At 60.5% G+C, this 109,680-nt stretch carries 116 protein-coding genes and 1 tRNA gene (1 of these 117 only partly in view); 59 read left to right on the top strand and 58 right to left on the bottom strand.

Annotated elements, in window-relative coordinates; translation table 11 throughout:
- Window positions 1-799: the 5' portion of a polysaccharide deacetylase family protein gene (locus E8M77_RS19565; protein WP_137132307.1), read on the bottom strand. It extends 257 nt beyond the left edge of the window; 799 of the gene's 1,056 nt are visible here — the first part of the coding sequence; its start codon is at window positions 797-799; its stop codon lies off the left edge, out of view.
- A gap of 150 nt (window positions 800-949) precedes the next feature.
- Between E8M77_RS19565 and E8M77_RS19560 the strand changes: the two genes are divergently transcribed.
- On the top strand, window positions 950-1,282 hold the full coding sequence (locus E8M77_RS19560; protein ID WP_137132306.1) for a MazG nucleotide pyrophosphohydrolase domain-containing protein: 333 nt from the start codon (window positions 950-952) through the stop codon (window positions 1,280-1,282).
- On the opposite strand, the gene E8M77_RS19555 is transcribed toward E8M77_RS19560, so the two are convergent.
- The 5 genes from E8M77_RS19555 to E8M77_RS19535 form a co-directional block, all read right to left on the bottom strand.
- Window positions 1,269-1,673, bottom strand: a complete 405-nt coding sequence (locus E8M77_RS19555) for a type II toxin-antitoxin system VapC family toxin (protein ID WP_137132305.1) — start codon at window positions 1,671-1,673, stop codon at window positions 1,269-1,271. The genes E8M77_RS19560 and E8M77_RS19555 overlap by 14 nt on opposite strands.
- Window positions 1,674-1,922: an AbrB/MazE/SpoVT family DNA-binding domain-containing protein gene (locus E8M77_RS19550; RefSeq protein WP_137132304.1), complete on the bottom strand. Its 249-nt coding sequence runs from the start codon at window positions 1,920-1,922 to the stop codon at window positions 1,674-1,676.
- A 71-nt stretch (window positions 1,923-1,993) separates the two neighbouring features.
- Window positions 1,994-2,416, bottom strand: coding sequence for a VOC family protein (locus E8M77_RS19545; RefSeq protein ID WP_137132303.1), 423 nt, complete (start codon window positions 2,414-2,416; stop codon window positions 1,994-1,996).
- Window positions 2,417-2,702: 286 nt separating this feature from the next.
- Entirely contained in the window at window positions 2,703-4,118 is a 1,416-nt protein-coding gene (tldD, locus tag E8M77_RS19540; protein WP_137132302.1) for a metalloprotease TldD, read from the bottom strand.
- Between the two features lie 275 nt (window positions 4,119-4,393).
- Complete coding sequence (locus tag E8M77_RS19535; protein WP_137132301.1) at window positions 4,394-4,978, bottom strand: invasion associated locus B family protein; 585 nt, start codon at window positions 4,976-4,978, stop codon at window positions 4,394-4,396.
- 298 nt (window positions 4,979-5,276) lie between these two features.
- On the opposite strand from E8M77_RS19535, the gene coxB reads away from it, so the two are divergent.
- The 12 genes from coxB (at window position 5,277) to E8M77_RS19475 (ending at window position 14,074) form a co-directional block, all read left to right on the top strand.
- Entirely contained in the window at window positions 5,277-6,155 is an 879-nt protein-coding gene (coxB, locus tag E8M77_RS19530; RefSeq protein ID WP_137132300.1) for a cytochrome c oxidase subunit II, read from the top strand.
- Between the two features lie 15 nt (window positions 6,156-6,170).
- Window positions 6,171-7,865, top strand: a complete 1,695-nt coding sequence (ctaD, locus tag E8M77_RS19525) for a cytochrome c oxidase subunit I (protein WP_137132299.1) — start codon at window positions 6,171-6,173, stop codon at window positions 7,863-7,865.
- Between the two features lie 68 nt (window positions 7,866-7,933).
- Window positions 7,934-8,890: a heme o synthase gene (locus E8M77_RS19520; RefSeq protein ID WP_137132298.1), complete on the top strand. Its 957-nt coding sequence runs from the start codon at window positions 7,934-7,936 to the stop codon at window positions 8,888-8,890.
- The gene (locus tag E8M77_RS19515) at window positions 8,887-9,024 is read left to right on the top strand and encodes a hypothetical protein (protein WP_170975936.1); all 138 of its coding nucleotides are present in this window, start codon (window positions 8,887-8,889) and stop codon (window positions 9,022-9,024) included. The genes E8M77_RS19520 and E8M77_RS19515 overlap by 4 nt, the downstream gene beginning before the upstream one ends.
- A 34-nt stretch (window positions 9,025-9,058) precedes the next feature.
- Entirely contained in the window at window positions 9,059-9,661 is a 603-nt protein-coding gene (locus E8M77_RS19510) for a cytochrome c oxidase assembly protein (protein ID WP_170975952.1), read from the top strand.
- Between the two features lie 61 nt (window positions 9,662-9,722).
- A complete protein-coding gene (locus E8M77_RS19505) occupies window positions 9,723-10,598 on the top strand; it encodes a cytochrome c oxidase subunit 3 (protein WP_137132296.1) in 876 nt (291 codons plus the stop codon).
- Between the two features lie 78 nt (window positions 10,599-10,676).
- Window positions 10,677-11,060 (top strand): DUF983 domain-containing protein, encoded by a 384-nt coding sequence (locus E8M77_RS19500; RefSeq protein WP_137132295.1) that lies wholly within the window; start codon window positions 10,677-10,679, stop codon window positions 11,058-11,060.
- A 13-nt stretch (window positions 11,061-11,073) separates the two neighbouring features.
- Window positions 11,074-11,796: an SURF1 family protein gene (locus E8M77_RS19495; protein ID WP_246659346.1), complete on the top strand. Its 723-nt coding sequence runs from the start codon at window positions 11,074-11,076 to the stop codon at window positions 11,794-11,796.
- 78 nt (window positions 11,797-11,874) lie between these two features.
- Window positions 11,875-12,240, top strand: coding sequence for a DUF1304 domain-containing protein (locus tag E8M77_RS19490; protein WP_137132293.1), 366 nt, complete (start codon window positions 11,875-11,877; stop codon window positions 12,238-12,240).
- A 5-nt stretch (window positions 12,241-12,245) separates the two neighbouring features.
- A complete protein-coding gene (gene ispH, locus E8M77_RS19485; RefSeq protein WP_137132292.1) occupies window positions 12,246-13,250 on the top strand; it encodes a 4-hydroxy-3-methylbut-2-enyl diphosphate reductase in 1,005 nt (334 codons plus the stop codon).
- A gap of 231 nt (window positions 13,251-13,481) precedes the next feature.
- A complete protein-coding gene (locus E8M77_RS19480; RefSeq protein WP_137132291.1) occupies window positions 13,482-13,670 on the top strand; it encodes a type II toxin-antitoxin system HicA family toxin in 189 nt (62 codons plus the stop codon).
- A gap of 5 nt (window positions 13,671-13,675) precedes the next feature.
- Window positions 13,676-14,074: a type II toxin-antitoxin system HicB family antitoxin gene (locus E8M77_RS19475; protein WP_137132290.1), complete on the top strand. Its 399-nt coding sequence runs from the start codon at window positions 13,676-13,678 to the stop codon at window positions 14,072-14,074.
- A gap of 20 nt (window positions 14,075-14,094) precedes the next feature.
- Here E8M77_RS19475 and E8M77_RS19470 read toward each other — a convergent pair whose 3' ends face one another.
- The gene (locus tag E8M77_RS19470) at window positions 14,095-14,637 is read right to left on the bottom strand and encodes a GNAT family N-acetyltransferase (protein WP_137132289.1); all 543 of its coding nucleotides are present in this window, start codon (window positions 14,635-14,637) and stop codon (window positions 14,095-14,097) included.
- Window positions 14,637-14,945, bottom strand: a complete 309-nt coding sequence (locus tag E8M77_RS19465) for a DUF1778 domain-containing protein (protein ID WP_137132288.1) — start codon at window positions 14,943-14,945, stop codon at window positions 14,637-14,639. The genes E8M77_RS19470 and E8M77_RS19465 overlap by 1 nt, the downstream gene beginning before the upstream one ends.
- 186 nt (window positions 14,946-15,131) lie before the next feature.
- On the opposite strand from E8M77_RS19465, the gene E8M77_RS19460 reads away from it, so the two are divergent.
- From E8M77_RS19460 to E8M77_RS19450, 3 genes are all read left to right on the top strand, one after another.
- Entirely contained in the window at window positions 15,132-16,103 is a 972-nt protein-coding gene (locus tag E8M77_RS19460) for a homoserine kinase (RefSeq protein WP_137132287.1), read from the top strand.
- Window positions 16,100-16,540: a ribonuclease HI gene (gene rnhA / locus E8M77_RS19455; protein ID WP_137132286.1), complete on the top strand. Its 441-nt coding sequence runs from the start codon at window positions 16,100-16,102 to the stop codon at window positions 16,538-16,540. The genes E8M77_RS19460 and rnhA overlap by 4 nt, the downstream gene beginning before the upstream one ends.
- A gap of 68 nt (window positions 16,541-16,608) precedes the next feature.
- On the top strand, window positions 16,609-16,917 hold the full coding sequence (locus E8M77_RS19450; RefSeq protein ID WP_137132285.1) for a Dabb family protein: 309 nt from the start codon (window positions 16,609-16,611) through the stop codon (window positions 16,915-16,917).
- A gap of 39 nt (window positions 16,918-16,956) precedes the next feature.
- On the opposite strand, the gene E8M77_RS19445 is transcribed toward E8M77_RS19450, so the two are convergent.
- The 10 genes from E8M77_RS19445 to E8M77_RS19395 form a co-directional block, all read right to left on the bottom strand.
- Window positions 16,957-18,186, bottom strand: a complete 1,230-nt coding sequence (locus tag E8M77_RS19445; protein ID WP_137132284.1) for a hypothetical protein — start codon at window positions 18,184-18,186, stop codon at window positions 16,957-16,959.
- A gap of 351 nt (window positions 18,187-18,537) precedes the next feature.
- Window positions 18,538-19,152, bottom strand: a complete 615-nt coding sequence (locus E8M77_RS19440; protein WP_137132283.1) for a LysE family translocator — start codon at window positions 19,150-19,152, stop codon at window positions 18,538-18,540.
- Window positions 19,153-19,486: 334 nt separating this feature from the next.
- The gene (locus tag E8M77_RS19435; RefSeq protein WP_137132282.1) at window positions 19,487-20,347 is read right to left on the bottom strand and encodes a transglutaminase-like domain-containing protein; all 861 of its coding nucleotides are present in this window, start codon (window positions 20,345-20,347) and stop codon (window positions 19,487-19,489) included.
- 355 nt (window positions 20,348-20,702) lie between these two features.
- Window positions 20,703-21,602 carry a metal ABC transporter substrate-binding protein gene (locus E8M77_RS19425; RefSeq protein WP_137132281.1) on the bottom strand — a complete coding sequence of 300 codons (900 nt, stop codon included), beginning with the start codon at window positions 21,600-21,602 and terminating at the stop codon, window positions 20,703-20,705.
- 17 nt (window positions 21,603-21,619) lie between these two features.
- Complete coding sequence (locus E8M77_RS19420) at window positions 21,620-22,492, bottom strand: metal ABC transporter permease (RefSeq protein ID WP_137132280.1); 873 nt, start codon at window positions 22,490-22,492, stop codon at window positions 21,620-21,622.
- Window positions 22,489-23,241, bottom strand: a complete 753-nt coding sequence (locus tag E8M77_RS19415; protein ID WP_137132279.1) for an ABC transporter ATP-binding protein — start codon at window positions 23,239-23,241, stop codon at window positions 22,489-22,491. Before E8M77_RS19415 ends, E8M77_RS19420 begins: the two co-directional genes overlap by 4 nt.
- Window positions 23,242-23,520: 279 nt before the next feature.
- On the bottom strand, window positions 23,521-24,153 hold the full coding sequence (locus tag E8M77_RS19410) for a LysE family translocator (protein ID WP_137132278.1): 633 nt from the start codon (window positions 24,151-24,153) through the stop codon (window positions 23,521-23,523).
- A gap of 155 nt (window positions 24,154-24,308) precedes the next feature.
- Window positions 24,309-24,587, bottom strand: coding sequence for an XRE family transcriptional regulator (locus E8M77_RS19405; protein WP_137132277.1), 279 nt, complete (start codon window positions 24,585-24,587; stop codon window positions 24,309-24,311).
- 113 nt (window positions 24,588-24,700) lie between these two features.
- Window positions 24,701-25,186, bottom strand: coding sequence for a peroxiredoxin (locus tag E8M77_RS19400; RefSeq protein ID WP_137132276.1), 486 nt, complete (start codon window positions 25,184-25,186; stop codon window positions 24,701-24,703).
- A 62-nt stretch (window positions 25,187-25,248) separates the two neighbouring features.
- Window positions 25,249-26,091 (bottom strand): protein-disulfide reductase DsbD domain-containing protein, encoded by an 843-nt coding sequence (locus E8M77_RS19395; protein WP_137132275.1) that lies wholly within the window; start codon window positions 26,089-26,091, stop codon window positions 25,249-25,251.
- 164 nt (window positions 26,092-26,255) lie between these two features.
- On the opposite strand from E8M77_RS19395, the gene E8M77_RS19390 reads away from it, so the two are divergent.
- From E8M77_RS19390 to E8M77_RS19380, 3 genes are all read left to right on the top strand, one after another.
- Window positions 26,256-26,861 carry a YqgE/AlgH family protein gene (locus E8M77_RS19390; protein WP_137132274.1) on the top strand — a complete coding sequence of 202 codons (606 nt, stop codon included), beginning with the start codon at window positions 26,256-26,258 and terminating at the stop codon, window positions 26,859-26,861.
- A 110-nt stretch (window positions 26,862-26,971) separates the two neighbouring features.
- Window positions 26,972-27,163: a CsbD family protein gene (locus E8M77_RS19385; RefSeq protein ID WP_137132273.1), complete on the top strand. Its 192-nt coding sequence runs from the start codon at window positions 26,972-26,974 to the stop codon at window positions 27,161-27,163.
- A 110-nt stretch (window positions 27,164-27,273) separates the two neighbouring features.
- A complete protein-coding gene (locus E8M77_RS19380) occupies window positions 27,274-28,335 on the top strand; it encodes a putative zinc-binding metallopeptidase (protein ID WP_137132272.1) in 1,062 nt (353 codons plus the stop codon).
- 227 nt (window positions 28,336-28,562) lie between these two features.
- Here E8M77_RS19380 and E8M77_RS19375 read toward each other — a convergent pair whose 3' ends face one another.
- From E8M77_RS19375 to thrC, 4 genes are read right to left on the bottom strand one after another with little or no spacing between them, the layout of a single operon-like run.
- Window positions 28,563-31,466 carry an EAL domain-containing protein gene (locus E8M77_RS19375; RefSeq protein ID WP_137132271.1) on the bottom strand — a complete coding sequence of 968 codons (2,904 nt, stop codon included), beginning with the start codon at window positions 31,464-31,466 and terminating at the stop codon, window positions 28,563-28,565.
- Window positions 31,463-32,077 (bottom strand): GNAT family protein, encoded by a 615-nt coding sequence (locus E8M77_RS19370; RefSeq protein WP_137132270.1) that lies wholly within the window; start codon window positions 32,075-32,077, stop codon window positions 31,463-31,465. The genes E8M77_RS19375 and E8M77_RS19370 overlap by 4 nt, the downstream gene beginning before the upstream one ends.
- Before the next feature lie 60 nt (window positions 32,078-32,137).
- Window positions 32,138-33,436 (bottom strand): pitrilysin family protein, encoded by a 1,299-nt coding sequence (locus tag E8M77_RS19365; protein ID WP_137132574.1) that lies wholly within the window; start codon window positions 33,434-33,436, stop codon window positions 32,138-32,140.
- Between the two features lie 25 nt (window positions 33,437-33,461).
- Window positions 33,462-34,859 (bottom strand): threonine synthase, encoded by a 1,398-nt coding sequence (gene thrC / locus E8M77_RS19360; RefSeq protein ID WP_137132269.1) that lies wholly within the window; start codon window positions 34,857-34,859, stop codon window positions 33,462-33,464.
- Window positions 34,860-35,140: 281 nt separating this feature from the next.
- Here thrC and E8M77_RS19355 point away from each other — a divergent pair, with 281 nt between their 5' ends.
- Window positions 35,141-35,713: a PilZ domain-containing protein gene (locus tag E8M77_RS19355; RefSeq protein WP_137132268.1), complete on the top strand. Its 573-nt coding sequence runs from the start codon at window positions 35,141-35,143 to the stop codon at window positions 35,711-35,713.
- A 46-nt stretch (window positions 35,714-35,759) separates the two neighbouring features.
- On the opposite strand, the gene E8M77_RS19350 is transcribed toward E8M77_RS19355, so the two are convergent.
- Both E8M77_RS19350 and E8M77_RS19345 read right to left on the bottom strand, forming a co-directional pair.
- On the bottom strand, window positions 35,760-36,449 hold the full coding sequence (locus E8M77_RS19350; RefSeq protein WP_137132267.1) for an HAD family phosphatase: 690 nt from the start codon (window positions 36,447-36,449) through the stop codon (window positions 35,760-35,762).
- 308 nt (window positions 36,450-36,757) lie between these two features.
- Entirely contained in the window at window positions 36,758-37,399 is a 642-nt protein-coding gene (locus tag E8M77_RS19345; protein WP_348639911.1) for a TetR/AcrR family transcriptional regulator, read from the bottom strand.
- 66 nt (window positions 37,400-37,465) lie between these two features.
- Between E8M77_RS19345 and E8M77_RS19340 the strand changes: the two genes are divergently transcribed.
- Window positions 37,466-38,026 (top strand): DinB family protein, encoded by a 561-nt coding sequence (locus E8M77_RS19340; protein ID WP_137132266.1) that lies wholly within the window; start codon window positions 37,466-37,468, stop codon window positions 38,024-38,026.
- Here E8M77_RS19340 and E8M77_RS19335 read toward each other — a convergent pair.
- Window positions 37,977-38,657: a winged helix-turn-helix domain-containing protein gene (locus E8M77_RS19335; RefSeq protein ID WP_137132265.1), complete on the bottom strand. Its 681-nt coding sequence runs from the start codon at window positions 38,655-38,657 to the stop codon at window positions 37,977-37,979. The genes E8M77_RS19340 and E8M77_RS19335 overlap by 50 nt on opposite strands.
- 72 nt (window positions 38,658-38,729) lie before the next feature.
- Between E8M77_RS19335 and E8M77_RS19330 the strand changes: the two genes are divergently transcribed.
- Window positions 38,730-39,053, top strand: a complete 324-nt coding sequence (locus E8M77_RS19330; RefSeq protein ID WP_137132264.1) for an antibiotic biosynthesis monooxygenase — start codon at window positions 38,730-38,732, stop codon at window positions 39,051-39,053.
- A gap of 16 nt (window positions 39,054-39,069) precedes the next feature.
- Here E8M77_RS19330 and E8M77_RS19325 read toward each other — a convergent pair whose 3' ends face one another.
- Window positions 39,070-39,375 (bottom strand): HepT-like ribonuclease domain-containing protein, encoded by a 306-nt coding sequence (locus E8M77_RS19325; protein ID WP_246659329.1) that lies wholly within the window; start codon window positions 39,373-39,375, stop codon window positions 39,070-39,072.
- Between the two features lie 32 nt (window positions 39,376-39,407).
- Complete coding sequence (locus tag E8M77_RS19320; RefSeq protein WP_137132262.1) at window positions 39,408-39,704, bottom strand: nucleotidyltransferase domain-containing protein; 297 nt, start codon at window positions 39,702-39,704, stop codon at window positions 39,408-39,410.
- A 145-nt stretch (window positions 39,705-39,849) separates the two neighbouring features.
- Here E8M77_RS19320 and E8M77_RS19315 point away from each other — a divergent pair, with 145 nt between their 5' ends.
- Entirely contained in the window at window positions 39,850-40,980 is a 1,131-nt protein-coding gene (locus E8M77_RS19315; protein ID WP_137132261.1) for a site-specific DNA-methyltransferase, read from the top strand.
- Between the two features lie 850 nt (window positions 40,981-41,830).
- On the opposite strand, the gene E8M77_RS19310 is transcribed toward E8M77_RS19315, so the two are convergent.
- From E8M77_RS19310 to mutY, 3 genes are read right to left on the bottom strand one after another with little or no spacing between them, the layout of a single operon-like run.
- On the bottom strand, window positions 41,831-42,157 hold the full coding sequence (locus E8M77_RS19310; RefSeq protein ID WP_137132260.1) for an antibiotic biosynthesis monooxygenase: 327 nt from the start codon (window positions 42,155-42,157) through the stop codon (window positions 41,831-41,833).
- Window positions 42,158-42,171: 14 nt separating this feature from the next.
- Window positions 42,172-42,786 carry an HAD family phosphatase gene (locus E8M77_RS19305; protein WP_137132259.1) on the bottom strand — a complete coding sequence of 205 codons (615 nt, stop codon included), beginning with the start codon at window positions 42,784-42,786 and terminating at the stop codon, window positions 42,172-42,174.
- A gap of 32 nt (window positions 42,787-42,818) precedes the next feature.
- On the bottom strand, window positions 42,819-43,892 hold the full coding sequence (gene mutY / locus E8M77_RS19300; RefSeq protein ID WP_137132258.1) for an A/G-specific adenine glycosylase: 1,074 nt from the start codon (window positions 43,890-43,892) through the stop codon (window positions 42,819-42,821).
- Between the two features lie 116 nt (window positions 43,893-44,008).
- Here mutY and E8M77_RS19295 point away from each other — a divergent pair, with 116 nt between their 5' ends.
- The 4 genes from E8M77_RS19295 (at window position 44,009) to E8M77_RS19280 (ending at window position 49,665) form a co-directional block, all read left to right on the top strand.
- Window positions 44,009-44,518 carry a DUF721 domain-containing protein gene (locus tag E8M77_RS19295; protein WP_281408206.1) on the top strand — a complete coding sequence of 170 codons (510 nt, stop codon included), beginning with the start codon at window positions 44,009-44,011 and terminating at the stop codon, window positions 44,516-44,518.
- Window positions 44,519-44,679: 161 nt separating this feature from the next.
- Window positions 44,680-45,384, top strand: a complete 705-nt coding sequence (locus tag E8M77_RS19290; protein ID WP_137132256.1) for a DsbA family protein — start codon at window positions 44,680-44,682, stop codon at window positions 45,382-45,384.
- 360 nt (window positions 45,385-45,744) lie between these two features.
- On the top strand, window positions 45,745-49,206 hold the full coding sequence (locus tag E8M77_RS19285; protein ID WP_137132255.1) for a chromosome segregation SMC family protein: 3,462 nt from the start codon (window positions 45,745-45,747) through the stop codon (window positions 49,204-49,206).
- A gap of 27 nt (window positions 49,207-49,233) precedes the next feature.
- Window positions 49,234-49,665: an Ivy family c-type lysozyme inhibitor gene (locus E8M77_RS19280; protein ID WP_137132254.1), complete on the top strand. Its 432-nt coding sequence runs from the start codon at window positions 49,234-49,236 to the stop codon at window positions 49,663-49,665.
- A gap of 363 nt (window positions 49,666-50,028) precedes the next feature.
- On the opposite strand, the gene E8M77_RS19275 is transcribed toward E8M77_RS19280, so the two are convergent.
- A complete protein-coding gene (locus E8M77_RS19275; protein WP_137132253.1) occupies window positions 50,029-51,027 on the bottom strand; it encodes a VOC family protein in 999 nt (332 codons plus the stop codon).
- Window positions 51,028-51,239: 212 nt separating this feature from the next.
- On the opposite strand from E8M77_RS19275, the gene ppdK reads away from it, so the two are divergent.
- A complete protein-coding gene (gene ppdK, locus E8M77_RS19270) occupies window positions 51,240-53,915 on the top strand; it encodes a pyruvate, phosphate dikinase (protein ID WP_137132252.1) in 2,676 nt (891 codons plus the stop codon).
- A 177-nt stretch (window positions 53,916-54,092) separates the two neighbouring features.
- The gene (locus E8M77_RS19265; RefSeq protein ID WP_137132251.1) at window positions 54,093-54,320 is read left to right on the top strand and encodes a BrnA antitoxin family protein; all 228 of its coding nucleotides are present in this window, start codon (window positions 54,093-54,095) and stop codon (window positions 54,318-54,320) included.
- Between the two features lie 16 nt (window positions 54,321-54,336).
- Here E8M77_RS19265 and E8M77_RS19260 read toward each other — a convergent pair whose 3' ends face one another.
- Entirely contained in the window at window positions 54,337-55,422 is a 1,086-nt protein-coding gene (locus E8M77_RS19260) for a glycosyltransferase family 4 protein (protein WP_170975939.1), read from the bottom strand.
- 220 nt (window positions 55,423-55,642) lie between these two features.
- On the opposite strand from E8M77_RS19260, the gene E8M77_RS19255 reads away from it, so the two are divergent.
- Window positions 55,643-56,581: a DUF1499 domain-containing protein gene (locus E8M77_RS19255; RefSeq protein WP_137132249.1), complete on the top strand. Its 939-nt coding sequence runs from the start codon at window positions 55,643-55,645 to the stop codon at window positions 56,579-56,581.
- A 6-nt stretch (window positions 56,582-56,587) separates the two neighbouring features.
- Here E8M77_RS19255 and E8M77_RS19250 read toward each other — a convergent pair whose 3' ends face one another.
- Both E8M77_RS19250 and E8M77_RS19245 read right to left on the bottom strand, forming a co-directional pair.
- On the bottom strand, window positions 56,588-57,499 hold the full coding sequence (locus E8M77_RS19250; protein ID WP_137132248.1) for an MBL fold metallo-hydrolase: 912 nt from the start codon (window positions 57,497-57,499) through the stop codon (window positions 56,588-56,590).
- 20 nt (window positions 57,500-57,519) lie between these two features.
- Window positions 57,520-57,816 carry a cupin domain-containing protein gene (locus E8M77_RS19245; protein WP_137132247.1) on the bottom strand — a complete coding sequence of 99 codons (297 nt, stop codon included), beginning with the start codon at window positions 57,814-57,816 and terminating at the stop codon, window positions 57,520-57,522.
- 171 nt (window positions 57,817-57,987) lie between these two features.
- On the opposite strand from E8M77_RS19245, the gene E8M77_RS19240 reads away from it, so the two are divergent.
- The 9 genes from E8M77_RS19240 to E8M77_RS19200 all read left to right on the top strand — a co-directional run bounded on the left by E8M77_RS19240 (window position 57,988) and on the right by E8M77_RS19200 (window position 66,369).
- Window positions 57,988-58,062, top strand: a tRNA-Gln gene (locus E8M77_RS19240).
- 541 nt (window positions 58,063-58,603) lie between these two features.
- Window positions 58,604-59,863 (top strand): ABC transporter substrate-binding protein, encoded by a 1,260-nt coding sequence (locus tag E8M77_RS19235; protein WP_137132246.1) that lies wholly within the window; start codon window positions 58,604-58,606, stop codon window positions 59,861-59,863.
- 56 nt (window positions 59,864-59,919) lie between these two features.
- A complete protein-coding gene (locus E8M77_RS19230) occupies window positions 59,920-60,789 on the top strand; it encodes a sugar ABC transporter permease (RefSeq protein ID WP_137132245.1) in 870 nt (289 codons plus the stop codon).
- Window positions 60,779-61,588 (top strand): carbohydrate ABC transporter permease, encoded by an 810-nt coding sequence (locus tag E8M77_RS19225; RefSeq protein WP_137132244.1) that lies wholly within the window; start codon window positions 60,779-60,781, stop codon window positions 61,586-61,588. Before E8M77_RS19230 ends, E8M77_RS19225 begins: the two co-directional genes overlap by 11 nt.
- Window positions 61,589-61,623: 35 nt before the next feature.
- Window positions 61,624-62,376: a glycerophosphodiester phosphodiesterase family protein gene (locus E8M77_RS19220; RefSeq protein ID WP_137132243.1), complete on the top strand. Its 753-nt coding sequence runs from the start codon at window positions 61,624-61,626 to the stop codon at window positions 62,374-62,376.
- The gene (locus E8M77_RS19215) at window positions 62,373-63,434 is read left to right on the top strand and encodes an ABC transporter ATP-binding protein (RefSeq protein WP_137132242.1); all 1,062 of its coding nucleotides are present in this window, start codon (window positions 62,373-62,375) and stop codon (window positions 63,432-63,434) included. The genes E8M77_RS19220 and E8M77_RS19215 overlap by 4 nt, the downstream gene beginning before the upstream one ends.
- Window positions 63,434-64,315 carry a MurR/RpiR family transcriptional regulator gene (locus E8M77_RS19210; protein WP_137132241.1) on the top strand — a complete coding sequence of 294 codons (882 nt, stop codon included), beginning with the start codon at window positions 63,434-63,436 and terminating at the stop codon, window positions 64,313-64,315. The genes E8M77_RS19215 and E8M77_RS19210 overlap by 1 nt, the downstream gene beginning before the upstream one ends.
- 192 nt (window positions 64,316-64,507) lie before the next feature.
- The gene (locus E8M77_RS19205) at window positions 64,508-64,747 is read left to right on the top strand and encodes a hypothetical protein (RefSeq protein WP_137132240.1); all 240 of its coding nucleotides are present in this window, start codon (window positions 64,508-64,510) and stop codon (window positions 64,745-64,747) included.
- Window positions 64,748-64,806: 59 nt separating this feature from the next.
- Entirely contained in the window at window positions 64,807-66,369 is a 1,563-nt protein-coding gene (locus E8M77_RS19200) for a carboxylesterase family protein (protein WP_137132239.1), read from the top strand.
- A 215-nt stretch (window positions 66,370-66,584) separates the two neighbouring features.
- Here E8M77_RS19200 and E8M77_RS19195 read toward each other — a convergent pair whose 3' ends face one another.
- A complete protein-coding gene (locus tag E8M77_RS19195) occupies window positions 66,585-66,941 on the bottom strand; it encodes a hypothetical protein (protein ID WP_137132238.1) in 357 nt (118 codons plus the stop codon).
- A 607-nt stretch (window positions 66,942-67,548) separates the two neighbouring features.
- On the opposite strand from E8M77_RS19195, the gene E8M77_RS19190 reads away from it, so the two are divergent.
- Window positions 67,549-68,574: a LacI family DNA-binding transcriptional regulator gene (locus E8M77_RS19190; RefSeq protein WP_246659328.1), complete on the top strand. Its 1,026-nt coding sequence runs from the start codon at window positions 67,549-67,551 to the stop codon at window positions 68,572-68,574.
- A 95-nt stretch (window positions 68,575-68,669) separates the two neighbouring features.
- Here the strand turns inward: E8M77_RS19190 and cysN are convergent, their stop codons facing one another.
- The 3 genes from cysN to E8M77_RS19175 form a co-directional block, all read right to left on the bottom strand.
- Entirely contained in the window at window positions 68,670-70,145 is a 1,476-nt protein-coding gene (gene cysN / locus E8M77_RS19185; protein ID WP_137132236.1) for a sulfate adenylyltransferase subunit CysN, read from the bottom strand.
- The gene (gene cysD, locus E8M77_RS19180) at window positions 70,145-71,101 is read right to left on the bottom strand and encodes a sulfate adenylyltransferase subunit CysD (protein WP_137132235.1); all 957 of its coding nucleotides are present in this window, start codon (window positions 71,099-71,101) and stop codon (window positions 70,145-70,147) included. The genes cysN and cysD overlap by 1 nt, the downstream gene beginning before the upstream one ends.
- Window positions 71,102-71,287: 186 nt before the next feature.
- Complete coding sequence (locus E8M77_RS19175) at window positions 71,288-72,031, bottom strand: phosphoadenylyl-sulfate reductase (protein ID WP_137132234.1); 744 nt, start codon at window positions 72,029-72,031, stop codon at window positions 71,288-71,290.
- A 383-nt stretch (window positions 72,032-72,414) separates the two neighbouring features.
- Here E8M77_RS19175 and E8M77_RS19170 point away from each other — a divergent pair, with 383 nt between their 5' ends.
- Entirely contained in the window at window positions 72,415-73,728 is a 1,314-nt protein-coding gene (locus E8M77_RS19170; RefSeq protein WP_246659327.1) for a phosphatidylglycerol lysyltransferase domain-containing protein, read from the top strand.
- A gap of 6 nt (window positions 73,729-73,734) precedes the next feature.
- Here the strand turns inward: E8M77_RS19170 and E8M77_RS19165 are convergent, their stop codons facing one another.
- The 9 genes from E8M77_RS19165 to betA all read right to left on the bottom strand — a co-directional run bounded on the left by E8M77_RS19165 (window position 73,735) and on the right by betA (window position 82,596).
- Window positions 73,735-73,944 carry a hypothetical protein gene (locus E8M77_RS19165; protein WP_137132233.1) on the bottom strand — a complete coding sequence of 70 codons (210 nt, stop codon included), beginning with the start codon at window positions 73,942-73,944 and terminating at the stop codon, window positions 73,735-73,737.
- Between the two features lie 92 nt (window positions 73,945-74,036).
- Window positions 74,037-74,318, bottom strand: a complete 282-nt coding sequence (locus E8M77_RS19160; protein WP_137132232.1) for a hypothetical protein — start codon at window positions 74,316-74,318, stop codon at window positions 74,037-74,039.
- A 45-nt stretch (window positions 74,319-74,363) separates the two neighbouring features.
- Window positions 74,364-76,280, bottom strand: coding sequence for a PatA/PatG family cyanobactin maturation protease (locus tag E8M77_RS19155; RefSeq protein WP_170975938.1), 1,917 nt, complete (start codon window positions 76,278-76,280; stop codon window positions 74,364-74,366).
- A gap of 282 nt (window positions 76,281-76,562) precedes the next feature.
- Window positions 76,563-77,876 carry a TRAP transporter large permease gene (locus E8M77_RS19150; RefSeq protein WP_137132230.1) on the bottom strand — a complete coding sequence of 438 codons (1,314 nt, stop codon included), beginning with the start codon at window positions 77,874-77,876 and terminating at the stop codon, window positions 76,563-76,565.
- Window positions 77,876-78,415: a TRAP transporter small permease gene (locus E8M77_RS19145; RefSeq protein WP_137132229.1), complete on the bottom strand. Its 540-nt coding sequence runs from the start codon at window positions 78,413-78,415 to the stop codon at window positions 77,876-77,878. The genes E8M77_RS19150 and E8M77_RS19145 overlap by 1 nt, the downstream gene beginning before the upstream one ends.
- A gap of 77 nt (window positions 78,416-78,492) precedes the next feature.
- A complete protein-coding gene (locus E8M77_RS19140; protein ID WP_137132228.1) occupies window positions 78,493-79,527 on the bottom strand; it encodes a TRAP transporter substrate-binding protein in 1,035 nt (344 codons plus the stop codon).
- 280 nt (window positions 79,528-79,807) lie between these two features.
- Window positions 79,808-80,386, bottom strand: a complete 579-nt coding sequence (locus E8M77_RS19135) for a PIN domain-containing protein (RefSeq protein WP_137132227.1) — start codon at window positions 80,384-80,386, stop codon at window positions 79,808-79,810.
- Window positions 80,383-80,838 carry a helix-turn-helix domain-containing protein gene (locus E8M77_RS19130; protein WP_137132226.1) on the bottom strand — a complete coding sequence of 152 codons (456 nt, stop codon included), beginning with the start codon at window positions 80,836-80,838 and terminating at the stop codon, window positions 80,383-80,385. Before E8M77_RS19130 ends, E8M77_RS19135 begins: the two co-directional genes overlap by 4 nt.
- Before the next feature lie 105 nt (window positions 80,839-80,943).
- Complete coding sequence (gene betA / locus E8M77_RS19125) at window positions 80,944-82,596, bottom strand: choline dehydrogenase (protein WP_137132225.1); 1,653 nt, start codon at window positions 82,594-82,596, stop codon at window positions 80,944-80,946.
- A 130-nt stretch (window positions 82,597-82,726) separates the two neighbouring features.
- Between betA and E8M77_RS19120 the strand changes: the two genes are divergently transcribed.
- Both E8M77_RS19120 and E8M77_RS19115 read left to right on the top strand, forming a co-directional pair.
- Window positions 82,727-82,894, top strand: a complete 168-nt coding sequence (locus E8M77_RS19120; protein ID WP_246659326.1) for a hypothetical protein — start codon at window positions 82,727-82,729, stop codon at window positions 82,892-82,894.
- Window positions 82,895-82,897: 3 nt separating this feature from the next.
- Window positions 82,898-83,248 (top strand): helix-turn-helix transcriptional regulator, encoded by a 351-nt coding sequence (locus E8M77_RS19115; RefSeq protein WP_137132223.1) that lies wholly within the window; start codon window positions 82,898-82,900, stop codon window positions 83,246-83,248.
- A 287-nt stretch (window positions 83,249-83,535) separates the two neighbouring features.
- Here the strand turns inward: E8M77_RS19115 and betB are convergent, their stop codons facing one another.
- Window positions 83,536-84,999, bottom strand: coding sequence for a betaine-aldehyde dehydrogenase (betB, locus tag E8M77_RS19105; RefSeq protein WP_137132222.1), 1,464 nt, complete (start codon window positions 84,997-84,999; stop codon window positions 83,536-83,538).
- A gap of 112 nt (window positions 85,000-85,111) precedes the next feature.
- Window positions 85,112-85,747, bottom strand: a complete 636-nt coding sequence (gene betI / locus E8M77_RS19100) for a transcriptional regulator BetI (RefSeq protein WP_137132221.1) — start codon at window positions 85,745-85,747, stop codon at window positions 85,112-85,114.
- 280 nt (window positions 85,748-86,027) lie between these two features.
- On the opposite strand from betI, the gene E8M77_RS19095 reads away from it, so the two are divergent.
- From E8M77_RS19095 to E8M77_RS19085, 3 genes are all read left to right on the top strand, one after another.
- On the top strand, window positions 86,028-87,833 hold the full coding sequence (locus tag E8M77_RS19095; protein WP_137132220.1) for a GGDEF domain-containing protein: 1,806 nt from the start codon (window positions 86,028-86,030) through the stop codon (window positions 87,831-87,833).
- Between the two features lie 79 nt (window positions 87,834-87,912).
- Window positions 87,913-88,914 (top strand): NAD(P)H-quinone oxidoreductase, encoded by a 1,002-nt coding sequence (locus E8M77_RS19090; protein WP_137132219.1) that lies wholly within the window; start codon window positions 87,913-87,915, stop codon window positions 88,912-88,914.
- 43 nt (window positions 88,915-88,957) lie between these two features.
- On the top strand, window positions 88,958-89,239 hold the full coding sequence (locus tag E8M77_RS19085; protein WP_137132218.1) for an XRE family transcriptional regulator: 282 nt from the start codon (window positions 88,958-88,960) through the stop codon (window positions 89,237-89,239).
- 356 nt (window positions 89,240-89,595) lie between these two features.
- Here the strand turns inward: E8M77_RS19085 and E8M77_RS24090 are convergent, their stop codons facing one another.
- Window positions 89,596-89,865: a ribbon-helix-helix protein, CopG family gene (locus tag E8M77_RS24090; RefSeq protein ID WP_205910503.1), complete on the bottom strand. Its 270-nt coding sequence runs from the start codon at window positions 89,863-89,865 to the stop codon at window positions 89,596-89,598.
- Window positions 89,866-90,305: 440 nt separating this feature from the next.
- Window positions 90,306-91,043 carry a DUF3750 domain-containing protein gene (locus E8M77_RS19070; protein ID WP_137132215.1) on the bottom strand — a complete coding sequence of 246 codons (738 nt, stop codon included), beginning with the start codon at window positions 91,041-91,043 and terminating at the stop codon, window positions 90,306-90,308.
- 92 nt (window positions 91,044-91,135) lie between these two features.
- Between E8M77_RS19070 and E8M77_RS19065 the strand changes: the two genes are divergently transcribed.
- Entirely contained in the window at window positions 91,136-92,143 is a 1,008-nt protein-coding gene (locus E8M77_RS19065; protein ID WP_137132214.1) for an asparaginase, read from the top strand.
- 235 nt (window positions 92,144-92,378) lie between these two features.
- Here the strand turns inward: E8M77_RS19065 and E8M77_RS19055 are convergent, their stop codons facing one another.
- Window positions 92,379-92,738: a hypothetical protein gene (locus tag E8M77_RS19055; RefSeq protein ID WP_246659344.1), complete on the bottom strand. Its 360-nt coding sequence runs from the start codon at window positions 92,736-92,738 to the stop codon at window positions 92,379-92,381.
- A 213-nt stretch (window positions 92,739-92,951) separates the two neighbouring features.
- On the opposite strand from E8M77_RS19055, the gene E8M77_RS19050 reads away from it, so the two are divergent.
- Window positions 92,952-93,572, top strand: a complete 621-nt coding sequence (locus E8M77_RS19050) for a glutathione S-transferase family protein (RefSeq protein ID WP_137132213.1) — start codon at window positions 92,952-92,954, stop codon at window positions 93,570-93,572.
- Between the two features lie 9 nt (window positions 93,573-93,581).
- Here the strand turns inward: E8M77_RS19050 and E8M77_RS19045 are convergent, their stop codons facing one another.
- Entirely contained in the window at window positions 93,582-93,794 is a 213-nt protein-coding gene (locus tag E8M77_RS19045) for a hypothetical protein (RefSeq protein WP_137132212.1), read from the bottom strand.
- A 101-nt stretch (window positions 93,795-93,895) separates the two neighbouring features.
- Between E8M77_RS19045 and E8M77_RS19040 the strand changes: the two genes are divergently transcribed.
- On the top strand, window positions 93,896-94,819 hold the full coding sequence (locus E8M77_RS19040) for a LysR substrate-binding domain-containing protein (protein WP_137132211.1): 924 nt from the start codon (window positions 93,896-93,898) through the stop codon (window positions 94,817-94,819).
- Window positions 94,820-94,986: 167 nt separating this feature from the next.
- Entirely contained in the window at window positions 94,987-95,607 is a 621-nt protein-coding gene (locus E8M77_RS19035; RefSeq protein ID WP_137132210.1) for a DUF2087 domain-containing protein, read from the top strand.
- Between the two features lie 36 nt (window positions 95,608-95,643).
- Here E8M77_RS19035 and E8M77_RS19030 read toward each other — a convergent pair whose 3' ends face one another.
- From E8M77_RS19030 to E8M77_RS19015, 4 genes are all read right to left on the bottom strand, one after another.
- Window positions 95,644-96,003: a type II toxin-antitoxin system PemK/MazF family toxin gene (locus E8M77_RS19030; protein WP_137132209.1), complete on the bottom strand. Its 360-nt coding sequence runs from the start codon at window positions 96,001-96,003 to the stop codon at window positions 95,644-95,646.
- A complete protein-coding gene (locus E8M77_RS19025) occupies window positions 96,003-96,266 on the bottom strand; it encodes a PbsX family transcriptional regulator (RefSeq protein WP_137132208.1) in 264 nt (87 codons plus the stop codon). Before E8M77_RS19025 ends, E8M77_RS19030 begins: the two co-directional genes overlap by 1 nt.
- Before the next feature lie 80 nt (window positions 96,267-96,346).
- A complete protein-coding gene (locus tag E8M77_RS19020; RefSeq protein WP_137132207.1) occupies window positions 96,347-97,012 on the bottom strand; it encodes a glutathione S-transferase family protein in 666 nt (221 codons plus the stop codon).
- A 135-nt stretch (window positions 97,013-97,147) separates the two neighbouring features.
- Window positions 97,148-98,530 carry a TIGR03808 family TAT-translocated repetitive protein gene (locus E8M77_RS19015; protein ID WP_137132206.1) on the bottom strand — a complete coding sequence of 461 codons (1,383 nt, stop codon included), beginning with the start codon at window positions 98,528-98,530 and terminating at the stop codon, window positions 97,148-97,150.
- A 253-nt stretch (window positions 98,531-98,783) separates the two neighbouring features.
- Between E8M77_RS19015 and E8M77_RS19010 the strand changes: the two genes are divergently transcribed.
- Window positions 98,784-100,304, top strand: a complete 1,521-nt coding sequence (locus tag E8M77_RS19010; protein ID WP_170975937.1) for a diguanylate cyclase — start codon at window positions 98,784-98,786, stop codon at window positions 100,302-100,304.
- A gap of 25 nt (window positions 100,305-100,329) precedes the next feature.
- Here E8M77_RS19010 and E8M77_RS19005 read toward each other — a convergent pair whose 3' ends face one another.
- On the bottom strand, window positions 100,330-100,863 hold the full coding sequence (locus tag E8M77_RS19005) for a MarR family transcriptional regulator (protein WP_137132570.1): 534 nt from the start codon (window positions 100,861-100,863) through the stop codon (window positions 100,330-100,332).
- Between the two features lie 122 nt (window positions 100,864-100,985).
- Between E8M77_RS19005 and E8M77_RS19000 the strand changes: the two genes are divergently transcribed.
- The 8 genes from E8M77_RS19000 to E8M77_RS18965 all read left to right on the top strand — a co-directional run bounded on the left by E8M77_RS19000 (window position 100,986) and on the right by E8M77_RS18965 (window position 109,504).
- Entirely contained in the window at window positions 100,986-102,509 is a 1,524-nt protein-coding gene (locus E8M77_RS19000; protein WP_137132204.1) for an MDR family MFS transporter, read from the top strand.
- Window positions 102,510-102,622: 113 nt separating this feature from the next.
- Window positions 102,623-102,955 carry a type II toxin-antitoxin system PrlF family antitoxin gene (locus E8M77_RS18995; RefSeq protein WP_137132203.1) on the top strand — a complete coding sequence of 111 codons (333 nt, stop codon included), beginning with the start codon at window positions 102,623-102,625 and terminating at the stop codon, window positions 102,953-102,955.
- A 3-nt stretch (window positions 102,956-102,958) separates the two neighbouring features.
- A complete protein-coding gene (locus E8M77_RS18990; protein ID WP_137132202.1) occupies window positions 102,959-103,480 on the top strand; it encodes a type II toxin-antitoxin system YhaV family toxin in 522 nt (173 codons plus the stop codon).
- 63 nt (window positions 103,481-103,543) lie between these two features.
- Window positions 103,544-104,554 carry a ligase-associated DNA damage response exonuclease gene (locus tag E8M77_RS18985; protein WP_137132201.1) on the top strand — a complete coding sequence of 337 codons (1,011 nt, stop codon included), beginning with the start codon at window positions 103,544-103,546 and terminating at the stop codon, window positions 104,552-104,554.
- A 262-nt stretch (window positions 104,555-104,816) separates the two neighbouring features.
- On the top strand, window positions 104,817-106,457 hold the full coding sequence (locus tag E8M77_RS18980; RefSeq protein ID WP_137132200.1) for a cisplatin damage response ATP-dependent DNA ligase: 1,641 nt from the start codon (window positions 104,817-104,819) through the stop codon (window positions 106,455-106,457).
- 298 nt (window positions 106,458-106,755) lie between these two features.
- Complete coding sequence (locus E8M77_RS18975) at window positions 106,756-107,682, top strand: alpha/beta fold hydrolase (RefSeq protein WP_137132199.1); 927 nt, start codon at window positions 106,756-106,758, stop codon at window positions 107,680-107,682.
- Between the two features lie 135 nt (window positions 107,683-107,817).
- Window positions 107,818-108,588 (top strand): L,D-transpeptidase, encoded by a 771-nt coding sequence (locus E8M77_RS18970; RefSeq protein WP_246659343.1) that lies wholly within the window; start codon window positions 107,818-107,820, stop codon window positions 108,586-108,588.
- A gap of 184 nt (window positions 108,589-108,772) precedes the next feature.
- Window positions 108,773-109,504 carry a L,D-transpeptidase gene (locus tag E8M77_RS18965; RefSeq protein WP_137132197.1) on the top strand — a complete coding sequence of 244 codons (732 nt, stop codon included), beginning with the start codon at window positions 108,773-108,775 and terminating at the stop codon, window positions 109,502-109,504.
- Window positions 109,505-109,680: the final 176 nt, after the last annotated feature.

Here is a 109,680-nt window from a genome sequence, read left to right as displayed (position 1 = left end):
CCAGCCATTCGGTGGAGCTGACCATTTCGCGGCGCGCAACCTCTTCCGTCAACCGGCCAAGCGCGCGGTGGCTGGGCGTATGGGCGCCCAGAGAGATCAGCGGATGCGTGGAGATCCGGGCAAGCTCTGCGCTGTCCATGGTCAACGCCGAGGTGATGGCCATGGCGTCGATACCGTGGCCTGACGCCAGCGCATCGATGGATGCGACGGCGCAGGTCTCATCGCCCGCCTGCACGAACATCGAAAACCGGTCAAAGGCATCGAGCTTGCGCTTGGGGCAGGCCACCGATACCTGTTCTTCGCCCGCACCGAAATCAAAACGCAGGCTATCGACCCGCGACAGAAGCAGCGCTACCGTTTCCCACCAGAGCGTGGCGCGGCGCTCGGCAAAGCCCTCGCTGACGAAGATGGTGCAGGGAACGCCATGGCGCTCGAAGACCGGCAGGGCAAAATCGACATTGTTGCGATAGCCATCATCGAGTGTGAAGCAGGCAAAGGGGCGGGCGGTGTTCATCGCAAGCCGGGCCGGCAGCGCATCAAGGGGGATGAAATCATAGCCATCGGCGGCAAGTTGCAAGATGGCCTGATCGAGGAATTCGGGCGTTATTTCCAGATGCGCATTGGGGGCTATGGGGGAAATCTGCTGCGGGCGCACATGATGCAGCGTAAAGATCGCGCCACGACCGCGTGCCTGCCGCATCAGGCCGATGCGGGCAAGCAGATGGGCCGTTTCCAGGCCGCTGGCAATCAGTCCGCGTCTGACGGCGCGTCGCCATAGGGCATCGAGAGTAACGCTCATGCGCAAAACAATCCGCTTTCCAAACGGGATGAAACTCACGCTAGCGTGAAGACCGTTAAGTCTTGCTAAAGCTGTAATGAGAATTCCGCAGCAATACTGGACAGAACTGTCGAATCAGACTGAGATGCACAGGAACAAAGGAAGAACTTTATGGTGTTGCAACTCATGCAGGATTTCGAAACGGCCTCCCGCCGCTATGTCGATCACCACGGTGTCACGCGCGATCCGGATTGGTATGTGCTGAAGCTGCATGAGGAGGTGGGCGAGTTGACGCAGGCCTGGAACCGGGTTCGCGGCCGGGCATTGGCGAAAGGCCGCAGCGAAGAGGAAATGCGACGCGATCTTTGCGACGAAGCAGCCGATGTTCTGGGTCATATCCTGCTGTTTGCCCATGCCAATGGCCTGGATATCGAGGCAGCGATTGCGCGCAAATGGCGGTTCGAGCCGAGCAGGAAGAACGTCTTGGCAATCAAGGACAACTGATGAGTTTGGCCGCCTGACCCTGAGCCATCAGCAGTTCGACGGCTTTTCTGTCGAAAGAGACGAAGGTTTCGCCGCCCAGCCATTGACCTTCATAGGCGATCACGCCGTCAGCGAAGTCACCGCCGGCTTGCAGAACGGCCAGTCCGGCCTCGACGGCGGGTCGGTTCATTGCAACGTTTCCGGCAGCCAGCAGGTCCTGAAGCGTCTGGGCGACTTCGTCCTTGGACAGTTTCGCGCCACGGCGCAAAATCCACACCAGTTCGCAAAGACAAGGCAGCGAAATCGCAATCAGTGAAGCTTCCTTCAGAAGCTTGGCGGCGGTTGCACCCTGTTCCGGGTGATCTTGCAGGACCGCCCGCGCGAGAATATTCGTGTCGACGGATATTTTCACTCAGCCGCCCGCCCATCCGGATGCGGCGATCTCGTTCATCTCTTCGATCGTGAGCGGCGTCTTCTGCTTGCCCGCATGCCGACCGATGAAACTGTCAATACTGCCGGCGGGCCGGGCAGCTTTCACCCGAAGCTCGCCATCCGGCATCTTGTCGAACTCGACACGCTCACCGGGTTTGATGCCGAGATGCTGCAGCAATTCCCGCTTCAGCGTAACCTGCCCTTTCATCGTGACGGTGAGTGATGTCATCGCGAAATCTCCTTGTCCGAAAAGTAATGGAAATTTCCATGAGCGCAAGCGTTACGCTTTCAATTTAAGTCTTACCGGCTGCGCGTGCCGAGATCTTCAAACAGCCGCAGCAGATAGCCATCCGGATCGGCAACCATGAACTGGCGATTGCCGACTTCGTGGTCGTCGCGCCGGTACCATTTTTCCTCAAGTGGCAGATAGAGCGGGATTTTTGTCGTCTCAAGGCGGGTCAGAATAGCTGACACATCCGGCACGCGGATCTGCAGGTTGAGGCCCCGCCCGAATGGGTTTTCCAGGGGCGCATTCTTGATGTCAAAGGTGCGCCCGGTGCCGATCTGGTCGATCATCAATTGCGCGGCCCCAAGCGTTAAATAGCTGAAGCCGTCTTCCGGTCGCTCATAGAGAACCTCAAAGCCAATGAGATCGCGATAAAAGGCGCGGCTGACCTGCCAGTCTGTCACTGCCAGTTCGGGCACGAGCGCATTTTCAGCCATAGCTTAGAGCGTGTTTCGACCTGATTGAATCGTTCTGCGGCAAGGAATTTTTTGTGAGGATCAAGGCCGTCGTCGAAGGCCATACCCGCGGTGTACGGTCGAGACGAAGGCCGCCGATCATCGCGAAAATTCATGCCGCCCGCAGGGTTGGCCGAAACCGGCGCTCTCCATCGTCGAAGGGCTTACCATGTATGCTATGGCTACACCGAGCGCCCTTCTCCTTGGATAGCATCCGGTTTGGGCCAACAGAACTGATCCAATCAGGTCGAAACACGCTCTTAACGCCTTAAGTCCGGGTGCCGCCTACCGTCACCTGGTCCATGCGCAGATGTGGCTGGCCGACGCCGACCGGCACCCACTGGCCAGCTTTGCCGCAATTGCCGATGCCCGTATCGAGCTTTGAATCATTGCCGACCATCGAGACGCGCTTCATCGCATCCGGGCCGTTGCCGATCAGCATGGCGCCCTTGATCGGCGCACCGATCTTGCCATTCTCGATCATGTAAGCTTCCGTGCAGCCGAAGACGAATTTGCCGGATGTGATATCCACCTGGCCGCCGCCGAAGGAGACGGCATAGATGCCCTTTTTCACCGAAGCGATGATTTCTTCCGGCGTTTGGGTCCCGGAAAGCATGTAGGTATTGGTCATGCGCGGCATGGGTTGATGAGCATAGCCCTGGCGGCGGCCATTGCCGGTCGCCTTCATGCCCATCAGCCGGGCGTTCTGGCGGTCCTGCATATAGCCGACCAGTTTGCCGTTCTCGATCAGCACGTTATAGGCCGATGGCGTGCCCTCGTCATCGACAGTGATCGAGCCGCGGCGATTGTCGATCGTGCCATCATCGACCACGGTGACGCCCGGTGCCGCCACCATTTCGCCCAGGAGGCCGGCAAAGGCGGATGTCTTCTTGCGGTTGAAATCGCCTTCCAGCCCGTGGCCTACAGCTTCGTGCAGCATAACGCCCGGCCAGCCATTGCCCAGTACCACATCCATGGTGCCGGCCGGCGCCTCGATGGCTTCCAGATTGACGAAAGCCTGGCGCAGCGCTTCATCGGCGCCCGCCTGCCAATTGTCCGCTCGGATGAAATCGCCAAAGCCAATGCGCCCGCCGGTGCCGAAAGAGCCGCTCTCCTGGCGGTCGCCCTCGCCAACGATTACGGACACATTGAGCCGCGTCATCGGACGCACATCCTGCACCCGGTGGCCATCGGCGCGCAGGATATCGACCACCTGCCAGCTGGCGGCAATGGAGGCGGTTACCTGGCGCACTTGCGGGTCTTTGGCGCGAAGATAGGCGTCGATTTCAGTCAGAAGTGCCACTTTTTCTTCAAAGCTCGGCGTACCGATCGGGTTTTCATCGCCATAGAGCTTTTTATTGGTGCGCTGCGGGGCGCTGGCATAGGTGCCAGAATAGCCGCGCGTCACGGCGGTGACGGCGTCAGCAGCGCGAGACAGCGCCGAGGCTGAAAGCTCGCCGGAATGGGCGTAACCGACGGCTTCGCCGGCAACGGCACGCAGGCCAAAGCCCTGGTCGGTGTTGAAGGAACCGCCCTTCAGGCGGCCATTGTCGAAGGTCAGCGATTCCGCCTGGGCATGTTCGAGAAAAAGCTCGCCATCATCTGCGCCGTTGAGCGCCTTGGCCAGAATGTCGCGCAGACGCGTCTCGTCGCAATCGAACAGGTTGGTCAGGTCGGTGTTCATGGTTCCAAGCTCCGCTTGCGACACGTGTTTCGTTCGGCTGGAAATCGCCCCTCACCCTAACCCTCTCCCCGCAGGCGGGGAGAGGGAACGGCAATCCCTCGTTCGCTTGCACTTGGCAAAGGTCGGGCCTCATGTGCCTTCTCCCCGCTTGCGGGGAGAAGGCGCCGGCAGGCGGATGAGGGGCAAAGACGCAGATCCAGGCCGAATTGTTCTGTCACCCGATGTAGGTCCGCGCCGGCAGCGAAGCAAGCCCGCAGGCGGCGCGGACTGGCGGATCAGGGAAGCGCGTCGTAGCCGGAGGCAAAGCCGGTGAGTTCGATCGGAATGCCGACGCGGTCCTGATCGCTGGATTCGCGCAAAGCAAAGACGGCGCTCTTTCCAGCCCGAAGGATCTTCATCAGCTCCTCGTCGATTTCCACCTCGACATAGCAGCCCTCGGAGAAACAGCGGGTGAAATAGGCGCGGCCGATATTATTGCCATCGACGAACAGGTCCATGCCATCCTTCAACAGCACGCCGAGCGGCGCCAGAATGCGCAGGATACGCGCCTTGCGATCCGTGGTTTTCAAGACGACGACGGACAGGCCGACTTCCGGCCGGTCATCGGCAATCACATTCTGCATCAGCGCGCATTGCTCGACGGAAGCGCCGGCGGGCTTGTCGCAAAGGATCGACCACGGACCATGGTTGCCGCGCACCGTTCCCGGCTGCTGGGGCGAGCCCGGCTGCGGTGCGGCCTGTGGCGGGCGCGCCTGCGGCTGTGCAGCCGGCGGTGCCGTCTGGGCCAGTGCCACGCCGGAAAGAATGGCGCCCGGCAGCAGTGCGGCCAGAACGGCGGCGCACAGAGTGGGGAAACGCATGAATACCTCTGTCTTTCGAATCAGTCCGGCTATTCTTGTCGCCGGGGAGCACGAATGAAAAGCCCTTGTGCTCTTTTCAGCCGAGTACGGCAAAAATGCGGAGGGCTGCTACCTATCAATTTTGTAGGGATTTGCGGCCAGAATTGACGTCGCGCAAAAATGCCGCACGAACAGGCGGCATGGAACACCCCGCCGGATATTGCGAGGATCGGCAAACTGTGATTGAACCAATGGTCTATAGATTGGGAATTTGCGTTGCGATCTGATCCAGATCAAACGCTTGGGGAGAGAAATCGTGATGAACAGAGCCTATGCAGCCTTGGCTGCGATGATCTGTCTGCTCTTCGCCTCTGGGGCAGGGGCGGATCAACCGGTGGCATGGCAGATCGACCTGCAGCAGCCGGTAACGTCGATCATGCATGAAATCAAGTGGTTCAACCATTACACACTCTGGTTCATCGTTCCCATCACGCTGTTCGTGCTGGCGCTTCTGATCCTGGTTGTGGTGAAGTTCCGCGCCAGCGCCAATCCGGTGCCGTCGCGCACAAGCCATAACACGACGATCGAGATCGTCTGGACCGTGGGGCCGGTCCTGATCCTTCTCTTCCTGGCTATCCCATCCTTCAACCTTTTGAACAAGCAGCTGACCATGCCGGAAAACCCGGACGTGACGGTCAAGGCGACCGCCACGCAGTGGCAGTGGAATTATGAATATGAAGGCGGCGCAACGCCGGTCGCCTTCGACAGCTACATGCTGAAGGAAGAAGACCGCGCCGCTGCCGGCAAGGTGGACAAGGCTGTCTATCCGCGCCTCCTGGCCGTGGACAATGAGCTTGTCCTGCCCGTCAACAAGACGGTGCGCATGCTGGTCACCGCTGCACCCACCGATGTGATCCACGCCTTTGCCATGCCAGCCTTCGGTGTGAAGATCGATGCCGTACCGGGCCGCCTCAACGAGACCTGGTTCCGCGCCGAGAAGGAAGGCCTCTATTACGGCCAGTGCTCGGAACTCTGCGGCAAGGACCACGCCTATATGCCGATTGCGATCCGCGTCGTGACGCAGGAACGTTATGATGCCTGGATGGCTGCGGCCGCCAGCGACCTGCCGGGCGCCTATAAAGTGCTGTCCGCATCCGTCTCTGCGCCGGCGCCTGCCGTCGACGTGGCATCGAAGTAAGGGGGAGCAAAGACAATGGCTGGACATTCCACACATGACGGTCATCACGCCCGTGTCGCCGAAGAGGCGCATGGCCATGATGAACATCACGATCACAAACTGAGCTTCTTCGATCGCTGGTTCAAATCGACCAACCATAAGGATATCGGCACGCTCTATCTGATCTTCGCGATCATTGCGGGTCTGCTGGGCGGGCTTTTGTCGGTTTTCATGCGCATGGAACTGCAGGAGCCGGGCATCCAGATCTTCCATGGTTTGGCCTCGATGGTTTATGGTTTCGAGGGTGATGCAGCCATCGATGGCGGCAAGCACATGTATAATGTGTTCACCACCGCGCATGCGCTGATCATGATCTTCTTCATGGTCATGCCGGCCATGATCGGCGGCTTTGCCAACTGGATGATCCCGATCATGATCGGTGCGCCGGATATGGCCTTCCCGCGTCTCAACAACATTTCCTTCTGGCTCATCGTTCCGGCCTTCCTGCTGCTGATGCTTTCCATGTTCGTGGAAGGCCCGGCGGGTGCCTATGGCGTGGGCGGCGGCTGGACCATGTATCCGCCGCTTGCCACATCCGGCCATCCGGGGCCGGCGGTCGATCTTGCCATCTTCGCGCTGCATATTGCCGGTGCGTCCTCGATCCTTGGCGCGATCAACTTCATCACCACCATTCTCAACATGCGCGCTCCGGGCATGACGCTGCACAAGATGCCGCTGTTTGCCTGGGCTGTGCTGGTCACTGCCTTCCTTCTGCTGCTGTCGCTTCCGGTTCTGGCCGGCGGCATCACCATGCTGCTGACGGACCGCAATTTCGGTACGACCTTCTTTGCGCCGGAAGGCGGCGGTGATCCGATCCTCTACCAGCATCTGTTCTGGTTCTTCGGTCACCCGGAAGTCTATATCCTCATCCTGCCCGGCTTCGGCATCATCAGCCACATCATCTCGACCTTCTCCAAGAAGCCGGTCTTCGGCTATCTCGGAATGGCCTATGCCATGGTCGCCATCGGCGCTGTCGGCTTCATCGTCTGGGCGCATCACATGTACACGGTCGGCCTGTCGCTCGATGCGCAGCGCTATTTCGTGTTCGCCACCATGGTCATCGCGGTGCCGACAGGCGTGAAGATCTTCTCCTGGATTGCCACGATGTGGGGCGGCTCGCTGTCATTCCGCACGCCGATGATCTGGGCGATCGGCTTCATCTTCCTGTTCACCGTCGGTGGCGTCACGGGCGTCCAGCTGGCCAATGCCGGTCTCGACCGCTCGCTGCATGACACCTATTACGTGGTGGCCCATTTCCACTACGTGTTGTCGCTCGGCGCCGTGTTTGCCATCTTCGCCGCCTGGTACTACTGGTTCCCGAAGATGAGCGGCTACATGTATTCGGAAGCCATCGGCAACCTGCATTTCTGGGTCATGTTTGTCGGCGTGAACCTCGTATTCTTCCCGCAGCATTTCCTCGGCCTTGCCGGCATGCCGCGCCGCTATATCGATTATCCGGATGCCTTTGCCGGCTGGAACTATGTCTCCTCCATCGGCTCCTACATCTCCTTCGTTGGCGCGCTGATCTTCCTCTACGGCGTCTGGGAAGCCTTCGCCAAGAAGCGCGTCGCGGGCGATAATCCCTGGGGTGAAGGTGCAACCACGCTGGAATGGCAGCTGTCTTCGCCGCCGCCCTTCCACCAGTGGGAACAGCTGCCGCGCATCAAGTAAGACATGCGAACCTTCGGCGGCGCGCCGCTCACCGCGCGCCGCCAACTCTTTGAAAACAGGACTGACGCATGACCGCCATCGACAATCACGCCATGCTGGGAGCAGACGAGCACATTCGTCCGTCGGAAGCCAATGCGCGCGATTTCTTCGAGCTTCTGAAGCCGCGGGTCATGTCGCTCGTCGTCTTCACCGCCTTTGCCGGCCTGCTTCTGGCGCCGGGCACGATCAATCCGGTGCTGGGCTTCATCGCCATCCTGTGCGTGGCCGTCGGCGCCGGTGCATCCGGCGCGCTCAACATGTGGTATGATGCCGATATCGATGCGGTGATGACGCGCACGGCGCGCCGCCCGATTCCGTCCGGCCGAATCCAGCCGAATGAGGCGCTCGCCTTCGGGCTGACACTCTCCACCTTCTCGGTCGCCATTCTCGGGCTTGCCATCAACTGGTTTGCCGCCGGGCTTCTGGCCTTCACGATCTTCTTTTATGCCGTCGTCTACACGATGTGGCTGAAGCGCTCGACGCCGCAGAACATCGTCATCGGTGGTGCGTCGGGCGCTTTCCCGCCCATGATCGGCTGGGCTTGCGTGACCGGCGGCGTGTCGCTCGATAGCGTCATCCTGTTCCTCATCATCTTTCTCTGGACGCCGGCGCATTTCTGGGCGCTCGCTCTGTTCAAGATGCGCGATTATGGCTCCGTCGGCATTCCGATGATGCCGAATGTCGCCGGCGAACGATCCACCAAGCACCAGATCGTCGCCTATGCGGTGGCAACCGCCGTCGTGGGCGTTGCGCCAACCATGACCGGCCTGGTCGGCTGGGCCTATGGTATCTTTGCCGCGCTTCTTGGTGCCATCTTTGTTCTCTGTTCCATCTCCGTCTGGCGTATGGCGGATGGTGACGAAAAGATGGTGCCCGCCAAGCGCATGTTTGCCTATTCGGTTTTCTATCTGTTTGCGATCTTTTCAGGCCTGATTGCCAGCCATTATGGCGCAGTCTTTTCAGCCTTTGCCGGAGCCCTGTCATGATCGAGACCGTCAAGCTCAACGAGGCGCAGAAGAAATCCCGGCGCGGGCGCAATATCGCGCTTGGCCTGGTGCTCGCAGCACTGGTTATCCTGTTTTACGTGGTGACGATGATCAAGCTTGGCGGCATGGCCTGACGGCCAATAAGGGGGAGGGGAGAGGCAGATGAGTGTGAACGACAGCGGTATGACGCCCCGGAAGGTGAATAACGGCACCATTCTGGTCTCCTGTCTCGTCTTCGTCGGCGCCATGCTGGGGGCCGCCTATGCCTCAGTGCCCCTTTACCGCCTGTTCTGCCAGGTCACCGGCTATAACGGCACCACGCAGCGCGTCGAACAATATTCGGAAACGGTGCTCAACCAGACAATGCGCGTAACCTTCGACGCCAATACGTCGAACGGGCTGAACTGGGCGTTCAAACCGGTTGACCGCTCGGTGGAGCCGAAGATCGGCGAGACGGTGCAGATCAATTATACGGCGACGAACCGCTCACCTGTTGCCACCACCGGTACCGCCGTCTTCAATGTCACGCCGATGGAAGCTGGGGCCTATTTCAACAAGGTGCAGTGTTTCTGCTTCACCGAAACGACGCTTCAGCCGGGGGAAACCCTGGAAATGCCGGTGGTGTTCTTCGTGGATCCGGAGATCGTCAAGGCGGAAGAAACACGCAATATCAAGACCATCACGCTGTCCTATACATTCTATCCCAGCCAGGGGGCAAAGCCGGTCGCCGGCTTGCAGGATAAAATTGAAGACAGCGCGAAAAAGTTGTGAGAGAGGGCTTTCCCGCTTGTCGGGCGGGGGGGCTTGAGGAGAAACTTCGGGGACTGATCAGATGGCCGATGCGCACCAAAAGAACCACGACTACCATATCATAGACCCGAGCATCTGGCCCTTCCTGGCCTCTGTCGGCGCCTTTGTCGTCACCTTCGGTGGCGTTGGCTATATGCGCTATATCCATGGCGCCGAGTTTAAGATGTTCGGCCTCAACTGGGCCAATCCCTGGCTGTTCTTCATCGGACTGGCCATCATCATCTATACCATGGTCGGCTGGTGGGCCGATACGATCAAGGAAGGCCGCGAAGGCCATCATACGCCGGTCGTATCGCTGCATCTGCGCTATGGCATGATCATGTTCATCGCCTCTGAAGTGATGTTCTTCGTGGCCTGGTTCTGGGCGTTTTTCGATGCCAGCCTCTATCCCCATGAGGCGATCCAGGCGAGCCGTGTGACCGCGACCGGTGGCCAGTGGCCGCCCAAGGGCATCGAAGTGCTCGATCCCTGGCACCTGCCGCTCTACAACACGATCATCCTGCTTCTGTCGGGCACCTGTGTCACCTGGGCGCATCATGCGCTGCTGCACAATGATCGCAAGGGCGTTATCAACGGTCTGGCGCTCACCGTGGCGCTTGGCCTGTTCTTCTCCTTCGTGCAGGTTTACGAATACGCCCATGCTCCTTTTGACTTCAAGGGCTCGATCTATGGCGCGACCTTCTTCATCTCCACGGGTTTCCATGGTTTCCACGTCTTTGTCGGCACCATCTTCCTGCTCGTCTGCCTGATCCGCGCGATGAATGGCGGCTTCACCTCCACCAAGCATTTCGGTTTCGAGGCCGCCGCCTGGTACTGGCATTTCGTCGATGTGGTCTGGCTGTTCCTGTTTTTCGCCATCTATGTCTGGGGCGGCTGGGGTGCGCCGCTGGCGCATTGAGAAAAGCGCCGTGCAACATTTAGGGGAAGGGGCGGCACGTGCCGCCCTTTTTCATTCTAGTCACTGAAAGGCCAGGCCATGAGCCAGAACCAGTCGCAATTTCCCCCGCAGGATGCCATTCGCACCGGCCTTGCAGGCCATTGTCCGCGCTGCGGCGAGGGGCCTTTGTTCGGCGGTCTGCTGACGGTGAAGCCCTCCTGTTCGGCCTGCGGGCTGGATTATGGCTTTGCCGATTCAGGCGATGGACCGGCCGTCTTCGTCATGCTGCTCGTTGGTTTCCTGGTGCTCGGCTTTGCGCTCTGGTTCGAGTTCACCTTTCATCCATCGATCTGGCTGCATCTGGTCATCACGGCGCCGCTTTCCGTTGCGGCCTGCCTGTTGACCCTGCGCCTGTTGAAGGGCGTGCTGATTGCCCTGCAATACAAGCATAATGCCAGCGAAGGGCAGATCAACCGTGAGTGAGACCGCAGCCCGCATGAGCCTCATCAAACGCATCGCAACCGGCATTGTCTTGCTCCTGGCGCTGGCGATCCTGTTTTCGCTCGGCACCTGGCAGGTCAAGCGGTTGCACTGGAAGGAAGGCCTTTTGGCGCAGATCGAGGCGCGCCGCAGCGCCGAACCGGTGGATCTTTCCGTGATCGAGCAAGCGCAGAAAACTGGTAAAGACCAGGAATATGCGCGGGTGCGCGTCACCGGCAGTTTCGATCATGCCCATGAACGGCATTTCTTCGCCACCCATCAGGGCGCCAGCGGCTTTTACATCTATACGCCCATGATGCTGGCGGCCGATGGCCGCGTGCTTTTCGTCAATCGCGGCTTCGTGCCCTATGAGATGAAACAGCAGCAGACGCGGCCGGCAGGCCAGGTGACGGGTGATGTCACGATCACCGGCTATCTGCGCAATCGGCTGGCGGAAAAACCCTCTTCGCTGGTGCCGGACAATGATCTGGCCAAAAACATCTTCTACTGGAAGGACTGGAGCGCCATGGTCGAGACGGTTGGGCTTGATGCGTCAAGCGTTCTGCCCTTCTTTGTCGATGCCGATGACCGCGTGAAAAACCCCGGCGGTTTTCCATTGGGCGGCGTCACGCAATTCGACCTTCCCAACAACCACCTGCAATATGCGCTCACCTGGTATGGTCTGGCCGCCGCGCTCGTGGCCGTTTCCGGCATTATGCTGTTTCGGCGCAAACCTTGATTTCAAACGGCGTTGCTGCGGGGGCGGGGCGTCGGGCTTCAGGTGAGAACACGCTCTAAAAGAGGGGGGGAATTTCGAATGTCGATCCTGTCCAATCTGCTTGTCGCACTGGTGGCCATCGAACACATCTATATCCTTGTGCTGGAAATGTTTCTCTGGACGAAGCCCCAGGGGCGCAAAGCCTTCGGCCTTTCGCCGGAGCGCGCCGAAGCAACAAAAGTGATGGCTGCGAACCAGGGGCTCTACAACGGCTTTCTCGCCGCGGGTCTCATCTGGGCGCTGGTCCATCCCGATCCAGCCTTTAGCCATCAGCTTAAACTGTTTTTTATTGGCTGCGTCGTGCTGGCTGGCCTATATGGGGGTGCAACGGCCTCGCGGAAGATTTTCGTCATTCAGGCGCTTCCCGCGGCCCTTGCCCTGATTGCCGTCCTCATCGCAGGCTGAACCGAATGAATATGCATGTGAACCGACCGCCGCTGACGATCCGCCTCTGTGGCCCGCGCGGTTTTTGCGCTGGCGTCGATCGGGCGATCCAGATCGTCGTGCTGGCGCTGAAGGCCTATGGCGCGCCGGTCTATGTGCGCCATGAGATCGTCCACAATCGCTATGTCGTGGAGGGATTGGAGGCCAAGGGCGCGATCTTCGTTGAGGAATTGAACGAGATCCCGGAAGAGCATCGTGCCCAGCCGGTGGTGTTTTCCGCCCATGGCGTGCCGAAATCCGTGCCGGAGGATGCCCAGAGCCGCAACCTTTTCTATCTGGATGCCACGTGCCCGCTGGTCTCCAAGGTGCATAAGCAGGCCATGCGCCACCAGCGGCTTGGCCGCCATGTCATCCTCATCGGCCATGCCGGGCACCCGGAGGTGATCGGCACGATGGGTCAATTGCCCGAAGGCACGGTGTCGCTGATCGATACGATTGCCGATGCCGAAAGCTACCAGCCGCTCGATCCGGATAATCTCGGCTATGTGACGCAGACGACGCTGTCGGTGGACGATACCGCCGGCGTTATTGCCAAGTTGCAGGAACGCTTTCCGAACCTGACGGCACCATCGGCCGACAGCATCTGTTATGCCACGACCAACCGCCAGGAAGCCGTCAAGCAGGCTGCCCCCGGCTGCGACCTGTTCATCGTTGTCGGTGCGCCGAATTCCTCCAATTCCAAGCGCCTGGTGGAAGTTGCGCTGCGCGCCGGCGCCACGCGCTCGCTTCTCGTACAGCGGGCTGCCGAAATCGATTGGGCGGAGATTGGCGAGATCGGCACGCTCGGCATTTCGGCAGGCGCCTCTGCGCCGGAAGTCATCGTCGATGAAATCATCGAGGCCTTTCGCGAACGCTTCGATGCCAAGGTGGAACTGGCCATCACGGCGGAGGAAAACGAGCATTTCCTCGTCAACCGTGAGCTTCGCGATGTGGAACTCACCCGCGAGGACATGGCCTGGGTGAATGGGTGAGCGGCGACGGCGCCAGCCGGCAAAAGGTGCCAGTGGCACGTTTTGAGCCGCGAACGCCCTGAGCTTCAAGCGAAGGGCCGGGGGTGGAACCCAGCGCGACGGCGCCAGCCGGCAAAAGGTGCCAGTGGCACGTTTTGAGCCGCGAACGCCCAGAGCCCAAAGCGAAGGGCCGAGGGTGGAACCCAGCGAGACGCCTTGAATTATACACGCAAGATGTGTATAATTTCCCAGATGAGAAGTTCGGATATCATCGCGGCCCTGAAAGCAGATGGTTGGTACGAGGTATCCACCAAAGGCAGCCATGTGCAATTCAAGCATGATGTAAAGTCAGGACGCGTCGCCGTGCCTCATCCCAAACGGGATATCGCCATCGGAACTTTGAAGAGCATTGAAAAGCAGGCCGGCCTGAAACTGAGGTGATCCGCATGCGCAACTATATCGGTCTCATTCACAAGGATCCGGACAGCGATTACGGCGTGTCCTTTCCTGATTTTCCTGGCGTCATTACCGCTGGAACAGATCTGGATGATGCAAGACGCATGGCGCAGGAGGCGCTTGAGTTTCATGTCGAGGGCATGATCGAGGATGGCGAGGCCATTCCGGAACCCTCGTCGCTGGAGGCGGTCATGGCGGATCCTGACAACCGCGATGGTGTTGCGGTACTGATTGCGCTGAAGACCACGGCCAGGAAGGCGGTCCGGCTGAATATCACGCTGCCGGAAGATGTGCTGATGGCCATCGATGCCTATGCCGAGGCGCATGGGCTGACGCGTTCCGGCTTTTTGGCGCAGGCCGCGCGGCGGCAGATGGTGGGCTCGGCATAAGAACAGAGATTAAATCTCCATCAGCTGACCATCTTCCTCACCGTTGCCACGGGCAGGAACATCCGCATCGGTTTTGATGGCAGCGGCTGAAATCCATAGCCGGTATAGAGTTCGGCGCGTTTTGCGGTGCGCTGCGCGTCGCCGCAATCGAGTACGTCCAGGATGATCACTGACAGGCCGATCTGATCGGCAGCGCTGGCAATTCGCAGCAGGCAATCGATGAGCAGATGGCCGCCAATGGCCTGGCCTGCATACCGTTTGTCGCGACCGATCATCGAAATATAGGCCGCCGGAATATAGCCATGCCCTGGTCGCCGCCGCGCATAGGCCGGTGGCAGACCGTCGCAGCGCATGGCATGGGCATTGATGGCGTAAAAACCCATGATGCTGCGCCCGTCCTGCGTCATCACGAAGACGCGCAGATTGTCGGCTTCAGCCAGTTTGTTGGCCGTCTTGCGCAGGAAATTATCGACCTGCTCCACGCCGCATGAAAAGCCGGCGCGGTCATGGCGTGCCGGGTCGAGAGGCTCGATCAGATAGGGTTGCGCCTCGCGATGCGCCATCAGCGCGACAGTGTGGTCTTGCGATAGTGCTCGAGTGCTTGCGTCAATTGCGCCGTCGGCTGTGGCGGATTGTCGAGCGCCTGGAAAAATTCTGCATGGTCCACCGGTTGCAGCATGGTCTGTTCGTGCGCGGCAATGGTTTCCAGTGCCGATCGATAGGCGGCATTGATGGTGAAGGCGGAATCATCCACACCGCTCAGCGCTGCGGCGCGCTGTATGGCCTGCTTGATGCGCTTCTTGGTGCGAAAATTCATCCGCGCCTCATTCGGCTCGTCAATTTCGCCGGCCAGATTGTCGAAAGACAGCATGTTCGTTTCCACCTTTGTCTATGCGCATAATGTACGCCTTTCAGCTGTACATTACAACGATGGCGCCACCGCCACCCCGCGCAAATCCTGTGCCCTTGGCGCCCAAGGGGCTAGCCATGCCGGCGCCTGCCGCTGTATGCCTGTCCCTAACCGAGATTGCAGACGCACCCCGCAGGAACCAGAGATTTGGCCGTTTACACCGATATCGCCGAGAGCGACCTGAAGACTTTCCTGGCGCATTATGCAGTCGGTGATCTCACCTCCTATCGCGGCATTGCCGAGGGCGTGGAAAATTCCAATTTCCTTTTGCACACGACGAAGGAGCCGCTGATTCTGACGCTCTATGAGAAGCGCGTCGATGCCGGCGATCTGCCGTTCTTCCTCGGCCTGATGCAGCATCTGGCTGAGAAGGGCCTGTCCTGCCCGCTGCCTTTGCCGCGAAAGGATGGCGCGCTGACTGGGCAATTGTCCGGCCGGCCGGCAGCGCTCATCTCCTTTCTCGAAGGTGTCTGGCTGCGCAAGCCCGATGCCTCCCATTGCGGTCAGGTGGGCAAGGCACTGGCTGAAATGCATCTTGCAGCCGGTGATTTTTCCATCCGCCGGCCCAATGCTTTGTCTCTCGATGGCTGGGTGGAGCTTTGGCAGAAGGCGGCACCCCGCGCCGATGAAGTGCTGGAAGGGTTGGCAGCTGAAATCGGCGATGAGCTGGATTATCTCTCCGGCCATTGGCCGAAGGACCTGCCGTCCGGCGTCATCCATGCCGATCTGTTTCAGGACAATGTTTTTTTCCTCGACGGCCAGCTGTCGGGCATCATCGATTTCTATTTCGCCTGCAATGATCTTCTCGCCTATGACGTGGCGATCTGCCTGAATGCCTGGTGTTTCGAGGCCGATGGCGCCTTCAATTTCGCCAAGGGCGCGGCCATGCTTGCCGGCTATCAATCGGTGCGGCCATTATCGGCAGAAGAGATTGCAAGCCTGCCCATTCTGGCGCGCGGCTCGGCGCTGCGCTTCTTCCTCACCCGCCTTTATGACTGGCTGACGACGCCTGCCGGCGCGCTGGTGGTGAAAAAGGATCCGCTGGAATATCTGAAAAAACTGCGCTTCCACCGGGCCATCATCTCGCCCACCGAATACGGGCTGGAGATTGCGCCATGAAACAGGTGGAAATTTACACGGACGGCGCCTGTTCCGGCAATCCGGGCCCGGGCGGCTGGGGCGCCATCCTGCGCTATGGCGAGACGCAGAAGGAGCTTTACGGCGGCGAGGCCGATACGACCAACAATCGCATGGAACTGCTGGCGGCGATTTCGGCGCTGAATGCGCTGAAAAGTGCCTGCGAGGTGGATCTGCACACCGACAGCAAATATGTGATGGACGGCATATCCAAGTGGATTTTCGGCTGGAAGAAGAACGGCTGGAAAACCGCCGACAAGAAGCCGGTGAAGAATGGCGAACTCTGGCAGCAGCTGGATCTCGCCAACCAGCGCCACAAGGTAAAATGGCACTGGGTCAAGGGCCATGCCGGCCACCCGGAAAACGAGCGCGCTGATGAACTGGCGCGGCTTGGCATGGCGCCGTTCAAAACCCGCTGAGGGATGAGGCGCTGACTGAAAAAATGACCGTCAACCGATCCGGTTTGCGGCAGCGAGGGAGGAAAACCATGATCCTGCACTGCGTATTCCTGCGGCTGAAGGCGTCATTGCCACCTGCCGAGAAACAGTCGATCTTTGCGGCAATTGCGGCGCTGAAAACCGTCATACCCGGCATTGCCGGCATTTCCTTTGGCCCCAATGTCTCGCGCGAAGGTCTGAGCGGCGGTTTTCAGGATGGTTTCGTGGTCACCTTCGAGACCGCTGATGCCCGCGACGCCTATCTCTCGCATCCCGACCATATGGCGGTTGGCGACCGCATCGTCGCCGCCTGCGATGGCGGGCTCGCCGGACTGCTGGTATTTGACATGGACGTGTGAGGGGGAGGGAGGCGCAGTGGTCGGTTGGGGGACCCACTGCTATGGCTCTACGCCTTCTGCCATCATGGCTTCAGCCGCAATCCAGCGCACTATCGGCACGACGCTTTGCAGCGAGTTGGACGCTGCGGAATACGGCTCAAACGAAGCAGTCAATTGGCCACGCCTACTTTTCTTGGAATGCACCACTGCACAGCGGATATCGTAAAGCCACCGTGAAACTTCCGCGCATGTGTCAGTTCCGAGTATAAGGCCCCTAATCGGTACTCCGGATGAAGTCATTAAATCCCTACTGACTATCGATAGATCCTCGCTGGTGCTCTTCAAAATGAGTGTCTGAATATTCTGCTCTGTAAAAAGATGCTTAATCAGTGCTGCGAGTTGCACTTTTTCGATGTCACGGCCGAGGTTGGTCTGAGCGGGAATCTCCCCAAGAAAATACTCAAGAACATTGTAGAACCCTATGAACGCCTTCATCGGATTGATCTCTTTGAGGCCGGAGAAGTAGTGTGAGAGTAGAACAGGATTATAGCGATTTATGGCCTGCACGTGCTCAACAGACAGGTCCGTTTCCGTCCACTCGGTGTCTGACGGCCTAAGCGGCAGGACAGTCGTTTCCGGTCCAACAGCTCGAATTGATATATCCTCAAGTGACATTGCTTGATTGAAGTCCAATAGACCGTCGCCTGATTTGAGAACGCGCATACGTCCAATATATCCGCTGCGATAAGGCGTCGGACTGATAGCCGTGGAGATCTTGCTTTCAAGGGTTGCTGCGAGCGTCTTTACGTATGCCTGTAGGCAGTCTGCAGCGCAATTTCGCCCTATGTCCCAGCTCGACAGGTTAACGTCTACAAAACCGTCAGCAGCTAACACATACGCCACATCTGGATCGTTGTATACATCCAGCACCAACGATCGCGTGTGCCGATTATCGACATTGACGTAAAAATCGTCCGGGTCATTGCTCCAGAATCTGAACCTATCTAACTTGGCACAGATTTTTTGCTCGTCGTGAATTCTGCTAAGCTCGAATAGATAGTTGTCTACAAGATAATCTATATCAGCTTCTGAAATCTCGTCAGTCTCGTGCTCAAAACGAATTTTGGCGACAAGCTCAAGGTCGTCGATGTAGTAGAACGCTTGGGCTGTGAGGACAGGTTCGCTAGTTACTGCGGGGTGTAATAGCATGTCATGGGAAAGGCCGGTGAATCTTACAATTTTCCTGAAGTTATTGCCGCCGCTAAGATGCAGAATGACGGTCGTTGCCATAGTAAAGCTCTAGTTATTTTCAATTTCGAGATTCTATAGTAAAAATTTCTCGCGCGCCACTGCGATTTAAAGTAGCAGATTTACTGTGATTGGTCGCATTGGCTGCAGTCATGCTGCTTCATGTCGCTTTCTGGAAGACGTGAGGCTCAAGTCAATGACCATCATGGGCTCAAAGCCCCTCATCCGGCTGCGTCCTGCGGACCCTTCTCCCTGCTTGGCGGGGCGAAGGGATATGCCGCACTGGTTCTACCTTTTCGAGATGTCATCTGCCTCGTTCCCTCACCCCGCTCTTGACGGGGTGAGGGGCTTAACCTGCCATATCGTTCTGCGCCGCTGCTTTATTCACGATCATCAATTTCGTGTCGCGATAGCGGCTGCGGCCCCGCCCAGAGCGACGGCTCCAATCCGGTTCGCAATCCGTATGGCGCGAGGGGTTCGCAATAGAAGCCGCGCTTTGTGCGCGAGGAAGGTCCAGGTCAAATCAATTGCGGCAAGCGTCACCAACGTGGTGGCTGCGAGGATTGCCCATTCCTGAAGTCCCGTAGCAGAAAGATCGATCAAGGACGGCAGAAGGGCAATGTAGAACACCATAATCTTCGGATTGCCCAAGGTGAGCGCCATGCCTGCGCCGAACATGGACAAGGGCGAGGCACGCCGAGGAAGATCGTCAGCACTTTCGCCCACTGGCTTGTGCCACATCTTGAACGCCAACCAGCAGAGATACGCGACGCCCAGCCACTTCAAGACGTGAAAACCGAACTGGAATGTCTGAGCCAACGCTGTGAGGCCAGCCATTGCCATAGTAAGCCAAATTACCTCGCCGATCCACATAGCGGCGACGAAGGGGATGACGTCTCGCCAACCATTGGTGATCACACGCGATACAAGTGCGGCTATACTCGGGCCGGGCGTGCCCGCGTTTAGAAGCAGGGCGCCTGCAAAGATAGCGACAGACAACAGTTCCATGGGTGACCTCGGATAGAGCGGCTTTTAAAGACCTTAGCCGATCATTATTCGTTATTCCATCTGGTCACAAATTCCCTGTTCCGCAACGTTTTTTCCCGAGTCTGGCGATATTGCAGACCAAGCAATCTTGCGGCAGCGGCCATGCCATTCCGATGGCGCGAGACCGCCGATGGGAAGCCGTCGCTGCCTGCGATGGCGGGCTCGCTGCGCTTCTGGTGTTTGACATGGACGTGTGAGGGTGGCCTCAGAAACGTCGCAAAACTCAGCCGCGAAACCTGAAATTTCGCAGCTGAGTTTCCTTGGTTGTTCAGTGCGTTTGGTTTTGTTGCGCAGGTTAGAAATCACTCAACATGACGGCGACAGCCTCGCCTTGCGGGAAGCTGACAATCCGATTTGGTAAAGGCCAGTCCGCTAAAGCGTCCGGTTCACCGTCCCCGTTAAGATTGGCGTTCTTGAGCCGTGAAGCGAGTTGGTCGAGCATTGTCCACGCCTGCTGAGACCACTCGGTTGAAACGCGGGAAAGGTGTTCTGATAGACCCCAATAATCCCAGGGTTTCAGTTCCAGCCGGCGCAGGGCGGCGATTTCGCGAAACAGGCTCCCCGCGGCGAACCACTCCCCAGCAAGATCTAGGCTCGACACGCCAAACTGCGCGGCGATCTCCGGCTTGTCCTTGATCCAGAACCATGCCTCGCTTGCGGTTAGGAACCGCTCCGGCGGCACGTCCAAGCTATCGAATGACACTCCGTCGATAGCCGTAAACTCTACATCGAGCCGGTTCCAGCGCATTCCGTCATGCCATTCACACAGCCAATGATCTTCCCAATGGCCAGGCACCAAATAATCTGCAAACCCGACCCGGAGGCGAGCCGGGATGCCGCGCTCACGAAATCCACTCACCGCTAGTAGAGCGAAATCCCGGCATACGCCGCCGATTTTAAACTGTGTAGAACAGCCTTCAAACAAATCGCGTTTTGCGGCCACAGACAGAATCTCTGCCACCGAACGAAGCTCCAGATCTGCGGCCTGTTCAGGTTTGAAGCCTCGCTCTTGGGATTCAAGCCCGCGAGGATGCTGCATGAATGAGCCAATCCACCGGGCAATTGATTTTGGCTCGATGCCAGCGCGCATCAATGTTTCGCGATACGGCCCAGGTTCTGAGTAGGTGCTGTGGGAAGCATAAAAGGATTTGCGCATTGCCGTCTCTTTCCAATGGAGATTGAGACATGACAAGGAGGGCAAATTTTCAAAATTTGTCAATTGGGCGCTTTGTGGCGATAGCAATGTCTCGCCGAGCCGCTGGTGTTTGACACGGACGTATGAGGCTTTGCCTCGGCTGCACCCCCCTCTGCCCTGCCGGGCATCTCCCCCTCAAGGGGGGAGATCTCCGTGTCGCCGACGCTTGCAACGTTTTTGTAAGCTCTCGGTATATATATCGTGTTCTTTAAGTCGGGGCCGTCCCCCTTGCCGATCTCCCCCCTTGAGGGGGAGATGCCCGGCAGGGCAGAGGGGGATAACTCCCGCTCTGCCGCCGGTATTCGCTCCAATAAACTCAGCTGCCCTTCAGCATGGCAGCAGAGAGCTGGTCCACGTTAAACCGGAACATCTTCTCATAGGTGGCTGCCGGGCCGGATGGCTTGGAGAGCGCTTCAACATAAAGCTCGCCGCCCGGCTGGGCGCCGGTGGCTTTCGCCACCTGCTTCACAAGGCGGGGATCGTTGGAGTTTTCAAAGAAGTAGGTCTTCACCCGTTCGGCCTTGATCTGGTCGATCAGCTTGGCCACATCCGCGGCGGAAGCTTCGCTTTCGGTGGAGACACCGAGCGGCGAGAGGAAGGTCACCTTGTATTCGCGGCCGAAATAGCCAAAGGCATCATGGCTGGTCAGCACCTTGCGGCGATCCTCGGGGATCTTTTCCAACTTTTCGCGCGCATAGGCATCCATGGCGTCGAGTTTTTTCGTGTAGGCCTCGGCATTCGCCTTGAAGGTGGCAGCGTCTGCCGGATCGGCAGCCGACAGCGCCTTTTCGATATTGGCGACCCAGAACTTCACATTCACCGGGCTGTTCCACACATGCGGATCGGTCACAGTCTTGCCGTCCTCATCCATGGTGCGGGTCTTCACACCTTCCGAGACGGTGACAGGCTTGGACTTGGTGCCGGAGGCCGAGATCAGCCGGTCGAGCCAGCCTTCCAGACCCTCGCCCGAAACGAAGACCACATCGGCGGCCTTCAGGGCCTTGGCATCCTTCGGCGAGGGTTCAAATTCATGGGGGTCGCCGTCGGGGCCAACGAGGCTCGTCACCTTCACCTTGTCGCCGCCCACCTGGTGGACGACATCGGCGAGCACGGTGAACGAGGCAACGGCCTTCAGCTCAGCCGCCGAAACGGGGGCGGAAAAGGCCATCAGCGCCGGAATGGCAGCGGCGGCGAGAAGCGTTTTTCTAAACAACATGGGCAAGCTCCTTGAGGTCAACCCTTGAGATGCGGGCGGGGGAAATAGCGCCGGGCAAGGCCGGAGGGCGCGATGAAGATCGAAGCGCCATAAATGATCGCCGCCACCATGATGATGGTCGGACCGGAGGCGATTTCGAGATGATAGGAGGCAATCAGGCCGAGATAGCCGGAGATGAAGGCGGTCAGTGCGGCAATCGCCAGCATGCGCGGCAGGTTGCGCGACCAGAGCTGGGCAATGGCCGCCGGCAGCATCATCAGCCCGACGGCCATCAGCGTGCCGAGCGCCTGGAAGCTTGCCACGAGATTGAGCACCACCAGCGCCAGAAAGGCGATGTGATAGAGCGGTCCGCGCCCGCCAACGGCGCGCAGGAAACCGGGATCGAAACATTCTGCCACCAATGGCCGGTAGATCAGCGCCAACACCAGAAGCGTGACAGAGGTGATGGCGCCGATCAGCACCAGCGCTTGCGTATCAATGGCAAGGATGGTGCCAAACAGCACATGCAAGAGGTCGATATTGGAGCCGCGCAGCGAGACGATCAGCACGCCAAGCGCCAGAGACGCCAGATAGAAGCTGGCAAAGCTTGCATCTTCCGACAGAACCGTGGCGCGGCTGACAGCGCCGGACAAAAGCGCAACCGATAGACCGGCCACCAGCCCGCCAATGCCCATGGCCGTCAGCGACAGCGAACCGGCAACCAGATAGCCGATGGCAGCACCCGGCAGTACGGCATGGCTCAGCGCATCGCCCATCAGGCTCATGCGCCGCATCATCAGGAACACGCCCATCGGCCCGGATCCGAGTGCAAGGCAGAGGCACGCCACAAGCGCCCGGCGCATGAAGCCGTAATCCACCATGGGTGCCAGGAAAATCTCATAGGCGCTCATGCGGCCGTCTCGCGTTGCGGCGCGCAGATCTCTGCCGTCTCGTCGAAACGCTCGGCCATGGCGCGGGCGCGGGCCAGATTGTCCGGCGTCATCACATCCTTGGTTGTGCCCCAGCCGATCAGCTCGCGGGCAATCAGCAGCGTCTCTGGAAAATGCGTGCGCACCTGGTCAAAATCGTGAAGTACCGCCACCACCGTGCGGCCTTCGCCATGCCAGTTGCTGACAAGCCCCAAGAGGTCGCGCGTCGTGCGCGCATCGATGGCGGTAAACGGCTCGTCGAGCAGGATCAGCCGCGCATCCTGCAATAAAAGCCGTGCAAACAGCACGCGCTGGAACTGGCCGGCCGATAGAGAGCCGATGGCGCGCTTGTCAAAACCCTCAAGGCCCACCGCATGCAAGGCGCCTTGCGCCTTTGCCAGGGCGGCCCGGCTGACGCGGCCAAAGGCGCCGCTTTGATGCCAGTCACCCAGAAGCACCGTATCCAGCACATTGATGGGAAAGCGCCGGTTGATCTCGGCGGCCTGCGGCAGATAGCCGATTTCGGCGCGCTTCAACCCGTGTTCGATACGGCCTTCGGCAGGTGCAAGCTCGCCGATAATGGCTTTCAGAAGCGTCGATTTGCCAGCCCCGTTCGGCCCGGCAATCGCCGTCAGGCTGCCGTGCTTCAGCGTGCCGGAGACATGATGCACCGCCGGATGCCGGTCGTAGGCAATGGTGAGGTTGGAAAGCGTCAGCGCGGCCTCACTCATGGCAGGCTGACCGCCCAGGAAATGGCAAGCCACAACCCGGCAATGACCACAAGGGCTGCCGCCATGCGCGAAAGCGCTGCATGCTGCATCAGGCTGATGGGGGAGGGCTTACGCATGACTGGCCTTGGAACCGTTATTGTATAAGCGTTATGTTATAACAAATGCGGCGGGATCAAGGCAAGCAGGAAGACACGATCAAGACGTAAGAACCACTGTGGTTCCAAGTGGTGAGGCGGTGGGGCAGGGGCGCTCCTGAAAGCCCCTGCCGGTTTCAAGCCATCATGGACGCGCGCTGAAGGCCAGGCGGCACGCAAGACCCGTGAAGACGGTTGCGAGAAGATACTGGGGAAGCTTGGGAAACCGCCGCATGGTCGAAAGCTTTTCCCGCAGATGTCCTCCCAGAATGGTCACTGTGCCATTCACAAGGAGGCCGACTGCGTTGAGGATTGTCGCCAGCAGAACCATTTGCAGCAGCATCGAACCCCCCGATGGGGTCACGAATTGCGGAAAGAGCGCCAGCACAAACAGCGCCATCTTCGGATTGAGAAGATTGGTGGCAAGACCTTCGGTGAATATGCGCCTTCTTGAGAGAGGCTTGATCGTGGAGGATGGAGCAAAAGCCGTGCCGTCCGAGCGCAGGGTCTTGTAGGCAAGATAGATCAGATAGAGACATCCTGCCCAGCGGATGACGTCATAGGCGACGGGCACCGCCAGAAAAAGCTGCGACAGGCCAAGCCCCGCAGCCATGGCGTGGCAGTATGTTCCGGCAGCAATGCCCAGATAGGTCAGAAATCCGGCAGAGCGCCCCTGGCTCACGCTCCGCGACGCGATGAGCAACATGTCCGGGCCCGGCGTGGCAGTCAGCACCAGTGCGGCAGCGGCAAAAATCATCAATGTGGAAAAGTCCGGCATAATCGTTTCCTTTTGGAATGGAGCCGGAATTCCCGTTTATCACCGCACCTTCCAATAGCAACTGTTTTGCTGCAACCCTTCCGAAAATTCTCGCTCCGTCGCGATTGATGCCTGTGGCCAGTTGGGTGCCGGAGAGTTGGCGGCAGCTCTCCAGATTACGCCACGTCTTTCACCCGGATTTCAACAGTGAGATGCGCGGCGGCGGCGATGTTGACGAGCGCATCGAGAGAGAATTTGGCAAGCTTGCCGCGCAACAGATCATTGGTGCGGGGGCGTGTCAGGCCGAGCCGTTTTGCAGCCTCCTCCTGGGGAATGTCCCAGGCCAGAACCGCCTTGCGGATTTCATACAGCATCGCGGAACGCGCTTTGAGGTTGGCAGCTTCCTGCTGCGTATCTGCGAGTGCATCCCAGACGTTTGCGTCGATGACCTTCATGTCCGTACTGTATCAGTTTCGATACACACTGACCAGACAGCAGTATCCCCCATCCGCAAACGAAAAAAGCGGCCCTTGCGGACCGCTTTTCAAAGTCATCGCCGAGAAAGCTTTCAGAGCTGTTCCAGCATGGCGGCGGCACCGGAAACGGTGGCCTGGCCGGGATTTTCTTCCAGGTTGAAGGAGGTCACCACGCCATCTTCCACCAGCATGGAATAGCGCTTGGAGCGCACGCCAAGGCCTGCGGCTGCCAGATCGATGTCGAGACCGATCGACTTGGTGAAACCCGCATCCCAATCCGACAGGAAGTGGATCTTGCCCATGCCGCCGCTCTTTTCTGCCCAGGCGCCCATTACGAACCAGTCGTTGACGGCAACCACGGCGATCTCGTCGACGCCGTGCTCCAGAAGCGCATCGCGGTTTTCCAGATAGCCGGGCAGGTGGTTCAGTGTGCAGGTGGGGGTAAAGGCGCCAGGCACGGCAAACAGAACCACTTTCTTGCCCTTGAACAGGCTCTCGGTCGTCACTTCGACAGGGCCGTCAGCGGTCTTTTCCTTGAAGGTTGCAGCAGGCAGGGTGTCACCGACGGAAATCGTCATGCTCGTCTCCTCGAACGGGGGAAATGGATCGTTGAAAGTTCGCGGCCGACTATAGCTTCGGTTCAATCGAAGGCAAGCGAGGTTTCCATGGCGCGGTTGCCGGCAATCACCAGAATACCCCAGCGCTTGCCCTTCGGCTCATAGGCTTTGGGAAGCCTGCCCACGGGCATGTCCACCCGGTAGAGGCCTTGCGTGGTCTGCGGGTTCTTCTGGTCAAACAGAACATGGCCATTGGGGCCGGCGACGAAGATCTGCGGTGTATCTGCGCCATCTGGCAGGCGAAGACCAAGGCTCAAACTCTCGTGCCCTCCGGTCAGCGCATAATGGGTCACGGCAAAATCGGCGGATGGCTTTTCCGGCAGCGACTGGCGGGCTTTGTCCAGAATGAGGTTTTCTTCCAAGGGCAGGCCCTTGGCCTGTCCCAGATCCAGCTTGAACTCCGCCTGGAAGGGAATGCAGACATTGCGGCAGAGCCCGACAAACACATTGGCATTCAGCGTCAGCGGCTTTTGCAGGTCATCGATCTTCAACGTGAAGGGCAGGGTCACGGCATGGTCATAGCCCAGATCCCGTACACCCTCATTGTTGAATTGCCGGGGAACCGGAAATTCAATCGTCTCGAGCGTGATGCCCTCGCCGGGCGATAGCGAGATCTGCGGCGGTATGCCGGCCTGGCCCGGCTCCTTCCAATAGGTGATCCAGCCGCTTTCCGGCTCGATCTGCAGGGCACCGCGCACCGTGCCATCCGGCTCCGGCGCAAGTGCAATGATTCGCATCTTGCCACCCTGGTTTGTTGCCCAGGGCGTCATCGCCGCCAGCGCGCCTTGCGCCAGGCACAGGGGTGCGAGCGCCAGAAGGGCGGCAAATGCATGGCGGTGGCGGCGGAACAGGGTAAAAAGGGACATGAAGCGAGTTTTAGCGATCGCGGATGCGCTCTGCCAGTCACATGATGAGATCTCGGATCATTTTCGGTTGATTGATCGGCCGGGCTGCCCCATCTTGTTTCGATAGAGGCTTTTGATGAAGAGCCGCCCGCCCAAGGGCCGGGCCACCCACAGGTGGAGGCACGATGACATTCACAGCATTGAAGGACAAGCGCGAACGCGGCTTTCTCGACGGTCAGTTTGTCATTGCCATGCCCGGCATGCAGGATGGCAATTTCGCCCGCTCGGTCGTTTATATCTGTGCCCATTCGCCGGCTGGCGCCATGGGCTTCATCATCAATCGGGCGCAAACCGTGTCCTTTACCGAAATCCTCCTGCACCTGAAACTGGTGGAACAGCCGGATGCCATCATGCTGCCGCGCGCGGCGCGTGATTTCCCCATCCTGAATGGTGGACCGGTGGAAACCGGGCGCGGCTTCGTGCTGCATTCGGATGATTATTCCAGCGAAAGCAGCATTCCGGTCAGTGACGATATTTCGCTCACGGCGACGCTCGATGTGGTGCGCGCCATCTGCGATGGCCGTGGTCCGCGCCGCGCCACTATGCTGCTGGGCTATGCCGGCTGGGGGCCGGGCCAGCTGGAAAGCCAAATCGGTGCCAATGGCTGGCTGAACTGCCCGGCCAGCGAAGCGCTGATCTTTGATCGCGCACTCGACAACAAATATGAACGGGCGCTGGCGCTGATGGGCGTTCGCCCGGAAATGCTGTCCATGGAAGCCGGCCACGCCTGAACGCGTCTGCCCCTCGCATGATCTTTCTGGAACCAGAATAAATCTGCCGCGTTGTCTTGTCGAAGCCGCCGCAACTTTCTCAAAAGGGCGGTCAACCAAGGAGAAACACCATGGGTAGTATGAGCGACAAGGTATCCGGCAAGGCAAATGAACTGGCTGGCAAGGCCAAGCAGGCTGTCGGCGACGCGACCGACAACCCGTCCCTGGAAGCCAAGGGCCATGCCCAGGAAGCCAAGGGCAAGCTTCAGCATGCCAAGGGCGAAGCGAAGGATGCCATCAAGGGCGTCGTTGATCGCGCCTGATCCTTCCGATTGATGATATGACACAGCCTGTTCCGCCATTTTGGCGGGGCAGGCTTTCCGTATATGAGCTTCCAGCATTTCCCCGATCCGTTTTCCCAGGACTGAAATCCATGCGTCTTTATGATTGCGACCAATGCGGCCAGTCGATCCATTTCGACAATCGCATCTGCGTCAATTGCGGCCATCGGCTGGCCTTCATACCGGAACGCATGGCCATGCACGCGCTGCGGGATGAGGGAAACGGTCTGTGGCATCTGGGGGCGGAGCCAAGCTATGCGGTGCGCCTCTGCGCCAATGCCGCTGATGATATCTGCAACTGGACCATTCCGCCCGAAGGCTCCGAGACCTTTTGCGTCTCCTGCCGGCATAATCGCCTTGTGCCCGATACCACCACGCAAGAGGGCTTAAGCCAGTTTCGCCGCATCAGCCAGGCGCAGCGGCATCTGTTCTATTCGCTGCTGAAATGGGACCTGCCGCGCACCACGCGCGCCGAAGATCCGCAAGGCGGCCTTGTCTTCGATTTTCTGGTCGATGAGATCAAGCCGGATGGCACCGTGGTGCCGGCCATGACCGGCCATGAGGACGGGCTGATCGCCATTCGCGCGGCAGAAGCGAATGACGCAACGCGCGAGCAGATCCGCGTGTCGATGAACGAGCCCTATCGCACCATGCTTGGGCATTTCCGCCACGAAACCGGCCATTACATCTGGGACAAACTGGTACGCGATCGTGGCCGGCTGGCGCCCTTCCGCTCGGCCTTCGGCGATGAGCGGCTGGATTATGCCGAGGCGCTACGCCGCAATTATGAAAACGGCCCGCCCGTGGATTGGCAGGAGCATTTCATCTCCACCTATGCGGCAACCCACCCCTGGGAGGATTTCGCCGAATGCTTTGCGCATTACCTGCATATCGTTGATACGCTCGAAACCGCCCGCGCCTTTGGCATGGGAACAGATCCCTGGGGCCATTCGGATCTGTCATCGGAAGTGGCTTTCAACCCTTACCGCGCCCGCGATGCGGCACAGTTGGTGGAAGCCTGGATCCCGTTCAGCGTCGCCATGAATGCCGTTCACCGCTCCATGGGCGTGCCGGATCTCTATCCGTTCATCCTGACACCCACCGTGGTCGCCAAGCTTGAATTCATCCACGGACTGGTGCACGGCCAGCATTAGCGGGGGATCAATTGGCGATGGCCTTCCCCACAAACGGCATCTGAAGACCCCTCCCAAACCCTCCCCACAAGGGGGAGGGCTTAACCCAGCCTCGCCCTCGTGCGATGGAACCGTCACGTGATGGAATTGGGCGATGTCCGCAGTTCTTCTCCCCCCTTGTGGGGGAGATGGCCGGCAGGCCAGAGGGGGAAAACCGAGCCGCAGAACCGCTTACCGCAGCCTGAACGTCACGCCCGTTTCGTCAGCGGAAAGCGTTCCTTCAAAAGGCGCTGCACCGGTTCGGGTGCCATGGGTGCGCCGAACAGGAAGCTCTGGCCAAACTGGCAGCCCATGCGGGCAAGCTCGGCGGCATCCTCGTCGCTGCCAATGCCTTCGGCCACCACGGCCATGTCCATGGCGCGCGCCATGCCCACCATGGAGCGCAGAAGGATGATGCCCTTTTCCGAATTGTCGAGCACTAGCGATTTGTCGAGCTTGATCGTATCGAAGGGGAACTGGGTCAGGTAACCGAGTGAGGAATAGCCGGTGCCGAAATCGTCGAGCGCCAGGCTGATGCCGGTTTCCTTCAGCTTGGCCAGCACCAGGCGCGCCTGTTCCGGGTTCTCCATCATCATGGATTCCGTCAGTTCCAGCTTCAGCCGGTGCGGATCGCAATGGCTGCGTGCCAGAAGCGCGCGGATTTCGTTGAAAAGATCGCCGTTCAGCAGTTGCGCGCTCGACAGGTTGACGGAGATGAAGATCGGCAGCTCGCCCGTCTGCTTTTCCCAGGCCGCCAGATCGCTCGTGGCGCATTCCAGCGCAAACATGCCGAGTGGCTCGATGAGATCCGACATTTCGGCAATCGGGATGAATTCGCTCGGCGGTATCGTGCCGCGCTTGGGGTGTTCCCAGCGCATCAGCGCCTCGAAACCGGCAATCTCGCCATCCTCCAGCCGGATGATCGGCTGATAGGCAAGCGACAGTTCGCGCCGTTCGATGGCACGGCGAAGATCCGTCTCGATCTGTAGACGGTCCGGCGTGCCATTGGTGCGGAAGGCCGGGCGGAAGGGTTCCACCCGGTTGCCGCCGCCGCGCTTGGCGCGGTACATTGCAAGCTCCGCATCGCCCAGCATGCTGGCGGCGTTTTCCTGCTGGTCCACCCAGGAGGACAGGCCGACAGAGGCGGTCAGGATCACTTCACGATTGGCAAAATTGATCGGCACGCGGATCGCCTGGCTCACCGCATCGGCAAAATCCGCCACCTTGGTGGGATCACGCTCGGAGACGAGAATGATGCCGAACTGATCGCCGGAAATGCGCGCCAGCGTATCCTGCGGCTTCAAGAGGCGGCGCAGGCGCCGCGTCAGCGCGATCAGGATATTGTCGCCGGCAACGATGCCAAGGCTGTCATTCACCTGCTTGTAGCGGTCGATATCGATCGCCATCACTGTCGGGCGCACGGTCTCGCTGGTGCCGGCAATCGCCAGCATGGATTGCAGCCTGTCGAGGAAAAGTTGGCGGTTGGGAAGGCCCGTCAGGTTGTCGTGCAGCGCATCGGCCAGCAGCCGTTCGACGGAATTCTTCGGTTCCGTAACGTCGATAATGGTGCCGACGCAGCGGATGATTTCGCCGTTGGAGCCCAGTACCGGCCGGGCGCGGATTTGTAGCCAGTGGAAATGCCCGTCTTCGGCGCGTACGCGAAACTCGTGGTTCAGCCGGCCCTTGCGGTGTTCCAGAAGCACGTCGAGCGTCGCCTTGAAGCGGTCGCGGTCATCGGGATGCAGGCGCGGCAGCCAGTTGCGCACCGGACCATGCATGAGGCCCGGCGAAAGGCCGAGCTTGAAGGAAATGTCGGGCGTCGTCACCAGCCGGTCGCGCGCCACGTCCCAGTCCCAAACGGTATCGCCACTGCCCATCAGCGCCAGAGACTGGCGCTCCAGATCGGAAAACAGGCCCTGCTGGTAGGCGCCGCCGGCAAAGGCGTGCTGCATCACGGTAAAGCCGATGAGGAGAACGATCAGCACCAGGCCGCCGCCCAGCGCCGGCTGGATGATGTCATTGTCCAGGCGCCCGGTCACCGTCAGCCAGCCGCCGAACAGCCAGACAAGGATCAGCGCCCAGGTGGGCACCAGAAGAATGGCCCGGTCATAGCGGTTGAGGCCGAGATAGATGATCAGCGGAATGCCGGCAGAGGCGGTCAGCACCAGCGAGAAGCGGGCAATGCCGGCGGCAATCGAGGGATCGTAGATCGCCACGCCAAACAGCAGGCCAAGACCGATCACCCAGGCAAAGGTGGCATAGCCCAGATGCACGTGCCAGCGATTGAGGTTGAGATAGGTAAACAGGAAAATGACGAGCGAGGAGGCAAGCGCGACTTCCGCGCAGGCGCGCCAGACGCGCTCATCGCTGGAGGTGATGCTGATCAGCTTTTCGAGAAAGCCGAAATCGACGCAGATATAGGCAAGCACTGCCCAGGCAAGGGCGGCCGCCGCCGGCAGCATGGATGTGCCCTTGACCACAAAGAGAATGGTGAGGAACACGGCCAGCAGGCCGGCAATGCCCAGCACAATGCCGCGATAGAGCGTGAACGAGTTGACCGTATCCTTATAGGCGTCGGCTTCCCACAGATAGAGTTGCGGCAGTTCCGGCGTTGCCAGTTCGGCAACGAAGGTGACGACCGCGCCGGGGTTCAGCGTGATGCGAAACACGTCGGCATCCGGACTGGAAACGCGATCAAGCGCAAAGCCTTCCGACGGAGTAATGGCATCAATGCGGCGCGAACCGAGATCCGGCCAGACAAGCTTGGAATCGACGAGGCGGAAATGCGGCGCCACGATCAACCGGTCCAGCTGTTCTTCGGACACATTGGCGAGCGCAAACACTGCCCAGTCACCCTGGTGGCCGGGCGAACTGGCGCGCACCTCGATGCGCCGGCGAATGCCGTCGGATCCCGCCGCGGTTGACACCTGGAAGGCCTCGCCCTGGTTGACATAGATGTCGGTGGTGGCCGTCAGGTCGAGCGCAGCATTGTCGCGCGAGATCTTCACCGGCTCGAAGGCAAAGGCCGATGAAAGCGGCGCCAGCAGCAGGAGGACAAGCGCGATGGCCACACGGCGCAGCGGGCACGGGAATATGGTGCGGGCCTCTCTCATTTTAAGGCCTGCATCCTGTCATCCACCTCGTCACCAGCCAGCCGGGAATAGAGGATATGATCCCGCCATTCGCCGTTGATTTTCAAATATTTCCGCAACAGACCTTCCCGCTCGAAACCGGTCTTTTCCAAAAGCCGGATACTCTTCCAGTTCTCCGGAATACAGGCTGCCTCGATACGGTGCAACTGAAGCCCGGTGAAGATATAGGGTACTACAAGGCGGAGTGCGGCAAACATATGACCATCGCCGGCATGACGCTCGCCCATCCAGTAGCCGATCATGCAGCTTTGCGCCGCACCCCGGCGGATGAGGCCGATGGTGATCCCGCCCAAAAGCGCGTGATCCTCGCGCCGGAAGAGAAACAGCGGCACGGCAATGCCTGAGGAGAATTCCTGTGTATTGCGGGTCACGCGGGCGCGAAAGGCAGATTCGGTCAGCTCGTCATGGCGCCAGCTTGGCTCCCAGGGCTGCAGGAAGGCACGGCTTTCCGAGCGCAGGGCATACCAGCCGCGATAATCCGTATAGCGGGGAAGGCGCAGCAGATGGTGATCGCCGTATAGTTCCGGTGTGTCCTGCTGGCGCGACAAAAAGCGAAACACCGATCTCGTCATCCTTTGTTTGTTTCGCCCCGTCCGACGCATTCTGGTTGAACGGAGCGAAAAACCGCAGGCTCAGCCGGCTGCCTGTTGCGTCTTGAAGACCGGCGACGACAGGGCCGCCGTGATATCCGAAAGCGGCGCCAGCTTTTCCACCGGGCCGATGGCCGATAATGTCGGGACTGTATCGAAAAACAGCCGTCCGGCAAGATCGGTCAGGCGCTGCGGCGTAATGCCGGCCAGCCGTTCCATCATTTCGGTATTGGGGATCATCCGGCCGTAGAGAATCATCTGGCGGGCGATCTGGCCGGCGCGGGCCGCCGGGCTTTCCTGGCCCATCAGCAGCTGGGCGCGGATCTGGGCACGGGCGCGGTCGATTTCCTGTTGATGGATTAGGTCGGAGGATTTGCGCAGCTCGTCGAGGATCACCGGCACCAGTTCCGGCAGGTCTTCACCGCCGGTTGCCGCGTGAATGCCGAAAATGCCTGTATCGGAAAAGCCCCAGTGGAAGGCATAGACCGAATAGCACAGGCCGCGATGCTCGCGCACTTCCTGGAAGAGGCGCGAGGACATGCCGCCGCCCAGAATATTGGCCAGAATCTGCGAGCAGTAGAAATCGCGCATGTGATAGGCCTTGCCCTCGAAACCGAGAAGCAACTGCGTATCCATGAGGTCGCGGGTCTCGCGCACTTCGCCGCCAATATAGCGGGCCGGCACGAAGATCGGCTCGGAGGCCGGCTTTTCCGGCAGAAGTGAAAAACGGTCCTCGACCTGTTTGACCAGCGCATCATGATCGACGGCACCGGCCGCGACTATGAACATGCGGTCGGTTGTGTAATTGCGCGACAGATAGGCGCGGATCTGGTTCGGGCTGAAGGATTGCACCGTTTCCGGCGTTCCGAGAATAGGTCGGCCGATGGTCTGGTCGCGAAAGGCCACTTCCGAGAAACGATCAAAGACGAGGTCGTCGGGCGTATCATTGGCCGCGCCGATTTCCTGCAGGATCACATGTTTTTCGCGTTCCAGCTCTTCCTCGTCGAAGGCCGATTCGGTGAGGATATCGGCGAGGATATCGATGGCGAGCGGCACATGGTCCTTCAGCACGCGCGCATAATAGGACGTCGTCTCGGTGGAGGTCGCGGCATTCAGCTCGCCCCCGACATTCTCGATCTGCTCGGCAATATCGCGGGCGCTGCGGCGTGCGGTGCCCTTGAAGGCCATATGTTCGAGAAGATGCGCAATGCCGTGCTCATCGGCCGTTTCATTGCGCGATCCCGATTTGATCCAGACCCCAAGCGCAACGCTTTCCAGGTGCGGCATGTTCTGGGTCACGACAGTCAACCCGGACTTCAGCCGGGTGATTTCAACATTCATCGTCAGTCTTTCCGGCACTCCGGCCTTACGCATTCGCCCGAGCATGCTGGCGGATGAAAGTTTCAACCGCCTTAAGCTCAGGTTCCAACAGGTCGTAGCGCTCCTCCCGCGTCATCAGATCAGCAAGCCATGATGGAAGCGCAGGGGAAATTCCGCAAGCGGATTCTACCGAAGCCGGGAACTTGGCCGGATGCGCCGTGGCCAGCGTTACCATTGGGCTGGTCGGCTTGGAGTTCTTCGCGGCGACAAAAATGCCGGTGGCGGTGTGCGGATCAAGCAGGTAGCCGGTCTCGGCCAATGTGTCGCGAATTGTCTGCGCCACCTGCTTTTGCGTGGCACGTCCCGCCTTGAATTCGCGGCGGATGGCTTTGAGCGCCTCCGGCTGGATTTCAAAGGCGCCCGACTGGCGAAGCCCCGACATGGCAGAGCGCACGGCGCCCGCATCCCGGCCATAGGCTTCAAACAGAAGGCGTTCGAAATTCGATGAGATCTGGATATCCATCGACGGCGAGGACGTGGCCATCACCGGTTTCATCTCATAGCGGCCGGTCTTCAGCGTGCGCGCCAGTATGTCATTGTCATTGGTGGCAATCACCAGCCGGTCGATGGGAAGCCCCATGCGCTTGGCCACATAGCCGGCAAAGATATCGCCGAAATTGCCGGTCGGCACCGTGAAGGACACCTTGCGATCCGGAGAACCCAGCGCCACGGCCGAGGTGAAATAATAGACCACCTGCGCCATGATGCGCGCCCAGTTGATCGAGTTGACGCCCGACAGCTTGACCCCTTCACGAAACGGCACATCGTTGAACATGGCCTTTACCAGGTCCTGGCAATCGTCGAAATTGCCGTGAACGGCCACGGCATGCACGTTTGCGTGGCCGGATGTCGTCATCTGACGCTGCTGCACGGCGGAAACCTTGCCATGCGGGAAGAAAATGAACACGTCGGTGCGCTGACGCCCGCCAAAGGCGTCGATGGCGGCACCGCCCGTATCACCCGATGTCGCGCCGACGATCGTGGCATGTTCGCCGCGCTCAGCCAGCACATAATCCATCAGGCGGGCGAGAAGCTGCATCGCCACGTCCTTGAAGGCGAGCGTCGTGCCGTGGAAAAGCTCCAGCACGAATTCATTCGGTCCCACCTGCACCAGCGGCGCAATCGCCGGATGCTTGAATGTGGCATAGGCCTCGTTGATCATGTTTTTCAGGTCTTCGGCTGGAATTTCGCCATCGACGAAGCGCGACAGAACCGTGAAGGCGATCTGCTGATAGCTCTGGCCACGCATGGCGCGGATGTCTTTTTTGGAAAAGCTAGGCCATTCGCTGGGCAGGTAGAGGCCGCCATCGCGGGCAAGGCCTGCCAGAAGAGCATCACGAAAACCGAGTGCGGGCGCATCGCCGCGGGTCGAAATATAGTCCAAGACAGTATCCCAAGAGCGTGTGGTCGGTGGTCCGGAACGGACGGTGGCGCAAGCATTTCGACAGATGGCAGATCCGGCGCATTGCCATCAAGGCGGGCAGGGGGCGGGTGTATGAAAACCGGCCTGTCTCTGCAAACAACACCTCGGACAAAATTCGGCTGCAATGCCAATCGATTTTTCCGTGCGCCGCTGATATAGACCATCAAAATTTGCCGTGAAAGCCCGGAATGTCGCTTCACCGACTATTCCGGGACCGTTCAGAAGAAAAGGGTCGCAGGTACGTGTCTGGCAAGCCATCGCTCAAGTTTCTCTCGCTGTCGCTTCTCGCAATTCTGACGGGCTGCAATTCTTCTGCGCCAACCGGCGGGCTGAATATTGGCCAGACGGCGGCGCAGCCGGCCGTTGCGCCGGTGGTTCAGGCCTATTGCCCGCCTGTCGTGCTGCGCGACGAAACCGCTATACGCAGCAGCTATGCCGGCAATGCCAAGGATGATCCGCAAAAGCTGATCTACCGGGCGTCCCTGGCCGAAGCCACGCGCGCCTGCACGGCCAATGAGCAGACCATGACCATCAATGTCGTGGCGCAGGGCCGTATCGTGCTCGGTCCCGCCGGTAAATCCGGCCCCACCACCCTGCCAGTCGTGGTGGAAGTGGTGGATGGCGATAATGTCATCTATTCGCAGTCGGTCGCTTTCCCCGTCTCCGTTCCGCCGGAAGGCTCGGCCCAGTTCGTCTTCAACAAGGCGGATGTGACCATCCCCAATTCAGCAGCCAGCGGCGGCTCGCGCTTCACGCGCGTCCGGCTCGGCTTCCAGGATGTGGCGGCAAAAAAGACCTCGCGTCCGAAGCGCTGATCGTCAGCGCTTCGACCCCTGAACAATCAAAAAACCGGTGCCGCTGTCAGGCGGCGCCGACCCATTCGGCAAGCGCCGTGATGGTCGCCGGCAGATCGCTCATGCGGGCAATCACCGTTTCGCAGCCGGCATCCGTCAGCCGGTCCGCATGGCTTGGATAGGTGTGCGAGGCACCGGTAAAGCCGATGACGCGGCAGCCGGCCGCCACGGCGCCATGCACACCATGCACTGAATCCTCGATCACCACGGCGCGCTCTGCCGGCACGTTGAACATCTTCAGCGCATGCAGGAAAATGTCCGGCTTCGGCTTGACGCGATCGGCGCCCAGATCCTTGGCGGAAAAGATGTTCGGCTCGAAATAGGGCTTCAGGCCCACTTTCGTCAGCATCATGTCCAGCCGCTGGCTTGAGGAATTGGAGCAGATGCAGCTCTGCGTCGTCAGGCGCGACAGCGCAAATTTGACGCCCTCGATCACTTTGACGTCACGCGCCAGCCGCGCATCCAGCATCTTTTCGGATTTGTCGAGCAGCGAGGCGGAGAGCGGGATGTCGATCTCCTTTTCCACCGTCAGCAGAATGTTCTTCCAGGTCATGCCGGCAAAGCGCTCGCCCATTTCTTCCACGCTGATCGGGTAGCCGGCTTCCGTCAGAAGCCTGGATTCGACCTGGGCTGCAATGATTTCCGAATCGACCAGAACGCCGTCACAGTCGAAGATGATGAGGTCGAAACCGCTCATGGGAGAATGATCTTTCCGTTTGTCCGTCAATGGCGCCTGACCTACACGAGGCGGGCCGCGATAACAATCAGGCTGCGTCGTGAGCCTTGACGGGGAACAGGGCCAGAAAGGGGGGCGGTTTGGGCTGGGAGCGAAATGACATTCTAACAGGCTGCTGAAAAAGTGCGGTCGGCTCGCGCGCTTGCTCTCGGAAAACGAGGAAATCTGTCCAAAACCGGCCAGAATCGCCCGCTGTTTCGGTGGATATCGGCCAGAAAACAAGCGAGTTTTCTCTCTGGGCGGGTTCGAAAGGCCTTTTCAGCCGCCTGCTAAGCAGTGTTCTTCGTCGCGCGATCATCGCTAAGATATAGTCTTACCAGATGAACAAGTTCATTTTGCATCACTGGGTCATCGATGTAACCCCGGCGCGCTGCATTGTGAATCACCCCGTCTATCGCATCCGAAATCACGCGTCCCGCGATACGGTCAGCTTCAGTGGGTGAGCGCTTTCGGTAAGTTGCGACGGCCTGGGTGTAGTAAGAGAGATATTCAATCTCAAATTCGCTGTGCGGGTTTCGATACTCTTCGGAGCTGGGAGCTTCGTCCAACAGCACGCGGTGCAGGCCCGGATAGACGCTATGGGCGGCGACTACGGCCGGCACCAGCTGCGCCGCAAACTCTGCCGACGACAACGCGTCTGCTCGGATACTGCGCATCACTGCCATGCTGTCATCCAGATGACGATGGCGGATCGCATCGACCAGAGAAAGCTTATCGGGGAAATACTGGTAGAGGGAGCCGATACTGACGCCAGCCAGTTCTGCGATCCGGTTCGTCGTGAAACCCGCCCACCCTTCATCGCTCAGAATGCGAGCCCCGGCCTGGACGATGGTTTCGACAGTTGCGCGAGATCTCGCCTGTCGCGGCTCCTTGCGCATCACGGATCGCTGTTTTGCAATGCGAGTAGACAAAAAACTAACTCCGTAGAAATATGAAGGACTTGCTCACATTTCTAAACCTCTAAAGGATCGGTGGCAATGAGCACCTTGCTCCAAACGCTTTACGGCTATCATGCTTGGGCCAATGTCGATTTGTTCAATAAACTGGAAAGCATTGACCTTGAAAGACACCGAACAGAGCTACAAACCACTCTTCGGCTGATCAGCCATTATTATGTGGTCTCCCGGATATTCGCCGGACATCTGCAGGGCGTGCCACATGGCTTCATGTCCGACAACTTCGAAGAAATTCCCGAATTGGATGAACTGAGGGCCGCCGTCATTTCCTCTGACCAATGGTATCTCGACTATATCGCACAGGCCTCTGTCGCTATTCTGTCCGAGGTCGTGGCCTTCACCTTCACTGATGGAGACAAGGGCTACATGACCCGCGAGGAAATGCTGACCCATGTCGCCTTGCATGGAGGCTACCACCGGGGCGAGGTAGGCCGCATTCTCTGGCAGCTGTCCATCACTCCGCCGTGGGACACTTTCGCAGTCTATCTTCATCAAGCCGATCCTGCGCGACGATTGCAGGGTGAGCGGCAGCTTACTCGACGGGGAACAGGGCCAGAAAGCGATTGGTTCCCTCGCGGGTGAAGCGGATGGCCCGGCTGTTTTCCTCGCGGCGTGCCCAGCCACGGGCGATGAATGAGGCCAGAAGCGCCTTGCCCAGCGTGCCGGCCAGGTGAAAGCGCCGCTCGCTCCAGTCAAGGCAGGCCTTGCACAGAGGCCGGCGCGGGGAGGAAAGTCCGTCCACGTCAATGCCCATGTCGCAGATATATTGACTGCCATGCGGCGTCAGCGACAGCATGTCGCCATCGGCAAGGATTGCGCCGTGCGCAAACAGGCTGTCGAGCATGCGCACGCCGAAATCACCGGCCAGGTGGTCGTAACATATGCGCGCCTGACGAAGGGCCGGATCGCGCGGGCCGGGCCGATGGCGCAGGTGCCCCCGGCTGGCGGCAAAGCCCATGATGGTTTCGAGAAGCGCTGCCGTCTCGCCGGCAAGCGCGAAATAGCGGTGTCGGCCCTGCTTGCGCAGGGTCAGCAAGCCGCCATCCTCCAGCTTCGACAGATGGGCGCTGGCCGTTGGCAGCGACACGCCGGCCGCCTGCGCCAATTCCGTCGCCGTCAATGCCTTTCCATCCATCAGGACGGTCAGCATGTTGGCGCGCGCCGGGTCGCCGATCAGGGTGCCGATACGGGCTATGTCGGGTCCTTCTTTCATACTTCGATCGTAACCGAAGCATGTTCGTCGTGCAATGGGGCATTGTGAGCCTCAGCAATAGGAGAGATACCCATGATCGCCGTCATCTTCGAGGTTGTGCCCTATATGGGCGAGCGCCACCGCTATCTCGATCTGGCCGGTGCGCTTCGCACCGAGCTGGAGCAGATCGACGGCTTCATTTCCATCGAGCGCTTTGAAAGCCTGACGCTGCGCGGCAAGATCCTGTCGCTCTCCTTCTGGCGCGACGAACAGGCGGTGAAGGCCTGGCGGCAGCTGGAGGCCCAGCGTGAGGCCGAGCGGGATGGACGCGCGCGGATCTTTGCCGATTGCCGCCTGCGCATTGGCCATGTTCTGCGCGATTACGGCATGTTCGAGCGCGACGCGGCGGCGGGATAGTCTCAATAGATGGTCGTTAAAGCCGTGTCTTGATGCTGAGCAGGGCTTCTTTCAGAGGCGGGAGGTCGTTCACAGCGATTTGCCAAATCACCTCGACAGCAATTCGATGATATTCGTGGCGAAGAATGTTGCCCATTGCGCGAACCCGTTTCCAGGGGATCTGCGGCTCGGTTGCCAACAGGCTGTCGGGAATGTGTCTCGATGCCTCTGAAATGACCTCTATTGCTCGTTCAATCGCCATGCGCAGCAGCCAGTCAGACACAAGGTGATCCGACGTTCGATTGCGCAAGGATGTCTCGATGCGGTCGATCGTTTCCAACATTTCGTCGAGTACGACCGTAGCGTCCCGCGGCATCAGAAGACGCGCTCGGCGGACGCGATGATGCGATCCCTCAGCTTCGGATGCAGGCTATCGCGTGTGGTGACATCCACATCCAGGAGCAGTTCCTCCTCGAGAAAAAGCTTGATCCCCACCAGATCCAGCAGTGAGAACTTTTTGGCAGCATCATAGTCAATGAACAGGTCCAGATCGCTGGTCTCGCGCGCCTCGTCTCGCGCCACGGAGCCGAACAGGTAAAGCGAGGTTGCGCCCAGTGCCCGTATGGCCTCGGCCCGTTCGCTCAGCAATCTGATCGCGTCCTGTTTTTTCATGCCGGTTAACATAATCCGTTCCGGCTTTTCCTTCCATCCTGATTATTTCTCGCCTTTTCACGCAAGGCTTCAGGGTTTGGTAACCAAATTCGGTAACCATAACAGTCAGTAAACAAATCCCGAGTCAGCGTTCAGCGAGTATCAGATGGCAGCCGTTCTCCCGCTTGTAGACCTGAAGTCCGATGTCCGTCCCGGATCCTGGATCAACTCCATCATCAAGGGTGATTGCGTGGCGGCGCTGGAAGCGCTTCCCGATCAATCGGTCGATGTCATCTTCGCCGATCCGCCCTATAACCTGCAACTCGGCGGCATGCTGCACCGTCCCGACCAGTCGCTCGTCGATGCGGTGGATGATGACTGGGACCAGTTCGAGAGTTTTCAGGCCTATGACGCCTTTACCCGCGCCTGGCTTCTGGCCTGCCGGCGCGTGCTGAAGCCGAATGGCACGATCTGGGTCATCGGTTCCTATCACAACATCTTCCGCGTCGGCTCCATGCTGCAGGACCTGCGCTTCTGGCTGTTGAACGACGTGGTATGGCGCAAGACCAATCCCATGCCGAATTTCAAGGGGCGCCGGTTCCAGAACGCCCATGAAACGCTGATCTGGGCAAGCCGCGATGCGAAGGCCAAATCCTACACGTTCAATTACGATGCCCTGAAGGCCTCCAATGACGATGTGCAGATGCGCTCCGATTGGCTGTTTCCCATCTGCAGCGGCGGCGAGCGGCTGAAGGGCGACGATGGCAAGAAGGTACATCCGACGCAAAAGCCCGAAGCGCTGCTTGCCCGCATCATTATGGCCTCCACCAAGCCGGGCGATATCATTCTCGATCCCTTCTTCGGCTCGGGCACTACCGGCGCAGTTGCCAAGCGTCTTGGCCGCAATTTCGTCGGCATCGAACGCGAGCAGGATTATATCGATGCGGCGTCTGAGCGCATTGCCGCTGTCGAGCCGCTCGGCAAGGTCGAACTCACCGTATTGACCGGCAAGAAGGCGGAAGTGCGCGTGGCCTTCAACACGCTGGTGGAAAGCGGCATGGTGAAACCGGGCCAGGTGCTGAGCGATGCCAAGCGCCGCGTCAGCGCCATCGTGCGGGCAGATGGCACGCTGGTGGCCGGAGGCGAGGCGGGCTCCATTCACCGCGTCGGCGCCAAGGTGCAGGGCTTTGATACCTGCAATGGCTGGACCTTCTGGCATTATGAGGAAGACGGCGTGATGAAGCCGATCGACGTGCTGCGCTCCGTGGTGCGCGCTGGCATGGGCAAGCTCGGCTGAATTTCGCATCCCAACGACGGGCAGCGACGAAATTTCGCCTCAGTCTGGGCTCTTCGTCTTGGCAGTCATCAGACGGAGACTTTCGATCCACCGCCGCCGTCGATGAAGCTTTCCTTCTCCGGTTAGTACTCCAGTCCCGGAGAAGGGCAAATGACGCCCGGTCTTGATCCCCAAGACCGGGCGTCCTTGTTTGTGCGGTTAGAGCGGGTTTCGACCTGATTGGATCAGTTCTGTTGGCCCAAACCGGATGCTATCCAAGGAGAAGGGCGCACGGTGTAGCCATAGCATACATGGTAAGCCCTTCGACGATGGAGAGCGCCGGTTTCGGCCAACCCTTCGGGCGGCACGAATTTTCGCGATGATCGGCGGCCTTCGTCTCGACCGTACACCTCTGGTATGGCCTTCGCCGAAGGCCTTGATCCTCACAAAAATCCCTTGCCGCAGAACGATTCAATCAGGTCGAAACCCGCTCTAAGCAGCTTGAGATACGGCGGGCGCGCAATGCAACTCTTCGTATCTGTTTTCCCTGATGCTATATTCCAAAAATCGAGAGCCAAGCAGCAGACGCCGTACCAGCCGGCGTTGACTGGTGAGGATGAGCCGCACCGGCCGAGGCAGAGGCTCTGCTCTCGAACAGGAGTGATGACGATGGGGGTACCTGTCATAATCACACTTGAGCTACGAAAAACCCGGACAGGCTGGTCAGTGCGCGTCCGGGTTCAATTCTTTAGCTAAGTGAAGCGGGGTCAGGAGTTACCGCTCCTGACCTCGCTCCTGACTATAGCATAATCATGAGGCTGTTCAACATGACGGCGTGAAGCGGTCAATCACACAGCAAACCCGTAGCCCGTCAGCCGGCGGCCCTGGCGCCTGCCACGTTTGTCAGGCATCCGAGCCTTGTGCGGATCTGGAAATGCCGTTCTATGCCGGTCGTGACGCTGAACCACGCGGATGCGCGGTTGCGGGCCTGATGCGCTTCAAATGCGGCCTGATCGACGAAGATCTCGGATACGAGCAGGCGTCTGGCAATCTCTGTGCTCTCTAGCACCTCGAATTTCAGGCAGCCGGGTTCGGCAAGCGTCAGGGATATATGCAGCGGCAAAGCTTCCATCACCGCTTGTTGGCGTTCTGCCGGAATATCGAGATAGCCATCGAGATAGATTTTTTCGTCACGCATCATTTTTCCTCGCGTTACACAGCAAACCCGTAGCCTGCCAGATCCGCCCTCAGTTTTTCAGCGCCGGAAAAATGCACGGCCTGCCAGCCGGCGGCCCTGGCGCCCTCTACATTGGCGGGCGCGTCGTCGATGAACAATGTGTGGGTAGGCTCCAGCCCGAAATTTCTGGCATGCAGCCGGTAGATCTCCACATCCGGCTTGATGAGAAAGATCTCGCCAGACACGGTCACGCCGCGTGGTTTTTCCAGAAAGGGAAAGATCTTGCGCGCCTGGGCAAAGGTGTCGGCGGCGAAATTCGTCAGCATGGTCACGTCATGGCCTGCCTGGATCAGGCCCTCCATCATCGCGACGCTGTCGTCATAGGCATGCGGCACCATTTCGTGCCAGTGCTTGCGAAAGGCGCGGATGTGCTCTTGCTTATCCGGATATTGGTTGATCAGCAGCTGTTCCGCCACAGCCCAGTCGCGCCCGCGATCCTGCTCGATATTCCAGTCCGGGGTGCAGACATTCTGGAAGAACCAGCGGCGTTCTTCCTCGTCGGGAATGAGGCGCGAAAAGGGAATATCCGGATCGTAATGGATCAGTACCTTGCCGATATCAAAGACGATGTGCTTGATCTTGGCCGTCACGGGCAATTCTCCTTGCATGAAGGCGGGCCTCTCTAAATGGATTTGAATGCCAGAGGTATAGCCTGGGCTATGGCTTTTTTCATGACGGTCGGCAGCGCCTGCGCCTCAAGATTGGTGACCGGTTCCCACCAGCCGTCATCGCAACAGCGATCTTCCACCTGCACCCGGTAGACGGAAAGATGCAGCTCGAAATGGGTAAATACATGGGTGATTGCGCCGCATTCCTGCCAGCCGGCGGGGAAGGGGGCGTGGTCCGCGCCGGTGCCGCCATCCATGCGCGACGTCCAGGCGGTGGTCGGCACTTCGGTCATGCCGCCCAGAAGCCCGCTGGTGATGCGCCGGCGCAACAGAATCTCGCCCTCCCGGTTCACGGCGACGAAGGCTGCGCCCTTTCGCACCGGCTTTTCCTTCTTGGCGGCCTTGACCGGAAAGCGTTCCGGCTCATGGTCGGTCAGCGCCAGACAATGGGCGTTCAACGGACAGAGCGCACAGGCCGGGCGCTTGGGCGTGCAGATGGTGGCGCCAAGATCCATCATGCCTTGCGCGAAATCGCCGGGCCGCGTGTCCGGCGTCAGCGCCTTCACCCTGGTCTTCATTGCGGGTTTTGAACCCGGAAGCGGATCGGAGATGGCATAGAGCCTGGAAATCACCCGCTCGACATTGCCATCCATCACTGCCGAGGGCCGGTTGAAGGCAATGGCGGCAACGGCCGCCGATGTATAATCGCCAATGCCCGGCAAGGCGCGAAGCCCCTCTTCGGTATCGGGAAACGTGCCGGCATGGTCTGTGGCCACGGCTTCAGCGCATTTCTTAAGGTTTCGCGCCCGCGCATAATAGCCAAGCCCCGCCCAGGCGGCCATCACATCCTCCACAGGGGCAGCCGCCAGATCGTTGACGGAGGGCCAGAGGGCGAGGAATTTGGCGAAATAGGGTTTGACCGCCTGCACCGTCGTCTGTTGCAGCATGACTTCCGACAGCCAGACGTGATAGGGATCTGCCCGCATGCCGTTTGTCTGCGCGCCGGGCGTTATCCGCCAGGGAAGCTCCCGGTGGTGGCGGTCGTACCAGGCAAGAAGAGCAAGGGTGATCGGGGACAAGGGCTGCATGGCATTCCGGCTGCGCTGAAATCTGATAGTGGATGTGATAGAGTGCGGCGAACTCAAAGCCAATGCTTGGCTTTGACGGCACAGCCAAGCCGGAACGAAGACATCATGAGGTTCATGTGAAGGCCATAAGCAGGCGCCCGATACCAAAACAGATCGCCGAGATCGCCAATGGCCTGATGGATCCGGTGCTGGCCAAGCGCGCCGGCATATCCACGGCCCTTCTCGGTTCCTGGGACGAGATCGCCGGCGAGCAGTTTGCCGATTGCACCCGGCCGGAAAAGATTTCCTGGCCGCGCCGCGATGGCGGTCAGGAGGCCGGCTATCAGGCCGGCGTTCTGACGATTGCCTGCGAGGGCGCCCGCGCGCTGTTTTTAAGCCATGCGCAGGGAGAACTGATCGACCGCATCAATGGCTTTTTCGGTTTCCCGGCCATCCGCCAGATGCGCATCGTGCAAAAGCCGGTCAGCGTGGCTGCCCGCCACCGCCGCCCGCCGCAGCCGTTGAAGGGCGATGCGGCAAAGCGGCTGGCCGATATGATGGATGGCATTGAAAACGAGGCGCTGAGACGCGCCGTCGAGCGGTTGGGAACGGCCGTTCTACAGCCGACTGCCCGGCGCAAACCGTAAATTTTCGATCGACGTTTCACATCGCTCAGCCTGCATTCATCTCTTGGCTGTCACGATTGTTTGAGAAAACAAGTCCTGCGCGCGCTTGTCGCGGTCATCAGGGCGCGTTACGGAATTTACAACGGATTCTGCTTTCTTCTCTTGAACAACAGGTGTCATCTATGCCGACCAGCTCATTTTCCCTTAACCGCCGCCACCTGCTTTGCGGCGTTGCCGCCTCTGCCTTCAGCCTTTCGCTGATGGGCCAGGTCAGCCAGGCCTTTGCGGTGGACGTGCCGGAATCGTCCGGCAAGGTGGACATGGCCAAGGTCATGGAACCCGGCCCGCTGCCGGACATGGCGATGGGCGACGAGAAGGCGCCGGTCACTATCGTCGAATATATGTCGATGACCTGCCCGCACTGCGCCCATTTCCACGTGACCACCTTCGATCCGATCAAGACGAAATATATCGATAGCGGCAAGGTGCGCTTCATCGTACGCGAATTCCCGTTCGATCCGGTCGCAACGGCGGCCTTCATGCTGGCGCGCAGCAACCCGACCAAGCCGCAGGAACTGGCCACGCCGACGGCTTATTTCGCCATGATCTCCATGCTCTTCAAGCAGCAGCGCGCCTGGGCGGCTCCGGCCGATGGCAATGTGCGCAATGCGCTGATGCAGCAGGCCAAACTTGCCGGTTATACACAGGAGACGTTTGAAGCCTGCTTGACGAACCAGAAGCTTCTCGATGATGTGAACGCCACAATGAAGCGCGGCGCGGAAGAATTCGGCGTGAATTCCACGCCAACCTTCCTCATCAACGGCGGCCGCTACACGGGAGACATGTCGGTTGAAGCCATGTCGGCGCTCATCGATAGCCTTGCCTGATTGCAGCCTTTGCCTTGAAGCGGGCGGCGGGGAAACCCGCGCGCCCGTTTTTTGTGCTTCAATTTCCGCTTTGCGTTCGCGTTTCACCCCCCTCTGCCCTGCCGCTCTGCCGGGGTTGAGGCACGCGTCTCAACCCGTCCTTCGGACCCCCCTCAAGGGGGGAGATCAGCAGAACGGCAGGCTTTCTGAGTCAGAATTTCGCCGTATATCCAACAGTAGTGAGACGTGGCACGTGGCGTCTTTCCAATCTCCCCCCTTGAGGGGGAGATGCCCGGCAGGGCAGAGGGGGGGAAGCTCCCGGCTGGCGCGCGCTGACTTTAAGATAGCCCGGCAGGCTGTTTCTGCGATTGGGTCGCCCCGATGAAGTTCAACAAGCTGCGCGTCGTCGGCTTCAAATCCTTCGTCGAACCCACCGAATTCATCATCGAGCCGGGCCTGACCGGCGTTGTCGGGCCCAACGGCTGCGGCAAGTCGAACCTTGTCGAAGCCCTGCGCTGGGTGATGGGAGAAAATTCCTATAAGAACATGCGCGCCTCGGGTATGGATGATGTGATCTTCTCCGGCTCGGGCAATCGTCCGGCACGCAATTCGGCGGAAGTGGCGCTGTTCCTCGACAATGCCGATCGCACGGCACCCGCCGGCTTCAACGATAGCGACGAAATCCAGGTGTCGCGCCGTATCGAGCGCGAACAGGGCTCGCTTTATCGCATCAATGGCAAGGAATCGCGTGCCAAGGATGTGCAGCTGCTGTTTGCCGATGCCTCGACGGGTGCCCGCTCGCCCTCCATGGTCGGTCAGGGCCGTATTGGCGAGCTGATCCAGGCCAAGCCCCAGGCTCGCCGTCAGCTACTGGAAGAGGCGGCCGGCATTTCCGGCCTGCATTCGCGCCGCCATGAGGCGGAGCTGAGGTTGCGGGCGGCCGAAACCAATCTGGAACGGCTGGAGGATGTCACCTCGCAGCTGGAAAGCCAGATCGAGAGCCTTAAGCGCCAGGCCCGCCAGGCCAACCGTTTCAAGATGCTGTCGGCCGATATCCGCCAGCGCGAGGCTATGCTCCTGCATATCCGCTGGGTGCTGGCGCGCGATGCGGAAAACGAGGCGACGCTGGCGCTGAACCAGGTGACATCGCTGGTGGCGGAAAAGGCGCAAAGCCAGATGGAGGCGGCCAAAGCGCAAGCCATTGCCAGCCTCAAGCTGCCGGAACTGCGCGAGGCGGAAGCCAGGGCCGGTGCCGCGTTGCAGCGGCTGCAGATTGCCAGCAGCCAGCTGGAGGAAGAGGCCGGCCGGTTGTTGCGCCGCCGCGATGACCTGACCCGAAGGTTGGCGCAGCTGGGCGAGGATATTCGCCGCGAAGAACAGCTGATGGCCGACAATGCCAATGTGATTGCCCGGCTGGACGAGGAAGAGGCAGAACTATCCGACATGCTGTCGCAATCGGGCGAAGAGGCGGAGGAGGTGCGCGAACGCTTCGAGGCCGCCGCATCGCAGCTTGCCGAAAGCGAGCGGCTGTTTTCTGCCATCACCGCCGAGCGCGCCGAGGCGGCTGCTGCCCGCGCCCAGCTGGACCGCGCCATTCGCGAGATTGGCGACCGTCGCTTGCGGCTTGACCGGCAGCTGGCGGAAAGCCGGGCCGAGGCCGAGGCGCTTGCCGAAAAGCTGGCCGATCTGCCGGACCCGGAAGAACGGCGCGAGGCGGTAGAAGCCTCGGAAATGGCGGTCGAGGATACAGCCATTGCCATTGAGGATATCGAGGCGCGGCTGGTTCAAGCCCGCGCCCGCGAAGTCGAGGCGCGTCGCCCGGTGGAGGCGGCACGCGCTGCATTGAACGGCTTGGAAACCGAAGCCCGCACCATTCGCCGCATGCTGGCCTCCGGTTCGGCCACCGGCAGTTTTTCGCCGGTCGCCGATCTCATTCGTGTCGATCGCGGCTTTGAAACGGCACTCGGTGCAGCGCTGGGTGATGATCTCGACAGTGCGCTTGATCCTGCCGCTCCCGCTTTTTGGGCCGGCAATGGCGATGGCGCGGGCGATCCGCCGCTTGGACCCGGCATCACGGCGCTTGCAGCCCATGTCACGGCGCCGCCAGAACTTGCCCGGCGCCTGAAACAGGTCGGCCTTGTGGAGGCATCCGATGCCCTCACTGCGATGGCGGGGCTGAAACCCGGCCAGCGGCTGGTGACGCGCGATGGCGCCGTCTATCGCTGGGATGGCCATGTCACCGGCTCGGAAGCCCCGAGTGCGGCGGCCTTGAGGCTTGCCCAGAAGAACCGCCTGTCGGAACTGGAAGCCGAGGTGGATGAGGCAGGGATCATTCTGTCGGAGGCCGAAAGCCTGTTTGCCGCAGCCGGCGAGGGGATACGGACGGAAGAATCAGCGCTTGCCGAGGCGCGCGAGCGGGCGCGTCTGATTGCCAAAAGCCTGGCCGAAGCACGCGAGGCGCTGGCTCTGGCCGAACGCGCTGCCGGCGACCTGATGCGCCGTCGCGCCGTCGTTGAAAGTGCAGCCGAGCAGATTTCCGGCCAGATCGAGGATCTGGTGGCGCAGGAGGAGGGGGCCCGCGCCGAACTGGAGGATGCGCCCGATATTGCCGATGTCGAGCGCCGGCTTGCCGGCCAACAATTGAGCCTTGCCACCGACCGTGCCGAGCTTGCCGAAGCCCGCGCCCGTTTTGAGGGCCTGTCGCGCGAGACAGAAGCCCGCCGCCGTCGCCTGTCAGCCCTTGCCCAGGAGCGCGCCACCTGGAAAAGCCGCGCCGATAGCGCCGGCGAGCATATCGCCACGCTGCGCGAGCGCGAGGAAGAGGCACGCGAGGAAGTGGCGGAGCTTGATCTGGCGCCGGAGGAATTCGACGACAAGCGCCGGGCGCTGCTGAACGAAGTGCAAAGGGCCGATGAGGCGCGCCGTGCTGCCGGCGATCTTCTGGCCGAGGCCGAGACCCGCCAGCGCGAGGCCGACCGGATGGCGGCAACGGCTCTGGCCGAATTGGCCGATATTCGCGAAAAGCGCGGCCGCGCCGAAGAACGCCTCGTTTCCTCTGCCGAGCGTCGCCATGATATGGAAAATGCTATCCGCCAGGCGCTGTCGGTGGAGCCGCACGAGGCCTTCCGCCTTGCCGGCATCCAGCCGGGTGCCACACTGCCCGAGACTTCCACTGTCGAGCGCGAGCTGGACCGGCTGAAGATCGAACGGGAACGGCTGGGGGCCGTCAATCTGCGCGCCGAGGAAGAGCAGAAGGAATTGTCCGACAAGCTTGCGGCTCTGATCAAGGAGCGCGACGATATTGTCGATGCAATCAAGAAGCTGCGCTCGGCCATCCAGAGCCTCAACCGCGAGGGCCGGGAGCGGTTGCTGGCCGCCTTCGATATCGTCAACGCGCAGTTCCAGCGCCTCTTCACCCATTTGTTCAATGGCGGCACGGCCGAACTGCAATTGATCGAAAGCGACGATCCGCTGGAAGCCGGGCTTGAGATCTTGGCCCGTCCGCCGGGCAAGAAGCCGCAGACCATGACGCTTTTGTCGGGCGGGGAGCAGGCGCTGACGGCCATGGCGCTGATCTTTGCCGTCTTCCTCACCAATCCCGCCCCCATTTGCGTGCTGGACGAGGTGGATGCGCCGCTGGATGACCACAATGTCGAGCGCTACTGCAATCTGATGGACGAGATGGCTGCCTCCACCGACACGCGTTTCGTCATCATCACCCATAACCCCATCACTATGGCGCGCATGAACCGGCTGTTCGGCGTCACCATGGCTGAACAGGGCGTCTCGCAGCTAGTGTCTGTCGATCTTCAGACCGCAGAATTGCTGCGCGACGCGGTCTGATCTTCTATCCGGTGTTGGAGCACGCCCGTGCAGATAAAATCCCTTATTGTGACGGTCGTGGCTCTGATGCTGTGCCTTGGTTTGGCATCGACCGTCACCGCCGAGGAGGCAAAGTCCGGTCGCTTCCTGCATGAGGTGATCGCCAGTTCTCCGGCGCATCAGACCAGTCTGCGCGACATGCTGCGCAGTGCCCGCTCGCTGCCGCCCTGGGCACGCAACATGGTGACGACGCCGCGTTATGTGTCCGGTGCTTCGCGGGCCGTAACGGTGGATGGCCAGCCGATGGAACTGTTCGGCGCCTGTGTGGCCAAGCAATGCGAGGAAAGCCGGCTTCGTGTTCTGTTTACGCCACAGGGCAAGACGGTGGCGCTTCGCATTGTCGATCTTAAGCTCGGTGTGGTTGTAGTCGGCCAGCCGTCAGAGGCGGCGCTCATCGAACTGGCAAGCCCCGGCCTCTGATTTTACGCGGCGAAACCATCGATCTTCAGCGATCGCAAGTCTTGGCAAAGAGATCGCGAAAACGATGATTGAAGTATTCAATCTTATTTCTTGGATGCAAAGTTTGATAGGGCATTGCGTTGCGTGATGGGTGTTATACTGTAACGCTACAATTTATCGCCTACGTTATATAACTGCTATCGAAGGCATCTATGTTGTGATAGTCAAAATCAATAGCGCGATTTTCCGACCAAACATCGGATTTTCGAACCCCCCGGCCGGGTTCCTGTACCTGCCGGAAAGCTTTGCGGGGCCGGAGCAGGCGGCCCCGCAAAGTCTCTTCTTTATCTGACCTTCAACTCATCTTCGGCGATATCGTTGCCCTCAAGCGACGACTAATCTTAGGGTTGTGCCCCATGGGTCGCGCACCGTGGCGCCATTTGGCGTTTCCTGTGCCGTGAAGCCGGCTTTCTCAAAGCCTGCGACCCTTTCCTTCAGCATGGTGCTGTTCTGCAGCTTCAGCGAGAACCAGTCGAGACCGGTGGTGGAGGGATCGCGCGGGCCCGCACCCTGGCTGTTCCAGCTGTTGATCGCCACATGATGGTGGTAGCGCCCGGATGATACGAAGGCGGCGTCCGGCCGGCTGCCACGGGTGGATTGCATGCCGGCACCGGTGCCGTAGAATTCAAAGCCCTTGGCGACATCGCCGACCTTCAGGTGAATATGGCCGATGCGCAATGCCGGCGGCACGGCGGCATAGGTATCGCGTTTGGTATCGGCGAGCGCCAGAATGCCATCGACATCCAGTTGGTGGGTGCCCATGGTCACCACATCGCCATTCCATGTCCAGCTGTCGCGCGGCCGGTCGGCATAGACCTCGATGCCATTGCCTTCCGGGTCGCTGAGATAGACGGCCTCACTGACGCTGTGATCGGCAAAGCCGCTGACCGGCACGCGCGCCATGGCGATATGCACCAGCCAGCGGGCGAGATCCTGCCGGCTGGGCATCAGATAGGCAATGTGGAACAGGCCGGCGGTTCCCATGTCCTCGATCGTGGCCTGCGGGCGGTGCTGCAGGGTGAGGAGGGCCACGCCACCGGCGCCCAGCACCATCTCGTCCTTGGTCCGGCTGATTTCCTCCAGCTTCAGCACATCCTTGTAATAGCCGGAAACCAGATCGAGATCGCGCACCCGAAGGCAGGCCGCCTCCACATGCATGGGCGTGGTGAGCGCAAAGGGCAGGGGGCCCACTGTCGGCGCTGGGGTGGAGCCTGAAGCGGTCTGCGTTTGCGCCATGCCTTCGGCGGCAAAGGCGCCGGCAAGGGCGGCGGATGTGCTGGCAACGCCGGCAAGGCGAAGAATGTGGCGGCGGGTGACGTGCATGTAAAACGATCCGGTCAGGCGAGTGTTGCAAAGACCTCCTGCTTAGCGCAACCCGGTCTGGCCGCACTTCACAAGCGCGTTTTTTCAGACAAAAGTCGCAATTTTGTTGCATTGCAGCATCATCCTGTATGCCCCCGGTTTCCAAGGGCTTTGCGATCCTGTAAATGCTTGGGAAAACAAGAAGCAGTGTATGCTCGGGTGGAGGAGAGTGGATGAAGAAGTGGGTCTATCGCTTTGGCGCAGGAGAAGCCGAAGGTAGTGCGGTTGATGTCGCACTTCTGGGCGGAAAGGGCGCCAATCTGGCCGAAATGGCGTCGCTTGGTCTTCCCGTGCCGCCGGGTCTGACCATTATTGCCGAGGCCTGCGGCTGGTATTTCGCCCATGGACGCAGTCTGCCGGAAGGTCTGACAGCGCAGGTGCTGGACGGTATTGTTCAGATGGAGCGCCTGACCGGTCGCGTTTTTGGCGGGCGGGAACAGCCGCTTCTCCTGTCGGTCCGCTCTGGCGCGCGCGCCTCCATGCCCGGCATGATGGATACGGTTCTCAATCTCGGCCTCAATGACGAGACGGTGCAGGCGCTGGGCCATGATGCCGGCGATGCGCGCTTTGCCTGGGATAGCTATCGCCGCTTCATCCAGATGTATGGCGATGTGGTTCTGGGTCTCGACCACGAGATCTTCGAGGAAATCCTCGAGGACGAGAAGGCCCGCCTCGGCCATGATTACGATACCGAACTTTCGGCTGTCGATTGGCAGCATATCGTCAGCCTTTACAAGCAGATGATCGAGGATGAACTGGGCGAGGCCTTCCCGCAGGATCCGCATGTGCAGCTGTGGCGCGCCATTGCGGCGGTGTTTTCCAGCTGGAGCAATATGCGGGCCGTCACCTATCGCACCCTGCACAATATTCCGCATGACTGGGGCACGGCCGTTAATGTCCAGGCCATGGTGTTTGGCAATCTCGGCTCCACCTCCGCCACCGGCGTTGCCTTCACGCGCAATCCCTCCACCGGCGACAAGAGCCTCTATGGCGAATTTCTCATCAATGCCCAGGGCGAGGATGTGGTGGCGGGCATTCGCACGCCGCAATCCCTGACGGAAGAGGGGCGCATAGCATCCGGCACAGAAAAGCCGTCGATGGAAAAGTTGATGCCGGAGGCCTTTGCCGAATTCAACGCCATTTGCGACCGGCTGGAAGCCCATTATGGCGATATGCAGGATGTGGAATTCACCGTGGAGCGCGGCACGCTGTGGATGCTGCAGACGCGCGCCGGCAAGCGCACCACGCGGGCGGCCATGAAGATTGCCGTCGATATGGTCGATGAGGGGCTGATCTCGGAAGAAGAGGCGATCTGCCGCATCGATCCGCCCTCGCTCGATCAGCTTTTGCACCCGACCATCGATCCGCGTGTCGAGCGTGTGGTGATCGGCTCCGGACTGCCGGCCTCGCCGGGGGCGGCGTCCGGCGAAATCGTGTTTACCTCGGAAGCGGCGGTGGAAGCAGAAGCCGAAGGCCGCAAGGTCGTTCTGGTGCGCATCGAAACGAGCCCGGAAGATATTCACGGCATGCATGTGGCCGAAGCGATCCTGACGACACGCGGCGGCATGACCAGCCATGCGGCGGTCGTGGCACGCGGCATGGGCATTCCATGCGTCGTCGGTGCCGGTGGCTTGCGCGTCGATCTGCGCAACGAGCTGCTGATCGGCCCCGGCTTCACCCTGAAGCGCGGCGATATCGTCACCGTCGATGGCTCCTCCGGCCATCTGATGCGCGGCGAAGTGCCGATGATCCAGCCGGCGCTGTCGGGTGATTTTGCCCGGCTGATGGCCTGGGCCGACAAGACCCGCCGCATGGCCGTGCGCACCAATGCCGATACGCCGACGGATGCGCGCGCCGCCCGCTCCTTTGGCGCCGAAGGCATCGGCCTTTGCCGCACTGAGCATATGTTCTTCGAAGGCGGCCGCATCCATGTGATGCGCGAGATGATTCTGGCCGAAGACGAGGCCGGCCGACGCGCCGCTCTCGATAAGCTTTTACCCATGCAGCGCTCGGATTTCACCGAGCTTTTCACCATCATGTCCGGCCTGCCGGTGACCATCCGCCTGCTTGATCCGCCGCTGCACGAGTTTTTGCCCAAGAGTGCTGAGGAGATCGAGGAAGTGGCAGCCGCCATGGACATGGAGCCAGCGCTTCTGGCGCGCCGCGTCGAGGCGCTGCATGAGTTCAACCCGATGCTCGGCCATCGCGGCTGCCGTCTGGCCATTTCCTATCCGGAAATCGTCGAAATGCAGGCGCGCGCGATTTTCGAAGCCTCGGCGGCCGCCGCCAAGCTCACCGGCGCCCCGGTCGAGCTGGAAATCATGGTGCCGCTCGTTGGCCTTCGCTCCGAACTCGATTATGTCAAAGCCTGTATCGACAAGGTGGAAGCCGATGTCTCCAAGGAGACCGGCATGGCGATCGGCTATCTCGCCGGCACGATGATCGAGCTGCCGCGCGCCGCACTTCGCGCCCATGTGATTGCCGAAACCGCCGAATTCTTCTCCTTCGGCACCAATGACCTGACGCAGACCACGTTCGGCATCTCGCGTGACGATGCGGCAAGCTTCATCCCCACCTACCAGCGCAAGGGCATCATCGTGCATGATCCCTTCATCTCGCTGGATTTCGATGGCGTGGGCGAACTGATCCGGCTGGCTGCCGAGCGTGGCCGCAAGACAAGGCCGGATCTGAAGCTGGGCATCTGCGGCGAACATGGCGGCGATCCGGCCTCGATCCGCTTCTGCGAGGATGTCGGGCTCGACTATGTCTCCTGCTCGCCGTTTCGCGTACCGATCGCCCGCCTTGCGGCCGCCCAGGCCGCCATCGAGGAGCGCGCCAAGACAAGGTGATGGAAATGCAGCTCTGCCCTTAAATATATATTTTATATATGCTTTTCTGGTGACCTGATGACCACCTGCCAGCCGGCAGCGTTTCTCTGGCGACTTGCTAAGATGGGTCTGAAGGGGCAAGCACCTGTCGTGCAGTTCGAATGAGACGAAGATAAGCGTCAGTCGGTGAACCGGCAGATGAAAGCTGATGCTACGTTGTTTCACGAACCGAGTGCGCCGGTTGGCGCTGCGGATGGTGAGGACCTCCCGCGGGAATTCTGCGACAAGGCTGTGATCGAGGACCCAAAGCGTAGCCTTGCCGTTTTGTTGAAGCTGGATATCGCGGCGTTTTTCAAGAGCCAGGGCAAAGGACATCTGACGCGGATGCAGGATGTCTTTCGCGCCTATGTGCGTGCGCATCGCTGAAATGCTCTGGCAGCCTTCAGCCACCTCCCACCACCCAGGTCCCCACGCTTTCGAATGTCTCCTCCCAGCTGGGTAGCGTCTGACCGAAATCCCAGGCCGCATGCGAGAGCGCATAAAGGTCCTGCGTCCGGGCAAGAAGCGGTCGGATCAGCGCGGCCATGGCCGGCGCATCCTCGGCCGGTGCCTGGATGATGCCGCCCGATGCCCAGCTGGATACCGCGCCAGACGCGGTGGTGATGACCGGCACGCCATGGCGGAATGCTTCTGCCACCGCCATGCCATAGCCTTCGTAGAAGGAGGCGGCCACATAAAGATCGGTCGCCTGCCACAGCGCTTCCAGCGCCGTCTCGCTCACATCGCCGAGGAAGGCCAGCCGGTGCGAAAGGCCAAGCGCGTCGGCGCTGGCGGCAAGGGCTGCGGCATGCTCCGGGTAGCGCTGCGGGTCGCCCACGATGCTCCAGCGCCAGTCGTCATCGCAAAGGGCGGCGGCCACGTCGAGAATATAGTCGTAGCGCTTGCGCGGAATGATGGCGCCGACGGAGAGAATGGAAATCGGCAGGCCGCGCGCACCGACCGAAGCGCGTTCCACCCTGTCATTGCCGGGCACCGCCACATGGATGCGATCCTCCGCCACACCGTAATGCGCGGCGATATAGCGCGCGGTGTCCTGCGAGGTCACCAGAATGCGGCTGGAGCGCTGCATTGCCGCCTGCTCGCGGGCGCGCAGTTTCCTTGCCTGATCATCGTCCGCCTGGCCGTGTTCCATCACCAGGGAATGGTGGAAGATGCTGACGACCGACACATCCGTCTGCGCAAAAACCTCAAGCAAATCGCAAAGATAGATATGATCCGTGAGGATGACCGCGCCTGTGCCAAGTCTTGCAACTTCCCCGGCAAGCTGTACCCTTTCGCTACGCGAAACGCTTGGAAAGCCGGTCTTGAGCATTAGCGGATGCACTTCTATGCCTTGGCGCATCAGGGCCTGGTTCAGTGCGCTGTTATAGACATAGCCACCGGTGCGCCGCGCATAATCGGCGCTGGCGAGCCAATACACTTTGGCGCAAGGGGTGGAGGCAATGGGCTTGGCATGGGTAAAGGGCACGGTCTTTCCTGGTCCCTGGTGGCACTTTTGTTGTTGCACTCTTTTACGCCGATACGTCACGTCAGGATCACCGACACGATCACCGACAGGAGCACAGGCGGCGTATCCGCCCACAGGGTGACGCAACGCTGCACATGACATAGAAGATGCTTTGGAGTGGCAAAAGCGCGAAAGCGCCATGTCATCCCCATCCTGTCGAAGACTTGCCGAAAGACCTGCCATGACCGTGCGTTTCGTCAGACCCGTCTCCGGTGCCGCCACGGCCGCCAGAAGCCTTGGCCTCGGCGCCCTGATGCTCCTGGCAATCGCGCTTCTGGCGCATCGCTTCGGGCCGCTGGTCACGCCGCATTTTATAGCCCTTGTTCTCCTCTCGGGCCTGATTGCCCTTGCCGCCGTGCCGCTTGCGCTCCGCGGCTTGCAGCAATTATGGCGCCATGGCGCGCGCGGCGGCATTGCCAGCGTCAAGGCGCTGGCCTATGCGGCGCTGCCGCTTGCGCTGCTTGCCTTCGGGCTTTTCCGCTTTGAGGCCTATCCGCGCCTCTTCGACGTGACGACAGACCTTGCCGATCCGCCCGCCTGGGCCACGCAGCCGAATGCCAAGCAGTTCTGGCTGCCACGACCAGGCTTCGTTGCCCCGGCAGACCGCGAGGTGCAGATGGAGGCCTATCCGGGCCTCACCGGCCGGCGCTATGAGGGCGCGCCTGACCGCATCTATGAGGCGGTGATGAAGGTGGCGGCCGCCAATCGCATGACGCTGCAGCGCCAGGACCGCCTGGGGCTCGGTATTGCCGAACCCGCGCCCGTGGAACTTCAGCCGCGCCGCGCACCATCGCCGCCCGCCACACGCTCTTCGCCGCCGGTGCCGGATGTCGTGCCCGTGCCGCTGCCCAGGCCGACACTGGCGCAGGACCGCGCCGCAAGCCTGTCTGCCCTTCAGCAGGCCTCCGGCGAGATCCTTCTACAGGGCTCAAGCCGCACGCTGATTCTGGGCCTGCCCTTCGATATTGCCCTTCGCCTGCGCGAAGAAGCGGAAACCACCTTTGTCGATATGCGGGTGGCGATCCGCTATGGGCCGCATGATCTGGGCTTTGGCGCCGATATGGCCGAAACCTTTCTGCGGGCGCTGGATGCCGAACTTCTGGGCCTGGCGGCCGAATAACCGCCCTTACTCAGCCCAATAACGACCAATGAGCGAAGGCGCGCCCTCCGTCCAGACCTGGCCGCGTTCGACCAGATCCTCCAGATGCGCCAGAACCGAAAGGCCTGCGGCACCATGCAGACGCGGATCGGTGGAGGCATAGATCACCTTCACCATGTCGGCAATCCGCTCATCGCCGGCCTTCACCCGCTCCAGCACGGCGCGTTCGCGCATGCGCCGATGCGTGCGAAGTCCGCGCAGGAAGGCCGGCGGATCAACAACAGGGCCGCCATGGCCGGGAAAGTAGATCCGGTCATGGCGCAAAAGCAGTTTTTCCACCGAGGCCAGGAAATCGCGCATGGAACCATCCGGCGGCGCGACGATCGTGGTGGCCCAGGCCATCACATGATCGGCGGAAAACAGAATGCCCGTGCCTTCCAGTGCAAAGGCTGCGTGATTGGCCGTATGGCCGGGCGTGTGCACGGCCGAAAGCGCCCAGCCATCGCCGGTAATGGTCTCACCATCGGCAAGCGTGATGTCGGGCATGAAATCCGTGTCGGAGCTTTCGGCAAACGGGTTGATCTCACCCTCATGCAGCCGGCGCGCGGCGCGGTGCGGCCCCTCGGCCACCGTCTGGGCGCCGGTCTCGGCCTTCAGCCGGGCGGAAAGCGGCGAGTGGTCGCGATGCGTATGGCTGACGAAGATATGGCTCACGCTTCGGCCCTGCAGCGCCCGCATCAGCGCGGAAAAATGCGCCTCATCCAGAGGTCCGGGATCGATCACCGCAACGCTGTCGCCACCACCGACAATATAGGAATTGGTGCCGGTAAAGGTAAACGGCGAGGGATTGTTGCAGGTCACGCGCCAGACACCGTCCGCAAGCGGTACCGCCTCGCCATAGGCGGGCTGGAAGGCCGTGTCGAAATCTGCTGCTTGCATGGCGGCCCGTCTCTTGCCCGTCACTTGTACTCGATCTCGATGAAGGACATGGGAGCCGTTCCGGCATTCACCACATTATGCTCGGCGCCGGCATCGCGCCGGTAGGCGGCACCCTTGGCAATCTCCACCCGCCGCTCGCCGTCCTTTTCCTCGATCAGGAAGGAACAATCGGTCATCGGCACCACGACATAGCCCAGCCCATGCGTGTGCACGCCGGTATCGGCGCCGGGCTCGAAATCCCAGCGGATGATGCGCACCACGGCATCATCGACCAGCGTTGTGGGAATGGCGGGTGGACGGGCGCGGTACTGGCTCATGCTGTCTCCGAAGACTGATCTCATCCAAAGACCTAGCACGCAGATTGCCGGCGCGCACAGAAAACTGTCATGATGCGAAACTTAAGGATTGTGAGGCGCACGGAGCTTTGCTAAACGCTTGCGCACCCGTGAACGGCCCGCTGCTTTGCCAGCGTTGACCACAGGTTCTGGTGGGGCGTCGCCAAGCGGTAAGGCACCGGTTTTTGGTACCGGCATTCCCAGGTTCGAATCCTGGCGCCCCAGCCATGCTTCTATTTTCTATGTAATTCAGTGGCTTGACGGGATCACGCATACCGCTACCGGAACAGTTTTACGGCCCAGATTTCCGGAACAAGTTGGGTGCATACCAAAGTCTGGCGCAAGACATCGCCACCGAGGGGCATGATTGATCGCCCTGTGTCACCCGATTGGTATTGTGGCCCTCTTGCGTCATTGCGGTAATTGGCTTCTCGCCATGTCAAAAATGCGTCAGTGCGAAGCGGCTGCATCCAAATGCGATGTCCGCGCCTATATGGGTCCGCTCTGCGATGGTGAGCACGGCGCTGGGCAGGAGCAGGTCTTCGGGTTCCCCTATGATGACGAGGCGGCCGACGATGCCCCCCATCGGAAAGGATTTTTCCTGTCGCGACGAGCCGCGCTTCACCTTTCGCCGTGATCTCCTGTCTGCTTCATTCCAGCCATCATCCTAGCCCCTTTCGTCATCAAGTCTTCATGCGGGCTTCACGAGAATGTCGTGTGCACCCGTTATGTCGCTCTCATTGCAATTTCACTTGCAGAGGAGAGAGACATGACACGCAAATTGCACAGCACGATTGCAGCCAGCGTTTTTGCCCTGTTCGCCACGATCGGTTCTGCCGAAGCCGCAACCACGGTCAAATTCTGGCACACGTTCAGCAAGACCAATGGCGAGGCTCTGAACAAGATCATCGCAAACTTTGAAGCCGCCCATCCCGACATCCACGTCGAGCCGGAATTTGTCGGCAATTACAATGATCTGGTTGCCAAGCTGCAGGCCGCCATTCCCGCCCGTCGCGCACCGGATGCCGTGATCCTGGAAATCACCCGCTATGGTCTGTTTGCCAACAACAATGTGCTGACCGATCTGACGCCCTATGTCGATGCGGATCCGCTGAAGGGCGACCTTTACGACTTTGCCCGTGAGATCGGTGTGATCAACGGCAAGAATTATGTCATGCCGTTCAACTCCTCGACGCCGGTTCTCTACGTCAACAAGGACATCTTCGCCCGCGCCGGCCTGTCGGTCGATACCCCACTGAAGACCTATGACGACATCCTCAAGGCCGCAAAGACGATCCAGGAAAAGCTCGGCGCAGAGGGCATTTCCGGAATGGGCGCTCCCGGCCAGTTCGCCCGCTGGGGCCTGGTCATGGCCAATGACAGCGAGCTGATTAACCCCAAGACCAACGAGATCCTGCTCGACAAGCCGAACACCATCGAAGCCTATCAATGGATGGGCTCGCTGGTCAGCCAGCACAAGGTTGCCTCTCCCGATGGCGTGACCGACGAGGACATAGGCAATGCCGCCTTCATGGCCGGCAAGGTCGGTCTCGACATGGATTCGACCGGCAGCTACGGCGGCCGCAAGAAGGCGCTGGGTGACAATCTCGTCGTGCGGCCCATGCCCTGCAACAAGGTCTGCTCGGTTCCGATCGGCGGCGCCGGCATCGGCATCATGGCGTCTTCGCCGAAGGACGTGCAGGATGCGGCCTACAAATTCGTGAGCTACGCCGCCTCGCCGGAGACCAATGCAGCCTGGTTTGCCGCCACCGGCTATCTGCCGATCAACAAGAAGAGCGCTGCTCTTCCGGTTGCCGTCAAGGCGCTGGAAAGCCAGCCGGGCATCGATGTTGCGATCAATTCGCTGCCTTATGCCCATGGCCGTGCCCGCGCCACCTTCGTCACCTGGATGCGCACCAATGAATACAAGGTGTGGCAGTCGATTGCGCTTGGCCAGCGCAAGGCCGATGAGGCGCTGAAGGACTTTGCCGAACAGACGCGCAAGGAAAGCCAGCGCGCCGGAAACTGATTTTTCAACCTTCAGGGGTGCCGGTCGGGCAAACATCCGACCGGCGCAGATAAACAATGCTCCGCAAGCTGACGCCCTATCTCTTCGTTGCGCCGCTGATGATCTTCATCGCGGTGTTTACCTATATTCCGATCCTGACGAGCCTGAACCTCAGCGTGCGCCAGTGGAATTTTCTAACCCCCGACATGCCCTTCGTGGGGCTTCGCAATTATGAAGAGCTGTTCGCCTCGGCCGAATTCTGGAATTCGCTGTGGGTGACCACCGTTTTTGCCGTGCTTTCGGTGCCGTTGAGGCTTGGGGCAGCACTTGCCATCGCCAACTGGCTGGTGCGCGAAACGCTGGCCTCCCGGCTGCTGCGCGGCGCGTTGTTCCTGCCATCAGTGACATCGACTGTCTCGATCGCGGTGGTGTTTTCCTGGGTCTTTTCCACCGATTACGGCATGATGAATGCGGTTCTTGGCTGGCTGGGCCTCGGGCGGCCACAATGGCTGCAGGATCCGCATCTGGCGCTCTGGGTGCTGATCGTCGTCAACACCTGGAAGCAGATCGGCTATGACATCGTCATCTATATTGCCGGCCTGCAGGCGATCCCGCAGGAGCTTTACGATGCCGCAGCCGTCGATGGCGGCAGGCGCCTCCACGTCTTTCGCCGTGTGACCATGCCGCTGGTGATGCCCACCACCTATTTTCTGCTGGTCATCTCGGTGATTGAGGCCTTCCAGGTCTTCACCATCGTCAATGTGATGACAAAGGGCGGGCCGGCCGGCGCCACCGACATGCTGGTCAACCTGCTCTACGAGATCGGCTTCGTGCTGTTCGATATTGGCCGCGGCTCGGCACTCGCCGTCATTCTCTTCATCCTTCTGGTGGCACTTGCCATCCTCAAATCGCGCATCATCGGCCGCAAGGTGCATTATGAAGCCTGAAAATCCCATTGTCGCGATGCTGTCGCTGGCCGCCGGCCTGCTGTTCATGTGGCCGGTGCTTTATTCGGTCTGGATGTCGCTCCAGACGGCGGATGCCTTCTATGCCGGCAAACTGGCCTTCACGCTGGACAATTACGAACGGGCCATTACCCAGTTCAATTTCGCCCGTTACCTCCTCAACAGCCTGATCGTCTCCGGCCTTGTCACCGTTCTCGGCATCACGGTGGCAACGCTTGCCGCCTTCGCTTTTGCCCGTTTCACCTTTCGCGGCGGCGACCTGCTGTTCGGCGCAACCGTCGCCACACTGATGATCCCGAGCCATATCAGCCTCATCCCGAATTATCTGACGCTCGCCAAGGTCGGGCTGCTCGATACCTATGCGGGGCTGATCCTGCCGGCCATTTCCAACGGTTTTGCCGCCTTTTTCCTGCGCCAATATATTCGCGGCATCCCGAAGGCACTGGACGAGGCGGCCTATATGGATGGAGCCTCGCCGCTCACTGTGCTGTGGCGCATCATCGTGCCGCTCTCCAAGCCGGCGATTGCCTCCATGGCGCTCTACATCTTCATCACCGAGTGGAACAACTACATCTGGCCGCTGGTGGCCGTCGGCCGGCAGGATCTCTACACGCTGCAGATCGGTCTGGCACGGCTCTACAAGATCAATCCGGGGGAGGGGCTCGTCGACTGGCCGCTGGTCATGGCCGCCTCCACCATCACCATCCTGCCGGTGCTTGCCGGTTTTCTGCTCGTGGAGCGCCATCTCGTGCGCGGCATCACCATGGGCGCGGTGAAATGAACCTCTCAAAAGACGAAACGGGGAAGACCAGACTGATGACACGCATCGCATCCCATCGCGGCGGCACGCTCGAATATGGCGACAGCACGCCGCGCGGTTTTGCCGCCACGGCTGCCATGGCACTGGAGGAGGTGGAATTCGACGTTCACCCGACAGCCGATGGCGCGATCGTCGTCCACCACGATCCGACACTGGAAGGAACGACCGACCGCTGCGGCGCGATTGCGGGCCTCACGCTTGCCGAGGTGAAATCCGCCACCATCCATTACAGCGCCGGCGGCCATCCGCTGACGCTTGAGGAACTTTGCGCGCTCTATGCCTCATCCAGCGTCGATTTTCGCTGCGAGATCAAGCCCGGCGCCGATGGCCTGGCCTATCCGGGTTTCGTGCCGAAGGTGATCGACCTGCTTGCGCGCCACGACATGCTGGCGCGCACCACCTTTTCCTCCTTCCTTCTGTCCTCGCTGGACGACCTGATGGCTGCCACCGACCGGCCGCGGCTATGGCTGGTCAGCCCGCCGGTGCTGAAACAGGTTGGCGTTCATGGTGTGATCGAGCTCTGCAAGGCGCATGGCGTGCCGGAGATCGGCGTGCATATCGATACCGCCGACGCAGCCCTTGCCAAGGTTATCCGCGCCGCTGGGCTCGATTTCGGCTGCTGGGCAGCGCATGCGCCGGCGCAGATCGACAAGGCGCTCACGCTTAGCGTCAAGGTGTTCACCACCGACCGGCCGACGCTGGCGATTGGCCTGCGCACCGCCTTTCGCGAGAAGGAGACCGAAGCATGAGCGGCATTTCCCTTCGCAACATCCGCAAGGCCTATCCGGGCGGACCGACCGTGCTGCATGATGTGTCCATGGAGTTCCATCCGGGCGAATTCATTGTCATCGTTGGCCCTTCCGGCTGCGGCAAGTCCACGCTGCTACGCCTGATCGCCGGGCTGGAACGCCCCGATGCCGGTGAAATCGAGATTGCAGGCATTCGCGCCAATGATCTGGCACCGCAGGACCGCGACATTGCGATGATCTTCCAGAACTATGCGCTCTATCCGCATATGAGCGTGCGCGAAAACATCGCCTTCGGGCTGGAACTGCGCGGCATGCCGAAGGCAGAGCGCAACCGCCGGGCGCAGGAGGTGGCGCGCATGCTGCAACTGGAACCCTATCTGGAACGCAAGCCAGGGGCGCTTTCGGGCGGCCAGCGCCAGCGCGTCGCCATGGGGCGCGCCATGGCGCGCAACACCTCCACCTTCCTGATGGACGAACCGCTGTCCAACCTCGACAATGCGCTGCGCATTGCCATGCGCACCGAGATCAAGGAATTGCACCGCCAGCTTGGCGCGACCATCGTTTATGTCACGCATGACCAGACGGAGGCCCTGTCGCTGGCCGACCGGGTGGCGGTGATGAAGGATGGCCATTTGCAGCAATTCGACCGGCCGGATGTGATCTATGACCGGCCCGCCAATCGCTTCGTGGCGAGCTTTCTCGGTGTGCCGCCAATCAATTTTGTTGCGGCTGAAAAGCTTCCGGGCTGGCAGGGCATGCAGGGGCTGACGGCCGGACTTCGTCCCGATATCCTCAAGCTCCATGCGCAAAGGCCGGCGCGTCCGTCACTTGAAGCGCGCCTTGTCTTGTCGGAGATGACAGGATCGGATCTGCTTCTGCATTGCGATAGCGCCGCCGGACGCTTGACGGTCACCGCACCGCGCCGCGAGGTGACGGAACAGGCGCGCCAGCTGTGGATCTCCTACGATCTTGACCGGGCGCTGTTCTTTGATAACGACAGTGGCGAGCGGGTTGATCTCGCACGCGATTTGCGCAGCATCAGCATAGTGGAAGAGTGATGGACAGGCAGGAAGCGTTTCCCCAGGCGTTTGCCGATCTCATCAGCCGCCATTCGACCCGTCTGACCGATGCCGATACGCGTCTATTGGATGTGCTGGTCCAGGACCCGATCCGGGCTGCCATGGAGAACGGTAAGGACGTCTCCTTTCGCGCCGGCGTCCATCCCGCCTCGGCCGTCCGGCTTGCCAGACGTTTGGGTTTCAAGGGCTATCCGGAGTTTCGCAGTTTCCTACAGGCCAACTTATTGCAGGGAGATGGCGACTATGAAAGCTCTGCCGCCCGCATGGCAGCCCGTCTAGTGAGAGCCGAGGAGGGCGGCTTGCTCGCCTCGGTTCTGGATAGTGAAATCGCCGCGCTCAACACTGTGCGAAATACCGTATCCGATGCCGATATCCGCTCCTTTTCCGAACATCTGCGTGACAGTCGCCGGATTTTCGTCTTTGGACGCGGCCATTCTTCGGCTCTGTCTGCGCTGATTACGCTTCGATTGGTGCGATCCGGCTATCACGCGGTCAACATCGCCGCACAGATCGACCAGATGCCGGAACTCCTCTGGTCACTGTCCAAAGGCGATGTGCTCTGGCTTTTGTCCTTCCGCCGGGTTGCCCCGCTTGTGCATGAAGTTCGCCGGATTGCCGCCGAACGGGGCGCCGTGACCCTGGCATTGACGGATCTGCATGCCGCCCGCATCGATCCGGCGCCTGACTGTCACATCTCGGTCTCGCGGGGAGAACCCGGTCAATCGCAGTCGCTCGTTGTGCCGATGACCATCGCAAACGCGGTGATCCTGGATCTTGCCGCCATCGATGACGGTCGCTCGATCAGGGCGCTCAGTGAATTGCGATCGTTCCGGGCCGAGACACGGCTGAAGCTCGACTGAAACCAAGGTCTTGCCGGGATAGGAACCGGCTTCAGCTTAGGTGCGAAATCTGCCCTTCTGCAATCGCCTGGTGGTTCGGATAGTCCCTTGCCATCCTTGATGCCAATGCGCTCCAGATATCGTCCGAACTCCCGACCGAAGTCGGCCATCATCTGGCCACGGGCGTTGTGGACGGCGAGGGGAAAGCGAGGGATGTCGGCAGCCCGCATCAAAAAGCCCCGAGAGCGCTCTGATTTTCTTGGCCATATATTCGCCGAAATGGCGGCCCGTGATCTTCAAGGTATTGGCACCCTCGGTAAAGAGGGGTTTGGCCAGCATGCTGAGATGATGCCGTTCCGGGCTCAGAGGCTTCAGATGGTCAAAGTTCAAGGACATCATTTCGATAACAGCAATGAAGCGGCACCCGGACCATGTGGCAGCTTGCCGGGGTGAGCAAACCGGCATTGTGGCTGCCCTGAGTGATTGAGCATTTTACAGATCAAAGATATCGGATGGAAAAGATGAAGCGCAGAAAGTTTTGTCAGTCGGTGGGTTTGCTTGGAGCGGCCATGGTGATCAGTCCCGTAACGTTGAGGCGCCCGGCCTATGCCGGTACAGACACGTCTCCGATTGTCACTGTTCGCAGCGGTCGCCTTGCAGGCACGCGCGGTTCGAATGGCACGCGCGTGTGGCGTGGCATTCCCTATGCTCAGCCACCGGTGGGTGAACTGCGCGGTCGCGCGCCTCGTGCTTCTGTGTCCTGGACAGAAACCCGTAGCGCAACAACCTTTGGCAGCGAAGCGGTCCAGCAGGGACTCGGCCCGATTCCAGCTCCGGTCTCTGGTTCCGAAGATTGCCTGTATATCAACGTCTGGGCGCCAGAACAGCCCAGCGAGAAAGCCAGGCCTGTACTGGTCTGGATCCACGGCGGCGGCTTTGTCTTCGGCGCCGGGTCCGAACCCATCTATGACGGAGAGGATTATGCCGCGCGTGGCGATCTCGTTTTCGTCAGCTTCAATTACCGACTGAATGGCTTCGGCTTTCTGGCGACCTCCCATCAAGAAGGGGCCGCCAATCTGGGCCTGCTCGATCAGATCGCTGCGCTGCGCTGGGTAAAGGATAATATTGCGGCATTTGGCGGCGATCCTGCCAATGTCACCGTCATGGGGGAATCGGCCGGGGCAATGTCCATCGGCTGCCTGCTCGGAGCACCGATGGCGCGCGGCCTCTTTGCGCGGGCAATCATTCAAAGTGGAGGCGCACGTCCGGTATTCTCGCAGACGGATGCACGCAAAGTGACCGAGCTTGCACTTGCCAAGGCTGGCCTTCAACCCGATGACGACGCCAAGCTGATGGCGCTGCCAGTTGAGGAATTGAAGCGTATTTTCAAGCTCATGGGCGACGAGTCAAATAGCGCGTTTTTGGGCGGCGAGCCCTTCAGGCCAGCCATTGACGGATACGTATTGCCCATACACCCGCTGCAGAACCTGGCTCCGGTGCCGACATTGATCGGACATTGTGAGAACGAAGGACTGACATTTGCAGCTGTTAAGAATCTTCTGGAAGGGTTGCCGAAACGTGTGCGCTCGCTTGCCGGAGACGCGCGTTGGCAAGCATTGACGGCGGCTTATGCGGCCAGTGCAAGACCCCAGCGCGATCCGATGATGGATCTCTTCAGCGATTGCTTCACCGGTATTCCGTCATTGCGCCTTGCCGATGGACTTGCCGCGGTGGATGCTCCCGTTTGGAGCTATCGGTTTGATTATCAGAAAGCCTCGCCGATCGGCGCGGCACATGCAACCGACATAGCCTTCACCTTCGGGAAGGCGCAGGGCGCGCCGCTGCCAGTCGAGTGGACACCAGAGGCCCAAGCATTGTCGCAGCATATGCGCGATAGCTTCATTGCCTTCGTGCGCACCGGAGATCCACAAACGCGCGATCTTCCGATCTGGCCACGTCACGATGCCAAGTCGCTGGCTTATCTTCGTTTCGACGCAGCGCCCGAGATCTCCGCCGATTATATCGGCGCTGCCAGACGGCAAGCGTGGCGCGATGTACCGATTGAGGCGGTCTGAGCTGGAAAGATCAAGAATGCGCCTGGAACAATGGAGCGGATGTTTCCCCTGCGGCCGAGGGTCAATGGCTCTCGCCATCGCAGCCTGATCAACGTCCTATTTTGGAGAAACCAATGGCCGCTCTACCTTGCCGCAGGATGTAGCCGAAGGACGCGAAACCCACGAAAAAGGGCGGTGCCGAGGCGCCGCCCTTTCGATGTGAAAACCAGGTCTGCTTATTCGACGGCCAGAAGTTCCGTGCAATAGCTCGGGCCCTTGGCGCCGGGGCGGTCGGCCGTAATGGTGATCGACTGGATGCGATAATCGCTGCCGGCGGTGATCTGCGCGGCACAGCTGACACTCATCGTGCGGCCCTGTTCGGTCTTGATGCGGTTATAGCCGCCGCGCCAGTTGTACACCGTCTGCGAGCCGCTCTGCGTGTCGCTATAGGGAGGGGCATAGCGGGCAAAGAAAGCGCCGGCCGACTTGCCGATCCAGCGCGCCTCGATGGGGCTGGTGGCCATGCCGGATGTGCTTGTGCAGGCAGACAGAATGCCGGCAAGTGCTGCCAGCGCAATCATTTTATAGTTCATGCGTTTTCCTTATCCCATGTCCATGGTGCCATGGCCGCCGCACTAGCAGATTTTCCGCTTCCTTCGCGAGGGGTGCCGGGCCTTCTGCGCAAATAAATCCGCAACAGGCGCTTTATGTCACGCATGCAAAGGCTGGGCCGGCAGCCGCCAGGTGCCCGTGTCGGACATGAAAAATCATCCATCACATCCTGTGCGCGAGGGGGCGTTGCAGCCTGAAACCTTTGGCGGTATCCTTTAATCTCGGACAGGCCCCGCGGCATCGAGGAGGATGCATCGCGGCCTGAAGGGGAGGAGGATCCGCGGCCGTGAAACAGCATTACTTGCCTTTGCTTTTGTCACTTGAACTGTCTCTTGCACTCTGGGCTGTCATCTTCGGTGTTGCCTATCTTATTGTCCGGTGAGTGAACCGGCAGGGCACATCGGCTCGTAGGGACAAACAGTGACTGGCAGCCAGACGATGTCTGGAACTGTCCGTGGCGCATGCGGTTTGTATGGCGCGGCGCGGGCAGGCGGAATCGTGTGGCCTTGCGGCTGGTTGCTGTTGCGGCTTGGTGTCGTGCATAAGGCCGTACCATGATGGTTCAGGCGTAAGCAGGGGTGAGTGCCGGTGAGACGAGGACGAAGCGAGAAGACGACGCTGCTCGACGTTGCGACCCGTGCCGGCGTGAGCGCCATCACCGTGTCGCGCGTGTTGCGCGAGCCGGAGAAAGTCTCCCAGGATCTGCGAAGGCGCATTCTCGATCTGATCGAGGATATGGAATATGTACCCGACCAGGCGGCCCGCGCGCTGGCCAGCCGGCACAATTCCACCTTCGGCGTGCTGGTCGCTTCGCTCACCAACCGTGCCTTTCTCAGCTTCATGCAGGGCATAGAGGAGCGGGTGCGCGATACGAGTTTCCGCATCCAATATGCCAATACCCACAATTGCATTGAGGAAGAGAAGCGCCAGGTGCGCCTTCTACTGTCGCAGAACACGGCCGGTATCGTGCTGGGTGGTCTGGAGGGCATTGGCGCGCTCAGCGATCTCATCGAGCGGGCCAATTGCCCGGTGGTGCAGGTGGTGGATGTCGGCCTGAAAACGCCGGGCACCGTGATTGCGGTCGATCACATTGCCGCCGCCGCTACGGCCACGCGCCACCTGCTCAAATGCGGCTATCGTTCGATCGCCCTCATCGGCGGCGCCATGGATGAGCGGGGCCGCCGGCGCACGCAGGGCTATTGCCAGGTGATGCAGGAGGCCGGGCTGTTTGACGAAAATCTCCTCCAGTCCGAAAACGCCACGACCACGACGCAGATGGGCTGTCGCCTTCTGCGCCGCGCCATGAAGCTGCGGCCGGATATCGATGCCACCTTCTGCCAGAACGACGATCTTGCGCTGGGCGTGCTGTTTGAGGCGCAGCGCATGGGCAAGAACGTGCCGGATGATTTCGGCATCTGCGGCTACAATGATCTCGATTTTGCCTCCGTCATGGAGCCGCCGCTGACGACTGTGCGCATACCGCTGTTCGAGGCGGGTTATCGCTCCGCCGATATCATGATCCGCTGCGTCGAGGGCAAGGCCATGGAGCGCCAGGTGATCAATCTCGGTTTCGAACTGATCGAGCGGCGCACGACCCGGCGGCTGCCCGCCTGAAAGCAAAGCCCGCCTCACGAGAAAAGCCGGCGCGGATGATGTCCGGCCGGCCTTTCGTCAATCTCAGCGTCTCGATGTCCCGGTCTCGGGTCTCGCTATTCCAGCTCTTCGAACAGTTCGCCGGCGCGCAGGGCGCTCACCCTTCGCACATCCGCCTCGTCGCGGCGGGCGACGAAGGCTTCGCTCGCCATCAGCTCGTCGGCCAGATCCGCTGGAAGCGAGAGGAGCACACGCTGTCCCTCGCGGTGAATGCCGCCAAGGTCGGTGCGGCGTGCCGTTACCATGCCGCCGGCCACCGTATTGTTGGTGTCGGGATCGATGATGATGAAGGCGCCGGTGGAACGGTTCTGCTCATAGGCGTCAAACACGGCCATTTCGTCGAAGGTCAGGTGCACCTTGCCGATGGCATTCATGCCGAGCGTCTCTGAATGCGGCTTCCATTTGCCGGAAGACAGTTCCAGCTGTGCGACGGGCGTGATTGTCACACGCTGGCGGCGCGAGCCGCTTTTCAGCCAGTAGCGCTTGGAAGGCTCGATGCCACCCGGCTGCAGGGCCACAAGCTGCGCATCGAAATTCAGGCCGGTCATCGGCTGGCCGTCCATGGAAACGATCATGTCGCCGCGCGACACGTCCACCTGGCGGTCGAGCACCAGCGTGATGGCATCGCCGGCCACCGCTGCATTGCGCACGAGGTCGAAGGTGACGATGCGGCTGACATTGGCCACCATGCCGGACGGCAGGATGGTGACGCTGTCGCCGGGCTTTACCGAGCCGCCGGAGACGGTGCCCTGATAGCCGCGAAAGCTTTCGCCGGGGCGCGAGACGCGCTGCACCGGCAGGCGGAAACCGCCGGCCTGGGTCGAGCGGGTGGTTGCCAGTTCCAGCGTCTGCACCAGTGTCGGGCCGTCGAACCAGGGCATGGCGGCGCGCCCGTCATAAACGACGTTTTCGCCCTTCAGCGCCGACATCGGGATGGCAGTCACCTGACGCACGCCAAGCGAAAGCGCCAGCTCCTTGAAATCATGGCTGATCTTGTCGAAAATCGCTCGGTCATAGGATACGAGGTCGATCTTGTTGACGGCCAGAACGAACTGCTTGATACCCATCAGCGAGGCAATCGTTGCATGGCGGCGCGTCTGTTCCAGAAGGCCGGCACGCGCATCGACGAGCAGGATGGCAAGATCCGCCGTGGAGGCGCCGGTCGCCATATTGCGGGTATATTGCTCATGGCCGGGCGTATCGGCGACGATGAAGGAGCGGCGGTCGGTGGCGAAATAGCGATAGGCGACATCGATGGTGATGCCCTGTTCGCGCTCCGCCTGAAGACCATCGAGCAGCAGTGCGAAATCGGGCAGACCAAGATCGTTCTGCTTGTTGCTGTCGCGCGAAAGCGCCGCTGCCTGGTCTTCCTTGACCGCCTTGGTATCCCAGAGCAGGCGGCCGATCAGCGTCGACTTGCCGTCATCCACCGATCCGCAGGTGATGAGCCGCAGCGGACGGCTGTCGCGGATGGCAGGGGCCGTCTCGGCCAGGGGCGCCGGAACGGCGAGGGTCGGTGCGGTGGCGGTCATCAGAAATATCCTTCGCGCTTCTTCTTTTCCATCGATCCGGCCTGGTCGCGGTCGATGGCGCGACCCTGGCGTTCGGAGACGGTGGCGATTTCAAGTTCGGCAATCACTTCATCCAGTGTTGATGCCGTGGAGCGTATGCCGCCGGTCAGGGGCCAGCAACCCAGCGTGCGAAACCGCAGCGAGCCTTCCTGCACCTGTTCGCCCGGCAAAGCGGTAAAGCGCGGATCTTCCGCCCACATCAGCATGCCGTCCCGCTCCACATATTTGCGGTTCTTGGCATAGTAGAGCGGCGGAAGCGGAATGTTTTCCGCCTGGATATAGCGCCAGATATCCACTTCCGTCCAGTTGGACAGCGGGAAGGCGCGCACGCTTTCTCCCTTGCGGATCATGCCGTTATAGATGTTCCACAGTTCCGGGCGCTGGTTGCGCGGGTCCCAGCGGTGTTCCGGCGTGCGGAAGGAATAGATGCGCTCCTTGGCGCGGCTGGCCTCTTCGTCGCGGCGTGCGCCGCCAAAGGCCGCGTCATACTTGCCCTCGTCCAGCGCCTGGCGCAGCGCTTCGGTCTTCATCACGTCCGTATGGTAGGACGATCCATGCGTGAAGGGCGAAATGCTTTCTGAAGCTCCGCGCGGATTGGTGTAAACGACCAGATCGAGATCGAATTTCTCGGCCATCTCGTCGCGAAACGCGATCATTTCGGGAAATTTCCAGCCCGTATCGATGTGCAAAAGCGGGAAGGGCACGCGGCCGGGAAAGAAGGCCTTGCGCGCCAAATGCAGGAGAACGGAGCTGTCCTTGCCGATGGAATAGAGCATGACCGGCTTTTCGAACTCTGCGGCCACTTCGCGGAAAATGTGGATTGCCTCATTTTCCAGTGCCTTCAGGTGCGGATCAAGCGGGGGCTTGGGCGCCTGGTCCTTGGAATGCGGATCATATTCTGAAGTATGGGTGTGCATCGTCTCGTCTGTCCTTGTGGCCGTTCCCGCGGCATTCCTGTCTTGACCCCCCTCTGCCCTGCCGGGCATCTCCCCCTCAAGGGGGGAGATCGGCAAGAGGTCGGGTCATCGTTCTCCCTCTGATCTCCCCCCTTGAGGGGGAGATGTCACGAAGTGACAGAGGGGGGTGAATTCCAAAATCTCAAATCACGCAGGCGTCGGCACCAGAGACGTCGCTGTCTCCGCCACATGCAGGCCGCATTCGCGCTTCTCGTCATTCTCCCACCACCAGCGGCCGGCGCGCTCGTTTTCGCCGGGCTTGATGGCCCGCGTGCAGGGCTCGCAGCCAATGGAGGGATAACCTCTGCTGTGCAGCGGGTTGACCGGCACGGCCTCGGCCTCCACATAGGCATTGATCATGTCCAGAGACCAGTCGGCCAGCGGGTTGATCTTCAACAGGTTGCGCTCGGCGTCGAATTCCACGAAAGGCGTAGTGGCGCGGTTGCCGGACTGGCCACGGCGAAGACCGGTGATCCACACATCGGCGCCAGCCAAAGCCTTTTCCAGAGGCTTCAGCTTGCGCACATGACAGCAGGCATGGCGCGCTTCAACGCTCTCGTAAAAGCCATTGAGACCGAACTGCGCCGCATAGGCATCGACATCCCTCTCGTCGGGCCGAAAGCGGCGGATGGAAATGCCGAAGCGCTCCTCCGTCTCGCCGATCAACGCTGCCGTTTCCATGAACAGCCGGCCCGTCTCCAGGGTCGAAACCTCCACCGGCAGCTGATGCGTGCCGATGGCGGCCGTGATCACCTGATCTTCGATGCCAAGCGATGTGGTGAACACCGCGCGGCCAAGGCTTGCCGCAAGCGCCAAGCGACCGGGCAGGTCAAGGCCTGCGCAGCGCGCGTCGAGCAATTCGGCAGTTTCAGGTGTCTGATGCTGGGTCATGGGCAAAATTCCGTCATTCCGGTCCGGCGCACTATCGCATTTGTCGGCGCCGGCAAACAGAAACAGCTCTCTGAAGCAAGCGAGTGCAAGAGCAAATATCTCTCCAAATTCCGCCATCACGAGAAAACCTGGCCCCTGCCGGGTCTGGCGGGTGGTGGGCTGGGCGCTGGCCGATCTGCCTCGCAAACTGTCTTAACTTCGTCGTGATTGAAGGTTACTTGAAGAGATGAGTTGGCGTGCCGTTTTTCTTCTGGATCTATGCCCTGTCGGTATTCATCACTTCGAAACCTTGGCGATTACAACTTCATTCACGCATCCGTGACATAAGCTTCGACCCATGCACGGCCTGTATGAGCGGGTCGAACCATTTTGACGGACATTCCATGGACTACGTTTCCGCAGACCGTGACATGAGCGCCCCGACACTGCCTTCGGTGCTGCCCGCCGGGGCATCCCGGACACCTTTTGCATTTCTGTCGCGCTCGACGCGAGCCGTCCGCGGCGCGCTCGGCTTTACCGGTCTGGTTTCCGTCACCGTCGTGCTGTTCCTCTATCTGTTCCTGGAAGAAACCCTTCTGGCACTGCGCATCTGGGCACTGCCGTCAATCAATGGGGAAACCGGGACCACTTTGTCGCTGACGCTGATTGCCGGCGCCTTTGCCGGACGCCGGATGATCCGGCCCCTGCGCCGCGCCCGCGCCGTGCCGCTGCGCGAGGATCTGGAACGCGCCGTGACGCTCTTGGAAGCCCAGCCCAATGCCAGCGCCGGTCTCGTGCGGCTTGGCGACAAGAAAGTGCTGTTTTCCGATGCCGGCGATGCCTTCATCATGTATGCCCAGAAGGGGCGTTCCTTCGTGGCGCTGTTTGATCCGGTTGGCCCGCGCGCGGCCTGGCCGGCACTGCTGGTGAAATTCATGGCCGAGGCGCGTGCCAGCGGCTGTCGCCCGGTTTTCTACCAGGTCTCTCCGGATTTCCTGCCCTTTGCCGTGGAAGCCGGCCTCAACCCCTACAAGCTTGGCGAACAGGCGGTGGTGGACCTGACGACGTTCGATCTGAAAGGCGGCGCCTGGCTGAAGCTGCGTCGCTCGATCAACCGGGCGGAACGCGATGGCTTGCAGTTTTCGCTTCTTTCGCCGCAAGAGGTTCCAGCTGTGCTGGGCGAGTTGCGCCTGGTCTCCGATGCCTGGCTTGGCGCCCATAATGCGGCCGAAAAGGGCTTTTCGCTCGGCACGTTCCAGAATGCCTATGTCTGCGCCAGCCCGGTCGCGGTCATCCGGATGGAAGGGCGCATTGTTGCCTTCGCCAATATCCTGACGTCTGCCAGCCAGGGCGATGCCTTTATTGATCTGATGCGCCATCTGCCCGGCACCCATCGCGGCATGATGGATCTTCTGTTCGTCAAGATCATGGAACGCCTGAAGGCCGATGGTTTCCGCTCGCTGAACCTCGGCATGGCGCCGCTCTCCGGCCTTGCCACCCATCGCCGTGCGCCGATCTGGAACCATATCGGAGCGCGCATATTTGAGCGCGGCGAACGCTACTATAATTTCAAGGGCGTGCTGGCCTTCAAGTCGAAATTCGATCCGCAATGGCAGCCGCGTTATCTGGTCGCCGGCGGCGTGGGCCTGCCGGTCGTCTCGCTCTATGATGTCACCATGCTGATCGGCGGCGGCGTGAAGGGCATCCTGCGCCGCTGATCGTCGTCAGCCGCGCCGGAAGGGCAGCCAGGCATTCAGCCTTTGCTGGCGCTCCCGGCATCCGCCGCAGGGCGTTATGCCGACGCTTTTGCTCAGCCGTGAAATCACATCCCCCATGCCCTCGTCCTCGGGCTTGACGATCGGCGGCAGGCGCAGGCGGCGCGGCGAAGGCTCCGGCATTTCATCGTCACTTGCTTGTGTTTGGTCCTCAGACATTGAAACTCTCCTCTGTTCCTCATCGCATCTGCTGCAACAGGCATGCCGCCCCCCGCCGGCAAAGGCGGGAGGCGGCACGTGTGATCAAGGGCTCAGCAGGAGCCGACGCACTGATGGGCGATCTGATGGCCGAGAGCCGTCACGGTGACGCAGGCACCGGTGGGGATCCAAGACCCGCAGGACGAGACGCAGGCCTGGGCAGCGGTGCCCGGCGGCAGCGGAACCGGGATCGACACGCAATACTTGCCGAAGATCGGGATATCGACGCAGACCTGGCCGTTCTGCACCGTCACCGATACGCAAAAGCCGAAGCTCGGGCGAACGCCTGAGCGGGAGGACGGCAGAACACCGCCGGATTGTACGGGTAGACGCATGATTTCATCCTTTCGAGGTTGCTGGTTTTACGAAGTGAAAGCGGATCAGTAGGCGCGCCACTGGCGTACTTTTCCGACCATCACGGGGATGACGTCGGAGACGTCAACGGTGAACCGGAACAGCATTCTGGCCTCTTCCATGCGCTTCATGGGGTTGAAGAAGGTCAGCTTGACGTCCCAGCTATCAGAGCCCGGCCGGGCGATCGGGCTTTTGGCCACCTCGATCCCGTCCAGCTGGAGGTTTTCCTTGAGTGCCCGTTCGAAGACGCGCTCCACCTGATAGGCTTGCGTGGCGGCGAAGTTCAGCGCCCGGTCCTGGGGCGCCTGGCCGGGATTGCGGATTTCGAAATAGACGCGTTCGAGGAAATTGCCGATCGCCTCTTCCCGGTCGGCTAGATTGTCGGCGGTAACGCCGGCCAGCAGCGTCTTGGTCAGCTCCGTCGTGGTCCAGCTGTACATACCGCGGAATTCGGGCACGACGACCGGCAGGATCAGGCCGCTTGGCAGGCCCACATGCCCATCCAGGACGCCCGGCAGCGAGACGCGTTCGGCACCTTCGGTCAGCTGGTCGTCCAGCAGCGAGAGAAGCTGCTTGTAGCCTTCGGCCGCGAAAGCGCCGCTGGGGCGGATCGCATAGACGGGCACTTCATCGATCGACAAGGTCCAGATGATCGATTCCGCCAGATAGGTGTTGGATGCCTTTTTCAGGTCCTTCAGCAGAGCGGCGGGATCGTAGAATGACTTGTCGTCGAGCGACGTGCTCAGCGAGCGGCGGCGCGTGTCACTGCCGAGGTCATAGCTCAGCGTGCCGAGCGCGTAGACGATCTTGCCGCCGCCTGCCGAGCTGCCTTTCTGGCATGTGGGGCAGTCGTCCTCCTCGCTGGGCGTCACGCCGGACGGCGGGCGTCCCGATCCCTGCGGCGGCTGTGCTGCAAGCATTGAGCCGCCACGCGCCTGCGCGCTGATGGAGGGCATGACCTGCGTGTCGATCTCGAGCGGCGCGGAGATCGCGCTCGGCGAGATTTCATCATTGGTTGCATCGGATAGAGCGATCTGTGTCATGATAACCTCTTCTTTCTTCTGGGGTGAGGGGAGCTGCGGAAGAAGCCGTGCCAGAGCGCCCGAAAGATCGATGCGTCCTGCCAGGAATTTATGGGCGTCCGGCCCATCGACGGATTGCGCGCCGGCAATCAGGGCATGGCGCAATGCGGATGCACCGAAGCGTTGGCCGGCGCGGCGGCCGGCAGCGATGAGCAGGGCTGCGGCACCGGAAACGACGGCTGTTGCCATGCTGGTCCCTTGCGGGTGCATCACGCTGCCATCGGTTGCGGCTGCCGCCATGCCGGCGCCTTGCGCCACAATGCCATGCGCTGCGTAATGCGCGCCAAAGTTGCTGGATGGCAGGGCCATGCCTTCGATGTCCACGGCGCCGACGGCCAGCACGCTTGGCACGGCGGCGGGAAAATGCGCGCAGTCGCATCCGTCATTGCCGGTCGCGGCAATCACCAGAATATCGGCGCGCTCCGCCTCGGCCAGCGCCTCGGCAAGCAGAGGCGACATCGCTCTGTCTCCGGCCAGTTCGCCGCCGCTGATATTGATGATATCGGCACCGGCAGCGATCACTTCGCAGATCGCTGTCGCCAGATCCTCCTGGCTTGCGGGAATGATGCCGTCTGGCCCATCGCGATAGATCGGTCGGACTAAACCCTTGCAGCGCCATGCAAATCCGGTGGCATCGCTGCCCGGCTGGCCAAATAGAAGGCTGGCAATGGCGGTGCCATGCTGCACGCCATTGCCGGTTGCAGGGGCCGCATCGGCTGCTGTATCGCCCAGAAGGTGAAGCCGCGCCTCGCGCAGGCTTTCGTGCGTTGTCAGCACCTGGCCGTCGAGAATGGCAATGGTAATGTCTTCGCTGCCCCCGTCAAAAAGGGGCGGCGTGCTCTGCCGCTTGGCATCAGGCATGGTTGTGCTCCTCCCGAAGGCGCGCCGCGCCCCGGACCCTGTTCGTCGATGATGTGTCTGTGATCGAATCATCCCTGCGCTGTTTCGCGCTTATGGGGAGATATCTAGCAATGCACTTTAAAAGTGTCTAGTGAAATTACATGCAATGAGAGTAAAAAGTAAAAATACAACCATATGCGCGCCGCAGAGGCACATACGAAAAAGCGCGCCGTGCGGGGGGCACGGCGCGCTGGATAGTCTCGGACAGGATCGCCGCTTGCAGCGGCGGTCAGGGGCGCACGATCAAGTGATCAGGAAGATCGAAATGATCGGGAAGGCGGTCAGAAGAATGATGCGCAACAGGTCGGCGGTGACGAAGGGCAGGATGCCCTTGTAGGTTTCGCGCACCGGCACATCGCGTGCCATGGCCGATATGATGAACAGATTGAGCCCGACAGGTGGCGTGATCATGCCAATCTCGGCCACCATCAGCACCAGAATGCCGAACCAGATGGCGAACTGTTCCGGCGTCAGGCCGAAATCCATGGCCGTCACGATCGGGAAGAAGATCGGGATGGTCAATACGATCATCGACAGCGAATCCATGATGCAGCCGAAGATGATGTAGAGGACCAGGATGATGATCAACACCGTCATCGGGGCAAAGCCCTGCGCCGTCACCCATTCGGCACCCATCTGCGGCAGGCGCGAGAAGGCGAGGAAGGAGTTGAACACGGTGGCGCCCAGCACGATGAAGAAGATCATACCGGTGGAAACCGCCGTTTCCTTGAAGCAGGCCAGCAGCGAGGCTCGGTCAAGCCCGCCATTCTTCCAGGCCACGAGACCGGCACTGGCTGCACCAACGGCTGCCGCCTGGGTGGGCGTGAACCAGCCGAGATAGATACCGCCAACGACGAGGAAGAAGATGGTGACGACAGGCCAGACGGCAATCAGCGCCGGCAGGCGCTCGCCCCAGGGAACGCGTGGTGCCTGGCCGGCGCTTTCCGGCTTCAGCCGCACATAGATGGCAATCACGGTGAGATAGGAGATCGCTGCGATGATGCCCGGCACGAAGGCGGCTAGGAACAGTTTTGCGATATTCTGTTCGGCCAGGATCGCATAGATGACCAGGACGACGGAGGGCGGAATGAGAATGCCGAGCGTGCCGCCGGCGGCAAGCGTTGCCGTGGAAAGCCCACCCGAATAGCCGTGGCGTTTCAGTTCCGGCAGCGCCACCTGAGCCATGGTGGCGGCGGTGGCAAGCGAGGAGCCGCAGATCGAGCCAAAGCCGGCGCAGGCGCCGACGGCTGCCATGGCAACGCCGCCCTTGCGGTGGCCGAGAAAGGCTGCCGCCGCATTGAACAGCGCCTGGCTCATGCCGCCGCGTGCTGCAAACTGGCCCATCAGCAGGAAGAGCGGAATGATCGACAGCGAATAATTGACATTGGTCGTCCAGGCGACGGATTTCAGCTGCGACAGGATGGGAACCCATCTGTCCAGCACCAGGAAAGTGCCGACAATGCCGGTGCCGAGCATGGCAGCGGCAATCGGTACGCGCAGAAATATCAAAAGAATAAGGACCGGAAAGGACCAGAGCCCGATTTCAATACTGCTCATTAGTGGGCTCCCATAGAGGCGACGATGGTGTTGCCACGGCGGATTTCGCGCAGGTCGAGCAGCACCATGAACAGGCAGACGATGACATTGACGATGAGCAGGACGAGCGCGATGGCAAAGCCCCACCAGATCGGCAGAAGCAGAAGCGGGGTCGTTTCGCCATTCTCGAATTTGTCGATGAAGCCGACATAATGGCGCCAGGTGATGAGGGCCATCAGCACGGCAATGATGATGTCACCGATAAACTGGGTCCAGTTCATCGCCTTGGAGCCGAAGGCCGCGATTAGGATATCGACGCCCACATGGCCGCGCTTCAGCTGACAGAAGGGCAGGAAGGCAAATACGGCCAGCCCGCAAAACGCTTCCACCAGTTCGATTTCGCCGGGAATGGGACGGATGGTGAGAGAGCCTAGAATGGAAAGGCCGGTCAGCGCGCAGGCAATCACCAGGCACAGGCCGCCAAACATGGCCACGGCGCCTGCCATGCTATTGACCATGCGTTCAACTCTATCGAAAGCCGAGGAATTCTGGGTTGTCATTGATGACATCCTCTTGAAAAAAAGTGGTCCAGACGCTCGGGAAAACAAGGAGGAACGTCTGGACCAGCTGGGAGGAATTACTTGCTATATTGGTTGATCAGGGAAATCGCGTCGCTATAGAGCTCGGTGCCCTTCAGGCCCTTGGCATCCATGTCGGCGGTCCATTTTTTCGTCACGGCCTCGCCCTGCGCCTTCCACTTGGCGGTTTCGGCTTCATCGAGCGTGATCGTGGTATTGCCGGCCTTGTCGGCAATTTCCTTGCCGCGCACGTCGCCGGCATCCATGGCAGCGCCGAACTTGGCGGCCAGTTCCTTGCCGGAATTGGCATCGATCACCTTCTTCAGGTCAGCCGGCAGCGCATCATAGCTGTCCTTGTTCATGGCAAACACGAAGGCTGCCGTGTAAAGGCCGGTCTTGCCGGCAAAGCCGGTATGGTTGGGCGCCAGCTCGGCGATCTTGATCGACGGCGTGACTTCCCACGGAACGACGGTGCCATCGATAACGCTCTTCGACAGCGATTCCGGAACGGTGGTGACCGGCATGCCGATGGCCGAAGCGCCCATGGCTTCCAGCATCTGGTTGACCATTTTCGACGTGCCGCGCAGCTTCAGGCCGTTCATGTCGGCGAGCGACTTGATGGGCTTGGAGGCAATCGTGTGGAGAAGGCCAGGGCCATGGGTGTGCACGGCCAGCACATGATAATCCTTGAACTCATCCTTCAGGTGCTTTTCATAGTAATCGTTGAAGGCAAGCGACGTGGCTTCACCGGTCGTTACCATGAAGGGCAGTTCGAAGGCTTCCGACTTCGGGAAGCGGCCCGGCGTATAGCCGATCAGCGTCCAGCCCAGATCGACGACGCCGTCCTTGACCTGGTCGATCAATTCGCCCGGCTTACCGCCCAGCTGCATGGCCGGATAGATCTCGACTTCGATACGGCCACCCGAATCGGCCTTGATCTTTTCCGCCCAAGGCGTGAGCACCTTGCTGGGGATTGTTGCCTGCGGTGGCAGGAAGTGGTGAAGTTTCAGCACGACATCGGCAGCAAAGGCCGAAACGCCGGTGAGGGAAAGGGCAGCACCGGACAGGCCGGCAATCAGGAATGCGCGCAACATAGTCTCCTCCAATCACGCTAAGATGTGGTCAAGGGACTGTCCGCCTGGATGCATGTCGTGGTGATTGGTCGCGGTCTCCTGGCCCGCTTTTCCCCTCCCAGACATGCGACCCTCCTTAGTCGCGATCTGTCCCCTTAGCTGGTTATGCTTACAGAACGGAACGCCCGCCGCAAATAAAAATTGTCATGCATCTCATAACGCAGTGGTTATGTAAGCTGTGCTTTTCCTCTTGGGCCGCAATGGCACGCGGCTTGTGGTAGCCAAGCGCAGCCGGCAAACGTCACTCAGGCTCGATCAGCACGCGCAGTTCTTCGATCAGCTTCGCTGTCTTCGGCACACCGGCCTTGCGCAGATCTTCGATATATCGATCGAATGTCAGCGGCGGTGCCTTGTAGTGCTGAAAATCTTCACGGACATATGCAATGAAAAGCTCCTCCGAGATGCCGAATTGATCCAGCAGGAAATCATCGGGGTGGCAGATCTCGATGCCAAGCGGCTCAACGACATGCTTGGGAAAATCACGGTCATTGAAGGTGAGGATCATATCGGCGCGCGTTTTCACCGCGGCGGCGAGAATGTGCCGGTCATCCGGATCCGGCAGTTCAAAGCTTGCCTCCAGCCCTTCGTAGCCGGTGACGAGACAGTTCAATACAGAGCTGTCCATGCAGGCTTTGATTTTCTCAAGCCGCGAAATATCAATGTTTCGCTTGTCGGCGACGTTGCGCATCCACTCTTCGTGGACTTTGTCAGTCCATCGTGCGCGAAACATTTTAGACTGGGCCATATAAAGAACGAGGCTTCGCAGCCTCGCTCCAAAGAACACGTTAGCATCAATGAAGACCGTAAATGTCGAAATCATTCAAGCTCCAGCTCTCTCGTTTCTCGTGCCATTTCAGCCAATGCGTCCATTCTGTCGCTCTGAGATTTCTTCTCAAATGCGACTAGATCGGCAAATTTGATCCTGCGGTGACGGTTTACTTTTCGTGCAGGTAGACTCCCTTCGTCAATCAGCTTGACGACAAAGGGTCGCGATACGTTTAGAAAGTCCGCCGCCTGTTTGGTGGATAATTCGGCCTGCTGCGGAATGACAGATATAGGTTGTCCATTCGCCATTGCCGACAGCACGGTGAACATCAACTCGACAGCTCGAGCCGGCAGCGGAACGGCCACTCTGGAGCCTTCAATATGAATCGTAATATCTTGCTGAGCCTCTGCAACGGCTTGCAGACGTTCGGCAGCCTTGCGCGCGATGACTGCTTCCGTTTCAGTGGCTGTTACAGGTTCACGAACCTGATCAAGAAGTGCCAACATGATTTATCCTCTCAAAAACGGTTGCGCGTTCTATGTACAGGAATTGCCATCTAAACGCAACAAACGAAACAGACGCAATAAACGAAAATTCCGTTTGGGCACCCCCTACCTGTCGCTGACCTGCCAATTGGGGCTCACCCACGGCTCCTGGTTGGAGCGGGGCAGGGGATCGCGCCCGAGAATATGGTCGGCGGCCTTTTCGCCGGTCATGATCGAGGGGCCGTTCAGATTGCCATAGGTGACATGCGGGAAGATGGATGAATCCGCCACCCGCAGGCCCTCGATGCCGATCACTCTCGTTGTCGGATCGACCACGGCATGCGGGTCGTCCACGCGGCCCATCCGGCAGGTGCCGCAGGGGTGATAGGCGCCTTCCAGATGCTCGGCGAGATAGGCATCGATCTCTTCGTCGCTCTGCACGCGTTCGCCGGGGGCGATTTCGCTGTCGCGATAGGCATCAAACGCCTTCTGGCCAAAGATCTCGCGGGTGACGCGCACCGCATGGCGGAATTTCACCCAGTCGTCCGGGTCGCTCATATAGTTGAAGCGCAGCACGGGCGCGTCCTTCACATCCGGCGAGCGAAGCGTCACAGATCCGCGTGATTTCGACATGTTGAAACCGACATGCGCCTGGAAACCATGGCCTTCGGCAGATGACTTGCCATCATAAGACACGGCGATTGGCAGGAAATGATATTGCAGATCCGGCCATTTGATGCCGGCGCCGGAGCGGATGAAGGCGGCGGCCTCGAACTGATTGGACGTGCCAAGCCCGGTTTTGGTAAACAGCCACTGCGCCCCCACCACGCCCTTCCAGAACCAGTTGTTCTTCGAATGCAGGGTGATCGGCAGTTTCGATTTGAACTGGTGGTAATATTCCAGATGGTCCTGCAGGTTCTGGCCCACACCCGGCCTGTCTGCCACAACCGTGATGCCCATGTCCTTCAGATGCGCTGCCGGGCCTATCCCTGACAGCATCAGGATTTTCGGCGAGTTGAAGGCGGACGCCGCCACGATCACCTCGCGGCTTGCCCGCACCACCTCGATCCGGCCGCCGATTTCCACCTCGACGCCGACGGCGCGTGTGCCTTCCAGAACGACCTTTCGGGCAAAACAGCGGATCAGCGACACATTGGGCCGCTTCAGCGCTGGCTTGAGGTAGGCATTCGCCGTGGACCAGCGGCGGCCTGCCCAACTCGTCTGCTCCATCAGGCCAAAGCCTTCCTGTTGGGAGCCGTTATAATCCTGCGTCACCGGGAAACCGGCCTGGCGGCCCGCCTCGATGAAGGCGCTGTAGAGCGGGTTTTTCGCCGCGCCGCGCCGTACATGCAAGGGACCGTCTGCGCCGCGCCAGCCATCCTCGCCGCCATGGGTGTTTTCCTGCCGCTTGAAATAGGGCAGTACATCGGCATAGGCCCAGCCGGTCGCACCAAGATCGTCCCAGCGGTTGAAGTCTTCCGCATGGCCGCGCACATAGACCATGCCATTGATCGAGGATGAGCCGCCGATCACCTTGCCGCGTGGCGCAATCATCCGCCGGTTGTTCAAATGCGGCTCGGGCTCCGACAGATAGCCCCAATTGTAGCGGTCCATGTTCATCGGATAGGCAAGTGCCGCCGGCATCTGCACGAAGGGGCCGATATCGGAACCGCCGTATTCCAGCACGATGACTGTATGCTTGCCATCCTCCGACAGGCGGTAGGCCATGGCCGAGCCTGCCGAGCCGGAACCGATGATGACGAAATCTGCGTTCTGCATGGTGTCATGTCCGAGTGGTTGAAGAACTATCGCTATTTGCTATAATCGTGAAATGAAGAGGGTGGAGTACACGAGGGCAGCCAGCAAAGTGTTGGACCGGATGCAGCCCAGACGACGGGACGCCATCCGAATGAAAGTCGATGCCTTCGCGCGTGGTGAACGAGTCGATGTGAAGAAGTTGAAGGGCAGCCCACTTCTGAGAATTCGTGTCGGAGACGACCGGGTCATCATCGACGAACAGACGATGCTGGTGATTGTCGTCGAGGTCGGACCGCGCGGTGGCATCTACAAGGAGTGACCAATGGGCGAAGTGCGCAAGACCGTCATCGACGGCGAGACCTATGTTCTCATTCCCGAGGACGACTACGAAGACCTGATCGATACGATCACGGCCGAAAGGATCATGGCCCGCGTGCGCGCGGGCGAGGAAACCTGGCCGGCGGAACTCGTCTATGAGCTGTTTGAAACCGACAGCCGCATCCGCACCTACCGCACCTATCGAAAACTCTCCGTCTCCGAACTTGCCGAGGCCGCCGGCATTTCGCAGCCCTATCTGTCGGAAATCGAGACCGGCAAGAAGACCGGCTCCGTCGATGTGCTGAAGCGCATTGCCGCTGCGTTGAAGGTCGATCTGGATGATATCGTGGTGTGAGGGGCAAGCAGCGGGCATGGCTGTACCGGCGGCGGCATCTGCCCGGCCATAATCAGCAATGACGTCCTCTGCGAAACTCATGTCATGCCTTTGCTTTTGATTGACAAAACCCCTCCCAACCCTCCCCACAAGGGGGAGGGCTTAACCTGCCGTCCCGCCTGCATCCTTCTCCGGGCCGTTACCGCAAGGCGTTGCTGAACGTCTGGGCAAAGCCGTGGCCGCGGGCTAGCCCCTCCCCCTTGTGGGGAGGGGTTGGGGAGGGGTCTCCTGTTGCGACCACACTCATCTCAATAGGGCGCCTCGCACTTGCCCATGCCGACATAGACCGTCTTCAGCTCGGAATAATGCTCGAGAGCGGCTGCCGAATTTTCCCGCCCGAAGCCCGATTGTTTCGAGCCGCCAAACGGCATTTCGACCGGGCAGAGATTATAGGTGTTGATCCACAGCGTGCCGGCGTCCAGCTGGTCCACCACCCGGTGGGCGCGGGCGATGTCTGCGGTAAACACGCCGGCGGCAAGGCCGAATTCCGTGGCATTGGCGCGGGCGATCACCTCTGCCTCGTCATCGAAATCCAGCACGCACATTACCGGGCCGAAGATCTCTTCGCGGGCAATCACCATGTCATCGCTCACATCGGCAAACACGGTCGGCTGCACGTAAAAGCCTTCGCCGGAGACGGTGTTGGGAATGCCGCCGCCAGTGATCAGTGTGGCGCCTTGCGCCTTGCCCTGTTCGATATAGGAGAGAACCTTTTCGCGCTGCGCATAGGATACCATCGGCCCCATCTGGGTGGCCTCATCCTGCGGATCGCCGATCAGAATGGCTTCGGTGCGGGCTTTCAATCGGGCAAGAAAGGTCTGCTTGAGTGCCTTGTGCACGAAGACTCGCGTGCCGTTCGAGCAGACCTGGCCGGTCGAATAGAAATTGCCGAGCATGGCGCCGGAAATTGCGCTGTCCACATCGGCATCGTCAAACACGATGATCGGCGATTTGCCGCCCAGTTCCATCGTCACATGCTTCAGTTGGGCAGCCGCAGCACCTGCCACTTTGCGCCCCGTAGGCACCGAACCGGTAAGCGACACTTTGGCAATGTCTGGATGGGAAACGAGCAGCGGCCCGGTGTCGCGGTCACCCTGGATAACGTTGAACACGCCCTTGGGCAGGCCGGCCTCGATGAGGATTTCGGCAATCTTCAAGGCGCCAAGCGGGGTGACTTCCGAGGGCTTGAACACCATGGCATTGCCGCAGGCAAGTGCGGGTGCTGCCTTCCAGCAGGCGATCTGCTGCGGATAATTCCAGGCGCCGATGCCGACGACAACGCCAAGCGGCGCCCGTTTCGTATAGGCAAAATCACTGCCCAGCGGAATATGGCTGCCGTTCAGCGCCGACGCGATAATGCCGCCGAAGAATTCAAAACTATCGGCGCCGGAGGTCGGGTCGGCAACGATCGTCTCCTGGATCGGCTTGCCGGTATCGAGCGTTTCGAGTTCAGAAAGCGCGCGGTTGCGCTCGCGCATGATTTCGGCTGCCTTTTTCAGCACGCGGCCGCGCTGGGTCGGGCTCCATGAGGCCCATTCCTTCTGCGCCCGCTTGGCCGAGGCAATCGCCTGCTCGACAATTGCCGGTGTTGCCGCATGCAGCCGGGCGATCACCTCGCCGGTGGCCGGATAAATGCTCTCGATGACGGTGCCTGCCGTATCCTCGACATAGGCGCCATCGATGAAGTGCGAGGCTTGCGGTTGGGCTTTCATATCCTGTCTCCGGTGGTCGGCCGTTCGGTTATCTTGGTCATATGCCCCTCATCCGCCCTGCCGGGCACCTTCTCCCCGTCTAAACGGGGCGAAGGGGAGAAGCCGCAGCGTTTCAATCCCTCTCCCCGTTCAACGGGGAGAGGGATTGGGTGAGGGGCAAAGTATTGTTCAGTCCGGACAATTGCCCCGACACATAATCCTCCACCAGTGTGACAGAGGCTTCGATGGAAAGCGGCGCGGCCTTCAGCGACTGGCGAATATAAAGCCCGTCGATCATGGCGGCGGCGCCATCGGCGATCCGGCGCGCATCATCTGGCCCGCTGAGCGGCTTCAGGCCTGAGAGAAGGTTGGAATGCAGCCGCCGCGCATAGATGACCAGCAGGTGGCGCACCTCATCGGCGCTCTGCGCCTGGCCGTAAAAGGCAAGCCAGGCCGCCACCACGTCCGGCGTGAACTGGTCGGCCTGGAAGGAGACGCGGATCAGCGCGGATACCCGTTGGCGCGGCGTGGCGGCCGCCTTCAGGGCGGCAACCGCATCGGTGCGCAACTGACCAAGCAGGGCGCGAATGGTGGCAATCAGCAGCTGTTGCTTGCTGCCGAAATAATGATGCGCAAGTGCGGCCGAAACGCCGGCCTCACGGGCAATGTCGGACATCGTCACATCCAGCGAGCCCTGGCTGCCGATGGTGCGAAGGGCCGCATCCACCAGCGCCTTGCGGCGCACCGGTTCCATTCCAAGCTTGGGCATGGCTGTCTCCTGATCCGGCTACTGTATTTTTGATTGACTGATCAATCAATAAAAATCTGCCTGCCGGGCAGACTGTGGAGAAACGGGTTTTGCGCCGTCTGTTTTGACGAAGATCAAGGGCGCTGCGGCAGTCCTCGATACGGTGCATTGCACCTGATGCGGGAGATTGTCATAAAACCTTCATCCGGTTGTCATACGGGATCAACCAATTCTTGATCAGTGCTATGTGAGTGTTGTTCGTAATTTTTAAGTTGTGCGTAATTTTACGGCGGGGGCCGCTATGGCGAATGCAATGTCGCTGGAATCAAGTGTTTTAAGACGTTATGCCAATGACCAGCTGCTTCCCTTAGCAAAGCTTGTCCTGGAACCGGCCTTTCAGCCGATCGTGGAACTGGCGACCGGCCGTGTGTTTGGCTACGAAACCCTGATGCGCGGCCATGAGCGGCTGGGTTTCGATACACCGCTCGATCTTCTGGATTCCGCCGAGGATGCCGAACAACTGCTTGGCATCGAACAGATGCTGGCCAGCCGGGCGCTTGCCAAATTCGCCACGCTGCCGGATTTTGCCCACAACACGCTGTTCATCAATCTCGATGCGCGCCTGATCCGCAAGGGCCAGCAGGTCATCGACAAGCTGGTCATGCACCTGCGCAAGGCGGGCATTCCGCCATCCTCGATCTGTTTTGAACTGTCGGAACGCTTCGACAATACCAGTGCGCCGGAATTTGCAGCGCTGATCACCAAAATGCGCAAGTCCGGCTTCAAACTTGCTATCGATGATTTCGGCGTGGGTCATGGCGAAATCAAGCTGCTCTGCGATTTCCCGCTCGATTACCTGAAGATCGACCGGCATTTCATTGCCGGCGTCGATACCAGCTCCCGCAAGCGTCATCTGGTGCGCAACATCGTCAATATCGCCCATGTTCTGGGCATCCGCGTCATTGCGGAGGGCGTGGAAACCGAGGCGGAATTCCTCTCCTGCCGCGAATTCGGTGTGGATCTCGTGCAGGGCTGGTTCATCGCCCGCCCCACCACCTTTACCAGCGAGTTGCAGCCTGCCTTTCCGCATCTGGCCGATCTCGGTCGCGGCCGCCGCTCCAGCCAGTCGCTCGATGAAATCCTCATCCGCAAGCAGATCGAAATGCTGCCGACGGTCTATGAGAACGAGAGCATCGATACGGTGTTTGAACTGTTTCGCGCCAATCCGCGCCAGGCCTTCTTTCCGGTGCTGAACGCCAATGGCGAGCCGCGCGGCATTATCAGCGAATACCACCTGAAGGAATATATCTACCGTCCCTTCGGTCGCGACCTCTTGAAGAACAAGATCTATGAGCGCTCGATCTCGCATTTCGTCGAGGGGGCACCGATCGTCGGTCTGGATGCCAATGCCGAGCGGCTGATGAACATCTTTGCCAATATGGATGGCAGCGACTGCGTGATCCTGACGGAAAACATGCGCTATGCCGGTGTTGTCTCGGCCGCCTCGTTGATCAAGGTCATCAACGAGAAACAGCTGAAGGTGGCGCAGGATCAGAACCCGCTGACCGGCCTGCCGGGCAACCGCGCCATCCGTGATTTCATGCAGGAAGTCGGCCGCGACGACGACCAGACGCGCTTCTTCTGCTATTGCGATTTCGATCATTTCAAGCCGTTCAACGATCATTACGGCTTCCAGATGGGCGATCACGCCATCTGTCTGTTTGCCGCGCTGATGAAACGCTACTTCTTCTCGGAGGGCGATTTCCTCGGCCATGTCGGCGGCGATGATTTCTTCATTGGCCTGACCGACTGGACGCGCGAGGAACTGTCGGAAATCCTCGAACGCCTCCTGTCGGATTTCCATGTGGATGTGGCGGAACTCTATTCGGCGGAAGACCGGGCGGCAGGCCGCATTCGCGGTCATGACCGTGGCGGCAATGAACGGGATTTTGCGCTGCTGCGTTGCTCGATCGGCGTTCTGGAATTGCCGCAGGGCCTGTTGCTGGATGATGTCGGTGGCATCAGCAGCGCCATTGCCCAGGTAAAAGCGAAAGCCAAGGATGGCGATACGGGCCTCGTCTTCAGCTGTTTCGGTGATAACGCCTGACCTTGCGTCAGCGCGTCGCCTTTTCATCCGGTTCGTCCTGCCCTAAATCAGGGGACCGAATGAGAAGGACACTCCCGCGATGACCCTGCCGTCTACCATGCGCCATGTCGAACTTGCCGGCTTCGGCGCACCCGAAGTGATGTCTTTCACCCATGGCCCGCTGCCGAGCCCGAAGGCGGGCGAAATTCTCGTGCGGGTCGAGGCCGCCGGCGTCAACCGGCCGGATGTGGCGCAGCGCCAGGGCACCTATCCGCCGCCGAAGGATGCAAGCCCGATCCTGGGTCTGGAAGTGGCCGGCGAAGTGGTGGCGTTGGGCGAAGGCGTCTCTGAATTTGCGCTGGGCGACAAGGTCTGCGGGTTGGCCAATGGTGGCGGCTATGCGCAATATTGCGTGCTGCCGGCGGGTCAGGCGCTGACCTTCCCCAAGGGCTATGATGCGGTCAAGGCTGCCGCCGTGCCGGAAACCTTCTTCACCGTCTGGGCCAATCTCTTCCAGATGGCTGGCCTGACCGAGGGCGAAAGCGTGCTGATCCATGGTGGTTCGTCCGGCATTGGCACGACCGCCATCCAGCTCGCCAAAGCATTTGGCGCAACGGTCTATACGACGGCCGGTTCTGCGGAAAAATGCGCGGCCTGCGAAACGCTGGGCGCGACGCGTGCCATCAACTACAAAAGCGAGGATTTCGTTGCCGCGATCAAGGACGCGACAGAGGGTAAGGGCGTCGATGTCATTCTCGACATGATCGGCGCCAGCTATTTCGAGAAGAACCTCGCGGCGCTCGCAAAAGACGGCTGCCTGTCGATCATCGCTTTTCTCGGCGGTGCCGTGGCTGACAAGGTCAATCTCTCGCCCATCATGGTCAAGCGCCTGACCGTGACCGGCTCCACCATGCGCCCGCGCACGGCAGAAGAAAAACGCGCCATCCGCGATGAGCTTCTGGCGCAGGTCTGGCCGCTTCTGGAAGCCGGCACCGTTTCCCCCGTCATCCACGAGGTCATGGCCTTCGAGGATGTGGTGAAGGCGCATCAGCTGATGGAATCGAGCAGCCATATCGGCAAGATCGTGCTGAAGCTCGGGTGAGGGTAGAACTTGCGGATTTATATCAGTCTTGGTATAAATCCGTATGGAACGCCAATCCTTCGCCAATGTATGGGATGCGCTGGAAGACACAGCCGCCGAAGCGGCGAAGATGTCGATGAAGTCCAGCCTGATGATTGCCATCGAGCAGAAGGTCCGCTCCTGGGAGGGGACGCAGGCGCAGGCGGCAGCCCGTCTCGGCGTCACCCAGCCGCGTCTCAACGATCTCCTGCGCGGGCGCATCGGCAATTTCAGTCTGGATGCCTTGATCGGGCTTGCCGGACAGGCAGGCCTTGTCCTGCGTCTCGATATCGCCGATGCGGCTTGAAGCCCGGTACCAATTGCCCACATTGGGCACTCCATATTGCAATCCAACCGGCGGCGATTGCATCTGATGGTTTGTCAGCGCAAGGGATAACGTCGAGCGCTGTAGACCCTTAAAATCCAGAGGGTGTCGCTCCGGATCGTGTAGGGAATGACATAACCGTAACGGTGTTCGATTGCTTCTCGCACGGATGGGCGGTCGGTAGGGCGGCCGCTATCTGGATGTTGCTGCACAGTCCGAATGGTCGATGTTATCGCTTCAACCACATGCTGGTGTCCCTGTGGTGACCGCGGTTTCAACCAACTTCTGATCTCGTCAAGATCAGCTATCGCGCCAGGCGTAAAGCGTAGCCGCATGATTCAGCGCTTGGCAAGAGCGGCGCGTCGGGCCTGCTCCTCAGGGCTTCCCCAACTCTTCATCCAGTCCAGAACATCATCGCCGTCATGGCCTCGCTCTTCATCGACATCTTGTAATGCGGCCTCAATGTCGGCCTGCCATCGATGATGACCGATGAGATAATGTTGAAGGGCGGTCGCGACAAAGGCTTGCCGCGACAGGCCTTTCGCACGTGCCGCATCGTCAATCTCGGATGCCATATGGTCCGGTAACGTGATTTCGAATTTTGTCATATTTCGTGCCTTGCGCAATCTCGAAAGCGGTCCTACCTTATCTTCAACAGCAACGTAACGAAAGGAAGGTGATCCAATGTCGAGTGAGATTTCGGTCTGCAAGTCGGGCAATGGAAAGGTTACGGTTTTGACGGGGCAGCCCTCGGCCTGATCCGCACTTTCCTCGAAGCAGCTGGCTTTGCCGGCGCTTCGGTCTGGTAACACAGGCCAAACTCATGGAAGGGTCGCGCAAGCGGCCCTTTTCCTGTTTCAGTGCATCGATGGCTCAGTCATAGATGTGGCGTCAGCCCCCTCATCCGCCCTTCGGGCACCTTCTCCCCGCTGGGGAGAAGAAATGCGCCGCCGACCGTAGCGGTTTCCCTCTACCCAGCGGGGTGAGGGGGCATGTGTTCGCTACCGCGCGCTGATATCCGCAAACTCCCAATTCGCTTGATCCCCGATCAAACCCCGATCCGGCCGAAGGCGGGGATCTTGATGCCGGGCCGGGCGATATCGAGACCGGCAACCAGGCCTAAAAAATGTATCTCGAAACCGCTGCGCATTCCGGCAGACAGGCCTAAAAGCCCGCGCAGCGTCAGGTGCATATCGCGCCCGTCCTCGTCCACATGCAGGAATTCGCCGTTTGGCAGGTAATCGCGGCCCACCGCATGCGATGGCAGCACGGCACCAAGCTGCGGCACGCTGCGCAGCACGAAGGCCACGAATGTGTTGGAATTCGGCCCCGGCCAGATCGTATAGCCGCCGGGCTCGCCGTAAGGGTAGGCGGCAATGGCTGCCTCCACTTTGGGGATCAGCCGCTCGGCGTCCTCGCCGGTCACGACCGTTACCAGTTCCGGGCGGTTGGAATACCAGAATGCATCGGCCGGGCGGTGGTTGCGGCGAATGGGCGAGCCCCAGCCCACTTTGTCATAGCGCGTATAGGCCCTTGCGCCTCTTTCCTTCGTCACGATCCAGGCATGGCTGGCCACGGCGCCTTTCAACCCGCCGGTCATGGCCGAAAACACATAGATGGCGGCCTCATCGCTCTCCTCCGGCTTTGGCAGGATGCCGGCAGAACCCCAGTTCGCCTGGTTCCAGCGCACCGGGCGATCTTGCAGCGCCCACCAGCCGGCAGAGGCGAAAGTGGGCAGAAGATAGATGGCAAAAATCGCGATCAGCAGGTGTTTCACAGCCTTCATGTCATCTCGTTCTGTTGCAGGCCCAAAAACCATTGGGCTTTTTTTGTCACCGCGCTATGGACTTAGCAAAGCAGCATATTCAGGGCAGGCCCATGCAAAATCCCGTGACCGTTGAAGTGACCCGTGGCCATCGCGTCGAAAGCCGGCATCGCGGGCTGGCCGTGGTGGTGGATGGCGCCGGCAAGCTTCTGTTTTCAGCTGGCGATATCGATGCGGGCGTGTTTCCCCGTTCGGCCTGCAAGGCCATGCAGGCGCTGCCGCTGATCGAAAGCGGTGCGGCGGATGCCTTTTCGCTGACGGATAAGGAACTGGCGCTCGCCTGTTCCTCGCATTCCGGCGAGGATGCGCATGTGGCCACGGCTGCCGGCATGCTGGAAAAGGTCGGGCATGATCTGTCCGTGCTGGAATGCGGCGCGCACTGGTCGTCGGACCAGCAGACCCTGATCCATCAGGCACGCACGCTTGAGGCACCCACTGCGCTGCACAACAATTGTTCGGGCAAGCATTCCGGCTTCATCTGCACCTGCGTTCAATCCGGTTTTAATCCGAAAGGCTATGTCACTTACGATCATCCGCTGCAGGCGGAAATCCGCGCCGTGATGGCGGATCTGACCGGCGCTATACTCAGCCAAGATACATGCGGCACGGATGGCTGTTCCATTCCCACCTATGCGGTGCCGCTGAAGGGCCTGGCGCATGGCTTTGCCAAAATGCTGACGGGCGAGGGCCTGTCTGCCACCCGCGCCAAAGCGTCCAGCCGCCTGATCGCGGCCTGCATGGCGGAACCCTTTTATGTGGCCGGCACCAAGCGCGCCTGCACGCGGCTGATGCAGCTGGCGCCGGGCAGGATCTTTGCGAAAACCGGCGCCGAGGGCGTGTTTGTCGCTGCCCTTCCCGAACAGGGCGTGGCGATCGCCGTCAAATGCGAGGACGGCACGACACGGGCCGCCGAAGCCATGATCTATGCGCTGATCGCCCGCCAGTTCGAGCCGGGCAGCGAGATCCGCGAGACGCTGATGGGCATGGCCAATCGCGATATGCGCAACTGGAACGGTGTGCATGTCGGCGATATCCGGGTGACGGATGCGCTGTTCGGGTAGTAAGGATAAGCGTAAGCAGCTTATGGATTTTTGCGGGCGAATACCCCCCTCTGTCCTGCCGGACATCTCCCCCCTTGAGGGGGAGATCGACTCGCGGAAAAGCCGACGCGAAGCTCCTGCCTTGCTGCCAGCGATGATCGGTGATGGGGGCAAGGCCGCGCCCCATGCGATCTCCCCCCTTGAGGGGGAGATGTCCGGCAGGACAGAGGGGGGTATGTCTTGAGGAACAATCCAATCAAATGCTCTCGCCAATGCGTGCCGTGCCCGTCTGGCCATTGTCGCGGATCCATTTCAGCGTCGTCTCGCCGGTCCGGATCAGCTCGAAGCACATGGGCGCCCCCTTGTACCAGGTGGTGAATTGCTGGCAGAGCCGGTCGTTCTTGATCCACCACTTGCCGGTGTCATTGGGCTTTGCCAGCCGCCCGAGACCAACGGCCTCGCCGGATCCGTCGACCACGCCCGAACGGCGATAGTTGAGCGGAAATTCGCCGCCGAGCGGGGCTGCCAGATAGATGCGCTTGCCGACGATCAGCTTCTGGATGTCGGACGCGGTAAAACTCTGCTCTGCCGCAGCAGAATTTACGGGAAAGGCCATGGCAAGCGGCAGGCAAAGGGCGGCCAGGGCTTGCATGGCGCGGTGCAGGGAGATCTCTGGCATCTTTTTGCTCCGGTTTTGGTTTCCAGTTCCCTTACGCCATCACGTCGCAGCTGGATCAGTCCGCCCCGAATACCCCCATTTGCCGCCTGTCCGCGGCTTGCCTTGGCGCTGGCATCGGCTATCAATGGCCACACAATAGAGGATTTTCCCATGTACACGCTTTTCTTTTCACCCGGCGCCTGTTCGCTGGCCAGCCATATCGCGCTGATCGAGGCCGGTCTGTCCTTTGAGCTCAAGCGGCTGAAATTTGCTGAAAACGAGCAGCGCTCGCCGGACTTTTTGAAGGTGAACCCCAAGGGCCGCGTGCCGGCGCTGGTCACGGACCAAGGCACGCTGAGCGAAAGCCCGGCCATTCTCACCTTCATCGCGCAAATGGCGCCGGAGAAGAAGCTTGTGCCTGCCGATCCCTTTGGCCTTGCCAGGGTGCAGGCCTTCAACAGCTTCATCGCCTCCACCGTGCATGTCAACCACGCGCATGGACGGCGTGCCAGCCGCTGGGCCGATGAGCCAGGCTCGATCGAGGATATGAAGCGCAAGGTGCCGGCCACCATGCGCGATTGCTTCCAGCTCATCGAAGCCGACCTTCAGGACGGGAGCTGGGTGATGGGCGGTGAGTTCACCATCGCCGATATCTATCTCTTCGTCATGGAAACCTGGCTTGCGGGCGATGGCGTCGATATCAACGAATTTCCCAAGGTGAAGGCGCATTTTGAGCGTATGAGCGCGCGTGCGTCGGTGCAAAAGGCGCTGGCCGACGAGGCGGCGGCGTAAAGCTTTCCTTCAGGCGCAAAGCAGAAGCTGCGGCGTTGTCATCGCCGCAGCCGGCGGTTCCGCCTGAAAGCTCGCGTGACCGGATGGCGCAAGCGGCAGATCGGCCAGTTGGCGCTGGTCCATCCGCGCAATCTCCTGCTGTTGTTGCAGGTCTGCGGGATTGTCGCTGTCCAGACGCTGCGCCCAGGCCATGAATTCCGTGAGAACTTGTAGCAATGCCATCGTGGATACCTCGCAAACAGATTGTATTTGCAAGGTGTTTATCTGCCTTTAGGCGACCATGTTCCATTGATGAATTCAGGATGGGCATATAGGTTATCTATATGCAAAACCTCAATCGTGTGCATTTGAACGGCCTTCGGGCGCTGGAAAGCGTCGCGCGTCTCGGCTCGCTACAGGCGGCAGCAGACGAACTCGGCGTCACGCTTGGTGCGGTTAGCCAGCAGGTGATCAAGGCCGAGGCGCAACTGGGTCGGCCAATCTTTGCCCGCACGCCGAAAGGCCTGGTGCCGGTGGAGGGCAGCGCGCCGCTGATCGCCCGGTTGAGCCAGGGCTTTCAGGCGCTGTCGGAAGCCGTTGCCATCGGCCGGACCCCGGATGATACGCTGCTGACGGTCTCGGTTGCGCCGGTGTTTGCCGGGCGCTTCATCCTGCCGCGCATAGACCGGTTTACCGCCCGCCATCCGGATCTTCGGCTGCGGCTCGATGCCAGTGCGCGGCTTGTCGATTTTTCGCGCGATGATGTGGATCTCGGCATTCGCGTCGGGCGCGGTGACTGGCCGGGAGTGGAGGCTGATCTTCTGTTGGCGCAGACAGTGTTTCCCGTCTGTGCGCCCTCACTTGTCGCAGGGCTGAGGCAGCCCGCTGACATTTTGAAACTGCCGGTGCTGATGGACGGGCATGCGATGTTCCCCTGGGATGTCTGGCTCGAAAAAGCCGGCTTGCAGGGCCATGAAGTCAAACCGCGCCACGTGTTCAGCGAAGCCTCTCTGGCCATGGAGGCGGCGATTGCCGGCCAAGGCGTCATGCTCGCCTGGCGGCTGCTGGCGCTGTCTGCGGTCAAGCAAAACTGCCTCGTCGTGCCCTTCGGCATTGAGGCGCCAACGGGCATGGGCCATTATCTGGTCACACGGGCAGGGGCACGGCGGCCGCACAAGGTACGGGTGTTCGAGGCATGGCTGCGCCAGGAACTGGACGAGGCAATGGCCGAATGGGCAGCGCTTGACGTCGGACTTGCCGAGCGGTAACGCTTTCACACGGTCTGCAGTTCACCCAGGCGTCACCGCCTGACCTTCGAGTCAGGAGCTAAACCTGCAGGATCAATCCCTCCGCAACGACAGGCTTGTCCCTCGTGCCGGGTCGGAAGACGGTGACCACCGACGATGAAAATCGGCACGATATCGAGGATGAACCGATGTCGAAAACCATGCTTTCCATCCTGGTGCCGGATGTCTCGGCGCTGGCAAAAACCCTTCGACGCGAACTGGATGCGCGCCAGACGCTGCTGGGCTCAGCCTCTCCCAGCCATGTGGAACTGTTGAACATGCTGGCGCGCGGCGCGGGCTTTCGCAATTTCCAGCACCTGAAGGCCGCGCAAGCTGCCGAGGCGAGGCTTGCCGCCACGCAGCAACCCGCTGAGCCGGAACCGGTCGATCACAAAAGGATCGAGCAGGTGGCCCGCTGCTTTGATGTCGATGGCGTTCTGACCCGCTGGCCGGGCAAGACCGCGCAGCAGAGGTTGGTGCTCTGGTGGTTCTGGGCCGCGCTTCCGGCCAGACGTGATCTCACCGAGCCCGAGGTGAATGCCATCCTCAAGCGCTTGAACGGCTTTGGCGATCACGTGTTGATCCGCCGCGAACTTATCGACTGGGGCATGGTCTCCCGCTCCACCGATTGCCGGGTCTATCGGCGGATCGAGACCCGCCCGCCGGCGCAAGCGACGGCACTTATCCGTCATCTGGAGGCGAAAAGACGGGCAAGCATACCGCCACGGCCATCCAACCGCCCGGCGCGGGAGGTGAGGGCCGGCCTCTGAGGGGCCGGGGTATGTTTGGCCAGTACCAGCCCAGTATTACGCCGGGTCGATCATGCTGGTAACGCGGGCTGCGATCTCGTCCACCGTGGCCTCGTCCAGCGTTTCCACATGGCGGGCGCTCTTCTGGCGCACGCGCTCGGCAATATCCATGCCGCGCACCTGGTTGCATACGGCAATGCCGGTCGTCTTGTGCCCGGAAATATTGACCGCAAGCCCGACGGTGCGGATGAACTGGCCGCCGCTGGTGACCGGCACGACGAGACACATGCCGATGGCGTTGATCTCGGCGGGCGTGATCACCACGCACCGGTGTTCATCGCGCATTTTGCGGCCGATCACCGGGTTGAGATCGACGACATAGACATCGCCGCGTTTTGGCACAGTGCTGCGCACCATCAGGGCAACTCATTGCCAAGCGGGGACACTGTCTCCCAGGCGCCCGCCTGCTTGTTGAGGGCGGCCATCTCGTCGGCGCCTTCGAGAAGCTCTGCCAATGTGTAGCGTTTGCGAGGCAGGCTGGGGGTGGCCACCAAGGACCCGTTATCCACCGAAAGCGTCAGTTCCGTGCCGACATCGGCACCCATCATCTTCATCAGCGCCGGCGGAATACTGAACACGGTGGCGCCGCCCTGGCGGCGGATCTTGACGGTATTGGCCATGGGGTTTTCTCCATAAGTGCTACATTCATAGCACTTATGGAGCGGCCTATCAACAAGGGGCGTTTAAACCCCGCCTCGGCTCACACCGGGCCGGTGGCCGGTTCGGCCAGGCGCTTGTCCCACATTGCCTTGAAGGCCGGGCGGGCCTGGGCGCGCTCCAGCCAGGCTTTTAGCGCCGGGCGCGCGGCAAACAGCGGCGCATGCGCTTGCGCGTAGCGCACGATTTCGGCCAGGTTGATATCGGCCACGGTAAAACGCTCGCCGATCATCCAGGTCTTGCCCGTCAGATGCTGTTCCAGCACGTCGAAGGGCCGCTTCAGGCTGCGGGCGGCAACCTCGATCACGGCCTTCGTCTCGTCGGTCTGTTCGGCAAGCGAGGCGAAGGAAATCTTCAAGGCCGTTGCTTCGATTTCGGTGGCGGCAAACAGCGACCATTGCATCATGGCAGCCTCTTCAGCGAGATCCTGCGGCGCCATCGGCCCGCCCTGTTTCTTGGCAAGGTAGAGGTTGATGGCCAGCGATTCATGCAGGATGACGCCGCCGTCATCGATCGAGGGAATGCTGCCCATCGGGTTGATGGCGAGAAAGGCTGGCGAGAGCGTGTTGATCGGCGCATCCGCGGCAAGCGGATCTTCCAGGCGCTTTGCCTGCAATACCGGGACATGGGCATAGGCAAGGCCCAGTTCGTCGGCAAGCCAGAGCGTGCGGGTCGCACGCGAGCGATAGGCACCATAGATCGTCAGCATGAAGGTCGTTCCTGTTTGCGGATGCGGCAAAACCTAGTGACCGTTGAAGGCGGCGAGAAGACGGTTTCACGATGGCTTTCCATGAATTTTTCTGATGGGACGAGGCCCGCCCCCGCCAATCAGTGTCATGAACTGTCAGGCACGCCGGTTTCCGCTCAGCGTCAGGTGCTTGTAGCGGGTTGAGCCGTCCACCAGGTCGCCACTCGTCGCATCATGCCAGCGATAGCCGATGATGGCGCCGTTTGGCGTGCGGTCAAACAGGTTATTGGCAATCAGCGCCTGGCCGGCGCCTTCGACCACGGAGACCGCCATGCCGGTCTGCGCCTCGCGGATCATATTGCCCGACACCAGCAGATTGCGCAGATAGGGCCCCCAGCCGATCAGCATGCCGAAGCGGGCCACACCCTCCACCACATTGCCGGAAATAACGGCATCGGCCTCGGCTGCAATGCCATAGCCGAAACCGACATTGTCGTGCACGTAAGGGCCCTGGTCGGAGATATTGCGCACCATATTGTTGGCAATCGTTGCCAGCCGCCCGCCGCTATCGAAATTGACGACGGAAATGCCGTTGGCGCCGCCATCCACCAGATTGCCGCTCACCATGGCGCCTTCAAAGCCGAATTCCGAATAGATCGCCGTTTCGCCGGAGGAGAGGCAGTGATTGTCGCTGATCTGCACATTAGAAGCGGCATTGGCGCGGATGGCGGAAAAGGCGCTGCCGGAAATCTGGTTGCCGGCCACCCGCACATTGTCGGCGCGATAAAGGTTGATGGCATTGCCGAATGGTCCGGTGCCGCCGCGCGTCGCGCCGGTGCTGGCAATGCGGTTGTCGCGCACCACCGTGCCGTCATGGCCCTTCGTCCAGCGATGGATCAGGATGCCGCCATTGCCGCAGGCACTCACCTCATTGTCGGCAATCGTCGTGGCGCGCCCCTCCACGGCATAGAGCCCGTATTCTGCTGCGCCCGAAATGCGGTTGCCCTCGATGCCTGCGCTTGAGCGTTCCACATGCAGCGCCGTCTTGGATGCACCGAGAATATCGCAATTGCTGATGATGAGTTCGCCGACACTGCGCGCCTGGATGAGGCCGGATGTCTCACCGGATAGAGTGCGATTGGCGCCATCGATGACCAGATTGGTCAGTTCCACCCGCCGCAGCCCATCGGCGCGCAGCATCGTGCCGTCCCCGGAATAGAGAAGGCGCGAGGCGCCTGGCACGCCGGTGATGCGGACATTGTCGGGAAGATCGAGACGCGAGATCGGATAGGTGCCGGGCGGCAGGAAGACCGGCCTGTTATCACCGGCAGCCTTCTTCAGAAAGGCGGCAAGCCTCGTGCCGGTCATCTCGTTTGTGCCCGGCGTCACGCTATACTGTGCGGCATCGACAGGGTTGCGCAGATCACCGCTGGAGAGCGTGCCGCGCGGTGCGGCTTGCGCACGAATCAGTGGCAGGCTGCACAGGCTTGCAGCCAGCAGCAGGGTCCGGCGTCTGGAAAGAAGAAAAGTGTCACTCATGCAACCAATAGAGCACGAATCGTGCCAAACGCCATGTGCCAGTCCGGCACATTCACGCATAAAGCGCGTCATAAGAAGTGCAATTTGGTAAGGAAATGCACGTGAAAATTAAGCAAAGAGAAGGCTTTCTACCCCATTCTGCCTTGAGCGGCGACAGCGATAGCTTAAGTTCGAGATCCCAATGATTGGGGGAGCACGGCAGATGGGCGTTTTTTTTCTCGTCCGGCCAGTGCGTGCGCAAGGAGATACGTGGATGAGGGAAGCCAGAGCTGGCAGGGTGAATGCTTCCGGATCTCTTGATCCCCTGGCGCAGCTGCGTCGTCGGCTGGTGCGCATCGCCACGGCTGCCGACATTGTGGATAGCGATACGGCGCAGGCGATCCATTCGCTCGACGCCAAGACGATGATCGACCAGTTTCCCGAATCTCTGATGCTGAAGGACAGGCGCGGCCGCTTCGTGTTTGTCAATGCGTCGGCGCTTGCGTCGCTCGGTTGCCAGCGTATCGAGGACCTGTTCGGCAAGACGGAATTTGACCTCTACGATCTGCCATTTGCCGAGGAACGCTTTCAGATCGAGCAGGAAGTGATGTCGCTCGGCGTCACCCGCGAGCAGGAAGAATTGCTGACGCCACCGGATGGTCGCCAGATCTGTCTTCTCACCACCCGCACGCCGCTACGTGATGATCAGGGTGCCGTGGTCGGTATTATCGTGATGTCGCGCGATATCAGCGAGCGCAAGCGCCAGCAGGATCTTCAGCGCGGCCATGCGAGCGTTCTGGAAATGGTGGCGCGCGGGCGCCCGCTGCAGGCCATTCTCGAAACCCTGTGCCATGTCGTGCAGCAGCAGCTGGAAGGTGTCTATGCCTCGGTGCTGTTGATGGAAGAGGAGGGCAATTGTCTGCGCCATGGTGCATCGCCGACGCTGCCTGTCACCTATACCCAGCTGATCGATGGACTGGAAGTGGGGCCGCGCGTCGGCTCATGCGGCACGGCTGCCTGGCGCCGCACCAGCGTCGTGGTGCGCGATATCGAAACGGACCCGCTCTGGGCGAATTTCCGCGATATCGCTGCCGTGTTTGGCCTGCGCTCCTGCTGGTCCACGCCCATTCTGGGCACCAGCCGGCAGGTGATCGGTACCTTTGCGCTCTATTCGAGCGAGGTGCGCGAACCGACGGAGCGCGAGCTGGAAGTGACCAGCATGGCGACCGATCTGGCCGGCATTGCCATCGAGCGTGCGATGAACGAGCAGCGCATCCAGTATATGGCCCATCATGATCCGCTGACGGGCCTGCCAAACCGGGCGCTGTTCTGGCCGCAGTTCAGCCGGGCACTGCATACGGCGCGGCGCGAGAGCCGCAAGGTGACTGTCGCCTATATCGATCTTGATAATTTCAAGCAGATCAATGATGCCCATGGCCATGCGGCAGGCGACGAATTGCTCAAGGTGATCTCGCAGCGCATCAGCCAGTCTATCCGGGCGAGCGATCTTGTGGTGCGGCTTGGCGGCGATGAATTCGCCATCGTGTTTTCCAATTCCGTGCAGGATGAGGCAAGCGTGCTGCGCCGCCTGCGCGAAATCCGCACCATGATCTCGCAGCCCGTGGAGATTGATGGCGGCAGCCTTCAGGCGACCTGCAGCATGGGCGTTGCCTTCTTTCCGCGCGATGGCAATACGCCGGAAGAGCTTCTCGCTCGTGCCGACAAGGCCATGTATGAGGCAAAGGCGCATGGCCGCGATACGCTGGAAGTGGCGCGCGAGCCTGTTTCCGCCTGAAAGACCGGCCTGGTGCTCGTGACCGTCAGCCGGCCGGCGTCTCGTCTTCCTGCCGGTCCGCCGGCAGGTGAATTTCCTCGAAACGGTTGATGAACCGCTCAAACAGGGTGGCAAAAGCGTGCCGGTCAGCCGTGCTCCAGTCATGCGTCACGTTCTCGATGGCGGCCTGCTTCACGACGCGGATTTCGCTCAGCAAATGCTGGCCGTGACCGGTGATCTGGATCAGCGAGCGGCGACCATCCTCCTGTGAGGCATCGCGGCGCAGCATGCCGCGGCTGACCATGTCGGCCACCAGCCGGCTGCCGCGCGAGGGGTCTAGCCGCATGGCATCGGCAATGGCGCCCACGGTTGCCTCGCCGCCCGCATGCTCAATGCGGCGAACCACTTCCAGAAGATCCAGCTGCGAAAGGTCAAGCCCCGGCGCCACGCGGGCAATGGCAATACGCCCGATCACCCGGCGGCCCATCATCAGTCGCATGCGCGTCAGCGCCTGGCCGATGCGGAACAGATCCTCATCACCGGGGTGGCTATCTGGGCGCTCGTCGTCTTCCATGTCCATGCTCATGATGTTTTCCTATAGCATATGCATGCTGTCATTCAAGTTATTGCTAATTGCAGGAGCTTGTGATTGACATTTATATGCCAAAAGCACATGATTTCTCGCAATAGCGAGGTACTCCCATGGATATGGCTCCCCAGTCTCCGCCGACGGCCGCTCTGCCGCCACCTCTTGTGGCCAATCACCGTCTGCGGCTGGTGCTTTTCCTGTTCCTGATGACGGCCATGTTCATGGCAACGCTCGACAACCAGATCGTCTCGACGGCGCTGCCGACCATTGTCGGCGAGTTCGGCGCCTTTGAGCGCTTCGGCTGGGTCGGCTCCGCCTATCTTCTGGCCACCAGCGCTGTCATGCCCATCTATGGCAAGCTGGGCGATCTGTTCGGCCGCAAATATGTGATGATCTCGGCCGTCAGCATCTTCATTCTCGGCTCGGTGCTCTGCGGCTTTGCCTGGTCGATGGACACGCTGATTGCCGCGCGCGTCTTCCAGGGGCTGGGTGGCGGTGGCATCATGGTGTCGATTTTTGCCGTCAATGCCGATCTGTTCGAACCGCGTGAACGCGCCCGCTACCAGAGCTATTCCAGCCTCGTCATCATGGCGTCTGGCAGTATTGGCCCGACGTTGGGCGGCACGATGAGCGACCTGTTCGGCTGGCGCTCGATCTTCCTCATCAACCTGCCGATCGGCGCGCTGGTGCTGGCCGGCCTGATTTTCCTCCTGCCCAATCGCCGGCCCGACCGCCAGCCGAAGATCGATTATCTCGGCGCCGTGCTTTTGGCGCTTGCCAGCACCACCGTGGTCCTGCTGACGGATGGCATATCGCTGTTCGGCTCGCTCCTGTCCTGGCAGAGCTTTCTGGTTCTGGCTATCGGCACCGCTGCCGCCATCTGCTGGGTGATCGTCGAGCGTCGCGCGCCAGAACCGATCATCCCTTTGCGCCTGTTTAAGGATTCGACCTTTTCGTTGTTTCTTATCGTCTCGCTGATGACGGGCGGCGTGGCGATTGGCATGGTCAATTACTTCGCGCTCTTCCTGCAAATGACCACGGGGCTCTCCCCATCCGTGGCGGGCCTGTTCTTCATCGCCGTCACCGGCGGCATGGTTGTCGGTTCGCTGTCATCCGGCCGGCTGATTTCGATGACCGGGCGCTACAAGCCCTTCGTTGTGACGGGCCTCGTGCTGAATGTACTGACGCTTCTGGTATTTTCCCAGCTGCATGCCGGCACTTCGCTGGTTGTCGTCGGCCTGGCAATGCTGATGCAGGGCTTCGCCGTCGGGCTTGGCCAGCAGGGGCCGGTGATCGGCGTGCAGAATTCAGCGCCGCGCGCCGATATCGGCTCGGCCACCGGTGCGGTGACGTTGACACGCATGGGCGGTGCGGCCATCGCCATTTCCGTCTATGGCGCGGTGATTGCAGGTGCCATGCATGGCGTTCACGTTCCAGGCGTCGCCGATGTCGGCGCTCTGACGCCGCAGCAGATGGCAGCCCTGCCGCAGGCGTCGCGGGCCGCCATTGCGGATGGCTATGCCAGGGCCTTCGAACCGATGTTCCTGACGGCTGCCGGCTTTGCCACGGCCGGTCTCATCGCTGCCTTGATGCTGAAGCCGGTGCGCCTGCCCACAGCGGGGAACCGCAAGAGCTGAGGGGCAGGGCGGGGCAGGTTGCACTTTGCTGGAACCGCACCTCTCCTTGACAAAGTAAGCGATTTTCCTTACCTTTTCGTCCAACCCGAAAAGACTGGAGGAGGAATGCGCCTATGCCCGCGGTCTTGAAGAAGGTCAGCACGATCACCGAAAAAGGCCAGGTCACCATTCCCAAATCCGTGCGCGATGCGCTGGGTCTGGGCTATGGCGGACGCGTTGCCTTTTACGTCGATGAAAACCGCCATGTCTCGCTGCAACGGGAAGTAGAGGACGCTGAAGAGGACCCGGTGATTGGCGGCTTCCTGGCGTTCTTGGCCGAGGATATGCAAAAGCACCCGCAGCATGTGCAGGCATTTCCGCAGGCTTTGATCGATCGCATGGCCGATCTGACCAAGGGGATGCACGTCGATCCGGATGATCCGATCCTTGGCGATGTGGCCCTCTGAGCCATGACCGTGATCCACGGCTGGACAGTCAGGGCGCACCCGCTGCTTCTCGACCAGCTGGATAAGCTGACCGCATCGGTTGAGGCTCTGAAGCGCAAAGATCCGGAGAATTTTCAGTCCAGCGCCAATGCCAAACTGCTGGCCGCCCTGCGGTCCCTGATGTTTGACAAGGTTCCGCAGGACCCTACCTCTCCCGCCTATATCCAGGGCAAGACGCTGGGCGCTGATCGGCGGCATTGGTTTCGGGCAAAGTTCGGTGCCGGGCGCTTCCGTCTGTTCTTCCGCTATAGCAGTCGCGCCAGGATCATCATCTTCGCCTGGGTCAACGATGAAACGACGCTGAGAACCTATGGTTCGAGGAACGACGCCTATGCGGTGTTCAGGCACATGCTGGAAGGCGGCAACCCGCCGGACGACTGGGACAAGCTTATGACAGCAGCCTTTGACCGCAAGGCCGAGGAGCGGCTGGATAAGGCGCATGCACCTGTCATCCAGAGCCCTACTATCGATCGGTGTGAGGATTGAGACGAAGCGTCGCGTTCGCATGCAGGTCTTTCAAAGCCTGAATTTCCGCCTATCTTCAGCACCATGAAACCCGAGGCGCTGCTGCATCCCACACCCGCCGGGCTCTTTTGCCCGATTGGCCAATTTTATGTCGATCCGGTGCGCCCGGTGGAGCGGGCCCTGATCACGCATGGCCATTCCGACCATGCGCGTGCAGGCCATGGCCATGTGCTCGCCACACGCCAGACGCTGGATATCATGGCGATCCGCTACGGTGCCGATTTTGCTGGGGCAAGTCAGGCGGCGGCGTTTGGCGACGTGATCGATGTCGGCGGCGTGTCCGTCTCCTTCCACCCGGCCGGCCATGTGCTGGGTTCGGCGCAGATCGCCATCGAAAGCCAGGGCCTGCGCATCGTCGTGTCTGGCGACTACAAGCGTGGCATTGATCCCACCTGCGCGCCGTTTTCGCCGGTTGCCTGCGATGTGTTCATTACCGAGGCCACGTTTGGCCTGCCTGTCTTTCATCATCCCGATCCAAAGACCGAGATGCACAAACTGCTTGCCTCGCTTTTGCAATTTCCCGAGCGCACGCATCTGGTCGGCGCCTATGCGCTGGGCAAGGCGCAGCGTGTCATCCGGCTGATCCGCGATTGCGGCTATGACGAGCCGATCTATATCCATGGGGCGCTCGCCAAACTCTGCGACTATTATGTCAGCCAGGGGATCGACCTGGGGGAACTACGTCCGGCAACGCTGGAAAAGAGCAATCCATCCGCCTTTCATGGCGCCATTGTTGTCGGCCCGCCATCGGCGTTCCAGGATCGCTGGGCGCGCCGTTTCAACGAGCCGCTGATCTCCTTTGCCTCGGGCTGGATGATGGTGCGCCAGCGCGCAAAGCAGGGTGGTGTCGAGCTGCCGCTCGTCATTTCCGACCATTGCGACTGGCCGGAGCTTTTGCAAACCATCACCGAAATCGCGCCGCAGGAAGTCTGGGTGACGCATGGCCGCGAGGAGGCGCTGGTGCGCTGGTGCGAACTGGCCGGCATTGCGGCCAAGCCCCTGCATCTGGTGGGCTATGAGGACGAGGGGGATTGATGATGATGGTAACATCATATGAAGAAAGTCCCCTCCCAAACCCTCCCCACAAGGGGGAGGGCTTAACCTGGCCGCACCGTCTGATGCAGGAGCAGGACGCTTGCCACGTCCTATCTCCCCCCTTGTGGGGGAGATGCCCGGCAGGGCAGAGAGGGTCTTATTTCAAGTTCAAAAGCTCCCCCCTTGAGGGGGAGATGTCCGGCAGGACAGAGGGGGGTATCTCGCCTGCCGCCGCCGCCAAGACCAATGTCGCGAGGCGCGCATGAAAACCTTCGCAACCCTGCTCGATCGCCTCGTGCTCACCCCCTCGCGCACTGGCAAGCTGACCCTGCTTGTCGATTACTTCCGCTCAAGCCCCGATCCTGATCGCGGCTATGGGCTGGCAGCGCTCGCCGGCACGCTGGATCTGAAGGGCGTCAAGCCGGCGCTGTTGAAGGAACTGGTGCTGGAAAGGCTCGATCCCGTGCTTTTCCAGTATTCCTATGATTATGTCGGCGATCTGGCCGAAACCATTTCGCTTGTCTGGGATGGCGGCGCACGCGAGCGCGTCTCCGCCCACAATCAGCCGCGCCTGAGCGATGTCATCCACCGCATGAACAGGCTGGGGCGCACCGAGATGCGCGCCTGCGTGCGTGATCTGCTCGATCAGCTGGATCATTCCAGCCGCTTTGCCTTTCTGAAGCTTGCAACCGGCGGGCTTCGCATCGGCGTCTCGGCACGGCTTGCCAAGCAGGCGCTTGCCGATATGAGCGGCAGCGGCGAAAATCGCCGGGATGTCACCGAGATCGAAACGCTCTGGCACGGGTTGGCGCCACCTTACGAGCCGCTGTTTGCCTGGCTGGAAGGCAAGGCGGAAAAGCCGGTGCTGGCCACGCCCGCCATCTTCCATTCTGTCATGCTTGCCAATCCGGTGGAGGAGGGCGATCTCGACAAGCTCTCGCCGCAAGATTATGCCGCCGAATGGAAGTGGGATGGCATCCGGGTGCAGATGTCGAGCTTTGGCGGCACGAAGAAGCTCTATTCGCGCTCCGGCGATGATATCTCGCATGCCTTTCCCGATATCATCGCCGCGATCACTTTCGAGGGCGTCGTGGATGGCGAATTGCTGGTCGGCGGCACCGCGCGTTCCAACAGTGCCACGCGCAGTTTTTCCGATCTGCAACAGCGGCTGAACCGCAAGACGGTCAATGCGAAAATGCTGGAGGATTATCCGGCCTTCCTGCGCGCCTATGATCTGCTGTTTGCGCGCGACGAAGATGTTCGCGGCGAAGGGTTTCTGACCCGGCGCGACCGGCTGCGCGACCTTATCGATCATGCGCCGCATGATCGTTTCGATCTTTCCGAACTCGTGCCCTTTACCGATTGGAGCGAACTCGACCGCCTGCGCCTTGTCCCGCCAGATCCGGTCATCGAGGGCGTGATGATCAAAAAGAAGGACAGCGTCTATCAGGCCGGGCGGCTCAAAGGCCCTTGGTTCAAGTGGAAGCGCGAACCCTTCAATGTCGATGCGGTGATGATGTATGCGCAGCGCGGCCACGGCAAGCGTTCCAGCTATTATTCCGATTTCACCTTCGGCGTCTGGACGCTGGACGAGGCGGGCAAGGAACTGCTGGTGCCGGTCGGCAAGGCCTATTTCGGCTTCACCGATGCCGAGCTTGACGTGCTGGACAAATTCGTGCGCGACAATACGGTCGAACGTTTTGGCCCGGTGCGCTCGGTGCGGGCCGAACCCGGCTTCGGTTTCGTGCTGGAAGTGGCGTTTGAAGGCATCAACCGCTCCAGCCGCCACAAATCCGGTGTTGCCATGCGTTTCCCGCGCATTTCCCGCCTGCGCGCCGACAAACTGCCCCGCGATGCCGACCATTTGGCGACGCTGATTGCCATGGTGGATGCGAAGGGCTGAGGAGATGAATGGGTCTGGGTTGATCCGCGAACCCCCTCTGGCTGCCGCCATCTCCCCCACAAGGGGGGAGAGCCCGTATCACGAATGTCCTGGCCATCGCTTACCACAAGATGACCTTGCGACATTGTCCGTTGTGGCGTGAGGGTCGATTGGTCTGTCTCCCCCCTTGTGGGGGAGATGGCGGCAGCCAGAGGGGGACTTTGCCCACGCCTGTCGAGAAAGCGTGATGCACCAGAGGCTTGCGGACCCGCCGACCGGTGCTAAGATCAGATCTTTCATTATATTGCGTGGTGTGCTTATGCCGATTTCCCGCCGCAGCCTTCTCTCCAGTCTTGCCGCCGCCTCTGCATCCGCCCTTGTCCTGCCGGCGGTTGCACATGCGCAGGAAAGCCCGCCCCGCTTTGCCAGTCCCGACGTGCCGCCGCTTGAGACGCAAGATTATGGCGTGGCGCGCAAGAATTTTGCGACCAAGCTCATCCGGCTCGGGCCGTCGCCGGAACAGTCACCGCCGCTCGGCGAGCCGAAGGGCGCGCGAAAAGTCGTTTATCCCGGCGGGCCGGATGGCTCCCTCAACCTGATTGCCTGGGTCTCGCACTATGAGCCATCCACCACGCTGAAGCCGGCAGTTCTCTTCCTACATGGTGGCAATGCCACCGGTGACGGGCATTGGGATCTGGCCATGCCCTATGCCGAGGCCGGTTTTGTCGTGATGCTGCCGTCGTTTCGCGGCGAAAACGGCCAAGAGGGTCATTATTCCGGCTTTTATGACGAGACATCCGATGCACTGGCGGCGGCGCATTATCTGGAAAACCTGCCAGGCATCGATAAGAACCGGCTATTCCTTGCCGGCCACAGCAATGGCGGCACGCTGGCGCTGCTGTCTGCCATGACGCGCCCCTTCAAAGCGGCAGTGCCGATTTCGGCCGGTGTGAATGCCTGGCGCTATTTTGGCCGCTATGAGAAGGAAATCCGCTTTGATGCATCCGATCCGCGGGAATTCATCATGCGCTCCTCGGTCTGCTTCGGCACAAGCCTCAAATGCCCGACGCTCTTGCTGCGCGGCACGGAGGAGCGCCCCTATGATGCCAATCACCAGCTGCTGATCGATCGGGCGCGCTCCGTCGGCGTCGAGATCGAGGCCAGGCTCATGCCCGGCACGCATAATGGCGTGGTGCCCGGCGCAGTCTCGGAGAGTATCCGTTTCTTCCGCCATCACGGGGCGTAAAGGTCAGAGATAGAGGGCGCCTACGAAAGCCTCGCGCCAGCCGCGACTGGCATGGTTGCCGCCACGTCATCTGCCGGAAGCGAGCCCATGCCATTCACTGCCCGACATCTTTCGCGTTCCTTTGCGCTCGCAGCCATGCTTGCCGGCACAACAGCGCTGTCCGGCTGCATTCTGGTCACCGATACCAGCCGCATGAATGCCGATGTCTTCGTGCAGGAAACCGCGCCGGTCTTTTACAATCCGTCCTCGCCGCCGCAGCCGCAGGCCCAGCCGACCCAGAAAGAGCAGGCCATTCCGCAGAAGCGCCAGCTCTACCAGACGCAGTTCCACCAGACCTATGGCCTGCCGATCTCCAATCCGGTGCACCGCGTCTATTACGCCAGCATCCGCGACGACGGGCATACGCTGCCGGCCATTCCCTATTCGCGCATCGATGCCCGCTTCCTGCGCCAGGAAGTGGATTACCAGACGAATGAGGCGCCCGGCACCATCGTCGTCGATACCAGCCAGCATTTCCTCTATCTCGTGCAGCCGGGCGGCAAGGCCATTCGCTATGGCGTTGGTCTGGGCAAGGAAGGGCTTGCCTGGTCCGGTCGTGGCACCATTCAGTGGAAGGCCAAGTGGCCGCGCTGGACGCCGCCGCAGGAAATGGTGGAGCGTCAGCCGAACCTGCGCAAGTTTGCCGCGGCCGCCGGTGGTGCCGATCCCGGCCTCAACAATCCGCTCGGTGCGCGCGCGCTCTATATCTTCAAGGATGGCAAGGATACGCTCTACCGCGTGCACGGTACGCCGGATTGGCAATCGGTCGGCAAGGCAACCTCGTCTGGCTGCGTGCGCATGCTGAACCAGGATGTCATCGATCTCTACGAGCGCGTTCCGGCCTCCTCGCAGATCGTGGTGATCTGATCTGATCGCCAAGAATGTGATGAAATCATCACACAAGGGTCACGTTAAGGTGCGGCAGGGCCACTGGTTCTGTCATTAAGATTGCATATACTTCTTCCAGCCACAATCCCGGAACAAATGTGGCGCTGATCCGTTTCCAGGCGCTCCCTCCCGCCTTTTCCAGCGAAGAAGTCACCCCGGCCCCATGATAACCAACGATCTTTTCAACCGTCGCCGTCTCCTCAGTTTTCTGGCGCTTGGCGCTGCCTCCACGCTTGCCAGCTGTGCCTCTTCAAGGCCCGGTCCCGGCAATCTCAGCGTCACCTATCGCGAAGGCGGCCCGTCCTTTGCCCCGGCGATCGAGCCGGTCGCCGGCCGTTCGCCGGAACTGGATGCCATGTATGGCGAGATGATGGATGGCGGCTATGTCATCCCCGCCGTTCCCTATTGGAAGATCCCGTCGCGCTTCTACCGCCAGCGCGTGGAAAATTCCACCGGCGAACCGGCCGGCACGGTCATCGTCGATACGGCGTCGCGCTTCCTCTATCTCGTCGAACCGGGCGGCCAGACCGCCATGCGCTACGGTGTCGGCATTGGCCGCGAGGGCTTTGCCTGGCAGGGCGAGGGGGTTATCCAGTGGCGCCAGCAATGGCCGAAATGGACGCCACCGAATGAAATGGTCGCCCGCCAGCCGGAACTGGTGAAATATTCCGCCGCCAATGGCGGCATGCCGCCGGGGCTGTTGAACCCGCTCGGCGCGCGCGCACTCTATATCTTCCGCAATGGCGAGGATACGCTCTACCGCCTGCATGGCAATCCGGAATGGAGTTCCATCGGCAAGGCGGTTTCGTCGGGCTGCGTGCGCCTGATGAACCAGGATATTATCGATCTTTACGAGCGCGTGCCGAACAAAGCGCGGATTATCGTCTGGCAGTAAGGGTTTAGCTGGGCCGGGGGCTTCGTCGCAGTTGTGCCTCTTGCCCCCTCACCCCGCCTCCGCTTTGCTCGGCGGACCTCTCCCCGCTGGGGAGAGCGACTGTCTTGGCAGTCAAGCGTTTTGCCATGGTTTTTCGTCCCGGATGATGGCGTTGAGGATGGTGAGCAGTTTGCGCA

Source organism: Rhizobium sp. FY34 (genome assembly GCF_005222845.1).
In the GTDB taxonomy this organism is placed as follows: Bacteria; Pseudomonadota; Alphaproteobacteria; order Rhizobiales; family Rhizobiaceae; genus Neorhizobium.
This window is presented reverse-complemented; position numbering and strand designations above follow the sequence as displayed.

What these genes read in the sequence shown, in the direction of transcription:
- E8M77_RS19560 (WP_137132306.1), top strand. Translation starts at nt 950, where the DNA reads ATGGTGTTGCAACTCATGCAGGATTTCGAAACGGCCTCCCGCCGCTAT.
- E8M77_RS19550 (WP_137132304.1), bottom strand. Translation starts at nt 1,922, where the DNA reads ATGACATCACTCACCGTCACGATGAAAGGGCAGGTTACGCTGAAGCGG.
- E8M77_RS19545 (WP_137132303.1), bottom strand. Translation starts at nt 2,416, where the DNA reads ATGGCTGAAAATGCGCTCGTGCCCGAACTGGCAGTGACAGACTGGCAG.
- tldD (WP_137132302.1), bottom strand. Translation starts at nt 4,118, where the DNA reads ATGAACACCGACCTGACCAACCTGTTCGATTGCGACGAGACGCGTCTG.
- E8M77_RS19535 (WP_137132301.1), bottom strand. Translation starts at nt 4,978, where the DNA reads ATGCGTTTCCCCACTCTGTGCGCCGCCGTTCTGGCCGCACTGCTGCCG.
- coxB (WP_137132300.1), top strand. Translation starts at nt 5,277, where the DNA reads ATGAACAGAGCCTATGCAGCCTTGGCTGCGATGATCTGTCTGCTCTTC.
- ctaD (WP_137132299.1), top strand. Translation starts at nt 6,171, where the DNA reads ATGGCTGGACATTCCACACATGACGGTCATCACGCCCGTGTCGCCGAA.
- E8M77_RS19520 (WP_137132298.1), top strand. Translation starts at nt 7,934, where the DNA reads ATGACCGCCATCGACAATCACGCCATGCTGGGAGCAGACGAGCACATT.
- E8M77_RS19515 (WP_170975936.1), top strand. Translation starts at nt 8,887, where the DNA reads ATGATCGAGACCGTCAAGCTCAACGAGGCGCAGAAGAAATCCCGGCGC.
- E8M77_RS19505 (WP_137132296.1), top strand. Translation starts at nt 9,723, where the DNA reads ATGGCCGATGCGCACCAAAAGAACCACGACTACCATATCATAGACCCG.
- E8M77_RS19500 (WP_137132295.1), top strand. Translation starts at nt 10,677, where the DNA reads ATGAGCCAGAACCAGTCGCAATTTCCCCCGCAGGATGCCATTCGCACC.
- E8M77_RS19495 (WP_246659346.1), top strand. Translation starts at nt 11,074, where the DNA reads ATGAGCCTCATCAAACGCATCGCAACCGGCATTGTCTTGCTCCTGGCG.
- E8M77_RS19490 (WP_137132293.1), top strand. Translation starts at nt 11,875, where the DNA reads ATGTCGATCCTGTCCAATCTGCTTGTCGCACTGGTGGCCATCGAACAC.
- ispH (WP_137132292.1), top strand. Translation starts at nt 12,246, where the DNA reads ATGAATATGCATGTGAACCGACCGCCGCTGACGATCCGCCTCTGTGGC.
- E8M77_RS19480 (WP_137132291.1), top strand. Translation starts at nt 13,482, where the DNA reads ATGAGAAGTTCGGATATCATCGCGGCCCTGAAAGCAGATGGTTGGTAC.
- E8M77_RS19475 (WP_137132290.1), top strand. Translation starts at nt 13,676, where the DNA reads ATGCGCAACTATATCGGTCTCATTCACAAGGATCCGGACAGCGATTAC.
- E8M77_RS19470 (WP_137132289.1), bottom strand. Translation starts at nt 14,637, where the DNA reads ATGGCGCATCGCGAGGCGCAACCCTATCTGATCGAGCCTCTCGACCCG.
- E8M77_RS19465 (WP_137132288.1), bottom strand. Translation starts at nt 14,945, where the DNA reads ATGCTGTCTTTCGACAATCTGGCCGGCGAAATTGACGAGCCGAATGAG.
- rnhA (WP_137132286.1), top strand. Translation starts at nt 16,100, where the DNA reads ATGAAACAGGTGGAAATTTACACGGACGGCGCCTGTTCCGGCAATCCG.
- E8M77_RS19450 (WP_137132285.1), top strand. Translation starts at nt 16,609, where the DNA reads ATGATCCTGCACTGCGTATTCCTGCGGCTGAAGGCGTCATTGCCACCT.
- E8M77_RS19445 (WP_137132284.1), bottom strand. Translation starts at nt 18,186, where the DNA reads ATGGCAACGACCGTCATTCTGCATCTTAGCGGCGGCAATAACTTCAGG.
- E8M77_RS19440 (WP_137132283.1), bottom strand. Translation starts at nt 19,152, where the DNA reads ATGGAACTGTTGTCTGTCGCTATCTTTGCAGGCGCCCTGCTTCTAAAC.
- E8M77_RS19435 (WP_137132282.1), bottom strand. Translation starts at nt 20,347, where the DNA reads ATGCGCAAATCCTTTTATGCTTCCCACAGCACCTACTCAGAACCTGGG.
- E8M77_RS19425 (WP_137132281.1), bottom strand. Translation starts at nt 21,602, where the DNA reads ATGTTGTTTAGAAAAACGCTTCTCGCCGCCGCTGCCATTCCGGCGCTG.
- E8M77_RS19420 (WP_137132280.1), bottom strand. Translation starts at nt 22,492, where the DNA reads ATGAGCGCCTATGAGATTTTCCTGGCACCCATGGTGGATTACGGCTTC.
- E8M77_RS19415 (WP_137132279.1), bottom strand. Translation starts at nt 23,241, where the DNA reads ATGAGTGAGGCCGCGCTGACGCTTTCCAACCTCACCATTGCCTACGAC.
- E8M77_RS19410 (WP_137132278.1), bottom strand. Translation starts at nt 24,153, where the DNA reads ATGCCGGACTTTTCCACATTGATGATTTTTGCCGCTGCCGCACTGGTG.
- E8M77_RS19405 (WP_137132277.1), bottom strand. Translation starts at nt 24,587, where the DNA reads ATGAAGGTCATCGACGCAAACGTCTGGGATGCACTCGCAGATACGCAG.
- E8M77_RS19400 (WP_137132276.1), bottom strand. Translation starts at nt 25,186, where the DNA reads ATGACGATTTCCGTCGGTGACACCCTGCCTGCTGCAACCTTCAAGGAA.
- E8M77_RS19395 (WP_137132275.1), bottom strand. Translation starts at nt 26,091, where the DNA reads ATGTCCCTTTTTACCCTGTTCCGCCGCCACCGCCATGCATTTGCCGCC.
- E8M77_RS19390 (WP_137132274.1), top strand. Translation starts at nt 26,256, where the DNA reads ATGACATTCACAGCATTGAAGGACAAGCGCGAACGCGGCTTTCTCGAC.
- E8M77_RS19385 (WP_137132273.1), top strand. Translation starts at nt 26,972, where the DNA reads ATGGGTAGTATGAGCGACAAGGTATCCGGCAAGGCAAATGAACTGGCT.
- E8M77_RS19380 (WP_137132272.1), top strand. Translation starts at nt 27,274, where the DNA reads ATGCGTCTTTATGATTGCGACCAATGCGGCCAGTCGATCCATTTCGAC.
- E8M77_RS19375 (WP_137132271.1), bottom strand. Translation starts at nt 31,466, where the DNA reads ATGAGAGAGGCCCGCACCATATTCCCGTGCCCGCTGCGCCGTGTGGCC.
- E8M77_RS19370 (WP_137132270.1), bottom strand. Translation starts at nt 32,077, where the DNA reads ATGACGAGATCGGTGTTTCGCTTTTTGTCGCGCCAGCAGGACACACCG.
- E8M77_RS19365 (WP_137132574.1), bottom strand. Translation starts at nt 33,436, where the DNA reads ATGAATGTTGAAATCACCCGGCTGAAGTCCGGGTTGACTGTCGTGACC.
- E8M77_RS19350 (WP_137132267.1), bottom strand. Translation starts at nt 36,449, where the DNA reads ATGAGCGGTTTCGACCTCATCATCTTCGACTGTGACGGCGTTCTGGTC.
- E8M77_RS19340 (WP_137132266.1), top strand. Translation starts at nt 37,466, where the DNA reads ATGAGCACCTTGCTCCAAACGCTTTACGGCTATCATGCTTGGGCCAAT.
- E8M77_RS19335 (WP_137132265.1), bottom strand. Translation starts at nt 38,657, where the DNA reads ATGAAAGAAGGACCCGACATAGCCCGTATCGGCACCCTGATCGGCGAC.
- E8M77_RS19330 (WP_137132264.1), top strand. Translation starts at nt 38,730, where the DNA reads ATGATCGCCGTCATCTTCGAGGTTGTGCCCTATATGGGCGAGCGCCAC.
- E8M77_RS19325 (WP_246659329.1), bottom strand. Translation starts at nt 39,375, where the DNA reads ATGTTGGAAACGATCGACCGCATCGAGACATCCTTGCGCAATCGAACG.
- E8M77_RS19320 (WP_137132262.1), bottom strand. Translation starts at nt 39,704, where the DNA reads ATGAAAAAACAGGACGCGATCAGATTGCTGAGCGAACGGGCCGAGGCC.
- E8M77_RS19315 (WP_137132261.1), top strand. Translation starts at nt 39,850, where the DNA reads ATGGCAGCCGTTCTCCCGCTTGTAGACCTGAAGTCCGATGTCCGTCCC.
- E8M77_RS19310 (WP_137132260.1), bottom strand. Translation starts at nt 42,157, where the DNA reads ATGCGTGACGAAAAAATCTATCTCGATGGCTATCTCGATATTCCGGCA.
- mutY (WP_137132258.1), bottom strand. Translation starts at nt 43,892, where the DNA reads ATGCAGCCCTTGTCCCCGATCACCCTTGCTCTTCTTGCCTGGTACGAC.
- E8M77_RS19290 (WP_137132256.1), top strand. Translation starts at nt 44,680, where the DNA reads ATGCCGACCAGCTCATTTTCCCTTAACCGCCGCCACCTGCTTTGCGGC.
- E8M77_RS19285 (WP_137132255.1), top strand. Translation starts at nt 45,745, where the DNA reads ATGAAGTTCAACAAGCTGCGCGTCGTCGGCTTCAAATCCTTCGTCGAA.
- E8M77_RS19275 (WP_137132253.1), bottom strand. Translation starts at nt 51,027, where the DNA reads ATGCACGTCACCCGCCGCCACATTCTTCGCCTTGCCGGCGTTGCCAGC.
- ppdK (WP_137132252.1), top strand. Translation starts at nt 51,240, where the DNA reads ATGAAGAAGTGGGTCTATCGCTTTGGCGCAGGAGAAGCCGAAGGTAGT.
- E8M77_RS19265 (WP_137132251.1), top strand. Translation starts at nt 54,093, where the DNA reads ATGAAAGCTGATGCTACGTTGTTTCACGAACCGAGTGCGCCGGTTGGC.
- E8M77_RS19255 (WP_137132249.1), top strand. Translation starts at nt 55,643, where the DNA reads ATGACCGTGCGTTTCGTCAGACCCGTCTCCGGTGCCGCCACGGCCGCC.
- E8M77_RS19250 (WP_137132248.1), bottom strand. Translation starts at nt 57,499, where the DNA reads ATGCAAGCAGCAGATTTCGACACGGCCTTCCAGCCCGCCTATGGCGAG.
- E8M77_RS19245 (WP_137132247.1), bottom strand. Translation starts at nt 57,816, where the DNA reads ATGAGCCAGTACCGCGCCCGTCCACCCGCCATTCCCACAACGCTGGTC.
- E8M77_RS19235 (WP_137132246.1), top strand. Translation starts at nt 58,604, where the DNA reads ATGACACGCAAATTGCACAGCACGATTGCAGCCAGCGTTTTTGCCCTG.
- E8M77_RS19230 (WP_137132245.1), top strand. Translation starts at nt 59,920, where the DNA reads ATGCTCCGCAAGCTGACGCCCTATCTCTTCGTTGCGCCGCTGATGATC.
- E8M77_RS19225 (WP_137132244.1), top strand. Translation starts at nt 60,779, where the DNA reads ATGAAGCCTGAAAATCCCATTGTCGCGATGCTGTCGCTGGCCGCCGGC.
- E8M77_RS19220 (WP_137132243.1), top strand. Translation starts at nt 61,624, where the DNA reads ATGACACGCATCGCATCCCATCGCGGCGGCACGCTCGAATATGGCGAC.
- E8M77_RS19215 (WP_137132242.1), top strand. Translation starts at nt 62,373, where the DNA reads ATGAGCGGCATTTCCCTTCGCAACATCCGCAAGGCCTATCCGGGCGGA.
- E8M77_RS19210 (WP_137132241.1), top strand. Translation starts at nt 63,434, where the DNA reads ATGGACAGGCAGGAAGCGTTTCCCCAGGCGTTTGCCGATCTCATCAGC.
- E8M77_RS19205 (WP_137132240.1), top strand. Translation starts at nt 64,508, where the DNA reads ATGTCGGCAGCCCGCATCAAAAAGCCCCGAGAGCGCTCTGATTTTCTT.
- E8M77_RS19200 (WP_137132239.1), top strand. Translation starts at nt 64,807, where the DNA reads ATGGAAAAGATGAAGCGCAGAAAGTTTTGTCAGTCGGTGGGTTTGCTT.
- E8M77_RS19195 (WP_137132238.1), bottom strand. Translation starts at nt 66,941, where the DNA reads ATGAACTATAAAATGATTGCGCTGGCAGCACTTGCCGGCATTCTGTCT.
- cysN (WP_137132236.1), bottom strand. Translation starts at nt 70,145, where the DNA reads ATGACCGCCACCGCACCGACCCTCGCCGTTCCGGCGCCCCTGGCCGAG.
- cysD (WP_137132235.1), bottom strand. Translation starts at nt 71,101, where the DNA reads ATGCACACCCATACTTCAGAATATGATCCGCATTCCAAGGACCAGGCG.
- E8M77_RS19175 (WP_137132234.1), bottom strand. Translation starts at nt 72,031, where the DNA reads ATGACCCAGCATCAGACACCTGAAACTGCCGAATTGCTCGACGCGCGC.
- E8M77_RS19170 (WP_246659327.1), top strand. Translation starts at nt 72,415, where the DNA reads ATGGACTACGTTTCCGCAGACCGTGACATGAGCGCCCCGACACTGCCT.
- E8M77_RS19165 (WP_137132233.1), bottom strand. Translation starts at nt 73,944, where the DNA reads ATGTCTGAGGACCAAACACAAGCAAGTGACGATGAAATGCCGGAGCCT.
- E8M77_RS19160 (WP_137132232.1), bottom strand. Translation starts at nt 74,318, where the DNA reads ATGCGTCTACCCGTACAATCCGGCGGTGTTCTGCCGTCCTCCCGCTCA.
- E8M77_RS19155 (WP_170975938.1), bottom strand. Translation starts at nt 76,280, where the DNA reads ATGCCTGATGCCAAGCGGCAGAGCACGCCGCCCCTTTTTGACGGGGGC.
- E8M77_RS19150 (WP_137132230.1), bottom strand. Translation starts at nt 77,876, where the DNA reads ATGAGCAGTATTGAAATCGGGCTCTGGTCCTTTCCGGTCCTTATTCTT.
- E8M77_RS19145 (WP_137132229.1), bottom strand. Translation starts at nt 78,415, where the DNA reads ATGACAACCCAGAATTCCTCGGCTTTCGATAGAGTTGAACGCATGGTC.
- E8M77_RS19140 (WP_137132228.1), bottom strand. Translation starts at nt 79,527, where the DNA reads ATGTTGCGCGCATTCCTGATTGCCGGCCTGTCCGGTGCTGCCCTTTCC.
- E8M77_RS19135 (WP_137132227.1), bottom strand. Translation starts at nt 80,386, where the DNA reads ATGATTTCGACATTTACGGTCTTCATTGATGCTAACGTGTTCTTTGGA.
- E8M77_RS19130 (WP_137132226.1), bottom strand. Translation starts at nt 80,838, where the DNA reads ATGTTGGCACTTCTTGATCAGGTTCGTGAACCTGTAACAGCCACTGAA.
- betA (WP_137132225.1), bottom strand. Translation starts at nt 82,596, where the DNA reads ATGCAGAACGCAGATTTCGTCATCATCGGTTCCGGCTCGGCAGGCTCG.
- E8M77_RS19120 (WP_246659326.1), top strand. Translation starts at nt 82,727, where the DNA reads ATGAAAGTCGATGCCTTCGCGCGTGGTGAACGAGTCGATGTGAAGAAG.
- E8M77_RS19115 (WP_137132223.1), top strand. Translation starts at nt 82,898, where the DNA reads ATGGGCGAAGTGCGCAAGACCGTCATCGACGGCGAGACCTATGTTCTC.
- betB (WP_137132222.1), bottom strand. Translation starts at nt 84,999, where the DNA reads ATGAAAGCCCAACCGCAAGCCTCGCACTTCATCGATGGCGCCTATGTC.
- betI (WP_137132221.1), bottom strand. Translation starts at nt 85,747, where the DNA reads ATGCCCAAGCTTGGAATGGAACCGGTGCGCCGCAAGGCGCTGGTGGAT.
- E8M77_RS19095 (WP_137132220.1), top strand. Translation starts at nt 86,028, where the DNA reads ATGGCGAATGCAATGTCGCTGGAATCAAGTGTTTTAAGACGTTATGCC.
- E8M77_RS19090 (WP_137132219.1), top strand. Translation starts at nt 87,913, where the DNA reads ATGACCCTGCCGTCTACCATGCGCCATGTCGAACTTGCCGGCTTCGGC.
- E8M77_RS19085 (WP_137132218.1), top strand. Translation starts at nt 88,958, where the DNA reads ATGGAACGCCAATCCTTCGCCAATGTATGGGATGCGCTGGAAGACACA.
- E8M77_RS24090 (WP_205910503.1), bottom strand. Translation starts at nt 89,865, where the DNA reads ATGACAAAATTCGAAATCACGTTACCGGACCATATGGCATCCGAGATT.
- E8M77_RS19070 (WP_137132215.1), bottom strand. Translation starts at nt 91,043, where the DNA reads ATGAAGGCTGTGAAACACCTGCTGATCGCGATTTTTGCCATCTATCTT.
- E8M77_RS19065 (WP_137132214.1), top strand. Translation starts at nt 91,136, where the DNA reads ATGCAAAATCCCGTGACCGTTGAAGTGACCCGTGGCCATCGCGTCGAA.
- E8M77_RS19055 (WP_246659344.1), bottom strand. Translation starts at nt 92,738, where the DNA reads ATGGCCTTTCCCGTAAATTCTGCTGCGGCAGAGCAGAGTTTTACCGCG.
- E8M77_RS19050 (WP_137132213.1), top strand. Translation starts at nt 92,952, where the DNA reads ATGTACACGCTTTTCTTTTCACCCGGCGCCTGTTCGCTGGCCAGCCAT.
- E8M77_RS19045 (WP_137132212.1), bottom strand. Translation starts at nt 93,794, where the DNA reads ATGGCATTGCTACAAGTTCTCACGGAATTCATGGCCTGGGCGCAGCGT.
- E8M77_RS19040 (WP_137132211.1), top strand. Translation starts at nt 93,896, where the DNA reads ATGCAAAACCTCAATCGTGTGCATTTGAACGGCCTTCGGGCGCTGGAA.
- E8M77_RS19035 (WP_137132210.1), top strand. Translation starts at nt 94,987, where the DNA reads ATGTCGAAAACCATGCTTTCCATCCTGGTGCCGGATGTCTCGGCGCTG.
- E8M77_RS19030 (WP_137132209.1), bottom strand. Translation starts at nt 96,003, where the DNA reads ATGGTGCGCAGCACTGTGCCAAAACGCGGCGATGTCTATGTCGTCGAT.
- E8M77_RS19025 (WP_137132208.1), bottom strand. Translation starts at nt 96,266, where the DNA reads ATGGCCAATACCGTCAAGATCCGCCGCCAGGGCGGCGCCACCGTGTTC.
- E8M77_RS19020 (WP_137132207.1), bottom strand. Translation starts at nt 97,012, where the DNA reads ATGCTGACGATCTATGGTGCCTATCGCTCGCGTGCGACCCGCACGCTC.
- E8M77_RS19015 (WP_137132206.1), bottom strand. Translation starts at nt 98,530, where the DNA reads ATGAGTGACACTTTTCTTCTTTCCAGACGCCGGACCCTGCTGCTGGCT.
- E8M77_RS19010 (WP_170975937.1), top strand. Translation starts at nt 98,784, where the DNA reads ATGAGGGAAGCCAGAGCTGGCAGGGTGAATGCTTCCGGATCTCTTGAT.
- E8M77_RS19005 (WP_137132570.1), bottom strand. Translation starts at nt 100,863, where the DNA reads ATGGACATGGAAGACGACGAGCGCCCAGATAGCCACCCCGGTGATGAG.
- E8M77_RS19000 (WP_137132204.1), top strand. Translation starts at nt 100,986, where the DNA reads ATGGATATGGCTCCCCAGTCTCCGCCGACGGCCGCTCTGCCGCCACCT.
- E8M77_RS18995 (WP_137132203.1), top strand. Translation starts at nt 102,623, where the DNA reads ATGCCCGCGGTCTTGAAGAAGGTCAGCACGATCACCGAAAAAGGCCAG.
- E8M77_RS18990 (WP_137132202.1), top strand. Translation starts at nt 102,959, where the DNA reads ATGACCGTGATCCACGGCTGGACAGTCAGGGCGCACCCGCTGCTTCTC.
- E8M77_RS18985 (WP_137132201.1), top strand. Translation starts at nt 103,544, where the DNA reads ATGAAACCCGAGGCGCTGCTGCATCCCACACCCGCCGGGCTCTTTTGC.
- E8M77_RS18980 (WP_137132200.1), top strand. Translation starts at nt 104,817, where the DNA reads ATGAAAACCTTCGCAACCCTGCTCGATCGCCTCGTGCTCACCCCCTCG.
- E8M77_RS18975 (WP_137132199.1), top strand. Translation starts at nt 106,756, where the DNA reads ATGCCGATTTCCCGCCGCAGCCTTCTCTCCAGTCTTGCCGCCGCCTCT.
- E8M77_RS18970 (WP_246659343.1), top strand. Translation starts at nt 107,818, where the DNA reads ATGCTTGCCGGCACAACAGCGCTGTCCGGCTGCATTCTGGTCACCGAT.
- E8M77_RS18965 (WP_137132197.1), top strand. Translation starts at nt 108,773, where the DNA reads ATGATAACCAACGATCTTTTCAACCGTCGCCGTCTCCTCAGTTTTCTG.